The following is a 113,386-nucleotide window of genomic DNA, read 5'->3' as shown; positions in this document are numbered from 1 at the left end:
TGCGTGCCTTGATGCGCACAACACTTTTAAACGTTTGCTGATCTCGCAGCATTAGCGAATCTGAAAACGCCACATAACACCACACCAGATTATGCCCCTGCAAAACCAGCGCAGCATCATCAAGTATGCTCTGCACAAGGCTCACTGCATCCCGCGCACCAGCGCGACCACCCCAACGCGTCATCACCTGCAAATCAATCACATGGTCCTGAATAATCACGCCAGATGCATTAGCTGGGCGCACTTCATGCTGCCCAATCACCAAATAGGGATAGGCTGGTTTTGCTCCGCCCAAATCACCCAAAATACGCGGCTTTGAACCAAATACTTCTTGTATCTGCGAGTGTTCTTTTAGCGCAGCCAACACAGCATCTTGCAATGCCCGCTCTGCACCCGTCAACAAAGATGAGCTCATAACGAAACCCTCCGCCACGGCGCAAGCAAGACCGCCACATCTTGGGATAAGTCCGCACCGTTTTCCCCGCGCGCATAGCTTTCCGCCACCAGCAATTTGACCGCCAATTTCAGATCCGCCGGCACATCGCTATCATTGGGTCCAAAGCCCGCTATCAACGTGATCTCAATGCCCGTTTCAGCAAAAGGCAGTATCGCCCCGCGAAACTTCAAAATGTCCGGCTTTGCCTTTTGCAGAACAAATCGCTCTGTATGATTCACACCATCCACCATCACACTCTCAATGCTGGAAACCGGACCGATAGGCAAAATCAGCTTATGAGTATCGCGGATATTGAGCGGCCAACACGGCACGCTTAGCTTCACAGTCCTCTCAACAAGGCACAGCCCCGTTTCTGCCTCCACGCGCGCCCGCGCCGAAGCAATCAGGGCGGATACAGACGTATCCTCTCCCTCATAATCAATCCGCAAAAAAGCCTTCGCCGCAGATAAAGCCACGGGTTCGCTCGCAGGCGGAAGCTGCGTCGTTATATGCATTGGAATAACCCTATTTTCTGTTAGAATTTAAATGACAGGCATAAGAATGCCGTTCGGCATTGCGCCTCAGGAGGCCCGATTGTTATGATTTCAACGTTAAGCCCGTTCACACTTTTCCTCGCCAAAGCGTTCGGCGCATACATGCTGCTCGCTGGCTTATCTTTTTTCACATTCAAAGACCGCTGGGTAAAATTGCTGGATGATCTGCAAGCCAATACAGCACTCGTTTATGTCACAGGCGTGCTCGTTTTTGCGCTAGGTTGCGGCCTCGTCTACAGCCATAATATCTGGGTAGACCCGCTTGCCATCATCATCTCGATCATCGCATGGGCTGCGTTAGTCGAAGGCGCACTCTTCATCGCTATTCCAGAAATTTTCTTGAAATATTCATTCTCATTGCTACGCCCTGCCACCTACACACCCTTCGCCATTTTCGCGATACTCGCTGGCCTTGCATTGCTGATTTGCGGCTTTACCGGTGTCGCTGGCACTTTGCCGTCAGCTTGATTTGGACAAGAAAAAACCCGCCTGATCGGGCGGGTTAAAACATCAACTTTTGCGCTGCGTGAGACATCTCTCGCGGCGTTATTTTTGCTCGTCAGGATGCTTATCAATCACCAAAGCCAGCACACCAATGGATAGGATCATGCCCATGACAACAAAAGCAAGTGTTTGTGTATCCATTGTTAAATCTCATTACCTTTTAGATTGAAGAAATTCGACATACTTGTTCAACTCAGACCGAAGACTTGGTTTCAAACCACTCCAGATCTCGATATGCTTAAGTAATGCTGCCTGTTCCACCGTTGACAGACTTCGCCAAAGGTCAACAAGATCAAAAAATGACTTTTCTTGGCGCAAAACAGATTTGTCACCTTCACCCGTAACCAACCACTCAACGCTAGTTTGCAATACTGGTGCTAACTTTACTAGCCTATCAGATGATGGAGTAGTTGTTTTCTTAAATAAATCCGGCAAATAAATAGGACCTAAACCGGCTTCTATCGAGGCAGCAGCCTGCGTCTTGCCCAACTCTTTTAATCTTTGCCGAATTCTGTCTCTCATATCCATAAAATCATCCCCCACATTCAATATGAACATGAGAGATGAAATTCTATGTTTAAGTCAACGTTTAAAACGTCATCACTTTGATCGCGTCAAAATTCTGTACGCCGCCGCCCACACGTTTGGTCGTATAGAACAACACATATGGTTTGGCAGAATAAGGGTCACGCAGCACACGCGCGCCCTGACGATCGACAATAAGATAACCTTTGCGGAAATCCCCAAAAGCAATCGCCGCATTGCCTTCGCCAATATCAGGCATGTCCTCGATTTCAGTGACAGGATAACCCATCACACTCGCAGGCTCACCGCCCATTGCTGGCCGCCATGCATATTGCCCATTGCTATCCTTTAGCTTGCGCAAGGCCGATAGCGTGCGCCTATTCATGACAAACCGCCCATTGGCGCGATATTGCGCTTTAGGTGCGTAGATAAGATCAATCAACGCATCGGCCGGCATGGTGCTAGCAAAACCACCCGTACCACCCGACGCCACCGATCCAATCTCACCCCACACATAGGACGCATTATCGCTGATCGTATAATCGAGAAAACCCTTGGGTTTATTGCTCCCATCACCGGTAACAAAGGCAGCACTTTCCTGCGCTGAAAACGCACCCTCCACCTCATCTGCCAGCCATTCATCAATGTCGGCATAGGCATCATCCAGCAGGCTTTGCGTCGCTGCTGGCATGGCGTAAAGCTCCGCTGCTGGAAACTCCAGCAAGTCCAGCGATGGCGCGGTTGTTTCAGCGCGTGCACCCGTCTCGCTCACCCACGCACCTTGCGCGCCAAGCCCCACAGGTTTCTTAAACACCATGGCCGATGTTTGGCGCACAGATGCGATCTGACGCATAGGGCTAGCAGCCGTTAAGCGTGCTTCAATCAAGCGGTCCAGCTCGGCGGGTGCCACATAGCCCCCTTGCGCATCTGTGGCCTGCGTTAAGGCTTTTGTATCAAGGCGCGCAAGGCCTGAATCATCGCCCGAACGTAGGTAACCATCCCATGCAGATTTATGCTCTGTATGAAGGCGAGAATCTTGTCCGCCCACATTTGGACGCGCACCTTCCAGCGCCATACGGTCAAGGCGATTTTGTTGCTTCTCAAGCGCGCTTTCAATACGCCCCAATTTTTCGTCAAAGAGAGGGTCTGCGACGCCGCGTTTTTCAATCTCTGTAAGGCGTGCATCATTTGTCTCCTTCAGCGCCTCAAAGGCTGTCATTATCTGCGCAGAAACCGCGCGCAATTCCTCGTTTGCACCTGCATTCGCAGCTGCACCCATTTTTGTTTCCAATGTCATTAATTACCCTTCACATGGTAGATTTGGGCAAGGCAGGTTTTGGTTATCCCAAAACGCGCCAATACCCACCTATTGGCTTGCAGGAATCACCCGCAAAACCATGAAATACGCATCCGATAAGAAGCGTTTCCATATTCTTATAAATTATACGGCTGATTCAATAGTTTAGCTATCTTCACGCGGCAGAAAACGCTCACCAAAAGCAAGGCCGCCCGCGATAACACCAAACCCAACGATAAGCAGCATCAACGCCCAGAAAATCTTTCCTAGAATAGACAGGAATACCCATGCCGCTACCAAAGCGATAGCACCCATATAGCATTGCTTTTTTGTCAGTGAGATTTTGCTTTTTCCAAACTGAATAACAATGCGGTTTTTCCCTTTAGGAAACACCCGCAAGATACGCCGCCTTAATAGGTATAAAACAATGCCCGCTAGCATCAGAAAAAACATCAGTTTCAGGTCCACACCCATAAACTGAAGCACCAGCAATCCCAGCAAAGCAGCAGGCAAAACTACGCGCCAATTCTCGATCAGAAACGACCCGTAAAATTGCTTTTTCCTGGCTGGCATTCGCACATATCCATTATGGTTAATCCATCCAGCCTAACTCTCACATTTTGACTTATCCATCAACCTTGCAAGACTATTTGCCGTGGCGTGAATACAGCCAGAATATAGTGAGCAGCATAAGCGGTATCACAACCAATAAAACTGATGAGATCATTGCATTCTCTCCCTTTCATCGGCGCGTAAAGTTAACACCTCCGCACCTGTTTTTGTCACAGCAATTGTGTGTTCAAATTGGGCAGATAGCTTTCTGTCATTTGTGACAACTGTCCATCCATCATCCAAGGTCGAGACCAGACGCGTGCCTAAATTGACCATCGGCTCCACCGTAAAAACCATGCCTTCACGCAGTTTCAATCCGGTGCCGCGTCGACCAAAATTCAGCACTTGTGGCTCTTCATGCATTTGCCGGCCAATGCCATGCCCGCAATAATCACGCACGACCGAACAACCGTTTTTCTTAGCATGGTTGGAAATTGCAAAACCAACATCTCCCAGAGTGGCTCCGGGACGCACAGCCTCAATACCCTTCCACATTGCCGCTTGCGCAATCCGCACCAAACGCCGCGCCGCAGACGAAGCATTTCCGATCACATATGTCTTACTTGAATCGGCGATGAAACCATTCTTCTCCAGCGTGATATCCAGATTGATAATGTCGCCATCTTTGATGATTTCATTCTCGCTGGGCACACCGTGACACACCACATGATTGATCGAGCAATTGAGCACATATTTAAACCCATATTGCCCCTTGCTCGCCGGACGCGCCTGCAATTCATCTGTGATAAAACGCTCCACAAGATCATTGATCTGCATGGTCGACATGCCAATCATATCTATCTGATCCAGCATCTTAAAAACCGACGCCAGCAGTTTTCCTGAGATACGCATCAACGCCAATTCGTCAGGTGTTTTCACCATCTCAGGCAAGCTCGATTTCTGGCAATGGTATTTGAACGGCTTCCATCTGCATTTTCACAATATCATTAAACGTCATGGTTGGATTAGCTTCTGCAAGCATCCCCATTTTTATCCAAAATTCCGCCTGCGCATTGATAGAACGACACATCACACTGCTGGCTTTGCGCACGTCCTCGTGCAGCTCTTCATCTATTTTCACAATGCCCATCTGCGTCTCCTAAAACCTATCAATATACGAAACATATATGATATGTATATATTTCGTCAATCACGCTTAAGCTGCAATCGAAACAGATTTTCCAACCACTCCAAATCTCGCCTTGGGTGCCATTGGTGTTGTCACCAAAGACACTTCACGCAAATCAACCTTATTGAGACAACGCCCCACACCCACATTTGGTTTCCAATCTCCGGCAATAAATCCAATCGACAACCCATCCAATAATTTATTGCCCATCAATTTCAGCGCCATTTTGCCCGCCGGCAGAGATGGATCAATCAGGCCGCGCATAAACAATCCCTTGCCGTCCTCACGCGCGCGAATCCAGCGACCCGCAATCTTGCCGCCCTTATGTTGCAGCAGCATGGGTATATTGGTTTTTAGCCCAGAGAGTGACCGCGCAAATGCACCCGCACGCACAATATCTCCGGCAAGATCTGGTTCGCCAAATATGCTGGCATAGCCTTCAATTAATATCTCCTCATTCATGCGCGCTTACCTTTGCTTCAATCCGGTCAAGCTGACGCCGCGCCGCACTCATCTCTGCTTCCAAACGCGCAAGCCGCTCTGCCACAGGGCGTTGCTCAATGAGCTGCCCCTCAACCGATTTAAGCCGCTGCGCCGCTGCCCCAGTCCACATCAAAGCCGCCACCAATTGCAGCCCAATCGTCACGATCACACCAAGGGTGAGTTTACGGTCAAAGCTCATACCTCACCCCGCTTTGTTACAGGCGGTAAACCGGCAAGCTCGCGCTTCTCATCATCGCTGATATAGCTTGCATTCTCCAGTCGCGCCCACAGCGCATCTCGCTCGGATGTCAGGGCAGTAATGCTCTCAAGGTCAGGACGCAGCTCTATGCGCCCCTGCGAGCGCACGGACAGCCAGTTAGACAAGCTTCGTCCAGCCTTCTCCACCAATGGCAACACCGTTAAACGCCAGAAAGCCATATTGGCTTCCTTATAATTGGAATAGGTGTTGTCGCCAGGAATACCCAGCATCATGGGCGGCACACCAAAGGCCAAGGCAATCTCACGCGCTGCATCATGGCGCGCAGCGATAAAGTCCATATCCGCAGGCGTCAGGCTCATGGGCTTCCAATCCAAACCACCCTCAAGCAGCATAGGTCGCCCTGCATTGCTCGCTCCCGTATGCAATTCCTCAAGCTCTTGTTTCAGCCGTGAAAATTGCTCAGGCGTCATACGATCCCCGCCCTTACCATATACCAAAGCACCCGATGGCCGCGCCGAATTATCAATCAACGCCTTGGCCCACGCCGCGCCCGCATTATGCACATCCACCGCCTTGCCAGCTGCTTCCAATGGCGCAAGCCCGTCATGATCATGCAATGGGTGAAACAGCTTAAAGTGCAGCACAGGCGACCAGCCATCCGCCTCGCGCATAAAACGCTTACCCATACGGTCCACTTTGTAATTCCACCCAAGCGGCCAACCATGCGCGCCAATAATCGGCGTCACCCGATCAGGCCGCAGCGTATATATCTGACGCGGCAATTGCGGCTGCGCGCCATCATCCAGCACCACACCATGCAGATAGGCATTGCCATTGGTTTGCAGATGGCCGTAAAACGCTTCCATCAACTCAATACCCGATTGTTCAGGATTTGGATTATCCAGCAGAGCAAGCGCATCCTCGCCGCCCTCACTTGCCTTCCAGCGCACGCCTGCCGCCGCTTCGGCAATCAAGCGCACACAGCGATATCCGATGGCATTATTGACCATGCCTTCACGCGCCAACGAGATTTTATCCCGCGTCCAGCGCGCCGTGCCCAGTTGCGATAAGGCAACAAAAGGCACGCCCGAAGCTTTCGCCTCACGCGTTTTAAATGGAAACATAAGTCTCCCCTCCGATTTTATGATTTTAGCTAGCTAATTAAAGTGTACGATACTAAGAAAATCCAAAGCTGTCATAGTGATCTATAACGGATGGTATAAGGTTTCCATACCAAACATATCCAAGGTTGGTTGCTTCAAGCTTTTTACTTTGCAATCGTCCAGCATAGATACCAATAAATTCAAAGTAGACAGACTTTTCTAAATTTCCTGTTTTTTCATTTCTAAACAGAGGGCCGGTTTCTCTACGAAAGACTGGAGACCCAGACATCCCTTCAGTGACAGCAGCATCTATTAAAAATACAGGTCGTCCATCAACTCCAAAAGAAGTTTCACTCGCAATGGTTCCTCTTTTCCAGACTGGTACTCGCGCACCGTCGGAATTATTCAATGGATACCCGAGAACAAAACAATCATCTCCAACATTTGAAATCAATTTTTCAAAATCATTTTCGTTCAAATGCCCTGAAAATTTATCTGCCCCAACAAATCCTTTTCGATCATTATCACGAGTTACAACAAGCCCGTTTGAGATATGAACTCCCCAAACATCAATTGCAGTACCATTTTCTTTCACAGGCGTTCCAAGAATGGTCTGCATCCCCTCATCAAACTCCAGTATCCATTGGCGACGACGCAAAGCAACTGTTTTGCCTTTGAAATTTAATTCTAAACCGTAGAAACGAAGTTGTGCAGGAATAAAAGCTTTCCTATTTAACTGCTCTGTTATTGCATTCATGCCGGACAGAACATGCCAATTCGTTATCAGAAAAGTTCTGTTTCCATGCCTCCAAAAAAAACCAGTAGCAGTTGATATTACTTCCTCATTGCCGTCGTTAGAAATCAGCTCAATCGGTGTCGTGCAGAAGCTAATACCTTGCAGGTAGCTACCGTTAAAATTACTCGTAGCCCTTTCTACATCAGCGTTTTCTACGTTTCCGTATCTAAGAACGTCGTCAACCATTTGATTCCCCCAACTAAACCCACCTCACTCTAGGCCGCAAATTCACTTTCTCCAACATCAAGACCGTCACCGCCCAAACAAGCGCATCGACGCGGTCGGGAGAGCCGCTGGCGGCGTCTGATCCAAAGATACACATCTGATCTTCCAGTGCGGGGAAACTGCCCCCATGCATCACCTTGCCTTGCGCATAGAGCGCCGCCACTGGCGATGCCCTTGCCGCTTTGCTCAAGCGCGCATGAACAAGACGCACAGGCGAAACACAGCCTGCCATCTCCAACACATCGCGCACCATTTCACCGCCCTGATTAGCTTCCGCCACAATCTCGGCATTGCCATATTCAGCCGCCAAACCCGATGCCCGCGCTGCCCAATCCAATGGCCTTAGCCCCTGCACAGATGCATCCGCGATAATAACTGATTTTCCATCCTGTCTCAGCCCCGCCGCGATAATCCCGCAAGTATCCGCATTCACACCTTTGCTAATAGGTGGATCAATTGCCACCACAATACGTTGAAATTCATGCTTTGCGTTAATGGTACGGTTAGTTTCTATTTGCGAGCGCAGCCATAAAGCCCCTTTTGGATCATCAATCAGCTCGCCGTCAATCTCTTGCCGGCCCAGCCGCGTGCCGCCATAATTTGCTTGCACAGCCTCAAGAAAACTTGGCGCTAAATTGTGTGCATTTTCCAATGTGCTCGCCCGCGTAATCTCAATATTGTCTAATTTCACCAGCTTGCGAATAAGCGGCGTTGGCCTTGGTGTTGTGGTGGCGCAAATGCGTGGATTATCTCCCAAGCGCAATCCAAACATCAGCATGTCCCAACATGTTTGCCCGCGATGCCAAGCGCCTATTTCATCGCCCCACGCCGCATCAAATTGAGGTCCACGCAAACTGTCTGGATCTTCAGCAGAAAATACAAAACCTTCCGCGCCATTTGGCCATTCCAGTCGCCGCCTTGAAGGGGAATAAATCGGCCTTTCCTCAGCTGGCCCAATATTGCGCAGCCCAGAAGGTCCTTCAATCATCACCTCGCGAACATCGCTAAGCGTTGGCCCCACTAAAGCCACACGTTGTTTGCCATGCTCCCAAATTTGAGACCTTATCCATTCAGCACCAGCGCGCGTCTTGCCCGCACCGCGTCCGCCCATATAAAGCCAAATACGCCAATCAGTATCTGGCGGTATTTGCCCTTCATGCGCCCACAATTGCCAATCATGAAAGATGGTTTCAGCATCATCCCTAGTCTTCAGGCAATTGAGTATCGCTTCTCTTTGCGCATTTCGTTTCTCGGATGCCAGTAATCCTCTCAAGGCGGCGTTCGATTTCGGCCCGTAAATCCTCCAAGGATGGCTTGTTTTCTCCTTGGTCTGTTTGCGTGTCATGCATTGTTTTTCCCACTTGTTTTATTGATCTGCCTGCCCCATCCAATTGCTCAATGCCTTCATAGATTTTCAGATATTGAAGGATAGTTTTCAGCCGTTTATTGCAATCGTCTAAATCCCCGCGCATCAGCTCTTTTTCAGCCGCAAAAAGAATGCGCTTAAATTTGACCTTCAATAAGTCTTTTGACGTTTGCGCCCGCGTCCAACCAAATTTTTGATACCATGTCCGCACTGTATAAATGCTCACGCCATAGCGCTCTGCCATATCCTCAACCGACATTCCCGCACGAAAATCATATTCGCGCAGTAGCCAATCGGGATGATCCAATTGCTCCATATCAAGCTCTTATTGTTTGGGGTTTTATCTCAGTGTAGCCAATATAGAGGCGCTTAGTGTTGGGTCGGATATCTTGTTCGCAAAACCATCAAATGCCCTGTTTAAAGGCGATAAAAACAAGCAAGCCATTGGGATAAGCTGCAAACTATCCCCGTTTTTCAGTCAAACACACATAAACGCCATGAATTAAATTTAGTTAGCCAAATATCTTGACCAGATATAAACCTTAACACACTACCAGAATCATATCTTTGACTAAGCGCGGACCGACAAAACCCATGGCAGGCTTTCGAGCAGACAAATTAGCGGCAAAAGACAAGTCTCGCTCCGATCTTCTCAAATGGGTTGGTATTGGTGCGCTTGCTGTCTTCATCACCTTGTTTCTAACGGCCGCTTTATTGTGGAATGCTCTGTTTGCGCAAATGCCAAGCCTACCGTCTAAAGACGAGCTTTGGTCGATGAACCGCGAACCCGCGATTGAATTTGTCGATGAAGAAGGCACTACAATCGCTGTGCGCGGCCCACGTTATGGCAATATCATTGCGCCAGCCGATCTGCCGCCACATGTCATTCAGGCTTTCTTATCTGTTGAAGACCAACGTTTTTATCAGCACACAGGCGTCGACCGTTGGGCAATTTTACGGGCCGCAATCGCCAATTGGCGTGCGGGTGAAACCGTTCAGGGTGGATCAACCCTCACCCAGCAACTCGTCAAAAACCTGTTCCTGACACCCGAGCGCACATTGCGCCGCAAAGCCCAAGAAGCACGCCTTGCTTCCGATCTAGAACAAATGCTGTCTAAAGAAGAAATTCTAGAGCTATATATAAACCGTATCTATCTTGGCTCTCGCAGTTATGGACTAGATGCTGCCGCGCAAACCTATTTTGCAAAATCACCGCAAGATCTCACAGTTGCCGAAGCCGCTTTAATCGCCGGCCTACCACAAGCGCCGTCTCGCTATTCGCCCTATAATAATATGGACCTTGCCATAGAGCGGCGTAACCTTGTGATTAGCCGGATGGTCAATAACACATTCATCACCCCTACAATGGGCGAGCGCGCCAAAAACGAACCCATCACTCTGGTCGAAGAAGCCTTTGACCCACGTATGGGATATTTTCTAGATGCCGCCACAGAAAATGCCCATCAGCTCATGGCCGGAAAAGACGTGCCTGATCTCGTTGTGACATTATCTGTCGATTTAGACCTACAGGCCAAAGCGTCAGATATACTCAATACGAAACTGGATGAAGTTGGTGAGAGCAAAAACATAGACCAAGGCGCAATTGTCATTCTCAGCAAAGATGGCGGTGTGCGCGCAATGGTTGGCGGACGCGATTATGCTGACAGTCAATTTAACCGCGCGACACAAGCCATGCGCCAACCCGGCTCCGCGTTTAAAGCATTCGTTTTTGCTGCTGCCTTAGAAACAGATTTACACCCTTATGATGTACGCCGCGACGAACCTGTATCAATTGATGGTTGGAAACCCAAAAACTATGGAGGCGGCTACAAAGGTCCCGTCACTTTGTCTGAAGCATTTGCTCACTCAATCAACACTGTTGCCGCAAATCTGGCACAGGAAGTCGGCATGGAAAGCGTGGTTAGCCTCGCAAATCGCTTTGGAGTTTCCACGCAATTAGGAACTTATCCATCAGTCGCACTCGGTTCTGAAGAAGTCCCCCTAATGGATATGACCCGCGCTTATGGTGTGTTTGCAACTGGTGGACAAATCTTCAAACCTTGGATCGTTAAACAAGTGCGCAGCTCTCGCGGTGACATCCTGTTTGAACAAAAACCAATCAAGCCAATGAAGATTTTTAATGATGCCCGAAACCGCGAAATGGTCGGCATGATGAGCCGTGTTGTCATTGGCGGAACGGGTAAGGCTGCAAAGCTAGAAGTGCTTCCCCCGCCACCAGCTGATGGCAGTGAGCCTCCGGCACGATCAGGCCCGCCCGAATACCGCGATGTTGCGGGTAAAACCGGCACAAGTCAGGATTGGCGCGATGCCTTATTCATTGGCTTTACCGCAGATTATATTGGCGGTGTCTGGGTGGGTAATGATGATGACACCCCAATGAAAAAAGTCACTGGCGGAGAAGCACCGACTCAAATCTGGCATGATGTTATGATGATCGCCCATGAAAGCCTCCCAGCCTCGCCGCTACCAGGTGCAGAAAAAGCAATTACAATCAGTGCTGTGGAAGAAGAAAAACTCGCCTATTATCGCTCTCTCGCCAGCGCATTTGCATCAATTGAAAACCAATAATGCAATATCACAATCGCAAATGACAAACTAACAGGGTGACGTAACTAAAACTCCCCGCTATACCGCGTTTCATGTCTCAAGCTCCTATTGCCACTCTTCGCAATGTTCAGCTCACGCTGGGCGGTGCACCTCTATTCACTGGTGTTGATCTCTCACTCTATCCAGGCGAGCGCATTGCGCTGGTTGGACGTAATGGTGCGGGTAAATCAACGCTCATGCGCATCTTTGCTGGCAATCTGGAAGCAGACTCAGGCGATGTCTGGAAACAACCGGGCGCTAGCTTTCAATATCTGCACCAAGAACCTGATTTTTCTAAATTCAAAACCGCGCTTGAATACGCCTCTGCCGACATTGATGAAACAGAAATGTATATGGCCGAGATGGAATTGGACATGGCGGGTCTCGCCCATGACGTTGATCCTTCAACACTTTCTGGCGGTCAGGGCAAACGCCTCGCCCTTGCACGTGCCTTTGCATCAGATCCAGATATCTTGCTACTAGATGAGCCAACCAACCATTTGGACGTATCTGCCATTGAAGAATTAGAAGGCCGCATTAGCAGCTTTCGCGGCGCTATCTTACTGGTTAGCCACGACCGTCGTTTCATGGAAAACACCACAACAGCCACAGCATGGCTTCGCCAAGGCGTTGTGCGTAAACTTGATCGTGGTTTTAAAGCCTTTGATGAATGGGCTGAACAAGTTGAAGCTGAAGAAGAAAAAGCGCTAGACCGCCTGCAAACAAAACTAAAAGCCGAACAAAGATGGCTCATGCGCGGTGTAACAGGCCGGCGCAAACGTAATCAGGGTCGCCTCTCCAAAGTCGCCAATATGCGCGCTGAGCAGGCCGAGCGTAAGCACAACCTCAATCAGGCCAACACAACGGCGTCAATCATCTCAAACGACGCTGCCCCCTCTTCAAAGCTCGTATTTGAAGGCATCGACATCCAGAAAGCTTTTGATGCCCCCGGCGGCGGCAAAAAAGTCATCGCCAAGGATTTCAGCATCAAGATTATGCGCGGTGCCCGCCTTGGTCTTGTTGGTGGAAATGGTGTGGGTAAATCCACGCTGTTAAAAATTATGCTAGGCGAAATTCCAGTCGATGAAGGCTCTGGCCGTGTTCGCATCGCCAAGAATTTGCAAATCACATATCTGGACCAAAACCGTAACACGCTCAAAGACACAGATACGCTGTGGGAAGCACTTGCGCCAGATGGCGGCGACCAGATCATGGTGCGCGATTATCCGCGCCACGTCGCCTCCTATGCTAAAGATTTCATGTTTGGACCTGAACAGCTAAGACAACCCGTTTCAGCTCTCTCTGGTGGTGAACGCAACCGTCTAACACTTGCGATAGCCTTGGCAAAAAGTTCCAATCTCATGGTGTTGGATGAGCCAACCAATGATCTTGATATGGAAACGCTTGATCTGCTTGAAGACATGCTGATGGATTATGAAGGCACGCTGATTATCGTATCGCACGACCGTGCTTTCCTTGATGGCGTCGTCACATCCGTTCTCACACCTGAAGGCGATGGTGAATGGCTCGAAACCCCAGGTGGATATTCTGATTATCTGTCACAAAAGCAAAACCGCATTGCATCAAAAAAGAAACAAGCTGCAGCCAAATCAACTGGCAAAAACCAGTCATCACCCTCCAAGTCCAACAAACCTAAAGTCAAACTGACGTTTAAAGATCAGCATCGCTTTGATGAATTGGAAAAACTCATTCCAAAGCGTGAATTGGAAATTAGTGAACTTGAAAAAGACCTAGCAGACCCTGATCTATTCACGAAAAAACCTGATGAATTCAACACCAAAGCCAAACGATTAGATATGGCTCGTGAAGAACTTGAAACTTATGAAATGGACTGGCTAGTACTTGAAGAAAAACGCGATGGCTTGAGCTAATTCTCAATAATCTACCCTTATGCAGAATAACTGTAAAATATTGCTATTCGTATGCAAACCATAAGTTTTATCCCATCATTTATTAACCCATTTTAGATAGTATTTCCTTTGAACAAATGTCCAAAGGGGTTTACGGAATGTCAGTTGATCACTCGAAATTTGCCAAACTTATGGATCTGGCAAAAGAAACATCTAGTGAAAAACGTCGCGACCTTTTGCGAGAAGTAACAGACGTTTTCTTTGACAATGACAAAGATGAACGTAGCGAAGCTGAGTGTGCAATGTTCGATGAAATCATCGGTGCTGTTGCCACAGATATGACGGATCAAGTCCGTTTGGAGCTATCTCGTAAAGTTGCTGTGTCTAAATCCCCTCTTCGCAAAACAGCCCGCCGTCTGGCAACAGATTCTATACGCGTTGCTGAACCCGTTCTTCGTAAATCACAAGCTTTGACAGAAGAAGATCTCGTTCATATCGCCAACACAAGCAGCCAAGAAAAATTGATGGCTGTTTCCAAGCGAGACAATCTTACATCTCCAGTCTCCAAAGCGCTTGTAAACAAAGGTGAAGACAAAGTTGTTGTTTCACTTCTTGAAAACGAGTCAGCTGAAATTGACCGCGAAACATATGAAGTCGTGACCGAACGCGCCATGACAAGTAAAGTTCTGCAAGCACCGCTTGTGAAACGTAAAAACGTACCGTTAGATTTGCTAAATGATGTCTATCACGTTGTTGAGCAAAAACTGCGTGCGCAAATCATGGCGAAGTTTGAATCAGTCTCCGAAGAAGAACTCAACGCAGCGCTAAAAGCATCTAAAAACCGTTTGAATATCGCTTATGGAAAAGCACCAGAAGACATGGAGAAGCAAATCAAATGGGTTGAAACAGAAATCGAAGCGAACCGTTTGACGCCTCCTCACCTTGTGCAGCAATTGCGCAATGGTGAAAAGTCACGTTTCCTTGCCAGCTTTGCTTATTTCACGCATATTTCCAACGAAATAGCCTGTCGCATTATTGAACAAAAAGACGTTGATGCCATGGCTATTCTTTGTCGCGCGGCACACTTCCCCAAAGCACTTTTCTCGACATTGGCGATGCAAATTGTTGGCGGAGAAAATGGTGTTGCAAAAGCCAAAGAATATTCTGACATGTACGAAAATGTGCCTTTGGCAGCCGCTCAACGCGCTGTGCGTTTCTGGAAAGTCAGAAGCACAACGTCTAAAGCAGCCTAAGGCGGTTCGCAAATTGGGCTAAAGCTTATAAAAGCCTTTAGCCATCTCCGCCGCCTTCACTTCCTGCATTTTCACCGGCGCTTGAATCGCCCTTCAACGTGCGCATTTTGCTGACGTTTTCAGACAGTGTTGGCGGGTGAATAACCTCAGGCGGCTCTTGCTGTTGCATGTAAAGTGTACGGCTTGGGAAAGCAAAACTTGTGCCTGCATTCTCCACAATCTCAATCAGTTTCAGTGCAAATTGCTCTTTGTGTTCAAGCCATTCAGTCCAGACAGTTGTGTGTGTAAAACAATAGATTAAAAAGTCGATTGAGGAATCATTGAAAGAATCCACATGCACAAACAATGTCGCTTCTGGCGGTTTTGCAAATGCATCATTGGTATAAAGATACGCTTCAATCTCATCACGAATATAGCGAAGCTGCTCTGTCGTCGTGCGATACTCTACCCCGATCACCCATTTAATCCGGCGATGCGTCATGCGTGAATAATTGACCACAGCATTGTCGGAAAAGCTCGCATTGGGAACATAAACAGGCGCTTTATCAAAACGACGCACCAGCGTTGAACGAAAGTTTATGCGCTCAACTGTTCCTTCCACCACGCCGTCTACAGCGATCCACTCGCCCGGTTCCATCCGTTTTTCGACAAGGATCAAAATACCCGAGATCAGGTTCTTAAATAAGTCTTGTGCACCCAGTGCAACCGCCACACCGAAGATACCAAGACCCGCGAGAATTGGGCCAACTTGAATGCCCCATATTTCCAAAATTGCAGCCGCTCCAACGAACACACAGACAAGCTGCAAAGATTTGGCAATCCAATCCACAATCGCAGGTGATAGCGTGTTGCGTAACCCTGTAAACAGGAAAGAAAACGCACCAACAGCGCGGTTAAGTGTCCAGAAAATTGAAAACGCCACCAATGAACGCAGCACCTTGTCCACAATCAACTGCAAGCTATCATTCAGTTCAATCACTTGAGATGCAGCATAAAAACCTACGATAATCGGCACCATTTTCAACGGTGCCGCAATTGTTGTTACGAGCGCATCATCAAGATTGGTTTTCGTGCCTGCTGCTGCACGCGAAATTCCGCGCACAACTGTTCGGGCAAATATTCCCCGTATAATCAAGGAGAAAAGTATAATTCCCGTGGCAATGATTATGTCGCCATATGTCAGCCCAAACGCACCTTCATGCCAAATGCTGTCTAAGTATACGATACCGTCTTGCACTTGTGTGGGAAGTTCACTGACCAAACGTTCAAACATAAATCAAGCCTCTCTAAACTATTTGGTAGATGTCACTTCTACCAATAAATCTGCGCAAAAGAGCTTAGAATTCGCCGCTTAGGTCAAGGGGAATTCGCGGCATTTTCCTTTAATATCTCTTAAACCTTCGACATGTGGCGGTCAGATGACAACACTAAGGAAATACGTCTGCTAAATTACCAAATTTACGCTGCGCATTTTAAGTGTGATTAGCGTCAATATAGAGATTGAAATTGCCCAACCAAAACTCATCAATGTGCCAACAATTATCATTTCAGATGCTGCATATTCAGCACGCCGATTATCATGATCATCACTTTTAGCACCTGCAAAACGTAATATAGATTTTGCCGCGATTAAAAATCCAACACCTGTTGGCTGACCAACCATAATCAAAAGATAAATGATAAAACGTTCCAACACTCCAATCATTGCAGGTGCGTTGGGCAGACCTGAATACTTATTCTTGCGGCCAACTTCGAGCTTAGATTTCACCTCTTCTTCAAACTGCTTTTCCATGGGCAACATCGCTTTGTTAATCACGATATCCCCCACGCGAACCGACAATATCGCGCCCAATATCAGCACTAATCCCGTGATCCCCATTTGCAGATTTTCAGCCGATGCAAATTGCCAAAAACTGGCTTCAAATGCATTTGGAAAACACCACACAAGGCCTACTAAAACCCCTATGTGGAGGCATTGGTCGAGCGTGAAACTTGTCAAAGTATCAGATAAATATCGCGTCTTAATGAAGTCCATCACAAAATGACTAACGCCAATAATTGCAAGGATACGCCAATCAAAAAGTCCGCTAATGACAATCGTCGCACCTAGAACAATTGCGATATGCAAAGCCATGCCGACAAAGTGTTGCTTGCGCTGAAGTAGCCATTTGGTCTGAAACACAAAATCCGCAAGGATATGCGCCGTAAACAGCATTATAAACAAATCCAGCATGCATCCCCCTCGTGCTTATCCACTTAAATATCCATACAAGTGGACAGATGGGTTATCAACCTAACTTCCAACCAGAATACCCACAGCGCAAAACAAGCGTTTTAGCTTGTTATTCAAAAAACAAGTGAAATTACTTGTTTTAACAAAGGCAAACAAAAGCAGGCGATTTAACCTGCTTTTAAAAATGCAGGTTAATAAGCCTGCCTATTGCAATTCTGGAAAACTGCACCACTGCCAATTTTATGACAATATATTAGAAAAAGCAGTAATGGCCCCTATCACAGCAAAAAATTTAGACGAACGTAAACTATCCGAAATGGCTTGCTGACTAATTGGAGGATTCAATAATTTTGCTACATCGTCATTAGTTTGATCTATATGAAACAACGCAACCAACGCTATTTGTGCCTGTCGAGCTGTCCAATCAGATATAAGAGCTGCAACACACATCGTAAGCGCAAACAGCCCATCATCCTTCACATTTAGATATTCAGAATTTTCAGCAGTCGCAAAATCGATATCAAAAGAACGCGTATTCATTTTATCAAGACAATGCCCGGCCCGTTCAAAAGCTTCTCCCGAAGATTGATCTAGATTTTCAAGGTCAAGTTTTTCAGTTTCACCTACCCCAATCGCAATCCTGCTACGTGCAATATTTTGCTGACGCAGACCAGCATAAATAAAGACAGCAACCTTAAGCGCAGCAGGCGCTGATTTCATAGCAACCTGCCAACCATCCCCCCTATAGAAGAAGGGTTTGCTCAGGCCTATTTCTGGAAACTTCTCACGCAGCTCATCACACGTTTCTACAATGCAATCCTTGACGTTTTGCAATTCTTCCGGCGTCAAACGGGAAGATTTGATAATGTCGCCCGCCAGAACTGCAATCATGGATTAAGCCAATCTTTCCTTAGTCGCTGAGAATTTAATGTCTGGATTTTTGTCCGCAACATAGCTGACATCCCAACTATTCTTACCAAGGAAGACAGGGGCACCGTCAATATCAGTTCCCACATTCATGCGGTTTTTCTCTAAAAAGGCATCCAGAACAGCTGGATCTTCTGCCGTGATCCAGCGCGCCACATTATATAATGCCTGCTCAAAAACCACTTCCAGCTTATTCTCAGCTGAGACGCGCTCTGCCATCACATCAATCTGAAGCGCCCCCACAGCGCCCACAATCATATCGGCACCAATGGCCGGCGTGAATAATTGCGTCACCCCTTCTTCAGCTAGACCTTCAAGCGCTTTGCGCAGGTGTTTTGATTTCATCGGATCAAGACAACGTGCACGTCGCAATATTTCAGGCGCAAAGTTTGGAATACCGCCAAACATGATATTGCCGCTTTCCGACATGCTATCACCCACGCGCAACGCACCATGGTTGGGAACGCCGATTACATCACCAGCAAACGCATCATCGGCAATTTCACGATCCTGCGCCATAAACATAACTGGCGAAGACACATTGAGCTGTTTACCAGTCGTTGTTTTCAGCTTCATACCACGCTTAAACTGACCAGATACCATTTTCAAAAATGCGATCCGGTCGCGATGGTTTGGGTCCATATTGGCTTGCACTTTAAAGATAAAGCCAGACACTTCCTTATTCTCAATATCAATGACGGCTTCATTGCCTTTAACACGCGCTTTTTGCGCACGTGGCGGCGGCGCATATGCCGTTAGAGTATCGAGCAATTCACGCACACCAAAATGACGAAGCGCCGTTCCAAATACAACAGGCGTTAAATGCCCTTCTAGAAATGATTGGTGATCAAACGGCACACACATTTCTTTGGCAAGTTCTGCATTTTCTGAAATCTCTGCAAACTCATCACTATCCATAAACGCTGAGACAGCATCTTCATCCATTGCCGTGCGTTCAGCGCCGCCTATTTCCTGCGCCTCATTGGCTGTGCGTTTTTTAAATTTCAGGAATTCGCCCGTCATCAAATCCGCCATACCGCGAAAACGCTCACCTGAGCCTTGCGGCCAATATAGCGGCGCACAATCAAGGGCCAGCTTGTCTTGAATTTCATCTAGCAATTCAAATGGATCTACAGCTTCACGGTCCATTTTGTTGATAAAAGTCACAATTGGAATATCGCGCAAACGACACACTTCAAACAGCTTTAAAGTTTGTGGCTCGATACCTTTAGCAGCATCCAGCACCATAACAGCCGCATCCGCCGCCGTAAGTGTACGATACGTGTCTTCAGAGAAATCTTCGTGTCCGGGCGTATCGAGCAAGTTAAAGACGAGATTTTCATACTCAAATGTCATCACGGACGAAGCAACAGAGATACCGCGATCTTGCTCAATCTTCATCCAGTCAGATGTTGTACGGCGACGCTCACCACGCGCAGCCACCTGCCCAGCCAAACGAATAGCACCACCTGTCAAAAGCAAATTCTCAGTCAGCGTGGTTTTACCCGCATCAGGGTGAGAAATAATAGCAAATGTACGACGACGAGCGGATTCTTGAAGGGGCGTTAGCGCCATAGGGCATAGTCCTGCGAATTTTCATAAACAAGCAGCACCCAATAAAGCAATCCGCCCCTTTGTGCAAAGGGAGATCACGTTTTTTCAATTAGATATCAATTTGGATAAAAGATACAGCCAGCCTCCCCCTGAATGGGAAGCTGTTGCAACGCAAATGACTTAAGTTGTTTTAAGCCGCCGCCGCCCAAACAGAATTATTCACCAATGAGGGTGATAATGGCTGACGTTTTTGAATTTCAAACAGATTGGCCATGACGGTGATTTGAACTTCGGCAAGTCTGATCTGGACATCTTGAGGTCCAGCTGCATTTGAGGGACGCACAAACAAGGCAGCGTTTGCTTCAGTATATTCTGTGATCAAGGCACCAAGCGCTTTTAAAGCCCCTGGCATGGGTCTGTTTCCTGGTGGGCAATGAAAAAACAAAGCCTGACCTAAAGTAATAGCATGGCTAGAGCGCAACAAATGATGAGGAACTTCTGTCAACTGGCTGGCAAACTCTCGCAATGTCGTGCGCGGATCGCCAATATCAACAACCTGATCATTCATTAAAAAAAGCATTTTAGAAAAAACATCCCTCTACCAATAACGATACATATACATGAGCAATGTAAATATTTTGTTGGAAAACACGGCAAATTTAAGTCTTTTTTCTCAATTCCAAAATCTATCGGAAGGGATCGTTTTCGATGATAGGCAGGATACGTTCTTCGAGAAAATGACGTCCCTCTTTATCTGCAATTTCAACAATCCAAATATCGGCATCATAAGAGATTCGTTTGGTTAGATATGCGTCCGCCTCTGCTTCGGTCATTATTGGATTTTCAGGCCTGATAAACTGAAAAACAATTTCTTCATTCGGACTAAAGGCTCGCCCAATTAGAGAAACATCGCCATTGGGACGACGTGTTTTTATGACAACATCTCCCCGTTTTTCATCCCCAACTCTCTCAACAAGGGAATAGGCACCACCAATACTCGCGCGACGAACGAGAGCATCAACCCAAAGTTTAGTTTCAACTGCAAAAGACATGTAATTTGATCTTTTCTTTTATATATTTGTTGATACTTAAACATGAACTGAGAACCAAATGAATGTATTCGCTTGGTTGGGGATATTGGATTTACAACAATGTTAGCATTTGTACCTACCATAATATGGCAGTCGAGCGTTTCTGATATTCTTCCTTTAACGCCAGATAATTTTATAAATGTTTTGTTTCCCGATATTCAAAATGAACCATCGATAATGCAAACAATTACCTCTCCAAATGAATTAAACATTTTATGGCTCATCGCTGGTTTAGTATGTTTGTCTGGAGCATTTTTCTTTATTTTAGAATTATTCGCCCATTATAAAGACAGCAAACAAAAGCAATTGACAAAAAAAGATACGTTCTCAAACGTTGAAGCCAATCGTATGACCCGCTCAAACACATCTAGAGCAGCTTAATCTTTCCCACTCGAAGCCTTTGGCACAATATATTCTTAAATTGACAACAATAATCTATGCAGGATTCATTGCTGATCAATCTCTTAGGCCTATAGACTGTGAAGATGAAGCGCGCATACACACATCTTGTTAAATCAGCTGCCTTTTTAGGCCTGCTATTATGCACATCGACAAATGCCCTCTCGCAAGAAGTCGGTGAAAATTCAGCTTTTCTTGAACGCGCATCCCTGCGTTCAGCAGATGACAAGTGTAAGCTCCTGTCTACCAAAGAGCGATTGGCGCTGGAAATGGGATATTGGCAAGCCCGCACAGCGCTCTTACGCGGCGGCTATTCTCTCCAAGAAGTGACAGCATTAAATGATGAGGCAACATTTTATGCCAATTCCAAAGAATGCGACGATGAACGCCTAACAAAATCTAACGACCGTCTAAAAGATGCATTTCTAGCTTTTTCACGCACACCATTTTATGAATTTAGAGGCGGGTTGCGCTTATGGACAGCCACGCGCACGCTGACCGACGTATGGGCTGCCTATCAGGAAGACCCAGAAACAAGTGTGAGATTTGGGCTAGCACACCTAAAGCGTGCTCGTGATCCACTCGCGTTCGCCGAACCAGGTGAGAAACGCGCTCCTGCTCAATTATCAGCCTTAAAAAAATTATTGGTAGATCAACAACCTCCTGCAATGGCGAGATTAATCATCCGCGATAAAGAGAAATCCGAAAACGCTTGGCTAGGCGGATTATTTGGTTCAGGCGAAGGATTATCTCCGCCTCCTCTGTCAATTTCAAGAAAATTGCTTGCCTCAGGCCGTGAAATTGTAGACGCGCCGCCCTATGAAGATGGGAAGAAAACACAAGGCGCGCTTTTCACATTTGATGAACGCGCAAAACTTGCCTTGTATGACCTAGACCCTCGAGAAGCGGTCATTCTTGAATTTATTCCCTCTGACCGAGAAAAAAATGCACGTCCGGTAAGAGCAATCTTTGAAGTGGGCGATTTCCGCGCCGCATCCTCATTCAGTTCAATATCTCGCGATACAGAAGCCACCCATTAACAGAATTGCGCCTAATGCTCTGAATCTTTTACTTCAGCTTTTGAAGGTGTCGGTTTCTTTGGAAAATACACGGAAATAATGCTTCCCTCTCCAGCTTGAGAATCAAGCTGGATGTGTCCGCCGTGAAGCTGAGCAAAGCCATTAACAACAGAAAGCCCCAAACCTGTGCCGTGCTTACCAGATGTCGAACTCTCATCGGTCTGGATAAATGGCTTCAGGATTTTTTCAAACTCAGCTGGATCCATACCCGGCCCGGTATCACGGACACTCATCCAGCTTCCCCCATCTTCATCCTCCCTCACGGATATCGCCACAGCACCACCATGAGGCGTAAACTTGATTGCATTGGAGACTAGGTTTTGCGCAATATGACGAACTGCACGCGGGTCAGCATATGCTTCGACATCTCTATCCAAACTCGAAACACTTAATTTAATGTCTGAACGTCTTGCCTGATCTGACATAAATTTCACCATGTCCCACATCAATTCAGTGAGTGAAACTTGAACCGGACTTATTTTATACTGACCAGCGTCGATTTTCGACAGATCAAGAATATCATCAACTGTCATTTGAAGGCTTTTACCGCCCTCATGAATCATCTGTGCATATTCTTTATACTTGTCAGATAACTCTCCAAAAACGCCCTCTTTCATCACTTCTGAAAAACCAAGAATGGCATTTAAAGACGAACGCAATTCATGGCTTGTTTTCGCAAAAAACAATGTGCGCTGTGCCAGTTTTTCTTTTAGCTCAAATGAAGCTTCTTTTTCTTGCGACAATGATAAAGCCGCTTGGTTTGCGCGTTCATCTGCTTTATTTACCCTGTCAGATAGGATCTCTTTTTGTCGACTCAACCGCGCAATATGATCATTTGCTTGCTCACGGATTCGCACCAGCATTCCGTTTGAATTATGTGCCAGACTAATTTTGCGAACCAAAGAAGCCATATAAATCAAAGACACAAGCGCAAATATACCTGGGGCCGGATCCAACAATTCTTTGGGAATCGGCAAAAAATCCATGCGTGCTAATAAAGCAGCAAGACAAAACCCAAGCACAGCAAAAGCACTCGCTTCAATAGCTTGACGTTTTCTTCCAATCGATAAAGCCGTTACCACAGGAATAAAGAAAGCAATAGAAATAGGAGATGTTGCTCCCCCCATAGCTGTTGCGCCTATCATCACCACAACAATCCATACAGCCATCTCCAACTCATGTGAGGCATCCCCTCCTAACCGAGCAGTCAATATTTGCGCAAATGCTGGCAATGCCGCAATCAGAAAAACGCCTGAGCTGATCAGCAAACTTGTGCCGCTAATCCACAAGGCAAACAGAACACCCGTGCACAATAATATCCATGTGGCACGTTGCTCAAGCACGTCAGAAGGCGTTGTCGCGACGTCAACTGTTTTATGTTGCATTAATTTATTCATCGTAACTAGCCTTAAACGATTATGCAGATAGAGTAAATTTATAGTGCTAAAATGTGATGATTTCATTTAGAAGCATTTTGGCAGTTTACCCAACTGTCAAATCAAATTGAAACCGGAGGATCCCCACTCATGCGTCTAACAAATTGGTTACAATCAATTGCCGTCATATCTTTATCAATGGGTGCGGCTCATGCTCAAACAATTACAACTGCAAGCGCCTCCCAACCAGGTACACCTTCGGTTCAGACAACATATGCGAGTGCCCAACAAGTAAATACAGGCTCATCTAACGCCGTTTATTCTGCCGCTGCAACATATGCTACATATCAGGGGGATGTGTCGCAAGTTAGGACGCACGCGCTTTCTTCTCAAAGTGACATTGAACAAAAGCTTTCCGCACTCGGTGGCCATAATGCAAGCAAGTTTACATCAGGTTGGATGTCTTATTCTGCTCTTGTCGCAGCTCAAAATCGGGAATTCGCAAATTCTGTACGCGAAATCGAATCCTATTATGGACGTGAGCGCTTTTTAAACGGCCTGCGTAAATCCCCCGCTTACGCAACCAGCCTAAAAGGTGGTGATAAAGCTCTGCAATCTGCGCTGGCCGCTGCAGAATCAGATGCCATGTATATTTCAAGCGCGGCTTCTTTCATGGAATCACAAGAAGCTATCTTGCAAAATCAATCATGGGTAAAAGAACGCATTCGTGATGGTGCTGAACGCGCCAACCAATTGAAATCAATGACATACTCTGGTCGCCCCGTGTCCTCCTCCGCGCGCGATATGTTTGCTTCTTCTAACATAGGTGAAATTCTTGCGAATGCTGGACAGTCAAACGCTTGGGAGCGCGCGACACGCATAGCCACAAGCGCACCTATTTCAGCACTTTCATCACTGACGCAGCGTCGTTATTCCGTGAACCCTGCCCGCACTCAAACAGCAAACCACATGGCTTCTCTTGCTGCCTTTGAAATTATTGGTGCAGCTAGCACATCAGATACAGGCGTCATCAACGCTATGAATGATCGCCGCGCTAAAGACTGTTTCGAATTTGCTCAACTTCAGCTGAATGGATGCGTTAGAAGCCAGTCCGACCATTATGGCCTGCAAGCCTGTATGCGCAAACACGCTGTTTCAGATATTGGTGAATGTGTGGGTGATGTCGCTCAATAAATTTGTGTAAATTGGGCGAGATCAGTTAAAAAAAATCGATAGAAATACAAAGGCCCGCTTGCATGTTTTGCTCGCGGGCCTTTTATATGCCTCATGACAAATTCAACGCCCCTAGAGCTAGCCGCCAATGAATTGCGCGATGACTTCGAATTCCTAAGCGATTGGGAAGAGCGCTATGCGCATATCATAGACCTTGGAAAATCTCTTGCACCACTTAGTGATGCAGAAATGAATGACAGCAATAAAGTGCTTGGATGCGCAAGTCAGGTTTGGCTTGTCACCGAACCGTCTACAAAAGCTGGATGCTTAAAATTTCGCGGTGCATCTGATGCAATCCTCGTCTCCGGTTTAATCGCTCTCTTATTGCAGATTTATTCCGACAACACGCCACAAGATATTCTAGCATTTGATGCCAATGCCTTTTTCGCATCCATAGGCGTTGACGAGGCTTTGTCGCCTCAACGCTCCAATGGCTTTAAATCCATGTTGGCGCGCATCCGCGAAGACGCACAAGCTGCTTTAAACGCTTAAACTGCACAACGCCCACCTTGAAGCTGATAATCATAAACATCAGCAAGATGCATAAGTGCCGCGCGAATACGTTGCCCTGCGCTTCTTTTTGCAAGTCCGAATTTAAGCTCGATTTGGTTCAGTGTTAATTCGGACATGCAGGCTGCCCGAATAATAGCAAGATCACGCGCCGATAATGATTGCTCAATCTGCTGTATCCGCTTTTTAGCATCAACAATCATTGCACTTCGCATCTCTACATCAACTGATTGCCGCCCCGTGCGAATATCAGCAATCCTACCCCAATCCATAACCTGCCCCAACAAAATTGAAGCTAGCTCCAAATCTTTTTCAAATGCCTGTGCCGTTTGAACCAATCTCACATTCAGCGGCCCTTGATTAATCAGCGCCTGCCTCACCAAACGCTGAAATCCAGATTTAGGAAGATGCGCCAATTGTTCATTTGATCGGATAACATCCCCTATCCGTTTAGCTCCCATCTCAGATGCCAGATAAGCATCTTCATTCCATGTATAAACAAGATCAGCTGCCTTATGCTGAATAAAATGAAGATCTATCAACTCATTCATTTCCTGCTGCGTAATAGAGAATAACCTGCGCGTCCGATTATTCGTGTGAGTACGAATCCCCCATCGGCAATTTGGATCTGACGAATCACAACTGATATATGCGCTAGGGCGTCGCAGACTACGGCGTATCCGTCTCACACGCTCTGCCGACATGTATAAAATTGTTTGCCCACTCATATATCTGTCACAGGCGCTGGGGCTGCACGCGCGGCACTTTCCAATGCTTCAAGCATATCGTCAAAAGCTGGGTCATCACGCTTGTCTTCAATGAGGTGACACGCATAAGCAACCGTTGAACGGTCTCTTAAAAAGGCATTGGCAACACGCGCCAAACTTAATCCAAATGAGACATGCGTTAAATACATTGCAACCTGTCTTGCAAGCGACACGTTTTGCACACCCCGTGTTGGTGCATATAAATCATTTTGACTCACACCAAACACATATCCGGATAATGAACTCGCTAATCGCGCACAAGCTGCGTCTTTTGATTGTTGAATAAACTGCATTCTATCCACTCCATAACTCTGTTTGGAGGCATAATGCACCACCCCACAAGATGTAGGATAATATTCCTATTACAGAATTATTCAAGAACCTTATATTTTCAGCTATTTCCCTGAAAGACAGGGAATTAACTAGAAAATTCATATATATTCATGGGATAAGCACAAAAAAAGCGACCCATTAGGTCGCTTGTGTATGTGAATAATTTCCTATTACCCTGTTGGATAAATCAGGCAGCCTTGTTTACACGACGTCTTAATTCATATTCGGGGGCTTCTACCTCCAGCATAGAATGCTCCAATAGGCGATCATGACATATTAGCTGAGTCACTTTGCCATCTTTATCCATGACAGGTAATCTCAACCAAAAATGAACAATATTTCCCGGAAGTTCTTCTGTCCCTGAAACAGGCTGAGTATTTCTAAAAGCTGATCGAACAGCAGGAATACCACTTTTGGAATTTGCTAATCGCGGAAACTGCACAAGTCTGTGCCCTTTGGCTTCACGCCCCAACATTCGACGAATTTCAGAGCCAGAGAAGCGGAAATACACATCCGCATCTACTTTCTCCATAATCGAGATGTAGGCCAGCTCAGTGATAAACTGAGCCGGTTGCATCGCCTCACGAGAAGCAATCTGATCACTATGGGTATTTGCAACCCATTCATTTAAAAGCGTCTTTTGTCCCGCAAGACTTAAACGCGTATCGCCCGTTATCATAAGTGCCCCATGCCCTGCCGATTCGGAATATTAGATTCTATATTCATCTAATATTTAGAGTTTGGCAAGTGTCCGACACAGTAAAGATGAATCTGTTCAATAAACAATGATTCTATATTTCGTTTCGGAAGCGAATTGATCGTGTTAACTTTTCGTTTACTTGTTACTTATTTTTTTGCTTGCCCAAGCCCCATACGCTTGGCTAAATCAGACCGTTGCTTGGCGTAATTTGGTGCAACCATAGGGTAATCTGGAGATAAGCCCCACTTTTCACGATATTCTTCAGGAGACATATTATAGCGCGTCCGCAAGTGGCGTTTAAGGGATTTGAACTTCTTCCCATCCTCAAGACAGATGACATAGTCTTCGCTCAAGGATTTGCGCACTGAAACGGCTGGTTTCTGGTCAGCTTTTGTTTCTTTAACAATGCGGCCGTTTAATTCACTAACGACATTGTAGGTATTCTCAATCAATCCCGGTAGATCTGAAACAGGGACAGGGTTATTTCCTACATAGGCAGACACAATCTCGGACACGACACCTATAAGTGTACTATCATTTTTTCCGGCGATTATAATTTCATCGCTATCTTTGCTCATATTAAACTCTTTACCTTAGCCCGACAATATAAAACAGCAAATTCTACATGTCGTGGCAGATGTAAAGAGTAACAACTGCTAAATCATTGGCGATAGGTCTTATCTATCTTCGATTTAATCTCAAGGTACTTCAAATGAAGTACCTTCTATATTGCTGAAACAACAGATACAGCGATAACTAAACCAAGAATAAGCGCTGTCCAGACAGCCATAGATCCACTTGGGCCACCTTTGCTCAACATACCTTCTGGGCTGAACGCTTCAGTCAGATAGGTGTGCACGCGTGAGCCAAGTTTTCTCCAGCCATTTGTCATAGCAGGACTTGCACGCTCCCACAGTCGGTCTGCCCAATGCGCAAAACCATATCCTATACGGCGATATGTCCAATCAAAGTCGAGAACAACACCCGGTTTCTCAGCTGGGTATAGTCCAAAACGCTGCATCAGAACAAAAGCAAGCATAGCAAGGATGAGAAGTTGGAATTGAGTCACCACGTGATCCCAAGTCCAAAGCGAATGCTCAAGATAGTAAAGCGCCTCGGTTGCATACGGTAATTGGGAATATAGCCATTTCGTACCGCCAAGCCCTGGAATACCCACAGCGATACAGATAAATGCTGAACATCCCATGGCGACGAGCATATTAAATGGCGCTTCTTTCGGGCGTTTCCCCGAATCATGCCCGAAAAAGGCAAAATACGGAATTTTGATCCCTGAGTGTTCCAACACACCAGCAGACGCAAATAACAGCATACACCAAACAATCACATAGCCTTCATGCCCAATGGCCGACAATGTCATGGATTTCGCTACAAAACCTGAGAATAGCGGGAAGGCCGAGATAGACGCCGCTCCGATCAGACAGAATACAGTCGTCCACGGCATGGTTCGCCACAGGCCGCCAAGCTCGGATGCTTTGGTCGTACCAGTCCTGTGCAGCACAGCCCCCATACTCATGAATAGCAAGCCTTTATACATGATGTGAGCAAAGGCGTGTGCAGCTGCCCCGTTCAATGCATAGCGTCCATATTCAGTATCGAGATTGGCCACACCAATCGCACAGATCATGAAACCAACTTGGTTATTCAATGAATATGCCAGCACTTTGCGTAAATCATTTTCGACCACAGCAAAGAAGACTGGGAAGATTGTCATCACAGCACCGATATAGATCAGTATGTGCTCTCCGGGGAACATGCGTGCAAACATATAGACCGCAAGCTTGGTCGTGAACGCAGATAGCACCACAGCCCCTGTTGGTGTCGCTTTAGGATAGGAATCTTGCAGCCAATTGTGCAAGAAGGGAAAGGCAGCCTTAATTCCAAAGCCAAGGAAAATAAGCCAAGCACCATCTTCTTCAAGCGAAATCGCCCGCAGAGACAGATCGCCATGGTTTCCAAGGAAATATACCGCACCAAATAATAGCAATACACCCGACAGGATCTGAATCGCGATATAGCGCATACCAGCTTTGTAAGCTGCCTTTGTCCCTGTTTGCCAAATCAAGAACACAGATGAGACCGCAGTCAGCTCCCAGAAGAAGAAGACTGTCATCAAATCACCACACAAGGACGCAGCAATCGCGGCACCTGCATAGATAAGCGCACAGGCGTCCTGAAGTGGGTCTTTATTGTGAAGAGAGTAAATCGAATTAATTGCTGCGGCGATCAAAAACGCCAATGCAAATATGAAAGACAGCGAATCCACGCGATATGTAATCGCTGTCAGATCCATAACCCGCATCACACCATGATCAACGCCAAATTCCGAGAAAGTGGACAACATCAAAAGCCCGATGACCGGACCACCTATTGTGATGATCGCGCGCAATACCGGAATACGGATAAAATAGGCCAATATCCCCGCAAGAATAACCGCAAAACCAGGGTTTATATCAACGAGTGACGGCAAAAATTCTGGAGACATTATTCGCCCTCCACTTTAGACTTGGAGGTCGCATCACCCTCGTCAGCATCAAGGCCCTCGAGGTCACCATAATAGTTTTCATCTTTGCGCAGCAGTTTGGCCAAAGGCCACCCACATCCAACAACAAAAGCAAAGGCTGCAAACCCATACAAACCATAAAACATCGGCATTTCAGAGAATGCGACGGGCTTATAAGCATGTTTCATATGTTTGGCAGCTAAGACGAAATCAGCAGCAAAAAGCCCAAGCGAAATAACAACCAATACAATCAAAAATATGATCGGTGTGGATTTAGCTTGTGTCCATCCAAACAAAAGTTTGGCCATTGGAGTGGCATCGTCTGAACTATTATTCTGGTTCATATCATCGCTCATGAACGGCTCCCAAAGACTGGAAGAAGGAAGTCATAAATTGTGTTAATGCCGAAGAACAGCACAATACATAAACACGCAGTTATCGCTGGCGGCAGCACAGCAAGTGTCGGCGTTCCGCCTTCTCGTTTATAAGCTGCAGGAACGCCCGAGCCTTTAGGCGGCATTAACGCAAGTATCGAAATCGGAATCAGATAAATCACATTCAGAATAGAAGACACGATCAATGTCCAAGCCACATAGGCTTTATCTGCATCAAGTGAACCCAGTATCAATTGATATTTTGCCCAAGCCCCCCCCATTGGCGGCACACCAATGATGGACAATGATCCAATGAGGAAACAGGTAAACACAACAGGCATTTTACGGCCCAAGCCACGCATTTCTGAAATATTACCCTTGCCAGTGGCCACATAAATTGCACCCGCACACATAAACAAAGTAATCTTACCAACAGCGTGCATCGCAATTTGCAAGCCGCCGCCCATCATCGCTGCACTAGATGCCAACATCGCCCCGACGGTCACATAAGACAGCTGAGAAACCGTTGAATAAGCCAACCGCGCCTTTAGGTTATCTTTGGTCAACGCAATCAACGACGACACGACAATGGTGAAACACGCCACCACAAGCACAATCTCTTGACCGGGCAAATTGGATAAATAGTCGGCACCGAAGATATAAGTTGCAATTTTTAAGACCGCGAACACCCCCGTCTTCACAACCGCCACAGCATGAAGCAATGCAGAAACCGGCGTTGGCGCAACCATCGCATTTGGTAGCCAGAAGTGAAACGGCATAATCGCCGCCTTCCCGATACCAAATACAAACAATAGCAAAATAACCGAACCAACGAGCTTGGAGGCGTGCCCTTCAAGAATACCGCCCTGCGTGAAATCAGTTGTCGCAATGGATGGATCAAACCCATCCGGCGTCATACCAGTCACCACATAAGTACCGACAATTGCCAGCAGGAAGAAACCAACAGATGTTCCCAGCAATGTTGTCAGATAAATGCGTCCGCCCCGCAATGCATTCGCATCACCTTTGTGCGTCACAAGCGGGTAAGTGGATAATGTCAGGACTTCATAAAAAATGAAGAGCGTGAATAGGTTGGCAGAGAATGCCGCTCCCATAGCCCCAAATAATGCCACACCAAAACACATGTAAAAACGTGTCTGATGCTTTTCATTATTGCCGCGCATATAACCGATAGAGTAAAGCGAGTTCACGCCCCACAAACCGGATGCAATACATCCAAACAGGGCACCAAGAGGTTCAACCTCAAAGGCAAATGAGAAGCCCGCAGCGACACTCACCATGTCCCACGCGACAACTTCACCATTGTTAACGCGCAGCGCGATAGACAGCGCCACAATGAATAAGCCAATCGCACTCAGCATTGTCACAGTTTCGCGCACATCCGGCGCACTACGGAATGCCCAAACAGCGATAGAACATAGTAAAGGAATACCCAGCGCAAACTGGATCAGGAGTTCATTGCTCATTGGACGCCTCCTAGATCAATACCAAGCACGGCATGTGCGCCTGCTTCCGCAAGCCCCAATGGGATGGACGGGTTTACACCAAAGAAAATATTCAATCCTGCAAGCACCCAAAGCGCAAATAGGATGACCAAAGGCGCTTCCTTGATTTCTGGCGCACCTTCATCTGGCTCCATGAAATAAACAGCCTGAAGGATACGGCCCACATAGAAAAAAGCGAGGAAAGACGACGCACCAATCACAAGTGCAGCCCACCACCAATCATTGATCATAACAGCTTCTAGCAAACGCCATTTAGACAAGAAACCAGCTGTTAGGGGCACACCCATGAGTGACAATCCAGCAATTGTGAAAGCTGCAAATGTCAGCGGCGCTTTTTTACCCGCCCCTTTAAAGTGTGAAACCTTCCAGACATTAGCCCCAAGTGCTGCAGCACCCACTGCCATAAACAACGCGCCTTTCAGCAAAGCGTGGTTGGCAAGGTGGAACATACCAGCGGATAGTCCCGCTGCTGTACCAACTGACAGCCCAAGCAACATATACCCCACTTGTGCAACCGAAGAATACGCTAGCACTCGACGCACATCCAATTGGAAAATCGCTTGAAACGAACAAAACAGGATTGCCAAACAAGCCGCAGGCGCAAGCACATAATTCAGCGACGCAACGACAAAATCCCAACTCGGATCAAACACAGTGAAGATGAATCTCGCCAAGGCATAGAAAGCGGCCTTCGTTGCAGTCGCAGACAAGAATACGGTCACAAAGCTAGGCGCGTAGGCATATGCACTTGGCAACCATTGGTGCAATGGGAACATCGCAGCCTTAAGTCCAAGCCCAACAATAATGAAAGCAAATCCAGCCTGCACAACGCGTGAGTCATGCAATCCGTTCAAACGCTCGGCTATGTCTGCCATATTCAGCGTACCAGTCGCGGCATATAAAAAGCCAACACCGATCACAAAGAAACTCGCACCAATTGTCCCCATGATCAGGTAATTGAATGCGGCCGTTAAAGCGCGGCGATCACGTGTCGCTCCAAGCGCAACAAGCACATAAGTTGAAATGGATGAAATCTCTAGGAAAACAAACAGGTTAAACGCGTCCCCTGTGAGAGACATCCCCATAAGACCCGCCAAACAAATCTGATAGGCAGTATAGAAAAGAGGTTGTTTTTCAGCCTTAATTTCACGCGCCACTGCAGGCTGCGCAAACAAAGCTGACATAAGCGCCATGAATGAGATCAGTATGACGATAAGTGTGTTGAGGCCATCAACGCGAAATTCAATTCCAAGCGGAGGTGCCCAGCCCCCCATATGATAGGAAACAACGCCTTCACGCGCGACATCAGCGCCAAGCGCCCACGCCATCCACACAGTAAAAGCTGACGTTAATAGCGCCATGCCCCATGCAAATCGACCATTGGGAGCAAATACTGTCGCTGTTGCCATGAGAAATGGAACAAGCACAAGCAAAACCGGCGCGTGATGAGTCAGCGCCTCTGGTGCGAGGTGGAAGTTAGCAAACATATTCATGCCTTCTCACCTTCGCGTGTTCCATCTTCCAAATCGGCAGAATTCACATCGTCCATTTCAATTGTTCCGTAAGCTTCGCGAATGCGAACAACCAAAGCCAGCCCCACAGACAATGTTGCGACACCGACAACAATAGCAGTCAGCATCAGCACGTGTGGCAGCGGGTTTGAATAAATCACTTCAGCAACAGGATGCGCGACGTCAACACCGTGCGCACCAGCATCAACAGTGTGCGGAGCAACAGCGTCAATTGCGCTGTGTGCAGCATCAGATAATCCATGTCCTGCGTCTGCTGCATGTTCTTTTACAGAGTCAGCAGCCTCAGCCACATCAGACGTCACCACGCCATGGTCATCAGTTACCTGCGCATCTGCAATATGTTCTTCAACACCATGTGTTAGATCAGTCGCAGGATTATCATGTCCTGTCGCATCTGCGCCAGCATGTGTATCAATCGCATGGCCAGCGCCAGTAGCGCCATGGTTGGTTTCATCACCATGTCCTCCGCCATGATCGCCCGTATCTACATAAATAGGAGCCGTCCCACTCGCCACTTTACCCAATGTTACATAAAACACGATCACAGAGGTTTGAAAGATAGACAGCCCAACCAGACGTTTAATCAGGTTTTGGCTCTCAAATAGAATATATAGGCCACCCATCATCAGCAGAATGATGACCCAATAATTATAATGGTCCAGTACGAATTGCATGGTTTACCAGTCCTCGTCCCGAATCTCAGGCACGCGGCCCGCAAATGCATAAAAAGCTGTAATCATGACACAGGCCACAGCAACAACCACACCGACCTCAACACCAATAATACCAGTGATTTGCGGCCAGTTATGGTGGCCGTGCACTTCGCCAGTCGGTGGACCGAAAATGTAGTCATAATCAAGGAAGTCGCCGCCATTGATCATACAGACAACGCCAGTCAATCCGTAAATCGCAACTCCGATTGCAGCCCCCACACGCGCCCACACAGGTGGGAAAGCCTTCATTGCCGCCCGCAGACCAAAAATCATGGCATATAGCATCACAGCAACAGCGAAGATCACACCGGCCTGAAACCCACCTCCAGGTGAGTATTCACCATGGAAATGCACATAGAATGCAAAAATTGCGATGAGAGGGATTAGGAATTTTGAAACAACCCGCAAAATCAAGTGACTATCATCACTAAAATTCTCCCCCTGCTCCTCATCTTTACCGCGCCAGTCAGAAGCAGCCCGCGCACGTTCTCCAAATCCAATGAGCAGGATCACAGCAACACCGGCAGCGAATACAACGACGGTTTCACCAAATGTATCAAATCCACGATAAGAGGCCAAAACAGCTGTCACAATGTTTGGCGTCCCCACATCATGCGGTGTTTCATCAATATAGGCTTTTCCGACATGACTATTAGCTGGTGAATCTGCTGCCCCGAATGACGGCAAATCTGTGGATGCATACAGCAATACAGCACCTGTTGCGATGACCACAACAAGTGGCCCCCAACGCTTAGAAATCGGCTTAGACGGCTTAGCTGTTCGAACAGTCAACAACATTGCGGCAAGGATTAAAGTGGTTGAAACACCCGCCCCAACCGCAGCCTCAGTAAAAGACACATCAACCGCATCCATAGCTTGAAACCAAGCCGCAGACACAAGCGAATACACACCACTCAGCATAACAATGGCAAACAGGCTACGCATACGAATAATCGCGATCGTGATCACGCCGAGCATGCCCATAAGGACGATATTTGCGATGAGGACGGATGGACTAAAATGAGCTTCCATTTTTTTACTCCTTTTCCTCTTGCACTTTTAAAGCCTCTTGGCCTTTGACGGTCACTTTTTGTCCTGTCCATTTGCCAAGGAAAGGCTCAAGCCCTGCTCTAAGCGCGCCATTTGCAGCAGCATTAGATGATGTCGGGCTGGTGAACATGAAGAACACCCAGATGCAGAGCAGTTTGAACGTCACCAAAGACCAACCACCGATCAGCATTAACCCGATCAATACCAAAGATGCACCAAGTGTATCCGTAACCGACGCAGCGTGCATACGTGTGTAGAAATCAGGGAAACGAATAACACCAATAGATCCAGCCGCTGAAAATACAGCACCAGCCAGCGTCAATGCGCTCCCAAGAGTAATGCGGGCAGTTTCGAGATTTTCAGGCGAAAACAGAGTGGAAAAATCAATCATTGTGCGCTTCTCCGATCTGTACGGAACCATCAGGCTTCTTAGCAACAAGAGGCACACCAAATGAGCGATAACGGAAGAATTTCAAAATTGCGATTGTTCCCACAAAATTGATCATTGCATAAAGCAAAGCGATATCGAGGAAATCGGGCCGTTTGGTCACAAAACCAAGCAATCCCAACAACAAAACAGTTTTGGTCCCAAAAGAGTTTACCGCAAGAACGCGGTCATACAATGTCGGTCCCATGATGGCGCGCGCAAGCAAAAGCGCCATCGCCGCAATAACGGCAAGGGTAGCAGCAACGAGCATATTCTATCTCTTTCCGTCTATAGCTTCTGAGGTACGACGATCCATCTCATCAAAAGAGCCAGGCGCAACATCAGCAGCGTAAAGGCCATGAACAATCAATTCATCTCCCTCAAGATCAATTGTCACTGTTCCCGGCGTCAATGTTATCGAGTTGGCGAAAGTCACTTTTGCCAAATCTGATTTACAGCTTGTTTTCACGCGAGCCATCGCTGGCTCAATATCAGGTGTCACGCGAAGCGCAGCTTTTAAGACAACCATATTGGCTTTGATAATTTCGCCGCCAAGCCACACCCAATATCCAAGCGCACGCGGCATCAACATATATGGAGATGCTTCAACGTCGAGAATTTTTAATCGGTGACAAAACCAAATGACAAAAACAATAGAACCAATCCCCATGTGGAGAATTGGAAAATCAAAATGACCCGATAGTCCAAACCAGAAGATTGAAATACCGACAATTAAGCCCACTAAATAAGTCATCAGACCCGTAAAATTTATGGGTAGCTATGAGAATCGCTTTTGGATTCAACAGCCCCGCTATTGAAGTTAGGAATTAGTTATCGAGAAGATAGCATTTTGACCAGTCCTGATCGGTCAAATTATTGTTAGATCTTGAATTAACGACCAAATACTAACCGGCTGGCACGCGAAGCAGGTCCATATTTCTCTGTATCAGCTTCAACTTCATTATTGTTGTCGTCCAACACCTCCGGAGAATAGGCAGAACTCAGCGACCAATTCCAATACCGCAGCACTGTTTGGGCTTTGGCAACGGCCATCATCTCATATATTTCAAGGACATATTCAAAATGCTCGACAGGTGCATCTTTGCGACTAATAGGACGCCCAAGCGCTGCCCAGAATGCTTTGAAATATTGTCTTTTCAGCCCAACAGCTTTGGCCAAAACCGCAATACCTTCACCGCCCTCATCGGAAATAATTTTCTGTCCGGTCATGGGCTTGATGCCACATAGATATGAAATTTCGTCGATGGTTTTTGCTTGATATCCAGACTTGAGCATATGCGCGATCGCATCTTCTAGACTTGAAAATGGACTTTTCTCTATCGCCGCGCGATTTCTCTGACGGCGTTCAATTACCTGCAAACCTTTTCTTACCACAGGATCAGACCAATTATCTTTGGCTGCGTGCGCAAAAATATCTGAACACATATCTATCAAAACAGAGCGTTCAGCAGAAAAGCGTTGAAGTATCAGACGACGGGTTGCCTGATCCGACCACCAAAACAAAACAAGCGCATGCGCAGGCCGTAATTCAGGTCGACGCAGCAATAATGGCCCTAGCCTCTCGATATTGCGACTCAAAGAGACTAAGCGATCTATAGATAATTCAGATACAATCGCTTTGTCATTCATCAATAATCGCGCAATTGCTTCTGTGTCCCGACTCTGAGATATTGCATCACTCAAGCAAGACCCAACATCCTTGCGGGCGGCTATTGCGCGGCGATGATGGGCTGCCCCACTTACGACAATAGAGACAAGATCAGATTGATCAAATGCTGCCGATTCCTCAAGCAATTGGCTTGAAACCGATGCGACATCCTGCCCTAAATAGCGTAAAACACGACGCGGTGCCTGAGACATCCCAACCAGACGTTTCGCACATACAGCACGTTCGTTTTCGTCGGCATCTATCAGCATCTCCAGCAATAAATCACCGGCTATCGCTCGATCTTGAGAACTGGACGCAGAATCAGGAAGCGCGACAACATCGGTCAATCGTCGCAACAACATGCGGCGAGATCGAAAATCTTGCTGTGTTTCAACTTGCTGATTTAGGCCATCGGCCATGACTATGCCTCGCGATTCTTAGCCGCGATATTGGACTTTAATCAGTTAACCAAAAGTCATCACATTGCAAAAAAATGCATATGTTCCACTTTTATTTGATTAGACTCTCTTAATTAAAAGTTCTGCGTCGCTTGCGCCCTGGGTGAATAAACATCAGCAAACCTGATGCAGTTACGAGCGCGATCATGAGATAAAAATGGCTCGCACCGTCTAATTTTTCACTTCCAAGCGCAATTGGAATTTCCTGCCCAAGATAGGGTGATAAATGTGCGCCAACCAGTGCGCCCGAGATAACAAGCGTCAAAAAAGCCCCAAAACGGCGCGTAAATGGCAAAACCAGCATAAGAGCAGCAAATCCCTCAAGCATCCCCATGACATATCGTCCGGTTGGCTCAAACAATGCTAAACCTGTTTTTTCTGCTAATGTAGAATAAACAACATTTGCTTGTTCAGGATCGTCGAATAATTTAGCGTCCAGAGAAAATGCGAGCACAATTATAAGCCCCAGCGCTAAAACCCATCCCAGAAAAGATCTTACACCGCGCATATTCTACACCCTCTATAACGACATTAACGAGCTAATCGCTTTACCACAATAACACAATGAAATTGTGATAACCTTGTGACGATATATTGTACAATCCAACACCTCCAGAACAAACTCTGCCTGGCGTGATCAAGTAAACTTATTGTGTGCAACTCTATATTTGCAGTCTGCAACTTTAAGCCCAGCAAAAGTCAGAACACCAAGACCACACATATTTTTCATCAACCTGAAATATCTACATCCCTGCCCGCATTCATCTACAACGCGTATACGTTTTGACATCCACCTCATTCTCAGGTGAATGTTTTTAATGTTTACCAAGCCTTGAATTGATATTTGAATTGGTCATAGTGCAGCTATTGAACACAGTAATACAACCTTAAGTGTATTATTTGAAAAACGGTAGCAGAATCATGATAATCAAATTCTCAGAGCTTCACCTCAAGGTTGGCGAAGAAATCGGCACGTCTAACTGGTTGGAGATCACTCAAGAAAGAATTGATAAATTCGCTGAGGCGACTGGTGATTATCAATGGATCCATGTCGATGTAGAACGCGCCAACCGTGAAATCGGCGGCACAATTGCACACGGCTATCTTATCATCTCACTTATCCCTGTGTTTTTTAATGAATGTCTACAAATCGAAGGCATGTCCCGAATCGTCAATTTTGGGAGTGATCGCATACGCTTGAAAAATGCTGTAAAAACCGGGTCACGCGTTCGGTTAAAGCAGGTTTGTGAATCAGTCAAAAATAGCGCTGGCGGTAAGATTGTAAAAATCAAAAACACAATAGAAATTGAAGGCGAGAAACGACCTGCCCTAGTGGGCGAAACGCTGCAAATATTGTACGGTGCTGAACTTGAAACGCAAAAATCCGATACTGACGCGGTATAAATTATACAGGAATTGACATGTCAAACGACAATCAGACTGGCAAAACTGACGAACAATTGCGCAAAGAACTCACACCAGAGCAATATAAAATTGCTCGCGAAGACGGCACTGAGCGCGCTTTCACAAGCCCGCTAAATAATGAAAAACGTGATGGTGAATATCTATGTGTCGTATGCGAAACAGCTCTTTGGTCTTCTGCACACAAATATGATTCCGGCTCTGGCTGGCCCAGCTTTTATCAGCCCGCCTTTGAAGAAGCTGTTTCAACAAAACAAGATTTCAAACTTGCCTCACCACGCATAGAAGTGCGCTGCGCAAATTGTGACGCACATATGGGACATGTCTTCAATGATGGCCCAGCACCCACAGGGCTAAGATATTGCATCAATGGTAGTGTTTTGAAATTTATTCCTGAGGAATAGTTGAAGAATGTAATTTACCTCTTTCACTCCCCACATGATTAGTCCATCTTTTCACTTAATCACAATTTAGGGGAATGAAATCATGATACGGACTCTTCTCGCAGCAAGCTCAATGCTCGTCTTGGCCAATTGCGCAACATCAGACCAAACCCAGCATTCCGAGCCAATCGCCTCATCCCCACCAATTCATTCTAATTCTACGAGCACCGATACAATGGTTGATCAATCCAGTTGGCCCACGCCCCCAATTGCACAGCGTATAGATAAAGTCACAGAGCAAGTTGGCCGCACAAGAACTGATCCATATGCTTGGATTCGCGATGATAATTGGCAAGAAGTCATGCAAACACCAAGCGTGTTAAAGCAAGATATTCGCGATTATATCGAAGCAGAAAATGCTTTCACAAAAGAAGTTTTAGAAACACCAACAACCGTGCTTCAAACTGAATTATTTGAAGAAATGAAAGGCCGGATCAAAGAAGATGATTCATCCGTTCCAATGATTGATGGGGAATGGGCCTATTATCACAAATTTCGTGAAGGCGGCGAATACCCCGTTTATGCGCGTAAACCAGCTGCGACAGCCTTTACTGACAGCAGTGATTCAGATGAAGTTATATTGCTGGACGGCGATCTAATGGGAGACGGCTTAGAATATTTTGACTTTGGTCAAGTTTCTCACAGCCCAGACCACTCCAAAATCGCCTACACTGTAGATAACAAAGGATCTGAATTTTACACGCTGCGCGTAAAAGATCTTAACACAGGTGAAGAATTAGATACGGTTATCGAAAACACTTATGGATCATTCACTTGGGGTGCAGATTCAAATTCACTTTATTGGATCGACAGAAACGAAAACAATCGTCCTGAAAAAATATTCTTCAGAAAACTTGGCGAAGCAACTGACGCACTTGTGTTTCACGAAAAAGATTCAGGCTATTTTCTTGGCGTAAGCCGAAGCCAGTCTGACGCGTTCATATTCATTCGCACGGGCGACCACACAACTAGCGAATATCACTATATCAGAGCAGACAGCGACAAGCCGACCCAATACCACACAATCGCGCCCCGCTCAGCAAACATCGAATATGACGTCATTGATTATAACGATCAATTCTTTATCAAAACGAATGCAGATGGCGCTGTTGATTTCAAAATCATGTCCGCGCCATATGATTCCAGCAGCCGCGAGAACTGGACAGAAGTTGTCCCTCATGAACCGGGCACACTCATAAGCAGCATAAGCGCCTTAAAAGATTGGCTCATTGTCGAAGAACGCAAAGATGCCCTCCCTCGCCTATCGATTACATCTCGTGAAACCGGCGACACGCATGAGATCGCATTTGAAGAGGAAGCTTATGACATATCCAGCAGCACAGGATATGAGTATGACACCGACACAATCCGTCTATATTATGCGTCTCCGACCACGCCGGATCAAACACATGACTACAATATAGAGACACGTGAAAAAACCCTACTAAAAACACGCGAAATCCCGTCTGGGCACACACCAAGTGATTACATCGTCAACAGAGTCATGGCACCCGCTCATGACGGTGAGAGCATTCCAGTCACAATTCTTCGACACAAAGACACGCCATTAGATGGTAGTGCACCCCTTTTACTATACGGATATGGCTCCTACGGAATCACAATAGATGCTGATTTCCGCTCCGGCAGATTATCTCTTGTTGATCGTGGATTTGTGTACGCTATCGCTCATATTCGCGGATCCCAAGCCAAAGGCTATCAATGGTATCTAGATGGGAAACGTGAGAAAAAAACGAATACTTTCAAAGACTACATTTCAGCTGGTGAATATCTGATCGACCAGAATTACACATCAAAAGGCAAAATTGTTGGCATGGGCGGCTCTGCAGGTGGCCTATTAATGGGTGCCGTTTCTAACATGGCCCCAGATTTATTCGCTGGTATCATCGCCGCAGTTCCATTCGTAGATGTCATCAACACCATGTCAGATACAGAACTTCCACTAACCCCACCAGAATGGCCAGAATGGGGTAACCCGATTAAGAGCAGCGAAGATTATGATACAATCCTAGCCTATTCTCCTTATGATAATATCACTGACAGCGCCTACCCTACCATGTTGATTACAGGCGGTCTAACAGACCCACGCGTTACCTATTGGGAACCAACAAAATGGGTTGCAGCACTTCGCCATGAAGCCCCAAATGCAGGTCCATATTTCCTCCGCATTAATATGGGTGCCGGACATGGCGGTGCATCTGGCCGGTTTGAAGGGCTTAAAGAAACAGCGATAGAATATGCCTTTGCTTTAGCAAGTGTTGGCAAAGCTGGTGATACACTGGATCTATCCAAATAAGAGACCAGTATTTGGTATGTCCTATTTGATCTAATTGTTTGAAGTTTCTAGGGTTTAACATTCATCAATCCAAGTTTGATCTTCACAAAATTAAGCTGGAGCCATCAAAATGGCTCCAGTTTTTTTGTATCAACAACGCAGTATTGAAACGAAAAGCCACAATACAAATAAAGCCCCTTCAAAACAAAAAAAGCCCCTTCAAAACAAAAAAAGGCCGATAAGCAAATGCTTATCGGCCTTTTTTTATCATCATCTTTTATACAGCCTTAAAAACCGACAGCATTCAAGATTTGTGTCGACTATGCATCATCTTCTTCAGCTGCTTCTTTTGCTGCTGTGTCTTCTGCAACAAGCTTTTTACCTTCAGCATCTTCACCAAGTTTAGCTGCAGCTTCAACAATTCTAGCATCAACTGTTTTACATTCTTCAGCAGGCTCACCACCTAGAACTTCAGTAAGTTTACATGCTTTCTTGACGTTTTTCAGCTCTTCAACAGCAACACGAAGGTCAAACTCAGCAAGTGCGCGCTTTGTTTCATCTTCTGAAGCCATAAAGTCTAACCAACCACGACCACCACGGTCGCCGAGTTTGGCAGCGTTTGAGAAAGCTGTGCGTGCACCGGCACGATCACCTTCTTTGTGTTTGATCTGACCGATCAGAACCCAACCAAAACCAGGTTCCTTCATTCCACCTTTATCTAAGGCCAAACGAAGGTTCTTTTCAGCTTCTTCATTCTTACCCATTTCAAAGTAAGAACGACCAAGACGCTCATAAGATTTACCGCTATTTGTTAGCTTAGCGAGTTTCTGAATGACAGGAATAGCACGATCATATTCACGAGAAACTTGATACAGATTCGCCAAAGTATCCAGCTTTTCAGCTGTCACTTCAATGCGACCCGCATTCATCTCTTTTTCCATAACCTTAGCGGCTTCAAATGGAGAATTAAATGCATTGTAGAAGTTTACAACGCGCATAACTTCACTCTCAGTTTTGAGGAAGCCTGCAAGATACATTGCTTTCACAACTTCAAATGCTTTGTGATCGTTTTCATCTTCGTAATAAAGAGAAGACATCACTTCATAGTATTTTTTCTCAGCAGGGAAGCTTGGAATAACTTTGTTCATCAAGAAGCTGGCAAGTTTCGTTTTTTGTCCAGTTTCATTGTAGAGATAAACAGCAAAATCAATAGCTTGCTTAGAAGGATTTGCATCCTTGTTTAGCATTGCTTCTAGATATTTGATCGCTTTGTTATTGTCGCCCAATTGCTGATACAATGTCGCCATTTGCATAAATTGCTGACCTGTTGGCTTCGCACCAGATGCAATCCATTCTTCAAGCTTTGCAGCGGCATTTTTATTGTCATCAGTCTGCAAGTATAGCTGAGCAATATTGTAAAGAGTCTCAGTTCTGTTTTCACCAGTGAAAGTTGGCAGCGCTTCTTCGAGGTCACGAATAGCAGCTTTGTAATCACCAGACTTAACGTTAATACCAGCAGAAAGACGAATAACAGCTGAACGCTCATAACAGTTAAGCGTCATACCTTTTAGCTTTGTCATCAAGGACTTCGCTGTTTCCAACTGTCCTTCAGTCAAATATGCGTTCTCAGCATCTAGGTAAGCTTGTCCTGCTTTGGCAGTGAACTGAGTTTCTTCACACGGCACAGCTTGAGCAATAGCACTTGGCACCATCACAGCCATCGCCAATGCCACGGCTGCTCCACATGTCAGTTTTTTCAAACGCATCGTTTTCCTCCAAACGATAAGATATGAATATGCATCCACATCTACAAAATTCTACTCGAAGCGCTCCAAAATGACTCACCATCACAAGAACGCACCCGTGGCTAAATTTTCATTGGCCTTAATGTGAAACACGTCACAACAACCAATTATTCCAGTCTTTTGCGCTAACAAAACGACTAATTCGATATTCTAAAAGCTGGAGCGCTCGTCACTTCGGCGACTTCAATCTTCAAAACATCTATAAACTTTGCGGCCAAATCTATCTATGATTCTAGGCGATAATATGCCCTTGCCCACTTGATTTACCAAAATTCAGTCAACACTATCTCTAAAAAGATAGTAATTTATGCGCAGCGACCAATTATACGGCCACTGCGCATATTATTTACTCGGCCATCTTCAGCTCGAAAGGATACACAACACCCTTACGACCAACAGCTTTACCTTTAACAATTTTAGGTGCGAACTCAGTCGCCCCCACAGCCTTAGCTGCAGCACTTTCATACTGGCTTACGTTACAGGTTGCGACAACGTTATAAGGTTGACCTTGAACATCCACATCCAGTGACACTTCACACTCGGCAGATTTCCCGATGCGTTGCATTGCACGCAAAATCGGCCCTGTGTTTGGTGGACGCACTGGCTGAGCATCACGGTCACTCACGGAAACAGCACCAATATTGATACCTGTTACACGCTCAAACTTGATCTCAGTTGGAGCCGCACCTTGAATGTTAGCTTTCGGCAAATCAATGTTTTGCTTCGTTGCTGCCATTTTCGGGGGCGGTGGTGGTTTGTTAGCTTTGTCGAGTTTCTTAGGCGCTTTACGGGTAGAACGGATCTGCTCTACAGTTGCCTTCTCCGCAAAGATATTTCTTAGGCTACGTTGATCTGCTTTAACACATTTACCAGTTGCCGGGCTCATCACTGCTCCCGGTGGGCAAATTTCTTTAATGCGGATCAAGTTTTCCATAAGCATGAATAAAGCGACTGACAATATTGCTGCTACTGGAATACCTACACCGAAACGTACGATTGGATTCGAAAACATCTTATCCTCTCCTAACTCTGGGGTTCTGTTGAGATGTTAATACTCTTAACACCAGCAGTCATCATATTTGACTGCAATTCAAGTAGAACACCGGTTGTACTCTGACCATCAACCAAGATCATAGCTTCGCCGGACGAATTGTCTTCTACCATCTCTTGCATAGTAGCATAAACTTCGCGCATTTTCACGGCTTTTCTATTGATCCAGATTTCATCGTCAGCTGTCAAAGCAACCATGATGGGTGAATTGATCGGAGCAACCTTTTTAAGGTCAATCTTTTCAACTGTTGCACCAGGTGTTTTCACAAATGTAGCTGTCACAATGAAGAAGATAAGAAGAATGAACACAACGTCCAACATTGGCGTCAAGTCAACTTCAGCGTCTTCTTCGGGTGCAATACGACTTTCTCTAGCCATAACAGACTCCTTCCGATCCTACTCTGAACCGACGAACGCAACGTTGGCGATATTGGCAAGTCTTGCCTCATCAACAACCTTAAGCGCGTACAGGTTCTTAGCTTCAGGGTGAACTTGAACAACAACGCTGATATCAGGGAATTCAGCTTTCTTACGTTCAATGTTCGCACGAACGGCTGAGATATCAGTGAAACGTCCATCCACACGAATAAAGTTGCCTTCATCCACATAGATACTGATTGCTTTAGCCTGAGGTGGTGGTGGACCATCGCTTTGAGGCGGTGGCGTCAAATCCATCCCCTGTTCGCTTAGGAATGTCGATGTCACGATAAAGAAGATCAGAAGAATGAACACAACATCCAACATTGGTGTCATATCAACTTCAGCTTCGTCGACGGGCTTTTTACGTCTACGCATCCTCGTGAATCTCCATTTGGTCTTCGACTTTAGCAACCTCACGACGAACCTTACGATCAAGATCCATAGTGAAGAGCAAGCCTGAGATAGAAATCACCATACCAGCCATTGTTGGAATAGTCGCACGCGACACCCCAGCAGACATAGCACGCGCGTCAGACGAACCAGTGATAGCCATCAAATCAAAAACATTGACCATACCTGTCACTGTTCCCAAAAGGCCAAGCATTGGTGCCAAAGCCACAACAGCTTTCAACAAAACAACATTCGCTTGAGCTTCCTGACGGACTTCTGAAACGATTTTGTCTTTAACCCAATGCGCATATTTAGATGTATGGTCCTTACGGCTGTCCCATTTCTCTAGTGCGTTTGCAACAACGTCTTTGTGTGAAAGACGGAAGTAGAAAACACGCTCAAGGATGAGGGCCCACATAACGAAGGCCGCCGCCATAATAATGAAAAGAACCGGTCCACCTCTGTCCAAGAAGCCGTTAAGACTGTCTGGAAAAAATGGCATGTTAACCTCCCTTTTCTAAAAAAGGGGAAGAACCCGGGATTAAACCCGGGCACCGCCCTTTTGCTCTGCGCGTTCTGCAACCATACCAGCAGCTTGCTCTTCGAGCACTTGCTGAACACTTCTTGCCTTAGCAGACACGAATGCGTGGAGAAGAATAAGCGGGATAGCAGCTACAAGACCTTCAACAGTCGTTACAAGCGCTTGCGAGATACCATCAGCCATTGTTTTCGGGTCACCAGTACCAACCAGAGTGATCTGAGTAAATGTACGGATCATACCAACAACAGTACCCAAAAGACCCATCATCGGAGAAACAGCAGCTAGAACTTTGATCAAGTTCACGAAGCTATCAATCTTAGGTGTTTCTTTAAGGATGGCTTCATCCAAACGAAGTTCTAGAGCTTCAACATCATCTTGTTTCGAGTCTTCGAATGCTTGGAAGATACGTGCCAATGGGTTTGAAGAACCAGCTTGTTTTGTTTGAGCTGTTTTCTTAACTGCTGCACCAATCATTGTAAGTGTTACAAGTTTGTAGATACCAATTACAAGACCGATAGCTAGAAGACCTAGAACAACATAACCAGGTAGACCACCTTGTTTAATACGGTCGCCAAGTTTAGGCATGTTAGCCAAAAGACCAAGCAAGTCACCTTGAGATGGATCAACAGGAGCTGCAACCAGCTTGCCTTCACCAGCTGAACGTAATGCTTGAGCACCAGACATCAAAGCACCTGATGGCTGCGCAGCAAACGCAATAAATTTACCAGCATCAAGATCTAGGAATTTAGGAGAAGATTCGTCTGTGAAAGCTGTAAATGGACCTACACGGAAAACAGATACAGGTTCATTGTTGTTTTCGTTAGCAACAACAGCTTGGAAAGACTTAACTTCACCTTGACCAACAACTTCTTGCAACATTGCACGCCATAGAAGGTCGAGCTGTTGACGTGTTGGAAGTGTACGCGCTTGAGCAATGTCAGACAAAGCTTCTGCACGGCCTGTGTATTCTTGAGAGATGATTGAACGACGCAATAGCGGGTCAATCTCACCAGCTGCTGTACGGAATTGACCTAACAATTCAGAGAAGTCACCAGCTTTTTCTTGTAGTTCACTTTGAAGTCCAACAAGAACTTCTTCGTTTGCAGCAAATTGGTTAGCTAGAGCTTGTCCAGCTGCCTCTTCTGCACGAACTTCAGCACGAGCAGCAGCCAACTGAGAAGCTTGTTGGTCACGCGCGCTTTTAAATTCGTTCAAACGACGTGTGTTCTCGGCGTTCAAAGTGCTTGAGTCTTTTTTGATTGCAGCAACAACATCACTCAATGATTGAGCAGACGCAGCACCAGCGGTCGAAGTCATTAGAATGGCTGCAGCAGCCATTGCTTTGATCGAAAATTTAATCGGTTTCATATCAGTAAATCTCACTTTCGGCGTTACTGAGCAGACAATTTGACGACCGGAGCCATCATGATTGCTGGTGTTGCAACTTTGTCAGCGATGCGAATGCCTTTAAGAACTTCACTCTTATAGCTTGAAGGTAGATCTACCCACTGCTGTGTTTCGCGATCCCAACGGCCAAGTTGATTACGATCTTTTGTGATGTAAACCATCGCAACACGACCATAACGGAAGATGTCAACAGTTTTCACTGAACCGTCTGCCAATGTGATGTCATCTGTGTAGGCATCAATTGTACGACCGTATTCCATTTCGCTTTGGAAAGCTTGGATGATCAAACGGTAGCGCTCAGCTGGAGATACATCACCGCGACCCATAACGTCGTCAAGTTTTGCATAACGGTCTGCACGAACGTCCAGTTTACCGTCTTCTGTCATATCCTTAAAAGGAAGGTCAGCTGCATAAAACATTTTCGCTGCTGCGATCATGTCTTCCATCATAGGCACCATTTGCGCCTTGATTTCTTCTACACGACCAAGTTGCTCTTCCAAGCTTTTCAGCTCGTTTTCTTGAGACGCAACAACGCGCTCTTGCTGACGCTTATAAAGTGCAGCGGCATCTTTTTGCTGCAATAGCGTGCGGAATTCGCGAACCATGTCAGAACGTTCATCATCCAACTGATTGATGCGCTCTTGTGTTTGCTCTGCTTTACGCGTCGCTGCTTCACCAACGCTAATCGCGCCAGCTAAATCTGCTTGTGCAAAAGCCGGTGTCGCAACAGACGCCAAAATGGACGCCATGAACGCTGCACGCACCGGTTTGATAAACCGTTTCATGTCTTGCCTCTCAACTCCCCGACACGGCGATGCATTATGCCCTCACCGTTCGAAAACTTAACTCTATTTTAGAGGGGGAAACACTCTGCTCCCCCAATATCCCTGAACGTTAATGCATGCTGTTTTGCAAAACGTCCAATGAAATTCAACAATAGTTCCCGACAATTTCAAATGATGAACTCACCTGAATCACCGCAATCGGAGCATATCTATTTGTATGCTCTTCTAATTCTCCCTCAGCAATTAACCCTAAGGTAAATTGCATACCGAATTTGTCCATATGCGATATTAATCGCCGTAAGGCAACTGAACGCTAACAACAAGTAATCATTCCAATCAATATGTCTTTAACATGCTCAACTGCTTTTTTATCAACTTCACACAAAAAACACACCAAATTTATCATTACCAACCACTAAATCGCTTACTTTTCCGATTTAAATGAAAAAAAACAAATTCAATTTTCTCTAAAATTCTTCCAACAAAAAATTACACTATTTTCACTTTGGGCACCCTAGTAAGGAGTTTCACCCCCTTATTCTCGATTCCCAACAGTCCACAACATGCCTATATTAGGTTTTCTTGACATTCAAATGACTGTTCAACAAAACTATCCATTCACACAGCAAATTGATAAGAAAAGTATCAGCAACCATACAATTAATTGCACACATTACATGCAAAGATGCTTCTCACTATTAGGCAAATGACGCAGGCGCAATCTGACCCTCATACGAAAAACTCAATTTCTACAGCGCGTATATTTGTAGGATATAATTTTGCCATATATAACCACCATTTTACCACATATATTAATACATAAGGTATCCGATGATCTCATTTGATGAAGCCCTCCAGAGGATACATAATTTAGCCCAACCACTGCCTTATGAAGAAGTCTCTTTTGAAACGTCTGCCAACAGGGTATTGGCCGACAATTTAACCTCAAGATCCGATGCACCATCCCAAGATGTGTCAGCTATGGATGGTTATGGTGTGCGTGATTCCGATCTCACCAACCTACCTGTTCGGTTGCCGATATTAGCCCAAAGCTTTGCAGGCTCTCCACCGCCTCCACAATTTACCCAAACAGGCTGCGTTAGAATTTTCACAGGTGCGCCAGTTCCAGCTGGTATTGATCGCGTTATCATACAAGAGAATGTAGAACGAGATGGCGATATCGCCATTATTAAATCACCCGTTTCAGAATCGCGTAATATTCGAAAAAAAGGCTCCGACTTCAAAGCCGGCGACACCTTGCTCAAAGCAGGTACGCACCTCTCATGGCGCGCAATGACAACTGCTGCCGCAGCGGATCGGGAGAGCGTGAAAGTCATTCGCACCCCCAAGGCCGTCATTCTCGCGACTGGCGATGAATTAAAGCCGCCCGGACAAGCACATTTACACCCAGGAGCCATCCCTGAAAGCGTCTCTTTTGGAATCAGTGCTTATATAAAAGCCAATGGCGGCGACGTCATCCGCTCCGAAAGTTTGAATGATTCGCCCCAATTGCTGGAAAAAGCGGCCGCTTCAGCCATACACGATGCTGATATTGTCATCGTAACTGGCGGCGCGTCTGTCGGCGAAAAGGACTATGCCAAAGCCATGTTTGAAAACCACGGCATGGAGCTTATCTTTTCAAAAGTTGCTATCAAACCCGGAAAACCTGTCTGGTGTGCAAAAGTTAAAAACACCATTATCCTTGGTCTACCCGGCAACCCAACATCAGCTTTAGTGACAGCACGATTATTTTTAAAACCACTCCTTTTAGGTTTAGCAGGACGCGATAACAAAGCAGGATCAGCTCCCAGACAGATGGAAACCTCAATGCCTATTCCCCAAAATGGCAATCGAGAAAATTTCATGAGAGGCTATATAAAGGATGAGAAGGTCTGCTTATTCACCAACCAAGACTCCAGTGCGCAATCTGTCCTAGCTAGAGCTGATATCCTGATAAGAAGGCTTCCCAATGCGCCTGAAGTTCAGGTCGGTGAAAAAGTCATCATCTATGACTTTTGATAGCGCCACCTTAAAATCCACCGGTAAAACTGCGATCATTATTCTTGCTGGCGGCGATGGACGACGCATTGGCGGCAGCAAGCATGACAAGCGCTTAAACGGGAAGCCATTATTAGAATACACAATGGAACGTGCAGCCTTTTATGGATCTAATATCGCTATTCAACTTGCATATGAGAATCAGATTGATTCAGTAGGCATTCCGCAAATTATAGATGAGCCGGATATTAATGGCCCATTGGGCGGCGTGATAGCAGCGCTGAAATGGTGCAAAATTCATGGGTATGACAGCATGCTAACACTCCCATGCGACTGCCCTTTCCTACCAGATGATCTTCTAACGCGATTAAACACAGCCGCTAAAGGATCGGACAGTATTGCAATGCCTGTAAGCAATGAGTCATTACATCCAGTGTGCTCGCTCTGGCAGACATCCCATTTAATGCAACTGCAAACCAATGCGGATAAAGGCCAATTAAGTCTGAAACGAAACGCACTCGACTGCGGCATTATTAAAGTTGAATGGGATACTCAAACCTACGACCCATTTTTCAACGTAAACACATTGGATGATTTAAAAGAAGCCGAGGAAATATTGAAGCGGCTTTAGCCAATGCGGACTACAGACCCAAACATCCAACACAAGATAGCCAAACATGCGTGACTTCTTGCACAATGCGAGCACGGAAAGTCGGCATAAACGCCAATAATATATTCTAGGAAAAATTTAAAAACCTTGGCTGGGGCACCAGGATTCGAACCTGGGAATACCGCTACCAAAAAGCGGTGCCTTACCACTTGGCGATGCCCCAACAAAGGAGCGCTGTAAGTAACTAACCTTAAATTGGAATGCAATACTTTTTTTGCTCTGAAATAAGAAAAATACGGTGATATTCGAAAAAACAGCGATTTTCTTAAACTTATCAATCCTCTAATTTCCCTATTCCCACCGCCGGATCACTTGCAGACGGAAGGGTGAATCACGTGAAATTGATGAAACAATCCGCCATATTAATGGAAATCACACATTCTTCCCTTTCAATTTGTAAAACTTACACCTATATTTATCGATAATCGCTATAATTCAGACCTGAAGCCGTGCCATTTGATGGAAAAGCAAAACAGGTGTGTTAGTTACGAATTGGAAACACATGAAAACGCTTCTTCTATCATTCGCGGGTGGATTTCTCGCATTGATTCTATTTTTCATCGCCCTCCCCATATTCATCCTGACTCTTGTGAGCGGAAACGCCTCAGATGTTGCTCCTAAGGGCGCTGTTATCTTAGAAATTGATATGCGCTATGAATACCCTGATCAGAAGCCAACTGATGGTCTAGCCTCCCTCTTTGGGCAAACAAGTTTTGTTGATATCCTCACAAAACTAGATCGCGCTGCCACAGATGATCATGTCAAAGGTGTCGTTCTACGTGCAAGCGAAATGGGATTTGGCTCTTCTCGCGCTGAAGAAATAAGAAGCGCAATTAAAAAGCTCCAAGCCAATGATAAATTTGTCCTTGCACATTCTCAAGGCTTCTTCGTTGGTGGTCCAGCAGCTTATCGCGCTATATCAGCCAGTGATGAAATCTGGCTACAAGCAGGTAGCGACCTCTCTATTCCCGGCTTTTCACTTGAAACTTTGTTCCTGAAGGGCCTCTTCGACAATCTGGGCATATCTGCTGAGATTGAAGCATTTCACGAATTTAAAAACTCTCCCAACGTCTATAAAGAAACAGACTTCACAGAATCACACGCCAAAGCGATGCGCGAACTGGCTGAAGGATTATGGCAGGTTAGCCTCATCGACATTGCCAATGACCGTGCTGATAAAATGGCCGATAATGCCATTTTGCGCGATGTATTGGAAAACAGCCCATATTCTTCAGACCAAGCTCTCGACCTTGGACTCGTCGATAAACTTGGATGGCCAGAAGATCTTGTCCGTCATGCAATGGGCTTAGCCCCCAATGCTGAATTGATCGACATTGCCCAATACACACCGAAAAAAATCGCCGACAAAGCGCCTAAGATCGCGCTCATTGGCGGTGAAGGTGGTATCATGCCAGGATCATCTGGTGGTGACATCTTTAATCCAAATGCAGAGCAGATTATCGCATCAGATACAGTGTCATCACAGATATACGACGCCGGTAAAGATGAAAGCATTAAAGCCATTGTTTTCCGTGTTGATAGTGGCGGAGGCTCCCCGACGGCATCAGACCAGATCTGGAATGCAATTGAATATGTCCAAAACACATATAACAAACCAGTTGTTATCTCTATGGGATCGGTTGCAGCTTCAGGCGGATATTATATCTCCATGGGCGCTGATAAAATCTACGCAAACCGCGCCACAATCACCGGCTCAATCGGTGTGTATGGTGGTAAATTTGCGCTTGCAGAAGGTCTAAGAAAAATTGGTGTAAACCCATCTCGTATTGATGTAGGTGGCCCCTATGCATCCATTTACACGTCTACAGAACGCCTGTCCGAGCAACAACGTGCAACCATGCGGGCAAGTCTGGCACGCACATATGATCGTTTCACACGGCTTGCTGCTGATGGCCGAGGCATGAGCCAAGAGGCTTTGCACGAAATCGCCAAAGGCCGCGTATGGACGGGTGTCGCAGCCAAAGAAAATGGCCTTGTTGATGAACTTGGTGGATTGATTGACGCCATTGAGGGCGCAAAGCAACTCGCCGGAATCGATGCAGACAAGCAGGTTAATCTTGTATCGATGACGCCGGAACAAGACCCTGTTCAAGCAATTGGCAGCATGTTGGGAGCGTCTGCACAAAGCATGCATACTCTCAATCAATTGTCCCAAATTATGGGTGATGAGCGCATCCAAGCCACAATCATGCAAATACAAGCAATGGAAACTCAGCCCAACCAGATGGCCGCACCTGTCATTAAAGAATACTAAAACAGGCTATCTTGGACTATATCTAAAAAAAGGGGGCTGGACTTGAAAACCTGCCCCCTTTTCACAGCTTATGACAAACAAGTGTTTTCACTTACTTTGTTTTATCATAACTCTGACCTTGCTTTATTGCTGGGTTAATAATAACCGCTAGCGATGTAAAAACGTATTTAGCAATGCTTGATACACATTAGTACATTCAAGATATTGATTAAGCTTATGAGGGCAAAATGGCTGATATTCGTAAAGTAACAGAATCTTTTGCAGTCGCGCCACAAATCGACGTAGATGATTTTGCTTCCATCCAAGAAGACGGCTTCAAATTCATCATCAATAATCGCCCTGATGAAGAAACTTTTGGCCAAATGCCTGGCGCAACCGCAAACGCCAAAGCAACTGAATTTGGAATGGGCTATAAAGCTGTCCCAATCTCTGGACCGGGCGACTTCATGAAATCAATGAAAGCATTGAACGACGCCATCGCGGAAAGTGAAGGCCCTGTACTTGCCTATTGTCGTTCTGGCACGCGTTCAATTTCTCTATGGTCATTAGCTCAAGTAAAGATCGGAGCTGAAACACCAGAATCAGCAATAGAGAAAGCTAAAATGGCTGGATATGACTTGTCTCATCTTGAGCCGACTTTGAATCAATTAGCTGGCTCCAAATAAGCGGCAATTAGGCATGACACATAAGTTTCACTTGGCTTGTTCTGATTTCTGCCTCATTTCAAAGTTCAACAGTGTACGGTATTCTTGCGTGACTTTCTTTTTAAAGTAAGAGAGAAACACACAATCTGAGAATACCTAGTTTTAAAATGGTTGATTGCGTATGAAGAAGAAAATTTGGACGTCAGACTTTATTGTTGAAGGCCCTAATTCCATTCTTGTTAAAAAGACGGGGCATCGTATCCGTCTTGATTTTCATTTACTGCATGACATCTTCACATGGTTCACCTTCTTCTTCTTTGCACAGGCATGGCGTATTCAGCGTGCCCTTTCCGGCCATAAACGCCCTAAAATCGCTTTTGCTCCCGATCAACCACGCCCTTGGTATTTGATCTGGCCTGTGCTGCATGTGGCCGGTGCCCGCATTGTCAAAGATAGTGAAGACGCTGACATCATCATGCAGTTTGATGATTCAACTGAAAGCTCCACGCCAACAACTATTGGCCATTCTAAGCATGCAAAAACAGTCAATTTTGAATGTACCGACATTTCTAAATCTCGCGTGGCCGAAGCATTTGAGCGTGCCGCCGGATACGGCCTTGGTGTCGATCCTGAAACCTACACAGGCATGATCGTTGATAAGTCAGAGATTAACGCAGCACATGATGGGCGCATCATAGCCGGCCCTATTCCCCGCGTCGAAGGCCGCGCTTATCAACGACTAGTGGATAATGAGATTCCCGGCGGGCTAGTCGAAGACCTACGTACATGTACAGTCAATGGTGAACCATCTCTTGTATTCATCAAACGTCGCCCTCTATCTAGACGTTTCTTGAATGAAAATACTGAAGTTTTCATCAAAAACCCTCAAGATGTGTTCTCAAAAGATGAACTTGATGTGATCCGCGCCTTTACCAAGGAAATCAAGCTTGACTGGGGCGGTGTAGACGTGTTGCGTGATGCAAAAGATGGTCGTATTTTTATCGTCGATGCTAACAAGACTGACATGGGTCCACCCGTTGCTTTGCCTCTTGGACAAAAGCTGCGCGCGACCAGACGTCTTGCCAAAGCATTTGCCGATCAGTTTGCGCCATAAACTTCATGTCTCTACCTTTATGGTAGGGAATTTAGAATGACAGACATTAAGACAGCGGACAGGGACATATGGCCGGCATTCCATTTGTAAGCGACATTGAATTTGACTATGAAGAAGTGACGCAAGTGTCCCCGCTAATCCAACGGGTCATTGCAAACAATCCCGGTGCATTCACCTATACGGGTACAGGTGTCTATATCATTGGCGGCGATGAATGTGTTGTTCTCGACCCTGGCCCTAACAATGAAACCCACTTTGACGCATTAAAAAAGGCGCTCACAGGCCGCAAAATCAAATACGTGCTCGTCACCCACTCGCACATGGACCACTCCCCTCTAGCACATCCGCTCGCACAATGGGCAGGTTGTGAAGTCCTTGCAGGCGGCCCAGCCATTCCAACAGAATCAGATGTACGCATGGAAGCTGGAGATGATCTCTCTTTCCAACCCCACCAGACAATCGCGGATGGCCAGATATTCACAGGCGATGGCTGGACGATTGAAGCTGTCTCTACACCGGGTCACACAAGCAATCACTTCTGCTTTGCTTTAAAAGAAGAAAACGCATTATTTTCGGGTGACCATATCATGGGATGGTCAACAACTGTGATATCCCCACCCGATGGAAATATGGGTGATTATTTCAACAGCTTAGAAAAAATACATGCACGCGGCTATTCAACGATTTGGCCCACGCATGGACCGCCTATAACAAAAGCTGGCCCGTTTGTGGATGCGTATATTTCTCACCGCCGCAAACGTGAATCAGCGATAATTGATCGCCTGGAAGCAGGCGACACACAAATTCCTCAGATGGTAAAAACAATCTATAAAGACGTTGATAAGCGGCTACACCCTGCGGCGTGCCATTCTGTTCTAGCGCACATGATACACCTTGTTGAAACAGGCCGCGCGACTGCATCTTCGTCTAATTATGGTTTGAAAACAGAATACAGATCCACAACAATTTCTGCCTGATCTCAACCACCCTATCGATGCATACTAAAAAGCCGCTCCAAAACTGGAACGGCTTTTTTCATATGGGATAAGGCAAATGCCTTAAATCGCTATTTCATCATCAAGTTCAAATCATCCACAAAATGCTTCAGACGTGTCGCATTTGCCCCCATGTCAGACAATCCAATTCGACTAACCGAGCGCGCATTCACCCGTGACCCAATTTGCCCCTGTTTCTCAACAGTGATCACAATATCGTCTACGAAACCATACCATGGAGACGTATACGTCGCGTGGATTACACCTGCTTCGCGGTTCACACTCACAACATCCCAATTGTTTTTATTTGCCACTTCCACCACGGCTTCAATCGTGATTTCCGGTTTCACTTCAAACAATTGTGGACGTAGATTGAAATCTTGATAAGCAGCCGCCTGCAAATCTTTTACATATTTCCCCACAGCATTTGGCCATCTCCCAGCAGCAGATTCTGGCACGACAGGGTTATCTAAAACTGGGTTCCAATTATTGGCTTTTCGTTCGTCCAATAGCGCTTGAGGAAACTGAATAGGATTCGTCCAATCCGTTTGAACATCATGAATGGGCGGCAAACCAGCTACATCATCGCCCGTCTGTTTCAAATGTCCCAGCATAAACACCGGCACTAACAGCGCAATCACTACTAAAATAGAACCGCGACGTGGGGGTTTAAGCAATTGAATGATCAGTGAAACTAGACAAATAACAGCAACTGCGATCAATAAAATCGGCCCCATCTGGAACGACATTTTCACAAGCCCCGTTCCGATAGACCAAAGGCCGTATTTCACGCCAAGTGCCGCAATGACAAACCAAAGCGGACACAGAATAGCGCCTCCAATTGCTATTTTCATAGCAATGGATTGTAGCTTACTCATGGGCTCTCTTGGTGGTGGCGGCGGATAAGAACCCAACACCACAGGTTTCTCGTCTTTATTTTCAGATTGATTTGCTTCAGCTTCAAGCTTCTCAACTTCTTCAGGTGTCAATTCCGACATATTGCCCTCCTACATGCCACACTTGGTGCTTTCTATCATTAGAAAGCACCAATAGCGAACATTAAGCGGTCGGTAATTTATAGTCTTTGAAAGTTTCTCGAAGAGCAAGCTTATTGATCTTCCCAGTCGCCCCCAAAGGAATGTCATCAACAAAGGCAACATCGTCCGGTAACCACCATTTGGCTATTTTGCCATCGAAGAAAGCCAGAACCTCATCTTTGGAGACGTCCTGGCCTTCAGCTTTTTTCACAATCAATAATGGACGCTCATCCCATTTAGGGTGATGCACACCAATAGCAGCCGCCAAAGAAACTTTTGGATGAGACACGGCAATGTTTTCAAGCTCTATAGAGGAAATCCATTCTCCACCTGATTTGATCACATCTTTCGATCTGTCGGTAATATGCATCTGACCATATTGGTCGATATTACCCACATCACCTGTGTCAAAGAAATCTCTATCATCAAGTATGCTTCCTTCACCCTTCACATAGGCTGCAGCCACCGCTGGGCCTCTGATCATTAGGTGACCTGTCGCTTTACCATCTCGTGGCAAACTTTTCCCATCTGGACCAACAACATCCAATTCAACCCCGAAAGGCGGACGTCCCTGCTTCAATTTGTGGGTCATTTTCTCTTCATCGCTAAGGTTTTGCAACGGCATAGGAAGTTTGGAAACTGTTCCCAATGGGCTTGTTTCTGTCATTCCCCATGCTGGATAGACTTCTACGTCATAGTCTTCTTCAAATGCCCGCAATAATCCTTCTGGCGTAGCTGCTCCACCAATCGCCACAGAATTAAGGTGAGGCAGTGTCTTACCTTCTTTTCTCATATATTCGAGCAGCATCTGCCATACAGTTGGAACAGCGGCAGAAATCGTCACCTTTTCAGAATCCAGCAATTCATAAATAGCTGCCCCATCCATGCGCGCACCCGGCATAACCAGCTTAGCCCCACTTGCAGGACCAGAGAATGTCAGCCCCCACGCATTCGCATGGAACATGGGCACAACCGGCAATACAATATCACTATCTTTAATGCCGAGCGCGCCTGCCTGCATGGACATTAAAGTCTGCATTATGTTGGAGCGGTGAGAATATAAAACCCCCTTTGGATTGCCCGTCGTACCGGACGTATAACAAAGGCCACAAGCTGTTCTCTCGTCAAAATCCCCCCATTTTACGCTGTCACCACGACATCCTGACAGAAAGCTCTCATAGGATTTCAAATTTGGGATTTTTGTATCAGCTGGAATAACACTATCATCACCATACACCACAAACAATTTCACCCTCGGCAAATGAGGTGCGATTGCTTCAATAATCGGCATAAAAGTTGTGTCAAAGAATATAGCTTTGTCTTCTGCGTGATTAGCAATCCATGCTATTTGCTCAGGGAAAAGACGCGGGTTTAAAGTATGTAAAACCATACCAATCCCCATAGCACCATACCATGTTTCCATGTGTAGATCGCTATTCCATGCGAGCGTGGCGACAATATCGCCAGGCTCCAATCCATTCGCCAGCAATGCCTCTGAACAACGTCGCGAATCTGCGTGGATATCAGCATATGTTTTGCGAACAATAGGGCCAGCGACAGAACGCGTTACGATTTCCTGATACGGATATACCGCGAGCGCATGATTGATGACCTTATCAATAGTCATTGGCCAATCTTGCATTAATCCAAATGGTAGTTGCTGCATTATAAATCCTCTCCCAATAGAGTTTTATTTTTATGTTTTTTGTATTAAACGACATAAATACAACGAAAAAAAGTCGCGACGTAGCGTCAACTCACACAATAAAAGGCAAATAAATGCGTCCCGTTACCCTAACCTTCGCAGCTTGCGCCCTTTTTGTGTCGGCTTGTTCCCCTGAGGCAGAGAATTCCTCGTCGACTAACAAGGCACTAGATACCAATCAGACCGCACCAGATCACAATCCCGTGAGCCTTCAGGCAAAGATGGATTGTGTCAGAGAAAACGGTGCCCTTCCTGCCGCACATCGCGGTGGCCCTCGTCGTGGATATCCAGAAAACGCACTCGAGACGCTTCAATTATCTTATGAGAATGGCACACGTATTTTTGAAATAGATGTCGCCGAATCCAAAGACGGCGTTCTATTCTTAATGCATGACACAAGCCTTGATCGCACGACAGAACGCGAAGGAGTTGGCCGCGAAATAGATTGGGCAACACTAAAAAACGTTCGCCTGAAAGCGAATGGCGAAATAACCAATTTCACTATCCCCTCATTGGCTGACACTTTAAAATGGGCCAAGGAAACAGGCGCTATCATTGAACTTGATAAAAAGCGCTCCAGTAAATTTGAAACAATTATTTCTGAAGTGCGTAAAGCCAATGCGCAAAACAATGTGATTCTCATTACATATACATATGATCAGGCAGCTGAAGTTGCGCGCCTTGCTCCTGATATGATGATGACAGCTTCTGTCTCCGATCCATCCGATATTGAAACATTAGAAGCACGCGGTGTCAGACGTGAAAACCTTATCGCATGGACAGGCACAAACACGCTAAACCCCGGATTATGGTCCGACATAAAAGCAATGGGCGTTGAAGTTGCATTTGGTACATTAGGGCGTCGCGGAGATCGCTTCGATGATACTTTTTGGGCTGATCGCGATGGATCAGAATATGATGAACTTGTTGTCAATGGTGTTACAATGATTGCGACGGACTATTCTGACCGTGTTAGCAAGCATTTGACTGTGGATGACATCGCCATCGAGAAATGTGAATTCTAATATTATGTTGCACTATTCTGGAACCGGTACAAAGCGCTCAAAAACTGCAATTGTTTTTTTGCATGGCGGTGGCTTTAGCGGCTGGATGTGGGAAAACATTATCGGCCACCTGCCAGATTATTTCTGTCTCGCTATCACCCTCCCCGGCCACGGATTAAGCGCCAAAGAAGAATGGGTATCCATCGAAGATACGGCGCGCCAAGTTGGTGAGATTATCGACAATGAGCTTGAAGGCATGGATGTCCACATTGTAGGCTTGTCGTTGGGTGGACATGTGGCGCTGCAATTGCTGTCAGATAGACCCAAAGATATCAGCTCCGCCACGCTAAGCTGCATTATCCACGACCCACTTCCCAACGCCGAAATATACCACCTCTTGCTGCGCGGTATATTGAAATTCCGCAAAATTCCGATGGCTCAAAAATTTGTCGCGCATAAATTTGGCATGGCTGGTGAAAAAACCAGACGCTATCTCCAAGAAGTTCGGAAAGTAGATAAAAAAGCGATCAAGCAATCATCTGCTGAAATTGCGAATCTGAAACTCCCTCCAAACCTGCAAGAGGTATCCAGCCGGATCTTGCTTCTCGCAGGAGAAACTGAGCGCTCCTTTACCTTGGATGCACTGCCAAAATACAAGAGCGAATTTTCCAATTACCGCAGCGCTATCGTGCCCAAATATGGATATGGTTGGTCAGGCAAATGTCCTAGCCTCTTTGCAGACGCCATCCGCGCTCAGATTTCCCAAAACCAATTGCCCGCAGAATTGATTGAACAGAATTGATTGAACAGCTCTAAGGATAGAGACGCCCTGTTGACCATCCACCATTTGAAGAACGTTCAAACACAAGCCTGTCATGCAAGCGGAATGGACGGTCACGCCAAAATTCAATGTGCTCAGGTGCAATCCTATAGCCCGTCCAATGCGGTGGACGTGGTGTTTTGCCAAGCGCGTATTTCGCACCGTATTTCGCGATGTTTTTTTCAAGCTCAAACCGCCCATCCATGCGAGATGACTGATTTGAAGCCCATGCGCCAATCTGGCTGTCTTTGTGACGTGATTGGAAATACGCATCCGCTTCAGCATCACTGACTCGCGTCACATTCCCGCGCACACGTACCTGACGGCGCAGTGACTTCCAATGAAAACAGATAGCGGCTTTCATATTGGCGTCTATCTGCCTACCCTTAGCGCTTGTTGTGTTTGTATAGAAAACAAACCCATTCTCATCAAAATCCTTGAGAAGCACCATACGCACATCCGGCATACCATCTTCATCAACGGTCGCTAGAGACATCGCATTAGGATCGTTGATTTCCTTAGCCTTGGCCTCACTTAGCCATTTAGCAAACATCTCAAATGGCTCATCCTTCGCAAACCAATGCGCATCATCATCCAAAGGCTTTCCCGCAGCTTTCGCTTTCGCGTAAACCTCAGCATATTCTTCGTCCTGATAATCAGGACTATCAGGGATGAGCTTTGTCTTGTCTGTCATTTGTGCCTCTTGAACTATTACGCTTAATTATAATGCTGTTTTTCAAGAATGACAGTGTGGCGTTTTAGGTTATCGGGAATTCAATTCATAGCTCTGCACACTCCACTGTATTTTCAGAGCAGATATCCTTGACACTACCAAATATGTATATACATAGTAATGCAACGTATATTTTATGCTAATACATTATCTAATGCGCTACATAAAATGTCTGCAAAACAAAAACAAGGAGCCGACACATGGCTAACAAAAAAGTTAAAGCGATCAAAGCTGAAATCAAAACACGCAAGAAAACAATTGCGAAGCAAGAAGTGAAACTTAAAAAAGCCAAAAAAGCTCTTAAAAAAGCAGCATAATCTATTTTACCCCTTAGATAGATTATCTTTAAAACCGCCAGAAATGGCGGTTTTTTTGTAGGAAAAGACACAAAATTATTCCAAGCGACACTTTCGCTGCACTCGGAATTAAAAAAATCAACTAAAAGACTACCCAAATCAGTCATTTTGCGCTTGAAAGAACCTCATGTCACATAATACTTTTGGTCATCTTTTTCGCGTCACCACTTGGGGTGAAAGTCACGGTCCTGCCCTTGGGTGTGTGGTTGATGGCTGCCCAGCGGGTATCCCCATTTCAGCCGAAGAAATTCAGCACTGGTTAGACCTTCGCAAACCGGGCACAAGCAAGCTTGTCACCCAGCGTAAAGAAGCTGATGCCGTCAAGATCCTTTCAGGCGTGTTCGAAGATGACCGCACGAATGGTCAGGTCACAACCGGCACACCGATTTCATTGATGATCGAAAACACCGATCAACGCTCCAAAGATTATGGTGACATTCGCGACAAATACCGTCCCGGCCACGCAGACTATGCCTATGATGCCAAATATGGTGTGCGCGATTATCGCGGTGGTGGGCGCTCTTCTGCGCGCGAAACAGCCGCCCGTGTCGCAGCTGCTGGAATTGCCCGCAAAGTGTTAGGCGCTGACATTACAATTCGCGGCGCACTCGTACAAATCGGCAACAAAAAGCTAGACCGCAGCAAATGGGATTGGAACGAAACCACCAAAAACCCACTTTGGTGCCCCGATGCAAACACAGCAGCTGAATGGACAGATTATCTGGAAAGCATTCGCAAAGCCGGTTCATCTGTTGGTGCCGTCATAGAAATCGTCGCCTCTGGTGTTCCTGCTGGTTGGGGCGCACCGATTTATTCAAAACTTGATTCCGATCTTGCCATGGCCATGATGACAATTAACGCAGTTAAAGGCGTTGAAATCGGCGCTGGTTTTGAATCTGCTGCCTTAACAGGTGAGGAAAACGCCGACCAAATGCGCATTGGCGAAAATGGTCCTGAATTCCTATCCAATAATAATGGCGGTGTGTTGGGCGGTATCTCCACAGGACAAGACATTGTTGTGCGTATCGCACTCAAACCAACCTCTTCAATTCTGACTGAACGCAAATCAATAGATAAGCACGGCAATGAAGTCGACATTCGCACCATAGGCCGCCACGACCCGTGTGTCGCCATTCGGGGTGTGCCTGTAGCAGAAGCCATGATGGCGTGTGTTCTGGCAGATCATAAATTACGTCACCGAGGACAAATGGGCGGCGTATAATATGAAAGACCGCGTCTTCTCGACAACCTATAAATCAAGCCTCACATTGCCTTATATTGTCGTACCACTGATACTTGGTGCAATATTAGGGCTAATAGGTATTTATCTTGATAGACTCGTTTTCACGCTTTCATCTGCCATTTTCACATCATTTGCAGTCTGGCATTGGCCTTTCCTAGATTCTAATAAACCAGTTTTAAAGCTCACGGCGCAAGGCGCAGATATTGACGGTATCGGCCGCATTCCTTGGTCAGCTTTCAAACAAGTTGAACTTGTCGAAAAACGAAAAAAAAACCAAACGCCATCTGAAAATTGTGGTCTCAGGATTATTTTGAATTTACCGCTTTCCACTGCCGCTCAGCCACTTAAACATATGGATCGCCCCAATTGGCAGAAACCTCTAACAAAAGAAATAGATAAGCAAACTTTGCATATAGAAGCAGGATGGTTGGTTGATAGCCAAATTGACGTTGCAAATGCATTTGCATGGTTTTTAAAACCAATCCAAAAATAAACTATAAATAGCTATTCCTTCATTTTCCATTCATCTCAATAATGACAAATCATTGACTGCTGGAACTTTGGGGACGACGTGAAAGCACCTTCTTTTATTATGTTACTGCCGTTTAATCTGCTGGATATAATAAAAGAAGGACCAAAGTTTCGTTTTATTATATTGTCCATATATTCGATACTTGACGATACTTGCTCAAAACATCATTTAGTTGAAATGAACATAATAAACCCTGAAAAATAGCAAACGGCTTCTTTAAATTGAATTTTAGATGTTTTATATATTTAAAATTGCAAAATATGTGATCAATAACTCATTGAAAAACAACTTAATTTCGTATGAGAAAAGCATGATGACATTGCATTTCTCTCCATACGTAAGCTAGAATACCGAAATAAATTTGTTAGAATTTTCTAACCCACAAGCTATAAGCCCGTCCCCCCAACCCAGGGCTTATAGGCCCGGAGTGTCGTTACAATGCAAGTTGAAGCGGCACTCCGGTGCCATAAAATCTCAAACTCTAAACAACTTTAAATTAGGGCGTCCAACCCTGCTTAATACGTTTGGCATGGATCAAATATTCTCGATTGCCATCACCGCCCTTAATCGGACTCGTACACGACTTTTCTATCTGCCAATCTAGTTCATCTAACCATCTGTCAAATTGCGTTCGTGCCTTTGCGACAGCGCCCTGATTGGAAACAATTCCGCCCTTGCCAACATTTTCTTTTCCAACCTCAAACTGAGGTTTGAATAAAGTAATCAAATCAGCCTTTTCAGACCCCAATCTCAAAACCGGTTTCAACAATTTCGATAGGCTAATAAAGCTCGCATCACACACAATGATATCTGGTGGTGTATCGATCAAATTCTTATCGAGTTTACGTGCATCCGTGGCTTCATACGAAATCACACGCGGATCTGCTTTCAAGCTTGGGTGCAGCTGATCGCGCCCCACATCTACCGCGTAAACTTTTCTTGCTCCAGTACGCAATGCAACATCAGTAAACCCGCCCGTTGAGGCACCGATATCAAGAACGATTTTATCCGTCATATCGACTTTAAAAACATCAAGCGCATGTGCCAGCTTCATCCCGCCACGAGAGACATAAGGATGCGCTTTTTCTGCTGTAATAACTTGCTCAGCTGAAACCTTTGTCGATGCTTTCTTGCAGACATCGCCATCTATAGTCACTTTTCCTGCTTTAATGGCTGCTTGCCCCTGAGCGCGCGTATCCATAAGGCCGCGCGTCACCAATGCGAGGTCTAGGCGTTGCAGACCATCGGGAGAGGTATCATCTGACATTTCTTATATGCTTTCTAAGTAGCGGTTAAACACGCGCATGTTCAAACACCACGCTAAAATTATTGGCAGGCATATCATGCACATTGACCAAATGCAGGTCTGCCAGTTTAGCCGCTGATATTACCTCGCCTTCCAGATCACGAATACCCCAATGACTGTTTCTATCTCTTAGATTTACATCAAACGCAGTATTAGACTCAGATATTTGCTGACCATTGCGCTTAAATGGTCCGTACAAAAACAGTCTGCCGCCACCATTAAGATATTTCTTTGCTCCAGCAAACATGCCTAGGGAAACTTCCCAAGGTGAAATGTGAAGCATATTGCAAGACAAGATCGCATCAATTTTGCCATCAATGCCCCAATCCTTATTGGCAGCATTAATCACTTTAACTTCTTCATATTGCGCCTCAACGCCTGCATGTTGTGCCCAAGCTCGAATACTGATTTGCGCTTGTTCTTCTAAATCACTCGCAATCCAACGCATATCTGGCGCATCTTTCAAAATATGCGCCGCATGCTGACCAGTGCCTGACGCAATTTCAAGAACACGTGCATTAGCTGGGATTTCTTGCAAGAATACAGATTTAATCACATCACGATTGCGTTCAATGGATGGAGAAAACTGACGTCCATCTTCCGACGGATTTATTTTAAAGGGCTCGGGCTTATTTTCTGATTGCAAGACAAAATCCCTTGGTTATCTACTAGAACACAAATCAGTTCGATATTTGGATACACGCACACTCATGATTATTGTAAACGCAGCAGAACCGCATTTAAATGGTATTCTGGAAATATATAATCATGCAGTCCGTGAATCCTTTGCGGTTTGGACTGAACGCGAAGACACTCTCAATGACCGCCGCGCATGGATAAATAAGCTTCAAGCAAATGGATATGCCTGCATCGTTGCCGTTGATTCTAAAAACGATGTTTTAGGCTATGCTGGTTATGGTGTGTTTCGCGGCAAGCCCGGTTATGACATCACAGTTGAGCATTCCGTTTATGTTGCCGATAGCGCACAAGGTAAAGGCGTGGGTAATGCTTTAATGACAGAATTAATCAATCGCGGCATCGCCGATACGCGTCTTGAAAAAATGGTCGGTGCAATAGATGCGGGCAACCCTATCTCTATCAAGCTGCACGAAAAATTCGGCTTTCAAACACAAGGCATTTTACGCGGTGTCGCCACCAAATGGGGCGAACACCGAGATTTGCAATTCATGGTCAAAGATATCCGCTAAAGACTGAAACTATCTCCAGCCTCTATGACAGCACAACACCGCCTACAATCAGCTTAAGCTTGGCCACATCTCCGCGTCCCAAAGCAGCAATCGCTTGTGTCGCAATGGCTTTGGCAGAAAGCCCCGCATCTTCATACATTAGCTCAGGCTTGTTTTGATCTTGGAACACATCCGGCAACGTCATTGGACGGATACGCAAACCATTATCCAGCGCCCCCACTTTTGCTAAATGCTCAAGCACAAACGACCCAAAACCACCGCGCGCGCCTTCTTCCACTGTGATCAGCACTTCATGCTCTTTAGCTAAGCGCTCAATCAGATCGGTATCCAATGGTTTTGCAAAACGCGCATCTGCAACTGTTGTTGAAAACCCTTGCGCTTCAAGCATATCAGCCGCGTGCAAAGCCTCTTGTAAGCGCGCACCAAGTGCTAGGATAGCGATGGTCGTACCCTCTTTAACGATACGCCCCTTACCAATTTCCAATGGCTCAGCACGTTCCCAAAGGTCGATACCAATACCTTCACCACGCGGGAAACGAAATGCACTTGGACAATCATCAATAGCGTGTGCCGTTGCGACCATGCGCTGCAATTCAGCTTCATCAGATGCCGCCATCAAGACAAAGTCAGGCAATGCCCCAAGATAGCCGATATCAAAAGAACCAGCATGGGTCGCGCCGTCCGCCCCAACAAGGCCAGCACGGTCAATCGCAAATCTTACGGGTAGTTTTTGAATCGCCACATCATGCACAACACTGTCATAGGCGCGTTGCAGGAATGTTGAATAAATCGCACAGAATGGCTTCATTCCATCAGCAGCCATCGCCGCAGCAAACGTCACACCGTGCTGTTCTGCAATGCCGACATCAAACATGCGCTCAGGGAAAGCATCCCCAAATTTATCCATGCCCGTACCAGATGGCATAGCCGCAGTAATTCCAACAATGCGTTCATCATCTTTAGCTAAACGAATCAGCTCTTGCGCAAAAACATTTGTATAGCTTGGCGCATTCGGCTTGGATTTGGCCTGTTCACCCGTGATCACGTTGAATTTAGAAACACCATGATATTTATCAGCGGATTTTTCAGCAGGCTCAAAGCCCTTGCCCTTTTCCGTCACGACATGAACCAGAACCGGTCCGTTTTTCATGTCGCGCACATTTTCCAGCACCGGAATAAGCGTATCTAAATCATGTCCATCAATAGGACCAACATAATAAAAACCAAGCGCATCAAACATCGCCCCGCCAAGCGCGAAGTCTCGTGCATAATGCTCGGCTTTCTTAGCGGGTTTTTCCAAACCAACCGTTTTCGCCATCATCTTTCCGGCTTTGCGGAATTGACGATATCCTTTGGAAGACACTGTCTTAGATAAATAATGACTCAACGCTCCGACCGGTGGCGCAATAGACATGTCATTATCATTTAGAATCACGATCATGCGCTTGTGCATACCGCCCATATGGTTCATGGCCTCATACGCCATACCAGCCGTCATAGAGCCATCGCCAATCACACACACAACATTGCGGTCTTCATCTTTCAGGTCACGCGCTGTGGCAAATCCGGCACCCGCCGAGATAGATGTTCCTGCATGTGCAGCACCAAATGGATCGTATTCACTTTCAGAGCGTTTTGTGAAACCAGATAATCCGCCGCCCTGACGCAGTGTACGAATTTCAGCACGTCGTTCCGTCAGTATCTTGTGCGGATAACATTGATGGCCAACATCCCACACCAGCTTGTCATCGGGTGTATCAAAAACTTTATGGATAGCGACAGTCAACTCCACCACTCCCAGAGCAGAGCCTAAATGCCCACCCGTGGTCGACACGACATCTATCGTCTCCCGACGAAGCTCGTCGGCAACTTCAACCAATTCCTCAATCGACTTTGTCTTGAGATCAGCTGGAGACGAAATAGTGTCTAGTAATGGTGTTTTTTTATTCATTGTATTATTCAGACTATACAAGTTTTCGCTTTTAGTGGCGACGATCTAGCACAAAATCCACGGTTTGTGTCAAAGTAGTGGCGCGACCACCAAATACTGACAAGTGTTGCTTTGCTTGATCTGCTAACATTTCTATACGCGAAATCGCACTTTCTTCTCCCAAAAGTGAGACGAAATTCTGTTTCCCAGCATCTTTGTCTTTAGAAACAGCTTTACCTAGAACAGCCTCATCCCCCTGCACATCCAATAAATCATCTTTAATCTGGTATGCCAGCCCCAAATCAGTCGTAAACCCTGCAAGTGCCTGGTGTTCGTGCTCGTTTGCACCGCCAATAATAGCACCAAATTCTGCGGCGCATGATATCAACGCACCTGTTTTCATACGTTGCATACGTGCAAGAATGTTTAATGCATCCTTATCATCAAAAGATGGAGCCATATCAATCATCTGACCGCCGACCATACCGCGTGCACCAGAGGACAAAGCTAACACCTCAATCAATTTACACCGCACGCCCGCATCACCATGCGTTTCGGTATTGGCCAATATTTCAAAAGCCAAAGCCTGCAAAGCATCTCCCGCTAACACAGCCGTCGCTTCATCGAAAGCCTTGTGTACAGTTGGAAGTCCCCGCCGCAAATCATCATCATCCATGCAGGGTAAATCATCATGAACCAATGAATATGCATGCACACATTCAAGCGCACTCGCAGCCCGCAAGAGAGACTTTTCCGGCGCATCAAACAAACGTCCAACTTCTATGGTTATAAAAGGACGAAGTCGCTTACCACCCGCCAATGCCCCATGACGCATCGCACGCATTAGCTGGGCTTCTGGGCCTATTGCAGACGGTATGAACTTGTCGAGTACAACTGTAACTTTATCAGCGCATTCAGCGAGGCTCTGTTCAAAACTGGCAATTGCATCCAATTGCTCAGTCATGAAATATCGCTTGCTTCGACACCAGTCGCAGACATTCCATCAGATCCAACAATGATCTTTTCAACCTTCGTTTCGGCGGCTTGGAGTTTCTTTTCACAATGAGATTTCAACGCTTCCCCACGCTCATATATGAGAATGGAGTCTTCCAATGCGACGTCACCACTTTCCAATTGCTGAACAATGCGCTCTAACTCTGCCAGAGCGTCTTCGAAGTTCATTTTTGGAATGTCCTTGTTCGACGATGCAGCGGCCATGTTGATCCTCCGGTTTTTATAAGAGTGACGAACCATACGATTCTCAACGCCTTCAAACAAGCGTTGAAACCGTTTAATTAGCTATGTTTTTCATAAATTCGGAAGGACCAATAGCTATCGCCGCCGTCATGGGTGCATTTCCACCCGCGTCTTTTTAACTCAGGTCGCATCATTCGATTAAACCAACCATGCGCAGCAAGCACAGTATCCTCGCCAGATGCAGCCTGATTTATCAGCTTCTCTACGGCGTCTTTTGCGCGTTTACGTGCCTCTACTTGGCTCTCCTGACCACCAGAATGTCCAAAGCACCAAGATACACGCGAAATCACATTCCATCTTTTTGGAAGAAACTTCCAAAAATCCGACCAATCAGGTGGGGGTAAAGGTGCTTCGATAAAAATAGAATCTTGCCGCACTTCTCGCCCCAATGCGATTGCCTGCGCTGTTTCAATCGCTCTTGGTCGAATGCTTGTATTTATGAAAGGTGCATTCTTTGTCGCTTCCAGCAATTGCTTTGAAGGCCCTTGCCCATCATCTTTCAAGGAAGCTTGTTCATAGGAGGCCCACCAATCCAGATATTGACGAGCCGTCAGCCGAGGACCTAATTCACGATCTTTGGCGGGCTTACCATGGCGTGCAATAATAATGCGGCCAAATTTGTTTGATGAATCACCCATAGAGCCAGCAAGTTTGGATGCAGAAATATGATTGTCTGGCTGCTGCGGCACTGATTAAACAACCCTTTATTATTATCTTACACCACCAACCGGAAAGTGCAGACATCCCAAATCCAGATCCTCGGTGTAGCCGCCTCTTTATGGATGAGCAAGCCTGACTTACAATTCACATTCAATTTCATGCAGAAGGACGCTGAATAGCGACTGAAATACCATTTTTTTAATCAGCCTACGAACTTAAAAAAATGATCCCAACCGACAAGTCAAGAATTGCGCAGCGCCCGCATTATCCCGTCTTTACGACTTGTCATTGTCTGTTCGGTTGCCAAAATCACATCCAGACGACGCCGTAATTTCACTGCGATCTCAGATATTGGACCAAGTGACGCCTCTTCTAGATTATTCCAGACTTCCCCGCCTATACCCCGCACTGCACCGCCGAGCGAATTGCCCAACAACACCCCATTACACACCGGCATGTACCGACTAGCATAGTATTTTTTGTAATGCTCAGCTCCAACTCCCAGATCAGCCGTCTGAATGCCTTCATGACAAGCCGCCTCCAGCAAACGCGTTTGCAGCAACATGCCAGGAGAATATGTGTGATATTCAGGATTGTATGCTGAGATCCAACCATGCAGTAAATTATCAGTTCTCAGCCCAAATTCAGCAGCCATAAGTTTGCCATCACACCGTAAAGTCGTCAGCACCCCCGCCAAATGCGGCGTCTGTGATTGAAAACATTTGTGCAACATCTGGCGCGTCCAATCTGGCGATAAAACATCGTGCAGACCAGTTCTTTGAAATTGCTCTCGCTTCCACTCTATCAGCTGATCTAAAGCCTCTTCAGATGGGTCGTGAAAGACAAGCTCCAGCTTACCAACTTCTTTTTCAGCTTGTCGCCACAAACGACGTGATTTCTTAAAATGCTTAGGATATTCCGAGCGCCGCGACTCTAGATAAGCGTCATACCCTACAGACAAATCAGCGATAAAAGCACGCGCTTTGCCTCTAATACTCAATCCAAATTTTAATAATTCTGGATCAAGTTTAGAAATATCAATCGCTAAATCAGCGTCTGCATTCAATGCATCGGCAGAATCAGTCACCACCGGCATTCCCGAAAAACTATACGCAGCCCCTTTAACATATGAGAGCATTTCACCCGCAATATGCTCATATCCAGCCTCAAGGATTGGCCCGTTATAGTCCGAGAATGGTGCTCCAACTGGCCGCGCTAAACGCAGCCCCATCCCAGACATTTGCACAGGCAATATGCCAACTATTACACCCGCCTCATTTCTTGCGACCACAATTTTGATATCTGACCGAACCTGCCCAGCAATACTGACAAAATCAGGTGTGAAGTAGGGACTCACATACCTTGTATTATCATGGCAAATCTTACGCCAAGCAACCACCATTTCTGGTGATATTTCTTCTGGAGACACAACTTCAAACTGCATGAAATGGACCATAAAAAACCAAAAACACAAATCGACCGGCGCGATACGACACTCTTGCGAAAATCACACCAAAGTCACAGCTTCAATGTTTTTTTACAACCCTTTCCATACTCGGGAAGTCGGACATTTCGATTCTGGGGTCTTTTTACATCTAGACAATGTAAACAACACAGTTTCACCGCGTCCCATAAGATGGTCAAAAGGAACATATCCTATCGTCGTTGCTTGCGTGCCCACTCTAAAGCGACGCCCACCCCATCCTGTTGGATCTTGGTTGTATAATTCTATATGACCGAAAGGCGCACGCGAATCTTCGGAATTGTCTCTATTGTCACCCATCATAAACACATGATCTTCAGGCACTTCAAACACAGGCGTATTGTCGTAAGATTGTGCTCCAGCAAATTTATGCGTCAAATAGGATACGCCATTAGGCAATGTTTCACGGTATTCAGTCGTATTTTCTGCCATTGCACGTCCATGCGGCGCATAGCGGAAACGGCGCACAACTTCACGCTCAACCGCCTCACCATTTATATGCAAATGTCCATCAATCATCTGAATGCGATCGCCGGGCAGGCCAATTAGCCGCTTAATCATCACCTTATTGTCATTGGGATGACGAAACACAACCACATCCCCTCTCTTGGGAACTGACGCGAACATTTTTTGATTCGGGTTTGATTTGTCTTCCTTGGTAAACCAAGTGCCTATACCAAAAGCAGGAGAATAACGGTCATATCCATAGGCATATTTCGCAACGGCAACACGGTCACCAATTTGTAGATTCGGCACCATGCTTTCAGAAGGAATAGAACGCAGTTCAAAGGCAAGAGACGTCAACAAAAGCCAGATTGGCAAGAAAATGGCAATTGTCATGCCTGTTTCTTTGGCTTCGTGAATCCACCAAGCTAGACCTGTCAGTTTCTCCGTTTTTTCTTCGTTCACAGGCTCGTTGTCTACGCCAGTTTCAAGAGTCATTTCAATCGTACCGCCGTACCATAAACTAAAATTTCCGCAGCGCCCTGCATGATTGTGGAGGTTGTGATTCGCATTGATACAACCGCATCTGCACCAAGACTTTGAGCATGCGCAGTCATACGATCTAGCGCTTGCTCGCGGGCTTCCGCGATAAGTTTTGTATATTCCGACACTTCACCACCCACCAATAAACGCAAAGCTGCGACCACGTCATGCCCCACATTGCGCGCGCGCACAACATTGCCACGTGCGATACCTACAACTTCGGCAATTTCTCTATTGGGGACTGTTTCCGCCATTGTCACTAGAACTGTCATGCTATCGCTCCACATTCTTAGAATAATAATTGTCTTCGCTGCTCGTAAGGCGGTCTATAATGACTTTCACGATCAAAACGCCCACGCCAATTATAGGCAATCCTACGGTCAGTCCTATCAATGCCATAAAAACCGTTGTCCCGCTTCCATCTGTGCGAATGGATGATAAACCCGATGCGAAGCCAAACAAAAAGACGGCGGCATAAATGAATATGCCCGCTCCAATAAGGCTAATGCCCAAAATCGTCCACCCGCTAGGATATGACTTTGAGCGAGATGTTTGCTGATTTCCAAACGGCGGATGATTGGTAAATTTATCTTGCAAAAATTGTCCCTCAACCATCAGGACAATATCACATCTGCCCTATCTAAATTCCAAAATCCTGCATCTTTTACTAATGCACAATATTCAGAGAGACTAGAGCGACATCAATATCTTAAGGTCAAGTCCCATCATCATTGGGTTTAGCTTGATATCTGTACACGCCATCCACCAATGTCCGGCTCACCCGACCGCGCAAATAAAGATAATTCAAATGCGCGACAGCTTCTCCAGTTGCGGTGAAATAGTCTCCTTTTCCAATCTTGCGAAAGAAAAGTGTTCCAAATACGTCAAGTGTGGTCGCTGGTTCTTTTAATTTATTCCAAAGACGCTCTATCTGCCTTTGATGGCCCTCAATCAGATTTGTCAAACGTTGATGCGCCCCCTTAAAAGGTCGATTATGCGCCGGAAGCACAAGCACATCGGCTGGCACTTCTTTGATCAACTTGGCGCAGCTATCCAACCAATCGGTCAATGGGTCTGCCTCTGGCTCTGTGGGATAAACAGACACATTTGATGAAATGCGCGGCAATAACTGGTCTCCAGAAATCAACACATTCAGCTCTTCACAATAAAGACATACATGCTCAGGACTATGACCATTCCCCACTATTATACGCCAATCGCGTCCGCCGATTGAAAGCACATCCTTATCTTGCAAACGCCGAAAAGCTTCAGGCAATGGCCAAACCATCTGACCAAAAAAACCAAATTTCTTGGTATAATGGTCAAGCATGTCTGCATCCCAACCCGCCTGCGTATAAAACTTTATACCTTCCGGCGGTGCCGCGCGGCCCGTATCAGCAACGAGCATACGGCAGAACACATATTCAGCCTGAGACATCCATAATTCACAGTCAAATTTTCGTGTCACCCAACCCGCCAATCCAATGTGGTCAGGGTGTAAATGCGTTCCTATTACGCGCGTAATAGGTTTCCCCTTTAGGTGATTATCAAACACCTTTTCCCAATGATTACGGGTCTCTTCCATCGACATACCCGTATCAACGAGAGTCCAACCATCTTCTTCTTCAATGAGCCAGAGATTGATCCAGTCCAGCCCTTTAATCGGCAAAGGCATTGCCACCCACAAAATACCCGGCGCAACTTCCGTCACTTCTCCAGGTTCTGGGTGTTCTTCAAACGGATAATCAAGTTTCACACGGCCAGTCTTGCCAAAAAACTCTTCTTTACGTGCTTTGTCTGCAGCGATCGCTTCTTCAGATGTTAAAGCGCCTTCGGCTGATTTAGGCATATTTGGCGTATCCTTGGCTTGGTTTTACTTTTAATTTGAAACCAATCTAGGCATAGCCGCTTCACATTGAAATACTGCCGTTGAGGAAATCAACGTCAACTAAATCATCTCAGCTACACCTAAACCCCTGTCATATCAGACAGAACGCGAGATAACAGGCTTATAAAGCTTTGGCCAAGAATGGGTGAAAATGTTGTGTCATCGCTTCGCAATGGCTTGTTAGAATTAATACCCGTCACCACCACGCCGTCTTGAGTTTTTGATAACCAAGGCCCACCTGAAGATCCTTCCGTGAGTTGATTTTCTGCTTCCATCACCCCCAATGCAGATGATTTTAATCGTCCTGTGGACGCATAAAGATATTGCCCATCAAAAGCATATTTCGCTGTAGGGTTTTGCGGATATCCCAAACTAAATGTCGCTTCTGGCGCATCAGGACTAGCAACTCTCACACCTAATGCACCTGTTTTCTGCACAATGGGTTTATCAAGAACGACAAACGCAAAATCATGAGGACTGGTTGCTTCCCCTTCTTCGGGAGACACCCACCCTGTCAAAACATATCCGCGAATGCCAGCCCATTTTTCTGTTTCCACACCAGCGCGATAGCTCGGCTCAAATATTGTCCATTCAGCCAAACCAGACACTTTCGAAGAAGCTTTTTGCCCCGTTTGACTCTCAATATCTCTATTTTTAGATTGCGCATTAACAGCACGCGAAAAAACACAATGCCCCGCAGTCGCGATCACACGGTCTGATACAACCCATGCTGTGCAATGACGCACCACACCCTCAATACTATAACTCAGGCGTCCAATCGCTGTATAAGGATATTGAGATTGATCAATAATGGCCTCTGTCAGTTCACCCGATTGACGAACCTCATCTAACCGCTTTTGCACATGCGGAGTGGGCACTCCGTGGATTTCTGGTCGCCCATAATAATGTAAACTGGCAGGCGGGGTCGCAATCAACACTTGTCCATTACTGGAAAGCGCGTCCAACTCACTTTTCAGCGCCTCAGGATTATCAACTAAATCATGGGTAGGTTTGGATGGACCATATACTTTATCTGGCATTTGAGCAGGTATTGAGGCTTGTGCCAACAAGTCAGAGCCGGAGCGCTCATATCCTGCAGGCGGCGTCATTTCAAACACGATCGGCTCTAATGCAGAAGCGTCATCCATTCAGGTTTTATCCTCCAAGATATACAAAAACGGCGCAATAAAGCGCTCTTATATACATTATCACGCCCTGACGGGACATAACGCCTCTTCCGGTTTGGCGCACGATGGGCCATAAGCTTTCACAGAATTTAAAAAATTATGCCTTAAGAAAGTGTCTTCTCTATGGTCGACAAGTCAAAATTACCTTCGCGCCACGTCACGATTGGCCCTAAAAAAGCACCTCAACGCTCATACTATTACGCTATGGGTCTCGGGACGAAGGAAATTGAGCAGCCATTCGTGGGTGTCGCGTCTGCATGGAATGAAGCAGCCCCATGTAATATCGCCCTTCAACGACAGGCTCACGCTGTGTCTGAAGGCGTTAAAAAAGCCAATGGAACACCACGCGAATTTTGTACAATCACAGTAACTGACGGTATCGCAATGGGAACAGAAGCCATGCGCTCTTCCCTTGTATCGCGTGATGTAATTGCAGACTCCGTTGAGCTTACAATTCGCGGGCATTTTTACGATGCGCTTGTTGGTATTGCTGGGTGTGATAAATCCCTTCCGGGCATGATGATGGCCATGTTGCGCCTAAACGTTCCATCCGCTTTCCTTTATGGTGGTTCCATCATGCCGGGCCGCTTCGAAGACAAAGACGTCACCGTGCTGGATGTGTTTGAAGCTGTTGGTTCCTATGCCGTTGGCGCAAACAATATGAACGAAGAAAAGCTCAACAAACTTGAGAAAGTCGCATGTCCGGGTGCGGGTGCGTGTGGTGGTCAATTTACAGCCAACACAATGGCATGTGTCTCTGAAGCCATCGGTCTTGCCCTACCTCTCTCATCTGCTCTACCAGCACCTTATATAAGCCGTGATGAATACGCTGTTGCCACAGGTGAAGCTGTAATGGCATTGATCGAGCGCAATCTGCGTCCGCGTGATATCTGTACGCTTGAAGCCTTTGAAAACGCCGCAGCCGTTGTTGCCGCCACAGGTGGATCGACGAATGCAGGGCTTCACCTTCCAGCTATGGCCAATGAAGCAGGTATTGATTTCCCGCTTGAGCGCGTGGCTGAAATCTTCAAGAAAACCCCTTACCTTGCCGACCTAAAACCCGGCGGGCGCTATGTGGCCAAAGACATGGGTGAAGCCGGCGGCATGCCAATGCTCATGCGCACAATGCTTGATGGCGGATACCTGAACGGTGATTGTATCACTGTGACGGGTAAAACACTGGCCGAAAACCTTGAAGACGTAAAATTCGACCCGACACAAAAAGTCATCTACCCCGTCACAAACCCGCTTTCACCGACAGGCGGTGTTGTCGGCTTGAAAGGTTCTATGGCACCAGATGGCGCAATCGTGAAAGTCGCCGGATTGGCCCACCAAACATTTAGCGGCCCAGCGCGTGTCTTCGATTCTGAAGATGATTGTTTTGAAGCCGTGCGCGACAAAACATACAAAGAAGGCGACGTATTGGTTATCCGTTATGAAGGCCCTAAAGGCGGCCCCGGCATGCGTGAAATGCTCGCCACAACAGCTGCGCTCTACGGCCAAGGCATGGGCGATAAAGTGGCTCTCATCACAGATGGACGCTTCTCCGGTGCTACACGTGGTTTCTGTATCGGACACGTCACACCCGAAGCTTATGATGGCGGCCCTATCGGTCTTGTAAAAGATGGCGACATCATCTCAATCGACGCGATCAAAGGCACAATCGACCTTGAAGTTGACGAGGAAGAGCTCGCCAAACGCCGCGCAGACTTTGTACCCAAAGAAAACCTCTACGCCACCGGCGCACTTTACAAATACGTCCAAACAGTTGGCCCAGCCCACCTTGGCGCGTGCACACATCCCGGTGCAAAACACGAAAAACACATGTATGCAGACCTCTAGGTTCTAGCGACACTTCAAATCCGAAAAGCCCTATCAGAGACAAAACGATAGGGCTTTTCAAACGCCATTCCCCAAAGGCTAGATACGCCGCATGAACCAAACAAGCGCCCACCAAGATAGACCCATTACCGGCCTTGCCATCCGCTTGTTTGCGATTGCGACACTCGCCTGCATGTTCGCCCTTGTGAAATATGTCGGCGAACAAGATGTGCATGTCATTGAGGTATTATTCTATCGCTTCCTGTTTGGCACAATCGTCACAGGCGCATGGATTATCAGCCGCAAAGGCGGCCTCACCAATCTTAAAAGCACGCGCTATGGCGCACATCTGGCGCGGGCAATATTGGGCATTATTGCCATGGGCGCAAATTTCCTCGCCGTCATGCTATTGCCCATGGCCGAAGCCGCCACAATCGGTTTTACCGTGCCCATGATCGCCACAATATTCTCCGTGATTTTCCTCTCGGAATTTGTTGGTATACGGCGTTGGATTGCGGTTCTTGTTGGCTTTATCGGCATAGTTGTCGCCATGCAGCCTTGGCACAATGAAATCCCTCTACTTGGCGCAGCCGTGGCCATGACGGGTGCCATTTTTGGTGCAGCCACCACTATCATTATCCGCAAACTCGCCACCACGGAGAGCGCCGCCAGCATTGTCTTCACCTACACGCTTTTGGGGGTCCCCATCACCGGAATCGCCATGATATGGGTGGGGCAGATGCATTCTTTAGAGGTATTTGGGCTGTTAATCGCAATATCTATTCTTGGCACAGTTGGACAACTCGCCCTGTCAGAATCCCTGCGACTAGCTAATATTGCTGTTGTGATGCCGATGGATTATTCAAATCTGATATTTGCCACTGCCCTTGGATATGTGTTCTGGGATCAAATCCCCAGCCCAACCTTATGGCTGGGCACGCCCCTCATCATCGGATCAGGCATCTATATCGCCCTACGCGAGCGCAAACTCTCCATCCAACGCGCCATGCACCCAGAAAACCCATCCCCCGTCCCGAAGGGATAGGGCAGACTACAAGGATACATGTCCTCAACGCTTCAGTCTGTAACGTTCTCCAACCTGCTCAATAATGCGCTCTAAATCACCCTGCGTAATAACAGTGGACAGAACTTCCAGCATTTTCGTTAAAGATACGCTAGCGGCAGGCCGCTTCAACTCTGCATATTTATTAAAATCAATAGAGTCCAACACCGTTTTTTTGAACTCAGCGGCTTTCATCCCTGTGCGCGTCTGAGCACTTTTTAGAGCACCTGATAATGGATGTGGTGGCTTTCGAGATGATTTTACTGCCCGCGCTGGTTTTTCTAATTCTTTTGCGACTAGGTTTAAAAATTCTGTCCTTCCTAAACGTTCATAATCCGCAAGGAACTCTTCCACATGGCTCGCTGTAATATTTGGTTTGGAGCGGCTTTTCTTTATTAGAGCCAAAAGCTCCTGCGATTTAGAATTCATTTTTTGGTCCCCGCATCAGATATCAATAACAACTCATCTGACAGAGCATGCATAGATTCGTTTGCTGCTCCGAAAGAAATGTCTTTTAACTCACTATTTAACGCCGCATTCAGATATTTTTCGACGCCAATCATTCCTTGAGTTAAAGGAATACGGGTCTCCAAAACTTTGTTTTTAACGAAGGAAACTAGGCTTGAAATTTTATCCGCAGACTTTGAAAAGTCGTTTGCAAAATCTCTTTCTGTTACATTATTCAATCTATAAAAATTGAACACTGGATAGGTTTTCCCATCAATATCACAATCAAAGACATTTAGAGCAGCCTGTTGCATTGAATAAAGACCACGCACAGCATTGTAATCAGCTCTAACAGGTGAAATAATGTTATCTGCAAACTTTAAGGCACAATGAGTCAGCAAAGAAGCCGATGGGCCAGAATCAATAAAAATTGCATCATAATATCTAGACAATGCACGCACTGATTTTGAAAAATTATATAAATACACTTCTTGAGCTGTAACTGATGCTTTAGCGAATTTCATCATCCGATAATCAGCCGGTATGATGGAAAGTGACCCATTACTTGCTGAATCAGATATTTTCATAGCCAATGAAGACCAGTTAGTTTCAACATCATGGGCAAATGCCATAAGGAATTTAAAGTCGTACTCACGCCCTACTTTTTTACAGACCCTTTTCGGTTCAAAAAGAGAAAGTGCAGTATGCCCCTCAGCAGATGCGACCGCCAACGCATGCCGCGTCAAAAGCAGGTCACTTAAATTTTCTTGAGGGTCTAAATCTATCAATAAAACCCGCTTGTTGTGCTTAGATGCAAAACAACATGCAGCTGAAGCGCACAAACTTGTTTTTCCTATGCCACCTTTAAAATTCACAAATGAAAAGATGGAAGCCAGCGCATCTTCACTCAAGCGCCATTCCAGAGCTTCTAAAAGCTTATTTAATATGTTCTGGGTAAGTTGAACATGATAACTAATGAACTGGATACTTTGAACTAATTTAGATGCCCATGCAGAGCTTTCATCAATTTCGTCCCGCAATTCAACTGCTGGCACATTCGAAATTGGGATTATGGGAATATTCGAAGCGATTGCTGTTTCAACTTCTTTTTTTACCCACTCACTTTTTAAAGATGCTCTCGTCAGTAATAAAACTAGACAACGTGAAGTTTGCACCTTTCTAATAATAATATCCTCAAACTCATCGCCCGGCTTCAACTTTTGATCATCTTGCCAATTTTCGAATCCATGCTCACTCATAAACTGAGAAACGCGATCAGCTTGCTTCTGATTTTCACTACTATACGATAAAAAAATCAATCTTCGTCCCCAAAATCGGAACTCAAGAAACTCGAGAACACGCATCAACCCGTCGTTAACATTTAAAACACGTGAAGTTGTAATCAGCAATAAGTAACTATACTTGAACGCTTGTCACATAGTGGAAATCTCAAAACTTATCCCCCTGCTTAAAACCTCACCCCATACTTGCTGCATCCAATCTTCAGGGGCGGCTCGCGACCGACGTGTGGAATTGGAGGAATGGGCCTGCCAATACTGGATAACGAAACGGTGCGTTATCTAAGTTGCAGGGCTGAAGGGAGATAGGCTTGTATAGCGTAAATACAGGTCAGGTCTTGGGGGCATTGCCCGCCCCTTCAGTGGCTTTGCGATAAGCCAAAACCATTTTGCGAGGCGCACCTTCGGGCTGCGTTACCAGCTGGCCACCCGCCAGCACACACATTGCGGCCAGACTGTGCGCCTTGCGCCCCGTTTACCAGCCACATTCATGCCTGCATCGGGCAAACCTGCATCGGGGCAATCTCCCAATGCAGATATTTTTGTTGGTTTGCGCGCTTAAGCAGATGTCTATTTGTTGGAAAGCACGACGCGATAATGCACATCGCCAGATTTTAGACGGTCCATCGCTTCATTCACCTGATCCATGCGGAACATCTCAATTTGGGGCTTAATGTCATGGCGTTTGGCAAATTCAAGCATTGTCGCAATCGTTTGCGGACTGCCAACCGATGATGATGAGACCGATTTTTGCTGCTCCATCAAAGCAAACACATTGATATCAAGCGGCTCCAATGTCGCCCCCGCAAAATGCAATCGCCCTTTAGGTGCCAGCGTCGATAGGTATAAATTCCAATTCAAAGCCACATTTACCGTGGAAATGATGACATCAAACCGGCCTTTCGCGCTCTTTATTTCGGCCTTATCACGCGAATTTAACGTGTGGTGCGCGCCCAGTTTTTTAGCTTCCTCAATCTTGCTTTCGCTAGATGTAAAAGCCGTTACTTCACATCCCCACGCGTTCAAAAATTGAAGCGCTAAATGCCCTAGACCGCCAATGCCAATCACAGCCACTTTGCTGGTCGGCGGAATGTCATATTGCACAAGCGGATTAAACACAGTGACACCGCCGCAAAACATCGGCCCCGCCGTTTCAAGATCTATTCCCTCGGGTATCGCCACCACGCTTTGCGCCTGCGCCCGCACCTTATCGGCAAAGCCCCCATAATGCCCCGCAATTGTTGGCTGCACTTTCTCACATAAATTCTGGTCCCCAGCCCCGCACTGCTTGCATTCATTGCAATAGCCCGAATGCCAACCAAGCCCCACATTTTGACCAATGGAAAAAGATTTCACATCCTCACCCACTGCCGCAATCACACCTACAACCTCATGCCCGGGCACAAGCGGATAATCACTAAATCCCCAGTCATTATCAATCATGCTAAGATCACTGTGACAAATACCGCAATAATGCACATCTATCTCAACTTCATCCCGCCCTAGAACACCCGAATCATATTCAAATGGTTTCAACTCACCTTTAGCTTCAAATGCGGCATATGCTTTGATCATAGAGAAAGTCCTTTGGGGTAATAAGGTCCAAACAGTGTTTTATAGGCGTAGACAATAAACAGCCTTCTGAAACAAAGCACACCTGCCCCAAGGAGAGCCAATCTAAGAGCAGAATATTTCCACTTTATTTTGTTGTTTTATCACCTAAAATCAAACTTCATCTCAAGACGTGACACTAAGGCCAACAATATGCGCACTTCTGATAAGAATTTAGATACCTATGATGTCACTCTATTTGAAAGAGAAACACCCAATTTCTGGATGGTCACAGCAAGTTTTGACGCAAGTGACCGGTTATCCATATGCAGTGGCGGTATTGATGATGAGTGGTATATCATTGTTGAAAAGGGCCAATTAGGGGCGCTTAAACGTGTGCTAGATAAAGCTGCAAAACCTCGCGCAAAAACGGGTGATGAAAACGCCGATATACTGAAAAACCTAAAAACTTTATTCGGGGATCAAGGTTCAAATCCGTTTGAACAAATCAAAATATTTCTTGATAATCGCGGCATAAATTGGAAACCAGACCACTGGGCCAGCATGGATTGATATACAACTTTAGGATAAATTGACCTGAAACTTATTCAACTTTAGCCTGAAACAATACGATAATAATTTCATCTGTCTATTTTCTTAGGGGGGAAACTATGTCCGCTGCTGTTCTCGATCCAAATTCAATCTCCATGCTTTCAGACACATCTGAAACACATGTTCGAACACCTCAGAAAAAATCAATTAACCTGCTTATGGCTGGCGCAATAGCCACTGTGATCACGCTAGCGCTGTTCTGTACGATGGAATATCTAATCCGCATAGATGCGATAAACATGCAAAAAGCAAAGGACTTTACATTACGGGCATTTACGGTTGAAACTATCCCACCCCCAGCACCGTCAAGTTATCTTGATATCGAGATAATCAAAACACCCATCCCTCCAGCTGCGCCTGCTATTAGTATTACTGCTTCAGATGCACCTAGTTTGAATATACCAATCATAAATAATTCAGCCCCGGATTTGGTTTCGCAAATTCCGGTTATTGCAACGGGCACCTATAATGGACCATCAACGGCAATCCCCATCCGACAACCTCTACCAACCTATCCCAGAAAAGCCTTGCACCAAGGTTTATCTGGCCTCTGTGATGTAGCCTTCGCCCTAGATCCACAAGGACGCCCTTTCAATGTAGTCGCTGATTGTTCTGATGCCGTTTTCAATGCATCCGCTGAACGCGCAGTTCGCAAGGCATTGTTCTCGCCTACTAAAGATGCTTCCGGCGTACCCGTCACCACTTACAATATGGTCTTTCCACTAGAATACAAATACGCCGAATAAACTCTTTCCTCCGCGTGCGGCGAGACGGTATTTCTTATCAAAAAAGGAAGCCGTCTTGTCTGCTGTATGCATTTACAGCATTTGAGTTTGATTGATTGCCAAACACCAGAAGATTTACCATAAAGTCCTACATTCGATGCGCAGCGTTTAAATTATATATGCTCGATGGGGACGAATATGGACCAGATGATCAATGCCGAAAGCCTTTTGCAAATCCATGAATTAATCGGTCAACACAGAGAGTTGATTTCCAATACGTGGCAATTTTTCGTAAGTGTGCATATCGCGATTTTTGGTTTGCTGTTTATGATAAATCCAGATCGCGTAAACTGGGCGTCACGCCTCGTTTTGTTTATGGCTTACAGCGGGTTTATGTATTTAAACTACAATGCTCAAATCGATAATTACACCTACGCGATGGAATTATTAAATCTTGCCAAAGAGCTAGAATTTGGCTTGCCGGACTCTCAGTCCATCATGACCAATGTTTTTAACAAGCCAGGCTGGGTGCTTGAATATCTAGTCTATATTTTCGGTGTGGCAGCTTGTATTGGCGGCACTCTAATTTTAATCCCGAACCACCCAAAATTGCGCGGTTCAAACACGAACATCCCTTTTGAAGACTAGTCTTTGTGCTCGTCTAACTCCAGTCGCGAGCAATAAAACCAATTGCGTATATTTTTACTGACCTTTCTGGCAATGCTGGCTTTTGCTGCTAATTCTGTGCTGGGCCGCCTCGCCCTCACCCAAACACCAACCCAAGCGGCGTTAATTGATCCCGCCAATTATACGCTAATCCGCCTCATATCTGGTGCGATCGTATTGGGCTTGCTAGCCGGCCTTAAAAACGGGTTCAACAAAACAGCATTTGCCGGCAGCAATATCATTTCAGCTTTCAGCTTATTTTTATACGCAGCCGCATTTTCATTCTCCTATGTCGCAATAGATACTGGCCTTGGTGCTCTTATCCTGTTTGCCTGTGTCCAGCTCACCATGATGGGATGGGCCATAGTCCAAAAATACAAATTCACTTTAGGAGAAATATTCGGAAGTCTAGTCGCTTTCGGCGCACTGATATGGCTTGTTTCACCCGGTGTATCAGCACCCGATCCAATTGCCGCTGTGCTAATGGCTATTTCTGGCATTGCGTGGGGAATATACTCTATTCGAGGTCAAAAATCAGCTTCTGCACTCTCTGCTTCAGCAGGTAATTTTTTGCTGACCATCCCCATGACACTGATATTGATCCGCCCATTTGACTTTAACCCGATGGGGATTGCTCTAGCGGTTACGTCAGGCGCAATTACATCCGGCTTAGGCTATGCGCTTTGGTATAGCGTGCTTCCTAAACTTACGACGAGTAGAGCCGCAATCTCTCAATTATCCGTGCCTGTTCTTGCTGGGATAGGCGGCACATTTCTATTATCTGAAAACTGGACACTGCGTTTTACAATCGCCTCTACACTTATTTTAGGCGGCATTGCACTCGCCATTATAAGCAAACGAAAAATAAACTAAGACCAGAAAAATCCCGCCATATAATCCCTCGCATTGAAGAAAGAGGTAAACTCTGATTTTCTGGAACATAGTAAACAGGAAACGTCAGGAGCCTTGATATGCAAGAGAGCACACAGCGCGTTCTGGACATGATAAAACGTGCCCGCCCAAAATTCACGAATGAAGACCTGCTAGATATCTATGAGGATCTCACCGACCTATCTGCAAACGAATTCGTAGAAGCCATGCAACCGCCTAAAAAACCAATAAAGCTTGGCTCACCCGACGATCCCAATTTTATTGCTTTCATGGAAGCACGCAACAAACTATCCATGGTCAAAACATCTGAATATGTCACCATGCTTTTAAAAGCGCTCGATAAACGCGGTTTGCTTGGCTCATATCAACTAAACGCGAGTCAAACCAGCTCCGTCGCCAAATTTTACGAAGGCCTGACGCGACGTCTCAATCCCGAAACTATCGTGTCTGTCGCTCTGGATATGGCTGCGGGACGCATATAGCGCCCCGCCCCATAATATGCCTTTATGGACAAGGATTTGGCTGGACTTGATGAATTGCATTCACGCAATCTTCCATCACACTTGTCCATTCCAGATCAAATGCATCAATACAGGTTTTCAATTGATCCATTGTTGTCGAGCCAATAATCGTAGACCCCATATATGGCCGCGTATCACAAAAACGAATTGCCAATTGTGTTGGGTCAACATCTAGCTCTTGCGCAAGATCCAAATAAGCATTGGTCGCTTTTTCAGCAATCGGCCCCTCATACCTCTGGAGGCGATCAAATAGCTGCTTGCGAGACCCTTCTGGCAAAGCACCATCACGATATTTCCCGCTTAGAATACCTTGAGCCAATGGGGAATAGGCAAGCAGAGACACATTTTCATGACGACAAACTTCTTCAAGATCACCTTCAAAGCTTCTGTTGAGCAAGCTAAAAGCATTTTGAATAGACGCGACGCGCGGAAGTCCACGCTTTTCAGCTTCTTGGATGAAACGCATCACCCCCCAAGAGCGCTCATTCGACAAACCAATATGACGAATATTGCCCTTTTCAACATGCGTGTTGAGCGCCTCTAATTGTGCTTCAAAGGTTTCATATTCACTATCCCAATCAGCTTCTGATAATTTTGATCCGAAAATCTCAGCTTTGCGGTCAGGCCAATGAATTTGATAAAGGTCGATATAGTCAGTTTGCAATCGCGACAAACTTTGTTCTACCGCAATATCGATTTGCTCTTTCGTCACGCGCAGAAGATCATATTTCTTTTCCCCGCGCATCCAAGTCATTGTTGAACGACCGGCAATTTTGGTGGCAAGAATAACCTTATCGCGTTTACCTGTTTGCTTAAACCAGCTGCCAATTACTTTTTCTGTACTGCCATAAGTCTCTTCTTTGGGCGGAATAGAATAAAGCTCTGCCGTATCGAAGAAATTCACGCCTCGGTCCAACGCGTAATCCATCTGTTGATGGCCTTCAGCCTCAGTATTTTGCTGTCCATAAGTCATCGTTCCAAGACAACAGGCCGACACATCAATATCCGTTCGTCCGAGTTTTCTCATTTGCATGGGCAAAACTTTCTTTCAGATTCACAATAAGCAATTTTCTATGATTTCTAGATCTATGTAGACCTTATCGTTAATTGTACAAGCTTGAGGCGTTTATGTTTAATCCAACATCTCAGATCTTCACAAAAAAGTGATCAAACCGAACATATGCGCTTTGCATTCGATCCTTACATATGCCGTAATGACCTTTTATTCAGCAGAGAGATAAACCATGAAGAAAACAACTATTCTGGGAACGCTAGCAAGTGTTTCCTTGCTTGCACTTGTGGCGTGCCAACCAGAGAACGCAACTGCAGAAGCGGCTCCTCAAGAAACCACACCAGCTGTTGAAGCAGTTGATACAGCAGCTGCCGAAGCTGTCGCTGCGCAATTGGCTGAAACAGCTGCAGGCGTTTACAATGTTGAAAAAACCCACGCTTTCCTTTTCTGGGAATTGAGCCATGGCGGTCTGTCCACATACACAGCAAAATTCACAGACTGGGATGCAAGCATAAACTTTGATCCTGCAAACCCTGCTGCATCAACTGTAACAGCGTCCATCGACCCAACATCTGTAGAAACAGACCACCCGACAAAAGCGGATGAGTGGCACACAGAATTGGCAAATGACTTTTTCAAAGCAGCTGAATTCCCAGCCATCACTTTTAACTCTACATCTGCTAAAGTAACGGGACCAAACACAGGTATCGTGACAGGTGATCTCACATTCTTGGGCGTTACAAAAACAATCGATCTTGATGTCACGTATAATGGTGTTGGCAACAAGCCTTGGCTTGGTGATCTAGATGTTATCGGCTTTGATGCTACTACAACAATCACACGCTCAGATTACGGCCTGACCAAACACGTCGACAATGGAATCGGCGATGAAGTCACAATCAAGATTTCAGCAGAATTTGTTCAAGCTGAAGAAGAAACAGCAGCAGAATAAGCTCAGCGACTTCACAAACTATTCATTTAATTCGCCCCGCTTTACCATTGCCAAAGTGGGGCGTTTTGCGTCTACTGGTTATACCAATTTAGTTGGCTGGAGGCCTCCGATGAAAACGAATACATCGACGTTGACGAATAAGTTTCTATTTGCTCCTGCTCTCGCAGCGCTTCTCACATTGTCAGCATGTATTTCTCCGCCCAAACAAGCTGTCAGTGAGGTTCAATCTGGTAATTATTCACTCGACAAATCACATGCCTCTCTTGTCTTTTCGGTCCAGCACATGGGATTGGCTTGGTACACAATGCGGTTTGAAGACTTTGATGCCAGTATTGATTTCAAACCAGACGCACCAGAAACATCCTCCGTATCAGCCGTCATCAATCCATTATCTATAAGTGCTAATCACCCTGAAAAAGGCAAAGAATGGGACAATGAATTAGCCACGGATGATCGGTTTTTATCTGCCAATACATATCCTGACATTACTTTTTCATCGACAGATATCGCCATCACCGGTCAAAATACAGGTGTCCTGACAGGTGATCTAAATATGTTAGGCACCATAAAACCCATTGAAATGAATGTCATTTTTCACGGATCTAACTCTGTCCCTTGGGCACCTGGCAAAGCGATTATTGGATTTTCAGCAAATGGGTCATTCAATCGTTCTGAATTTGGTATGACGTCTTTATTGCCCAACACGGTAGGTGATGAAGTCAGATTCCAGATTGAAGTAGAATTTAGCGAAGACTAGTTCTAAGATAGCTTTTACTCTGCCATGCAGAAAATATACGCCTATTAATTGGAGAATTTCCATGTCCCTCATGAAACACCGCTATTCAGCAGTTGCAATTGCCCTGCACTGGATTTTGGCCTTTGCCATAATCGGCATGATTGCGCTTGGCTGGTATATGGGGGATTTGCCTAGAACATCTGCCATTAGAGGCGATTTATATCAACTTCACAAATCAATCGGTGTCTCAATTCTTGTCCTGACAGTCGCACGTATCCTTTGGCGAGTGATGAACAAGCCGCCCGAAGAAGTTCCCATGGAACACACACAAGCACTGATAGCCAAAGCTGTTCATATTGGTTTTTATGGCTTGATGATCCTTATGCCATTAACTGGCTGGATGTTGGTTTCTGCCTCGACACACGGGCTACCAACGATTATATATAACACATTCTCTTGGCCACATTTACCTATCCTTCCAAACTTAACGGAAGAAACAAAACACGCCATTGACCCATTTTTGGAAAATGCTCACAGCAAGCTTGCTTGGGTTGCCATTGTCCTCCTTGGGCTTCACGTGGCCGGTGCTTTAAAGCATCAATTCATTGATAAGGATGGTCTTATGGCTCGCATGCTACCCGGAATATTTGGCTCAACGGATGGGGTTGCTCAACCTGCAAAAGGCGTATTGGTTGCTTTTGGCGGCGCTGCTGCTTTCTTTGCAGTCATTGTCGGCCTTGGTATGTTTATCGGCAATGCTGACGCCAAACCCGCACCAAATGAAACACCACAACAACAAGCGCCTGTTGAAATTATTCCAAATTGGGAAATCAACAAGGAAGAGAGCACAATCGGCTTTTCTGGGATTTACAATAAGAAGCCGTTTGAAGGTCAGTTTGAAAGCTGGACTGCAAAAATCAATTATGACCCCGACACAATGCAAGCCGCTCAAATAGAAGTTATTGTCGACACTGCAAGCGCCAAAACCGGCGACACATATAGCGACAAATCTCTTGTCGGCACAGATTTCTTCGACGTTAAAACATACCCGGAAGCCCGTTTTGCAGCCAATGGTGTCTTTGCAACAGATGATGGGCTAGAACTCACAGCTGTTCTAACATTGAAGGGACAAGATTTCCCTATTCGCATGCCTTTCACATTAGACATTGCAGATGGTTCTGCTGTTATGAATTCATCCTTTGCCCTTGATAGAGTATCATTAGGACTTGGAGTCGAAAATGATCCAAACGCGGAATGGATTTCACAAACAATAGACATGAATGTCAAAATAGTCGCATCAAGACTAAACTAAATAACATGTGGCGTGTTTGTTTAAATACGCCGCAAATTCCTCACCCCTGCATTAGTCAGAATAAATGCCCAATATTATCCAATCCCCTAGCCATGATACCATGGAACAGGCCGCGCAGATCATTCGCGATGGCGGTATCGTTGCGATCCCAACCGAGACTGTCTATGGCCTTGCAGCGGACGCAACCAATGGGGAAGCGGTTGCACGCATATACGCTGCCAAGGGCCGCCCGAGTTTCAATCCGCTCATTTCGCATGTCAATGATATGGAAATGGCAGAAGAATTAGCCAATTTTTCACCCGCAGCCCTAGAACTCGTTGAAAAATTCTGGCCCGGTCCACTTACATTAGTTCTACCCAAAACAAAGTATTGCCCTGTCAGTGCTCTAGCAACAGCGGGATTAGACACAATCGCCCTGCGAGCCCCACGCCACATTGTTGCACGTGGTCTGATCGCTGCTGCTCGTTGCCCGCTTGCAGCGCCGTCCGCCAACCCTTCCGAAGCGCTGTCTCCAACCACAGCCCAGCATGTCGCCGATATGCTCTCTGGAAATGTCGACCTGATACTCGATGGTGGCCCATGTAAAACAGGCGTCGAATCGACAGTTGTCTCTGTTGTGGGTGAACGCCCCGCACTGCTACGCCCTGGCGCTCTGCCACGCGCAGAAATCGAAGCTATCACAGGTCCGTTGGATGCTCCTTCTGAGAAAATCGCAAGCCCCGGCATGATGCGCCGCCATTATGCACCGAATGCAAAATTACGCCTTGATGCAATCTCCCCAGAAAAAGGAGAAGCCTATCTTGGTTTTGGTCCAAGCAAACACAAAGTCGCAGCCAATCTCTCTACATCAGGTGATTTGCTAGAAGCTGCCGCAAATCTATTTGCAATGTTGCGCATTCTCGACCTGCAATATGATCGTATAGCGATTGCGCCAATTCCTCATGAAGGTCTTGGCGAAGCCATTAATGATCGCCTCAAACGCGCCGCTGTATAGCCTTTGCCTAGACCGAAGAATGTCTTCAATTGGCCTTTTTATGTATTCAGGTTTAAGCTTAACAAATGGACTTGACGCGAGCGTATAAGCATTGAAAGTGCGCTCAGGTAAAGTTGGGGTTTACCCAAATCAGGAGTGGGCTTATGCGGGCATTTTCTTTTCTATTAGCATTAATTGCCATTGCATGTGGCGGTGCTTGGTATTGGTTATCACAGCAAGATGCCGTCACATCCAACTCAGCCCCCCAGCAATATGAAATGGTAGAAGCAACTGCTCCCGCTGAGGATTATGCAACAGAATCCGCACCTATGGATGACGCCTTCGACGATAGCTCCGCCGCCATGATGGATGCAGACGATCTATTCGATGAAGATGGCAATGTTGATATAGAAGCGCTCAATAATCTTCCCGCCACAGCAGCTGGCGGCAACGCCCAACCTGCTCAAATGAACCAGAATAGATTTTCACCGCAAAGCACGCCCGATGCACCAATTGTTGCCGAGCGGTCTGTTCAAGCGGCAACGCCAAGCGAGTTGGACAATTTCAAATCCCGTCCCATTGCCTATAACCGTCCACCCGAAGTTTTAGCCCTTGGTAAAGCTGTTGATGTATCTCTCATCATTGATGCCACAAGCGCTGCAAATCCAGCAGCTGGTCTAGAAGGCTTTGAAGGCGAAATCGTAGAACGTGATGTGGTGTTATCCGATGAAGTGGCCGCGCAACTAACGGGTGCCGCCTTTGAGATTGAGCTTATGTCCGTCTCTCGCCAGATTCTATCTTCCCGCGCGCAAAACCGTTGGCATTGGCGCATCACCCCCGTTGAAGAAGGCGAGCACATGCTCATCCTTGAAATCTTTGGCTATGCCCAAGGCTCCAACGCAGCAGAACCTCTCGATGCCTATCGTGACCGTATTTCTGTTGAGGTCAAACAACTTGATAAAATCGTCACGCTCGCCAAAGATTATGAGCCTGTGATTGGCGCAATTGGCGGTATTGCCGGCATGTTCTCTGCGCTATTTGCTTTCATTCGCTTTAGCAGCAATCGCAAGAAAAAGAAGAAGGCTTAACCGGCCCTCTTCTATTTGCCTTTTGGCGTAGGTTGAGGACGTTTAAACACCCATTTATCCTTGCTCGACATGTCAGCATCAAAGCTATAGCCCTCAGAGTTAAACCCTTTAAGGCCCTCAGCTTCAGTAATCCGGTTTTCGATAATATAGCGCGCCATCAAACCGCGCGCTTTCTTGGCGAAGAACCCAAGCGTGCGCGCTTTACCATCTTTCACATCCTTAAAGTCACACGTTATGATACGCGCTTTAAGTGACTGTTTATCAACAGATTTAAAGTATTCATTCGAGGCCAAATTCACAACAATTTCATCACCGCCGCTCGCCTTGATATCTTCGTTCAATTGCTTGGATATCCGGTCACCCCAAAATTCATAAAGGTTTTCACCGCGACGCGTTTTCAGCTTTATGCCCATCTCAAGGCGATAAGGTTGCATCCCATCTAGCGGACGCAACACACCATAAAAACCCGACAAAATACGCACGCAGTTTTGAGACCATTCAAGCGCGTCTTTATCCAATGTTTCAGCATCCAACCCGATATACACATCGCCGTTAAACGCAAGCGCAGCCTGCTTTTCAGCCTCCGCATTTCCATCGGGCGCAAAGGCCTGAAACCTATCATAATTGAGATTGGCAAGATCTTCGGAAATGCCCATCAATTCACGTAATTTTGCTCGGCTTAACCCGCGCGTCGTTTTGGATAAAACCGCTGTATCATCCGCCAATAAACGCTTTGTCACCGGCAGCTCTGCCGGCGCAGCATCATAATTTAAAGATTTGGCAGGCGATAAAAGCACAAGCATGAAAACAACCCTTATTCAAAACGACTCATATAAGTCTATTCTAAATAGGTCTTCTTCCCGCTTTCGTCAGCCCTTCCCCCATTTATATCGACCATCACTGAGATGATGTGGTGTTGGAGAGAAGGTCAGTTTAAGCAACCATTCATCTCATGCACTTGGAGTAAATTTAAGTAGTAATCATTTGTTGGTTTCAACTTTATAGTGTACGCTAATTTCTTTGTATCTGACAATCCAGATTTGCCTTCATCATATAATGATCGCTTTGGATAATGCGCCGAAAATTGGCTGTGTATATTAAGTACACCCTCACGCCGTTCGCCGTTGGAGCAACCCGCATCATAACAATAAAACACGGCGACAAGCGGCGTGTTCTCCGGAACAGGATTGAAGATGGGCATGCTAACATTTGGCGTTATTGGAACCTCTAAAAAAGAAGATGAACGGCGCGTCCCTATTCATCCAGATCATCTGATCCGATTGCCCGAAGTCTATCGAAAGAAATTGATTTTTGAAGAAGGCTATGGCGAACGGTTTAATCTCTCAGATTCTCAACTTGCAGCTCAAACGGGTGGCGTAGCCTCTCGTGCTGACATTCTATCTAAATTAGGCAATGTGATCATAGCAAAGCCGATTTTGTCAGATTTTAAAGAGGTACGAGAAGGCGGCATAGTCTGGGGGTATCCCCATTGTGTGCAGCAACGAGATATCACGCAGACAGCCATAGATCGAAAGCTAACCCTTATTGCTTATGAAGATATGTTTGTCTGGAGCCCCAAAGGGCAGATGGGCCGACACACATTTTACAAAAACAATGAGATGGCCGGTTACTGCGCCATATTGGATGCATTGCGGCTGAAGGGCATTGATGGCCATTACGGAAATCAACGCAAGACAATTATTTTTAGTTTTGGAGCAGTCAGTCGTGGCGCTATTTACGCACTAAAGGCGCATGGGTTTCGGGATATTACAATCTGTATTCAGCGTCCCGATCATGAGGTTCGTGAAGAAGTTCTGGATTGCCATTATGTTCGCCTTCGCGAAAGCGGTACGGATGCTCGTATGATGGTGATTGAGCATGATGGAAGCGAACGTCCCTTATCAGAATTAATCAGTGAATCTGATATTATCGTAAATGGCCTGCTTCAAGAACCTGACAATCCAATTATGTTCATTACCGAAGCCGAGAAAGGCAATTTGAAGCCTGGTAGCCTGATTATAGACGTTAGCTGTGATGAAGGTATGGGATTTTACTTTGCTAAACCAACCAGCTTCAAACGCCCTATGATCAAAATTGAAACAACAGATTACTACGCTGTTGACCATACACCTAGTTATCTCTGGGAAAGTGCTTCTAGATCAATCTCCGCGGCTTTGATTGTACACCTACCGACAGTTATTGATGGTCGAGAAAGTTGGCAAGAAAGTGAAACAATTCGACGTGCTGTAAACGTGGATGAAGGCGTCGTTTCAAAACCGGGTATTTTGTCATTCCAAAAACGAGCGCTTGAATATCCCCATAAACAATTGCTTGAGCTTGCAAGCTAAATTTGTCTTCCAATCAGACCTTTGGGTACTCCTACCAACCTCTTTTATAAGGATTTATTCCATGCCTAAGAACAAAAAGTCTAACAAAGAAATTCGAAAGCCGAAAAAAGCAAAGCCTAAGCCAAATGATGGTACTCCATCCAAATTTGGTGGGACTGTTTTAGGGATCGGATCCAAAAAGAACTAAACTTCAGAGAAGATAAGGAGGATAAAACGACCATTCGTATAAATAAAAAACTTGTGACATTTAATCACCCTTTTCTGCTCGACGAAATTGAGCAGGAACTTCCGGCTGGAAATTACACAATTGAAACCGAAGAAGAAAAAATAGAAGGGTCTACATTCCTCGCTTATCGAACCTTAAACACGATACTTGTGTATCGTCCTCAACACTCACGAAAGACACACATCCAATATTGGGAAATCTCAGCTCATAGTCTTTCGTTAGCTTTGGAACGGGACGTTAAACTCACTCAAGAAGAGCACTCCCAAAACTCCATCTATAACCTTGCAAATAAAATTGGATCACAACATGATTAGCACCCGATCAAATATAACAAGGATTGGGATCAATCTTGTTGCCGTATTCTTGCTTATTGCCATGCATGGAAGTGTGTTGGCACAAAACACTACTTCCAATTCCATTCCAGAAAATGCAACTGTCCAATCTTATGGAAAAGGGTGGTCTTGCAATTCCGGCTATATAGAAAAAGTAGGAAGCTGCCATCAAATCCTTGTGCCTAAAAATGCTCATGTCAGCAACACAAGTTATGGTTCTGGTTGGAAATGCAATTATGGATACCAAAATACTAGTGGGGAATGTACGCCGATCAGTATTCCTAAGAATGCATACTTACGGGCTGATGGAGAAAGGTGGAATTGTGATAGAGGATATGACCGTTTAGGAGGCGGTTGCGTCGTCATAACTGTTCCAGCAAATGCATATCTTACGAGCGGATCATATGATGGCGGTTGGGCTTGCGAACGGGGATACTCGAAGAAAGGCAAGAACTGCCAAGCTATTATTGTGCCCGAAGATGGCTATTTGAGTGATCTTTCATATGGTCCAGGATGGAAATGCGATAGAGGTTTTAATGCCTCTCCCACGAAATGCATAAAAATACAATTTCCTGAAAATGCTCATCTAAGAGACGATGGCAATGATTGGGAATGTAATCGTCCTCTACAACGCAGGGGCAAAAAATGTATCTTGATAAGCAAATAGCATGCTTTGCATTCAGCTCCTTTGACAGTGTTGAGATAAAGGATTTTCGTAGAATTGACATCAATTTTAGTTTTGAAAACTGACCAAATATAACAAATATAAAAAGGGTGCTGATTATGATTCACGGTACTGTAAAATACTATAATTCCGAACAAGGCTTTGGCTTAATAACAAGAGCAGACAATGAAAAAGATGTTCGTTTCACTTTTTCGGCACTAAAAAAGTTGGGTATTACGGGCATTAAAGAAAGACAAAAAGTAAAATTTGAAACTGAAACCAATCCAGACACAGGTAAAGTAATTGCTGTTACGCTTGAGTTGGTCTGAAGGAGAATTAATTGTTCTGAAGGGCATTCATCAGATAGGGCTACTCCCTGAAGTGTCGCCTTTGATCCAATATCCATCTGTCCCCCTCTTCAACGCGCCAACTTATCCCCCATCGCAGTCATTCGTTAGTGGGGTGACAGAAGTTCAAAACTATTTCACAACGCCCAGCACATTATATACACATGAGATACACACTATCTCGACATAAAGTATGGACTGATTTGTATGGCTTGGACCAAAACCTATGATGGCGAAGAGCCTCAACGCATCAATAAATGGCTCGGTCAGTCCGGTGTGTGCTCACGTCGTGAGGCTGAAGGTTTGGTCGAACAGGGATTGATATCCATAGATGGCGTCAAGGTCACAGAGCCGGGTCGCAAAATCGAAAAAGGTGAAACCCTCACCCTCGCCGATGCCGCGACAGACAAGCTGGCCAGCGCTATGTCGGTCATTCTCAACAAGCCGATTGATTATGTGTCCGCACACCCAAATGAAGGCGAAGTGCCGGCGGTGCGCCTACTCACCAAGGCCAATTTATCGGGACAATCTGAAACTATCCCTGATCGTGATACCCGCCTTGCCCCTGTTGGCAGGCTCGATAAAGATTCGCGCGGCCTCCTTATCCTCACAGAAGATGGTGTGCTGACAAAAGCCGTCATCGGCCCTGATGCCGACAGTGAAAAAGAATACCTTGTCACTGTGAATGGCACTATCACGCATGAAAAAATCAGACGGCTCTGCCACGGATTGCGTATGGATGGCCGTGCCCTCAAGCCTGCTATCGTCACGCATGAAGGCGGTCAGGTGCTGCGCTTTATTCTGACAGAGGGCCGCAATCGCCAAATCCGCCGCATGGCAGAGCTGGTGCAGCTGCATGTGGTTGATCTTTTCCGTATCCGCATTGGCCATGTCCATATTGGTGAACTGCCAGAGGGCAAATGGCGCACAATGACGACGCACGAACGTGATGGATTAATTGATAAATCCAAAGCAGATAAAAGCCTTAAGCCTGATCCCATCTCAAGCACTTTTGTGCCGCCGGAAAAGCCAGAAAAACCCGTTCGTCGCCAAGGCACAAGCGCCAAAAAGCTTGATCCTTATCGCAATGCGGATGGGTATTCAAAGCGCAATTATAAAGCCAAATCACGCCCTAAATATCCCGGAACAAAATAGCCTAAAACAAGCCGCGTTTTAGCAATTCTGTTGGTCCACTTTTACCTTCAATTTTCATAATGCCTTCTGGTGTTGTTTCCCCTTCTTCAAGGTCAAACGACACATCAAGCAGGAATGCGGGCATAGAATTTTCATGTTTTTTGCCGTTTGGATCAAAAACCTTCCATTCAAAACACCACAAATCTTGGGTTGGTTTTAGGTCAAATTCTTCCGATGCAGCCACCTCTTGATCAATTGATGATGGGTTCATCCAGAATGTCTTGGCCCCCACCGTCCCTGGCTCCACAATAAACGGTTTGATGTATGCTGTTTGTCTGCCATCAGCAGAATATTCCTGAACACGCACCCGTTTTTCGTCTTCGGCAATGATACACTTATCCGCGTTCGATGATTTCACGACTGAGACATCAGAGACAACTAAAGACCGCGTCCCCCTGTTGGATAAAACAAGCGATGCATCAATATAAAATCTATAGCTTGCGCTCTTTGTTTCACTATTGGATGAAAAACCACGGTTCACTTGCCCTTTAACATCAGCAATTGCTGCCGTCAGCGTGTAGCGCGCATCAAAAAAGGTCAGATATGTTGTCATGCTGGATAACACCATCGCCGCCAGCGCCAAAACTGTACTCGAAATATTACGCATCTTCTGTTTTTATCCCCATCTCGTCCGTCGCGTTTTCTCGCAATGACTTTTGTAGCATTTTTGCAAATTTGCGGACCTGATTTTCACCGCTTAAACCTATTTTAGACGTTCTCACCGGCTTTTTATTATCACCAAAAATAATCAAAGATCCTTCTTCATCATCCTCTGGCAATTCATATCCATGAGCATGAAATGTTTGAGCCACACCGCGCCACTCATTAACTGGATCATATCCATTTTCAATCGATCCTCGGTCATTTGGCGGATCAACCACAATGGTTTTTTTCAATGCACCAGATGTCAATAAATGCTCAACTTCCCAGCTTGTACCTTCTCTTGGTGAGGGCAAAAGCACAATCATTTCAGACTTGTCGATCAACAATTTGATTGCGTCCTGCCATACATCATCAGCCACCCGAATACGGCCCGCCCCCATATGTTCGAGCGGTTTGCCAAGCGCCACCAATTTTCCCAATGGACGCAACGCCTTTTCAATTTCTTCTTCAAACTCAACCCTATCAGAAGCAACCATAAGCGTTCCATTGCCCATAGAACTTGCACCAAGCCCGACAAGTTTTGTTTTCTTTGCGCCTATTTTGTCAGTAGACGCAAAAGGGCGAAGATAAAGAATAAACGGCTCCTGCGCTCCGCCGCCTTCTTTACTTAAAGACTTAAATATCTGGTCAGCATCCATGTCTCGCTGTCTTTGTTCAAACCAGCCTTCCAGATCGAAAAAGAGCTGAGCTATCAAAATTGAAACAACCAAAGTAGAGGCAAACAAAAAGAGCGCTGCATTCGGCGAAATTTGTGGACGGCTAGCAGAAAAAACAGCGATAAAAGCACCTAAAATCAGAGAAAACACCAACGCCACCATGGAGAATTTGCGTCCCCATTGTGTGCCTTTGGGTGTGTTCATTTTACTTGCTATCTGTTTGAACATGCGGCTTAAAACCTACACCTTTGACTGATCTTCTCGCCACCTTAGCAAAAGCTTCATGGCCGGAATATGATTAATCTGGCTTTTTATTCCTGCTATGGAAACATTCTCTCGCCCAATTGCATTCTTCAACACTCAAAAAAATCAGATGCAAAGCGATTTATAGCTTGCCACATTCAACAAGCCACCCTAATTTTTAACCATGTTAAAATCATTCTTAGAGCGCCTCAAAGGCGACACGCAAGCAAGTAAACCTGAATTCCTAAACGAGAGCGACGCACGTACTGCTGTTGCCGCACTCCTCGTGCATGCTGCGCATGTTGATCAGGATTATACTGATACAGAGCGTGATCTAATCGCCTCTATTCTCGCCCATATTTACAAGCTACGCGGTGAAGAATCGGTTGCCTTAAGAATTGAAGGTGAAGCCGCTGAAAACGAATGCGTTGATACATTCCGATTTACAAACCTCATCAAAACAAGCCTTCCTGAATCAGACAGAATAATCGTGCTTGAAGGTCTATGGAGCGTCATTCTTTCTGATGAAGAACGCCACCCAAATGAAGATACGCTTGTGCGCAAACTTGTCGAAATGCTTGGATTGGACCCAATCACTTCTGCCCACGCCCGCCAGCGTGTTGAAGCGGCAATGAAAAGCTAAAACTCAACAAACAGAAAGTGCGGATTGCACCACGCCATACGTTTTTGTGTATTGGCTAAACATACGCTTCCGCACTTTATACTCCAGCCCGTAAAACTAGATTTTTCTCCTATAAGACCAATAATGTGCGCGAGATTTGATATCTATCGCGCCTTCTACATCTAGCTCTGGGCAGCACGTTTCTTTTCTTCTATAGCTATGTGAGCTCTTTCCAATTTTTGGATAACTTCGGGTTCTGCGCCTGGTCCAATTTCCACCTGAACCTCGTGCGCCTCTAAAGGTTGCCCCTCCTCAGATATCAACGACATTTTACGCACTAATTTTCCAGTTTTCTTATCTCTTAAAACAACAGCCTCTTCGCCTTCACCATAAAGATGTTCATTGCCCCATTGCAGCATCGCATAAAGCGTAGTGCGCAAGGCTTTGCCCTTGGGTGTGAGCTTGTAAGAAAACCGTGTGCCTCGCTCGCCTATATTCACTTTTTCAAAAATGCCGCGATCGACCAAAAGGTTAAGTCGGCTGCTTAAAAGGTTTTTAGCAATTCCCGTATTGCGTTCAAAATCTTTAAAACGAGATGCTCCATAAAATGCTTCGCGGATAATCAACCACGTCCAATTATCACCAAATATATTAAGCACCCGCGCTATTGGACAGGATTGCGTGTGGTCTTGAGTCATAAGTGTCTCCGGTCAGTTTATTTTCTTATATATTGGTTGCAAATAAAAACCAAATGATATATTGGTTTCATTATTAAACCAAATTATCAGCAGTGATTTTCCCTGAATAAGGCTTGCACTATGTCCAAATCAAAATCCTGTTTAGTCATTGGTGCTGGTGATGATACTGGCGCTGAGATTGGCAAAGCCTTTGCCGCTGAAGGGTTTATATCTTGCCTCGTACGCAGACCAAGACATGCAGACGCATTAGAAAATCTTGCAGCGGATATCCGAGTAAACGGACATCAAGCCCATGCTTTTCCTGCAGATGCACGAGACGAAGATGAGATGATTGCGCTCATCGAAAAAATAGAAACAGAAATAGCGCCGATTGAAATTGCTGTTTTTAACATAGGCGCAAATGTCCAATTCCCAATTACAGAAACAACTTCCCGTGTTTATCGCAAAGTCTGGGAAATGGCTTGCTTTAGCGGCTTCCTTATGGGACGAGAAGTTGCAAAACACATGTTAAAGCGTGGCTCTGGTACGATAATTTTCACCGGAGCAACCGCAAGTATGCGTGGCAAAGAAAACCTCTCTGCCTTCGCAGGGGCCAAGCACGCCCTACGCGCCCTAGCCCAATCTATGGCGCGCGAGCTTGGCCCCAAAAATATTCATGTGGCCCACACCCTCATTGATGGTGCAATTGATTCAAACTTCATTCGCGAAAATTTCGCCAATGTCGATGCAATGCGCGAAGAAGATGCCATCATAAACCCCGCACATATCGCTCAGGCTTACGTCATGCTCCACAATCAACCCCGCACAGCTTGGACACATGAACTAGATCTGCGCCCTTGGAAAGAAAGCTGGTAGGAGACCATCATGACTGTAAATGTTGATTTTATATTCGATATTGGAAGCCCGAATGTGTATTTGGCTCATCAAGTCATCCCCAACATAGAAGAGCGCACCGGCGTCAAATTCAATTACATCCCTGTCTTGTTGGGCGGCATTTTTAAATCCACGAACAACCAGCCCCCCATGATGGCGATGGCCAATGTCAAAGGCAAATTTGACTATGAAATGCTCGAATTCAGACGCTTTTTAAAAAAGCACAAAATATCAAATTTTAAAATGAACTCCGCCTTTCCTATCAATTGCGTGCTGATGCAGCGCTGTGCTGTTGCAGCCAAAGCGCGCGGTGAATTATCTCCCTATTTTGACGCAGCATGTAAAGCATCATGGGTTGACGATAAAGATTTAGGTAAGGCTGAAATTCTTTTAGATGTCATCAACGATGCCGGACTTAATGGCTCAGCCATCATTGAAGCCGCTGCAACTGACGAGGTTAAAGCCACCCTTTTAAATAATACAAATGCAGCCATTGAACGTGGATGTTTTGGCGCACCCACTTTTTATGTCGGCGATGAAATGTTTTTCGGCAAAAATACACTGCGTGATGTTGAAGAAGAGATATTTGCTCAATTAAAATGATTGCAAGTTTCACTTAAAAACTAGCATTCATTTCAACGTGGCCCTAGATTAAGCGTGTATTTTATCCCCGCTAAATCTAGGAATCACCCATATGACCGGCATTCTCCTCCTAGCTTTTGTTTTCCTGTGTGCTGGGGTGATTGCTGTGCCCATAGCTTCACGTTTAGGGCTTGGTTCGGTGCTCGGATATCTGATCGCGGGCATTGCCATCAGTCCACTTCTCAGCATTTTACATGTCGATGTGATGTCCATTCAGCATTTCGCTGAATTTGGCGTTGTCATGATGCTATTTTTGGTTGGATTAGAGCTGGAACCAAAGCTCTTGTGGAAAATGCGAAACCGGCTGATTGGGCTAGGTGGTGGACAGGTTTTTCTCACCTCAATTCTAATCATGGTCGTCGCAATTGTGTTGGGCTTAGATTGGAAAATCTCTTTAGCAATTGGGCTCGTGCTTGCGCTTTCTTCAACCGCGATAGTCTTACAAACACTCAATGAAAAAGGCCTCATGAAAAGCGATGGTGGCCACAGCTCTTTTTCCGTTCTTCTCTTTCAAGATATCGCCATTATCCCAATGCTGGCCCTTATGCCATTGCTTGCCTCTCCTGATATTGCACAAGCTGCTGCTCAGGCAGCAAGCCATGGTGCAGAAGCTGGCGATCATGGAGGCGATCTTAGCCTCGTCAAACATCTAAATGGATGGCAGACAACACTCGTAACTCTGGGTGCGATAGCAGTGGTCATTTTAGGGGGAAACTATCTCACGCGCCCAATCTTCCGGTTTATTTCGGCTGCCAATCTAAGAGAACTTTTTACCGCCGCAGCCTTGGTACTCATTATCGGTATTTCGTTATTGATGAATTTGGTCGGCTTATCGCCTGCTCTGGGTGCATTTTTGGCCGGTGTCGTGCTTGCCAATAGCGAATATCGTCATGAATTAGAATCAGATGTCGAACCCTTTAAAGGTATTTTGCTTGGCATTTTCTTCATAACGGTTGGTGCCCGCATAGATTTTGAACTTCTCTTCGGCAATTTTGCAAACGTCCTCGGCCTAACGCTTGGGCTCATTGTGCTAAAAGCCAGTATCCTGATGGTGCTCGCCTTTATTTTCAACATTCGCGGACAGCACAAATGGCTTTTTGCTTTGGGCTTAGCACAAGCAGGTGAGTTTGGTTTTGTTCTGCTAACTTTTGTCGTCACCAATCATATAATACCAGCAGATATTGCAGATCAGCTCATGCTAGTTGTGGCGCTTTCTATGTTGATCACACCAGCCCTTTTCATAATCTATGATAAAGTCATCGCGCCTCAATATAATAAAAGCCAAGCGCGCGAAGCTGATACCATTAGCACCAAAAGTAAAATCATCATGGCTGGTCGTGGCCGCGTAGGTAGTATCGTTGACCGTCTCCTTCGCAGTGCCGGCTATGATTCAACCGTTATTGATTACAGTTCAAAGCATTTGGACATTATGCGAGCATTTGGCATCAATCACACATATTTTGGAGATGCGACACGTCCAGACCTTCTTCATGCTGCCGGCATAGAAGATGCAAAACTACTCATTGTTCTCATTGATCAAAAATCTCAAATAAACAAGCTCGTAAAATACGCATCAACGCACTACCCAGATCTCCACATTATCGCCCGCGCGATAGACCGTGACCATGTCTATGAATTATGGAGTTTGGGATGTCGCGATATTGTACGTGAAACATATGATAGTTCACTACGGCTTGGTCGCTCAGCGCTTGAGGCATTAGGGCATTCACACGAAACCGCCGAACAAATGAAAGATGCATTCGATGAATGGGATAAAGAAGCTATGCTGGGAACAGCAGATGCTTACGACATCAACATTCCAGCATATGAGAATAAAGAATTCCTCGCTAAAGTGCGTGAAATGATGGACGACCGCGAACCCGAATTGCGCCGTACAATGGAAGAGATAAAAACAAAAGCGAAGCCTACCGATATCGTATCAAAATAATCTAATAAGCCACCTACTCAAGCCTGAGATATTTCTTTTGGCAGGCCCACTTGCTTTCTAAGCTTAGCCCATTTTGATGAGATGGAATCACCAAAAGAATACGCCCAAGGTGTCTCACTTGGATTATCTTTTAACGCTTCAATATGCGTTGCAGCCAATTCCTTCTGTCCAGCACGATACAGAGCGTAGCCAAAATTATTATGTGCAAACTGAGCTGCAAAACTATCGTTTTGAAAGCTGAGATTTTCGGTCATTTCAACATTAAATACTGAATTTGCCTCGATAATCTCACGCTTCACATCATCTCGGGTCAGATAATTTTGATAGTCTGCACGCACACTCGCATCATCATCCATCAATGCATCAAGCCACGTCTCAATATGTGCACGAGCTAGCAAAGCATACCGCGCGGCATGAATATTCTGACGTTGAGCAACATCACGCGCAAACGCAAATAATTGCTCAAGACTTCCTCCCCATTTGGGACAAAGCGCTTGCAGAGCCGCTCCCAAGCCCTCCATTGGAGGATCATCGCATTGTATTAATCTTGCAATAAGTGCATCGCACTCTGCACGATTGTTCAATCCCATTGCGATACGAATTTTAAATCCTTGAGCTAAAGAATTATCGGGTTGAGTAGCCAACGCCCGGTCCAGATGTACCGTCGCTGCTTTCAACTCTTTTAAGAATAATATAGCTGCATCATGCCCGACATGATCAGCCGTAGCGCCGCCGCGATATCGCCATGCCCATTGCGTTCTGACACCGCCAACAAACACATCAGCATCGCTCGTTTGGGGGAATTGCATATGAAACTCCCCCAAGTCTCCATTGACGCCACATGATTGAATGAGCGCAAACCGGCTATTATTGGATTGCTTCGCTAGGAGTTGAGACAAGGCAGACCAATTGCCGTTTCTCATATGCTCCAATGCAACTTCCATATCTGGATGCCAGTTTTTAGGTTTTAATTCTGATTTTTTACTGCCGCCAAACAAGCCAAACATAATGCCCCCTACAGAAATTAAATTCCAACAACCCGGTTTGGGTTCATCCGATTTTCTGGATCTAACGCACGTTTTACAGCTCTTAACATATCTAATTCCACCCCAGAAACACGCTCGGCCAATTCATCTCGTTTCATTGTACCAATGCCATGCTCAGCAGAGATAGAGCCACTCATCTCGCACACAAGATCATGCACAGCCTTGGTCAAGGCCGGTCCATATTCTTTGCTAAACTCAACATCATCAACGCCTTCAGGCGGAGCAACATTATAATGCATATTCCCATCACCCACATGCCCAAATGAGATGATATTTGCATTGGGTGCAATGGCATATACCAGCTTATTTGCCTCCTGAATAAAGCCCGGCAAGGCAGAAACTGGCACAGACACATCATGCTTGACGGCTTTGCCAAAGGCTTTTTCAGCGAGAGGTAAAGTCTCGCGAATTTTCCAGATTTCAAAAGCTTGGGTTTCACTTTCTGCAAGCACACCATCTGTGACTATTTCAGCTTCCAACGCCTTTTCAAGCAGGCCTTCCAGCACATTACGCGCACCTTCTTCTCGCGGAAATGAAATCTCCATCAACACATACCAAGGCGATTTGGCATCTGGGTGCGGATCACGCGTATCAGGCATTTGCTCAAGCACGAAATCAACGCCAATTCGCGGCATTAATTCAAAACTAGACACCGCTCCGCCTGTTTCAGCTTTTGCCAGCGCCAAAAGCTCAACGGCCTTAGCCGGACTTTCTACACATAGCCATGACACCATTTTCACAGCAGGGCGTGGCATCATTTTTAAGGTCGCAGCCGTGATCACACCAAGCGTGCCTTCGGCACCAATGAAAAGTTGCTTTAAATCATAGGCGGTATTGTCTTTGCGCAAACCTGTCAGCCCGTTCCAAATGCGTCCATCCGGCATCACAACTTCCAGCCCAAGCACGAGGTCGCGCATCATCCCATATTTTAGCACAGCAACGCCGCCAGCATTGGTTGATATCAGTCCGCCAATCTGCGCCTCACCTTCAGCAGCCAGCGACAATGGGAAAAGGCGGTTTTCCTTCGCTACAATCTCTTGCAATTCTGCGAGAATAATTCCTGCCTCAACCGTGACAGAATCATTGAGCGGATCAATATCGCGTACAGCCCGCAAACGTTTGGTGCTTAGTAAAACTTCGCCATTGGGCAACCCTCCAAGGACAAGCCCAGTATTGCCGCCTTGGGGCGTTATTGCCACGCCATATTCAGCGCAAAGCGTCATAAATGCAGAGACTTGCTCAACCGTTTCTGGACGCGCCACAAAAGGAGCATTCCCCTTCATACGGCCCCGCCAGTCGGACAGATAATTGTCCATATCTTCGGGCGCATCAATAAAACCTAAAGGGCCAAGAATTTGCTTGGCTTGCTCAATGAATTCGATTTTTAGTGGGTTATCTGTCACATTTAACTCGTTGGAACATCTCTAGAAGGGCAAAAGTCGACATTGTGTTGAACGCTTTTTGTTGTGAAAATGCCTTCGACACCTCCCCAAAAAGTATAGCCCTTCCCCGATCGACTGACTCGGAAGCAACTTTCGTTTTCATAATTACTTGTTTCATATGAAAAACATGCCTTCCCGTCATTTTGTATGGTCAGTTTGCCAACCAATTCTACGCCGCCAAATTGATAGAAAGTAACACCATCAGGCTGAATACACTCACGCCAGCTTTCTTTTGTCTGTGCTGTTTCACCTTCCATCCATATGCCAAAAAGCTCAGCATTTGCTTCAGCCATGGATAAAATATTTGAACTTGTTTCCCTTTCCGATTGCGCTGCCGCATTTAAGACAAAACACCCAGTTAACAATCCAGTGAAGGCAATAATTTTCGGGATCTTATAAAGAGACGTCATAATATTCCAAGCTAGCTTAAATTCCTGGCCAGCTTATCATGGCAATCTGCACGAACAAAGTTGGAGACAGGCAAATACTTGTTTCAAAATGCATATTATCGAGCTAAAGTTTTCTCAACCCGCTTACTTAATATCAGCTAGTATAATGCTGCTGACTTTTGAAACAATGCTAGAGCATCAATGAGATATTCATTTAAAGCCATTCAGCGCTCGCTTGTATTTTCGACACTAGCGGCAGCATCAATCTTCATAACGGCAAATGCACAACAGCTATCAGCAGATCAGAGCTTAACGATCAAACGTGATTTGGCAGGTGTATTGGGCGAAGTTCATTATATCCGAACACTTTGCAATGGCTCTAAAGATCAATATTGGCGCAATTTCATGAGTGACTTCCTCAAACATGAAGCAATTTCCCAACAACGAAAATCACTTTTCACTGCAGCTTTCAACCGTGGCTATAAATTTCAAAGCCAACGCCTTAGCCGTTGCGACTCTAAAGTTGCGATTCTAGAAGTCACTCTCGCTTCTAAGGGCAGAAGAATGGCAGAATCGATTGCCGCCCAATACATGAATTAGAACAATTCTCAAATACTGTATGCTGAACATTTTTGTTTAATTATTTTTAAAAACCAGCCTATCTACCTCTTTACATTACCTAACGGAAATGTTCAATTTTTTACAAACAAAATAAGACCTTAAATAAAGACTACCCATAATTTAATGATTTTATAATTGCAAATTTAATAAAGTTTACAACGTTGTCATAAAAACTAAAGTCAACGTATATAAAAAAAACAGGGGGAGATATTCAAACAATGGTGAACGAGAATCTCTCATTTTCTGAAACCACTCAGTCACGTGGCTCAAATTCACAAAATAGACCCAAATCGTTTTTACAATATCTCTTTTATCGCTCCCATAATATAAATGGAAAACAAGTCGATCATGCATCTATCTCAGATGCATTTTTCATTGTGACGCTTTCTATTTCTACCATAATAGCGGTCATTATTGCCTTTAATTTTGAAAACATTCATGCCTCATCAAAAATTGGATTGTGCATGAGTGCGACTATAAGCTGTATCGCTTCAATTTCCCTGATGAAATGGCCACACTTTTCTTTTCCGGCTATTTTACCAACCATTGCAATTCTTCTGACAATTGTTGAAACAGCTTATCACACGTCTGGCTCAACCTCTTATGCGACGCCATTTCTTCTCTCCATCATGCTAACCATTTTGATGGTAGACACAGACCTAAAACTTATACTCAATCTCGTATTTTTCTTAATAGCCTTTATCTTCACGACTTTGGCTGCACTCGGCCTATGGGGAGTGCCTTCGGCACTGACACCTCAAGAAATGGCATTGCTGCAATTTCTGTTTTTAACGCTCAATATTATCCATGTCAGCGCGATTACATTGACTTTCAAAGCAAGTCAGGCAGTGCAGACAGCCTTATTGGTAAACCAGAAAGAAGCACTCATCGAAGTAAACAAGGAAAGGCGAAATTTTCTAGCAATGGCAAGCCATGAATTGCGCACGCCTATGAATGCTTTGATGGGCTCTCTAGAAATTTTAGATAACTCTTCAGACCCTAAACTGAAGAAAGGTATTCGCGAATTAGTGCGTGATGCAGCCAAAGGATTATCTACCCAATTGGATGATCTTTTAGACCTATCCAACCTTGAAAACGGTCAGTTAAAGCTGTCGCCTGCACCCAACAATATCGTAGAACTCACAAAGCGCACTTTGGAAATATGGCAAACGCAAGCATCTGATAAGCTTATCTATTTAACGCTTAATTATGATGAGGCGTGCAATTGCGAATTGCTCGTAGATTCAGCACGCATCCAGCAAGTTATCAACAATCTTATTTCAAAAACGATTCGCACGACAAATTCTGGAGAAATTACAGTAAATCTGAGCTGCATATCTTCAGCGACTGAAGAACACACATTTGTAAGCATGCTTATATCCGACTCAAACGCATTGCCTACTGATGATTTAGAAGACGAATCAATCACATCAGATAACTCTGCTTCATCGATACAATTCAACACCTCAAAGCGTTTTGGTTTCCATGTAGCAAGACTGATAGCCCAGCGTATGCAGGGTGACATCGAAATATTGAAAAGTTCAACGTCCGGCTCCCATTTTCTCTTCACATTTCAAGCCCCTTTTGTGAAAGATTCACCTCCCAATGACACTTTTCTAAATACCGCTCCCCATAAATTGAGAATATTGTGCGTAGATGATCATCCGGCGAATCTACGCATTTTATACATCCTACTTGCAGAAAATAACTTAGACGTGGATGTCGCAATGAGTGGCGAGGAAGCCATTAAACTCTGCGCATCTCAAAGGCGATATGATGCAATTTTAATGGACATTATGATGCCAGGTATCAATGGTGTTGAAGCTTGTATTGAGATAAAAAAACTAGACACGCCAAACGCAAAAATACCAATCATCGCAGTCACAGCAAATGTCGCGCCTGAAAATATTGCCGTATATTTGGATTCAGGAATGCAATCAGTGGTTTCAAAACCGATTGAATCCCGCAAATTGATTAGTGAATTAAATCAAACATTAAAAATGAACGATCAAAACCAGCAGAGCTAAGCCGTACTAGCAAAGCGAAAAAATTTAGCACAATTCAAACTGCTCCCCCCTGATCCAGCGACCTGTTCTCAATTTCACAAGGGGGGGACTAAATTGAGACAGGTACTGGACCGGCCATGTCTGGTAAGATGGGGATAATCAAACACGGCCAACGGCAGAGACGTCATCCTATGACATCGTCTGTTTATCTCATCTAAGAAGCCTCAGAACCGATTCCAAGATGCTGACATGAATTTAAACATAAACAATTTGTCAGCTCGCAATTTCAGATTTTGAAGCCGTATTTTCAATTTTCTTTTGATAAAGATCAGCGCCGCACCTTTTACAATGTATTGCATCCTTATCATGACCTTTAAAGCGACACGCCGGACATTCGATGTCAGATTTATCGTCATCAGCGACAATTGACTGCAACATCCGTACAAACAAAGTCAAACCAAGCAACATCACAACGATGGATAAAATTTTACCGCCCTGCCCGACAAGTAACACATCTCCATATCCGGTTGTCGTTAGACTCGTGACTGTAAAATAGAGCGCATCCAACTGCGTTTTAACATTAGAGCCCTCTCGCCCAACCTGATTCACATACACCATTGCCGACATTATAAAGAGGAAAACCACGAAATTGGTGACCCGGTCGATCACACGCCTATGTTGATCAATAAATCGAGAGACTTTTTCTAGGCGACGCAAAAACGTAAACGCGCGCACAATTCGAATAATCCGTAGCACCCGCAAGAAAGCAAGATTCTCAAACAAGATCGGTGCTATCAGCGTCAAAACAACCAACACATCCGCCATATTATGGATTTGCCGGAAAAATTTGAGCTTATCTTTGGCGATGTAAAAACGCGCAAAAAAATCAACAGTAATGTAACAGGCGATAAAAATATCAATAGGCATCGCCCATTCATGAACCAATGTCCGCTGCCAAGAATGGAATGGTTCCCATAGGAAAAAAGCGATAGTGAGAAAGTCCAGCACCAATAATGCCCATCGGAATATGAATGGCGTACGCCCCTCACCTTCATAAAGCCAAAATAGCGTCCGGTTTAATTTGCCGCGACTTTTTTTCTTCTGCTCCATCTGACTTCATTCTCTTTCGTTCAATGACTTTTGAATCAATATCTTATGCATTAAAATGCACAAGCACGAAAAGACAGTGGAAAAATATTGTCTATGCCCTTACATGATAAGCATGAGCAAACCTGTCTGTCTGGAAAACCGCGTCGTCCTCTGTGTAGACGGAGTAGATGCGGAAACATTTTTAAATGGCCTTCTAACCAATTCCGTTCTCAATATGGAAATGGGGCAATCGCGGTATGCAGCATTACTGATGCCGCAAGGTAAAATTATATGTGATCTTCTTCTATTAAAGACCGAGACGGGTTTTCTACTTGATGTGCCAGCACAAGCAGACGAAGCACTAATGAAACGCCTTAAAATGTTTCGCCTCAAAGCTCAGGTCGATATTTCATTGAAAGATGACCTTGGAGTCTATGCCTTCATCGACGATGGGCACCCCGACCCGCGCCACCCAGATATGCCTAAACGTCAGATTGGACCTAAAGACCTTTGGGAAAACACATCGCGCAAAGATTATAATATAACGCGCATAAAACTGAATGTGCCTGAACTTGGCAAAGACTTTGGTGACAATGAAGTCTTCCCCGCTGACATCAATATGGATTTGCTAAACGGCATTGATTTTAAAAAGGGATGTTTTGTCGGTCAGGAAGTCGTGTCTCGTATGAAACGGCGCGGCACAGCACGCCGGCGCACACTCGCCTTCCATTTCCCCAATGGGGCACCAGATGCGACAACGCCTTTATATTTAGGTGAAACATTACTTGGTGAAATCAGCTCCAGCACGTCGGATTATGCACTCGCACGCATCCGAATTGATCGCTTAGCAAAAGCCCAAGCAGAAGGGCAAACTGAGTTTATTGCAGCAGACAAAAAAGCTGAATTAATATCTCCAGACTGGCTTGCAGAGCAGATAGAAGCTGTGACATCGTCCTGATAAGAACATCAGGAGCAGCTTATGGCAGAAACCAAACCTGAGACAGCCCTCTATTGCGGCTGGGCCCCTTTGCATGACACGCTTTATCGCGGATATCATGATGAAGAATGGGGTGTTCCTGAATATGATAGTCGTGCGCTCTGGGAAAAATTTCAGCTAGATGGGCACCAAGCGGGTTTATCGTGGATTACTATTCTGCGTAAGCGGGAAACCATGCGCGCAGAATTTGACGGATTTGATCCAGAAAAAATAGCAAAATGGGATCAAGCGCGTATAGACAAAGCGCTTCTAAACCCCGGCATAATCCGCAGCCCTAAAAAAGTGACCGCGACAATCTCTAACGCTCAAATCTATTTAGATATGCGTGACAAGGGCGAAACTTTTTCAGATTATCTTTGGAATTTTGTAGATGGCAAACCCATTGTCAACAAACTTGATAATTGGAAGAATGTCCCCGCAAAAACGCCACTTTCTGAAACTATCGCAAAAGATATGAAAAAGCGCGGTTTTAAATTTTGCGGCCCCGTTATTGTCTATGCCGCGATGCAAGCCGTTGGCATAGTCAATGATCATGAAGTCAGTTGCCCACGGCATAAACAGGTTCAGGAGTTTTACCGATGAAGCCCCTTTTATCCATTCTTGCTTTAACTTTCGTGCTCACAGCATGCTCGAGTTTAGGCAAAGATATGCACACGCAACGTGCGCTAGATGAATGTCGCCAAGAAGTTGGTAATGACACACGCGATTGCGAACGCCGCGTCGAAGAAGAACGATATAAACGTGACGTCAAAGATCGCATTGAAAAAGAAAAGAAGTCCATCAGTTGAACTCAGTTTTCAAACCAACTTCCATTTTAGCCAGCTTTACAGCTTTTGCTTTGCTTTCGGCATGTGCTTCAAATCCGGCGCAAACAGTTGAAGAAAAAAATGATGCCGCCATCGCAAAATGTTTTCAGACTTTTCAGAACTGGCCTGTAGCCCGACTTGATTGCATAAGTAAAATCAGAGGGACTGAAGATCCTGATGCCGTGGTATCAGATACTTTAAAGACCGAAAAAGCCGATTAAAATGGAAAAACGGGGCCGATATAAATATCGCCCCCGTCTCTCATCACCCATACCGCCTAAGACGGGAGTTTTTTTCTAATCATTAGACTCATCGCCGAGTATATCACCCCAAAGGGCATCGGGACTTGCCTTGTAGGCTTCAAACAGAACAGCCAAAACCGCACCTGCTAAAACCATCCATAACACTACAGGTTGCTGCAATGCTTCCACCATCATATTTATCATATTTGTCTCTCTCTTACGGAGCTAGACCAATATGACTCAAGGGGCTTAATAAACTCTGAGTCTTCAACAATAATATGGTAAACAAGCCCCACTTTTCTGGTAACCTTTAGATAAAAATGCATGTGTTTACAGCTTTTTCCTAATTTTCGAGATTTTTATGACGTTTCCTGCTTCACCCGTATCAATTTTAAATTCTTCAACGACGCCGTCAGATGACACCACTTCCCAAAACTCAAAAACGCAAGGTTCACCTGCTAATTTGAAAAAGAAGTCGAAATCACCTCCACGCGCTTGGCAAAGAATGTTGTCAGGAAGACGTCTGGACCTTTTAAACCCTTCTCCGCTAGATATCGAAATAGAAGATATTGCTCATGGGCTTGCTAGGGTTGCGCGCTGGAATGGACAAACCCAAGGTGATCATGCTTTTTCCGTCGCCCAGCACAGCGTCATTGTTGAAGCGATATGTGAAGCCCTAAATCCAGATATGCCAATAGAGGAGAAAATAACTGCTCTTCTACATGATGCACCTGAATATGTGATTGGCGATATGATTTCTCCATTTAAAGCAATTTTGGGTGACAGCTATAAGGATGTGGAGACAAGACTAGAACATGCCATTCACATGCGGTTTGGATTGACTGCTGCTATTCCTAAACGTTTGAAAAAAGCCATTAAAAAAGCAGATCTCATCTGCGCATATTTTGAAGCCATCCACCTTGCCGGATTTGACAAAGCAGAGGCCAAACGCCTTTTTGTTGAGCCGCCGACTGGCTTGATTGCAGACGTCACACCATTGGCTATTCCCCTAGCTCAAAAGCTGTTTCTTGATCGTTTCCACACATTACTGCATGAATTAGATCAGAAAAACGGCAAGTGATTCACACAAAGATAGAGTTATCTAAAACAAGGTTGTCCTAAACCGTGCACAATACCCAGCCCATTATGGTCGGTCTTTCAGCTGTTATCGTCGCAGCAAATTCCAAAGCCCCTTATGCATTGGTAACGCGCCATAGCGAAGGGCGCTCAGGCTTACCATTTGGAGCTTTTGATCCGGCTAACCACCGCACAATGGAGCAAGGTCTGCGTGATTGGGTTCATACCCAAACCGGATTCGAGCCAGGATATGTAGAACAATTATACACATTCGCAGACCATGGCCGCGAACTGCCCAAAGCAGATATGGCGAATGCACCTGATAATGCACGCATCATCTCTGTAGGATATCTAGGGCTAACACCCGAGCGCACAGAAATTGACGGTGCATTTAATGCTGTCTGGCGCGATTGGTATCGCTATTTCCCGTGGGAAGATCATCGTGATCGCATTCCAGATATATTGGAAGCGGAAATCAAACCCGCTCTCATGGATTGGGCGGGAGACTCAATTTCACGCAAAGAACGCGCAAAGCTTGCTTTTGGATTTGATGATGCACCATGGATAGAAGAGCGCGTATTAGAAAGATATGAACTTCTCTATGAAGCTGGTTTAGCAGCGGAATCTATCCGTGATGGCCGCAGCTGCGCATCAAAACCAATTTCAGACCAGTCTATGGTCTCTGATCATAGACGTATCCTCGCCACGGCTATTTCGAGACTACGCGGAAAAATCAAATACCGCCCAGTCATATTCGAACTTATCACTGACAAATTCACCCTTTTGGAACTTCAACAAACCGTCGAATCACTACTTGGACAATCCTTACACAAGCAAAATTTCCGGCGCTCAATTGAAAAATCGGAACTGGTCGAAGGCCTCGGAGAATATGCCACTACAACAGGCGGGCGCCCTGCTGAACTTTTTCGTTGTCGCAAAGAAACCCTACGCAAAACCATCGCATCAGGCATAGCGACACCACATCAAAGGCGGGATACTTAAAAATGGTAAGAAATTTGCTTCCGACAGAAGAAACCAATTGTTTGTATTCTGACACAAGGAACTAGAAATGAAAATTTCTACCTTCATCATTTTATTAAGTTCTTTTTGTTTTTCTTTGCAATGCTCAGCGAAAGTCCATCCATCTGCTTCAGATGAGGAAAAAGCTCAATCCACAGCCGACACCTCATTGATAAGAAATGTGCTCGTAATTGGAGACTCAATTGCTTTAGGTCAGGGCGCAAAAGGCACCTCAACCCAATGTGCACTCACGCCTGATATGCATGCACCAAATAAGTCCTTTGCTGCATTGGTTGCCAATTCATACAATGCAGAACTAATGATCATAGCAAAATCAGGACACGGGCTTGTATCTAACTACAATCAATTCGCGTCACCTACAATGTCGAGTACAATATTTGAGAATGATACCGAAATTCTTCCAACACAGGACAAAGCACCAGAACTTATTCTGATTGAATTGGGCACCAATGACTTCGCCAATTT

Annotated in this window: 123 protein-coding genes and 1 tRNA gene (2 of these 124 cut by a window edge); 53 read left to right on the top strand and 71 right to left on the bottom strand. The window is 45.7% G+C overall.

What is annotated here, in order from left to right; genetic code table 11:
- Window positions 1-415, bottom strand: partial view of a DUF3168 domain-containing protein gene (locus tag HBAL_RS06290; protein WP_015827102.1) — the 5' portion only. It extends 17 nt beyond the left edge of the window; the window shows 415 of its 432 coding nt (coding positions 1-415); it begins with the start codon at window positions 413-415; its stop codon lies off the left edge, out of view.
- Complete coding sequence (locus HBAL_RS06285) at window positions 412-951, bottom strand: head-tail connector protein (protein ID WP_015827101.1); 540 nt, start codon at window positions 949-951, stop codon at window positions 412-414. The genes HBAL_RS06290 and HBAL_RS06285 overlap by 4 nt, the downstream gene beginning before the upstream one ends.
- 84 nt (window positions 952-1,035) lie before the next feature.
- Here HBAL_RS06285 and HBAL_RS06280 point away from each other — a divergent pair, with 84 nt between their 5' ends.
- Window positions 1,036-1,458, top strand: a complete 423-nt coding sequence (locus tag HBAL_RS06280; protein ID WP_015827100.1) for a hypothetical protein — start codon at window positions 1,036-1,038, stop codon at window positions 1,456-1,458.
- A 189-nt stretch (window positions 1,459-1,647) separates the two neighbouring features.
- On the opposite strand, the gene HBAL_RS06275 is transcribed toward HBAL_RS06280, so the two are convergent.
- From HBAL_RS06275 to HBAL_RS06225, 11 genes are all read right to left on the bottom strand, one after another.
- On the bottom strand, window positions 1,648-2,022 hold the full coding sequence (locus HBAL_RS06275) for a helix-turn-helix domain-containing protein (protein WP_015827098.1): 375 nt from the start codon (window positions 2,020-2,022) through the stop codon (window positions 1,648-1,650).
- A gap of 61 nt (window positions 2,023-2,083) precedes the next feature.
- Window positions 2,084-3,316, bottom strand: a complete 1,233-nt coding sequence (locus tag HBAL_RS06270) for a phage major capsid protein (RefSeq protein WP_015827097.1) — start codon at window positions 3,314-3,316, stop codon at window positions 2,084-2,086.
- Window positions 3,317-3,481: 165 nt separating this feature from the next.
- Entirely contained in the window at window positions 3,482-3,889 is a 408-nt protein-coding gene (locus HBAL_RS06265) for a hypothetical protein (RefSeq protein WP_015827096.1), read from the bottom strand.
- Between the two features lie 150 nt (window positions 3,890-4,039).
- Window positions 4,040-4,810, bottom strand: a complete 771-nt coding sequence (gene map / locus HBAL_RS06260) for a type I methionyl aminopeptidase (protein ID WP_015827095.1) — start codon at window positions 4,808-4,810, stop codon at window positions 4,040-4,042.
- A gap of 1 nt (window position 4,811) precedes the next feature.
- Complete coding sequence (locus tag HBAL_RS06255) at window positions 4,812-5,018, bottom strand: ParD-like family protein (RefSeq protein WP_015827094.1); 207 nt, start codon at window positions 5,016-5,018, stop codon at window positions 4,812-4,814.
- Window positions 5,019-5,084: 66 nt separating this feature from the next.
- Entirely contained in the window at window positions 5,085-5,519 is a 435-nt protein-coding gene (locus HBAL_RS06250) for an HK97 family phage prohead protease (protein WP_015827093.1), read from the bottom strand.
- Window positions 5,512-5,739, bottom strand: coding sequence for a hypothetical protein (locus HBAL_RS06245; protein ID WP_015827092.1), 228 nt, complete (start codon window positions 5,737-5,739; stop codon window positions 5,512-5,514). The genes HBAL_RS06250 and HBAL_RS06245 overlap by 8 nt, the downstream gene beginning before the upstream one ends.
- Window positions 5,736-6,884 carry a phage portal protein gene (locus HBAL_RS06240; RefSeq protein WP_015827091.1) on the bottom strand — a complete coding sequence of 383 codons (1,149 nt, stop codon included), beginning with the start codon at window positions 6,882-6,884 and terminating at the stop codon, window positions 5,736-5,738. Before HBAL_RS06240 ends, HBAL_RS06245 begins: the two co-directional genes overlap by 4 nt.
- A 52-nt stretch (window positions 6,885-6,936) precedes the next feature.
- Window positions 6,937-7,845, bottom strand: coding sequence for a S1 family peptidase (locus HBAL_RS06235; RefSeq protein ID WP_015827090.1), 909 nt, complete (start codon window positions 7,843-7,845; stop codon window positions 6,937-6,939).
- A gap of 13 nt (window positions 7,846-7,858) precedes the next feature.
- Window positions 7,859-9,052, bottom strand: a complete 1,194-nt coding sequence (locus HBAL_RS06230; protein ID WP_015827089.1) for a DNA-packaging protein — start codon at window positions 9,050-9,052, stop codon at window positions 7,859-7,861.
- Between the two features lie 34 nt (window positions 9,053-9,086).
- Window positions 9,087-9,566: a hypothetical protein gene (locus HBAL_RS06225; protein ID WP_015827088.1), complete on the bottom strand. Its 480-nt coding sequence runs from the start codon at window positions 9,564-9,566 to the stop codon at window positions 9,087-9,089.
- A 251-nt stretch (window positions 9,567-9,817) separates the two neighbouring features.
- Between HBAL_RS06225 and HBAL_RS06220 the strand changes: the two genes are divergently transcribed.
- The 3 genes from HBAL_RS06220 to HBAL_RS06210 all read left to right on the top strand — a co-directional run bounded on the left by HBAL_RS06220 (window position 9,818) and on the right by HBAL_RS06210 (window position 14,981).
- Window positions 9,818-11,839 (top strand): transglycosylase domain-containing protein, encoded by a 2,022-nt coding sequence (locus HBAL_RS06220; protein WP_233356754.1) that lies wholly within the window; start codon window positions 9,818-9,820, stop codon window positions 11,837-11,839.
- Window positions 11,840-11,910: 71 nt separating this feature from the next.
- A complete protein-coding gene (locus tag HBAL_RS06215; RefSeq protein ID WP_015827086.1) occupies window positions 11,911-13,749 on the top strand; it encodes an ABC-F family ATP-binding cassette domain-containing protein in 1,839 nt (612 codons plus the stop codon).
- Between the two features lie 137 nt (window positions 13,750-13,886).
- A complete protein-coding gene (locus HBAL_RS06210; RefSeq protein WP_015827085.1) occupies window positions 13,887-14,981 on the top strand; it encodes a DUF2336 domain-containing protein in 1,095 nt (364 codons plus the stop codon).
- Between the two features lie 37 nt (window positions 14,982-15,018).
- On the opposite strand, the gene HBAL_RS06205 is transcribed toward HBAL_RS06210, so the two are convergent.
- The 6 genes from HBAL_RS06205 to HBAL_RS06180 all read right to left on the bottom strand — a co-directional run bounded on the left by HBAL_RS06205 (window position 15,019) and on the right by HBAL_RS06180 (window position 20,747).
- The gene (locus HBAL_RS06205; RefSeq protein ID WP_015827084.1) at window positions 15,019-16,254 is read right to left on the bottom strand and encodes a mechanosensitive ion channel family protein; all 1,236 of its coding nucleotides are present in this window, start codon (window positions 16,252-16,254) and stop codon (window positions 15,019-15,021) included.
- Window positions 16,255-16,425: 171 nt separating this feature from the next.
- A complete protein-coding gene (locus HBAL_RS16285) occupies window positions 16,426-17,214 on the bottom strand; it encodes a DUF3307 domain-containing protein (protein ID WP_015827083.1) in 789 nt (262 codons plus the stop codon).
- Window positions 17,215-17,454: 240 nt separating this feature from the next.
- Complete coding sequence (locus HBAL_RS06195) at window positions 17,455-18,105, bottom strand: hypothetical protein (protein ID WP_015827082.1); 651 nt, start codon at window positions 18,103-18,105, stop codon at window positions 17,455-17,457.
- 3 nt (window positions 18,106-18,108) lie between these two features.
- Entirely contained in the window at window positions 18,109-19,716 is a 1,608-nt protein-coding gene (locus HBAL_RS06190; RefSeq protein WP_015827081.1) for a peptide chain release factor 3, read from the bottom strand.
- Window positions 19,717-19,885: 169 nt separating this feature from the next.
- Entirely contained in the window at window positions 19,886-20,275 is a 390-nt protein-coding gene (locus HBAL_RS06185; protein ID WP_015827080.1) for a hypothetical protein, read from the bottom strand.
- Between the two features lie 106 nt (window positions 20,276-20,381).
- Complete coding sequence (locus HBAL_RS06180) at window positions 20,382-20,747, bottom strand: DUF1491 family protein (RefSeq protein WP_015827079.1); 366 nt, start codon at window positions 20,745-20,747, stop codon at window positions 20,382-20,384.
- A 99-nt stretch (window positions 20,748-20,846) separates the two neighbouring features.
- Between HBAL_RS06180 and HBAL_RS06175 the strand changes: the two genes are divergently transcribed.
- Window positions 20,847-21,167 (top strand): hypothetical protein, encoded by a 321-nt coding sequence (locus HBAL_RS06175; protein WP_015827078.1) that lies wholly within the window; start codon window positions 20,847-20,849, stop codon window positions 21,165-21,167.
- Window positions 21,168-21,271: 104 nt separating this feature from the next.
- Window positions 21,272-22,225 carry a hypothetical protein gene (locus HBAL_RS06170; RefSeq protein WP_149037375.1) on the top strand — a complete coding sequence of 318 codons (954 nt, stop codon included), beginning with the start codon at window positions 21,272-21,274 and terminating at the stop codon, window positions 22,223-22,225.
- A gap of 11 nt (window positions 22,226-22,236) precedes the next feature.
- Here HBAL_RS06170 and HBAL_RS06165 read toward each other — a convergent pair whose 3' ends face one another.
- On the bottom strand, window positions 22,237-23,661 hold the full coding sequence (locus HBAL_RS06165) for an ATP-binding protein (RefSeq protein WP_015827076.1): 1,425 nt from the start codon (window positions 23,659-23,661) through the stop codon (window positions 22,237-22,239).
- A 129-nt stretch (window positions 23,662-23,790) separates the two neighbouring features.
- On the opposite strand from HBAL_RS06165, the gene HBAL_RS06160 reads away from it, so the two are divergent.
- Both HBAL_RS06160 and HBAL_RS06155 read left to right on the top strand, forming a co-directional pair.
- Window positions 23,791-24,834: a hypothetical protein gene (locus tag HBAL_RS06160; protein WP_015827075.1), complete on the top strand. Its 1,044-nt coding sequence runs from the start codon at window positions 23,791-23,793 to the stop codon at window positions 24,832-24,834.
- 93 nt (window positions 24,835-24,927) lie between these two features.
- Window positions 24,928-25,365, top strand: a complete 438-nt coding sequence (locus tag HBAL_RS06155) for a SufE family protein (RefSeq protein ID WP_015827074.1) — start codon at window positions 24,928-24,930, stop codon at window positions 25,363-25,365.
- Here the strand turns inward: HBAL_RS06155 and HBAL_RS06150 are convergent.
- From HBAL_RS06150 to HBAL_RS06080, 15 genes are all read right to left on the bottom strand, one after another.
- Window positions 25,362-25,934 carry a DUF6456 domain-containing protein gene (locus tag HBAL_RS06150; RefSeq protein WP_041301445.1) on the bottom strand — a complete coding sequence of 191 codons (573 nt, stop codon included), beginning with the start codon at window positions 25,932-25,934 and terminating at the stop codon, window positions 25,362-25,364. The two genes, HBAL_RS06155 and HBAL_RS06150, sit on opposite strands and share 4 nt — an antisense overlap.
- Window positions 25,935-26,107: 173 nt before the next feature.
- Window positions 26,108-26,443, bottom strand: coding sequence for a helix-turn-helix domain-containing protein (locus tag HBAL_RS06145; protein WP_015827072.1), 336 nt, complete (start codon window positions 26,441-26,443; stop codon window positions 26,108-26,110).
- Window positions 26,444-26,670: 227 nt separating this feature from the next.
- Window positions 26,671-27,162, bottom strand: coding sequence for a PAS domain-containing protein (locus HBAL_RS06140; RefSeq protein WP_015827071.1), 492 nt, complete (start codon window positions 27,160-27,162; stop codon window positions 26,671-26,673).
- A 167-nt stretch (window positions 27,163-27,329) separates the two neighbouring features.
- On the bottom strand, window positions 27,330-27,761 hold the full coding sequence (locus HBAL_RS06135; protein WP_015827070.1) for a MucR family transcriptional regulator: 432 nt from the start codon (window positions 27,759-27,761) through the stop codon (window positions 27,330-27,332).
- 146 nt (window positions 27,762-27,907) lie between these two features.
- The gene (locus HBAL_RS06130; RefSeq protein WP_015827069.1) at window positions 27,908-29,686 is read right to left on the bottom strand and encodes a Na(+)/H(+) antiporter subunit D; all 1,779 of its coding nucleotides are present in this window, start codon (window positions 29,684-29,686) and stop codon (window positions 27,908-27,910) included.
- Window positions 29,686-30,060 carry a hypothetical protein gene (locus HBAL_RS06125; RefSeq protein WP_015827068.1) on the bottom strand — a complete coding sequence of 125 codons (375 nt, stop codon included), beginning with the start codon at window positions 30,058-30,060 and terminating at the stop codon, window positions 29,686-29,688. Before HBAL_RS06125 ends, HBAL_RS06130 begins: the two co-directional genes overlap by 1 nt.
- On the bottom strand, window positions 30,057-31,565 hold the full coding sequence (locus tag HBAL_RS06120) for a proton-conducting transporter transmembrane domain-containing protein (protein ID WP_015827067.1): 1,509 nt from the start codon (window positions 31,563-31,565) through the stop codon (window positions 30,057-30,059). The genes HBAL_RS06125 and HBAL_RS06120 overlap by 4 nt, the downstream gene beginning before the upstream one ends.
- Window positions 31,562-33,097, bottom strand: a complete 1,536-nt coding sequence (locus HBAL_RS06115; protein WP_041301444.1) for a monovalent cation/H+ antiporter subunit D family protein — start codon at window positions 33,095-33,097, stop codon at window positions 31,562-31,564. Before HBAL_RS06115 ends, HBAL_RS06120 begins: the two co-directional genes overlap by 4 nt.
- Window positions 33,094-33,810, bottom strand: coding sequence for a cation:proton antiporter subunit C (locus HBAL_RS06110; RefSeq protein ID WP_015827065.1), 717 nt, complete (start codon window positions 33,808-33,810; stop codon window positions 33,094-33,096). The genes HBAL_RS06115 and HBAL_RS06110 overlap by 4 nt, the downstream gene beginning before the upstream one ends.
- A gap of 3 nt (window positions 33,811-33,813) precedes the next feature.
- Window positions 33,814-34,881 (bottom strand): DUF4040 domain-containing protein, encoded by a 1,068-nt coding sequence (locus HBAL_RS06105; RefSeq protein ID WP_015827064.1) that lies wholly within the window; start codon window positions 34,879-34,881, stop codon window positions 33,814-33,816.
- A 4-nt stretch (window positions 34,882-34,885) separates the two neighbouring features.
- A complete protein-coding gene (mnhG, locus tag HBAL_RS06100; RefSeq protein WP_015827063.1) occupies window positions 34,886-35,290 on the bottom strand; it encodes a monovalent cation/H(+) antiporter subunit G in 405 nt (134 codons plus the stop codon).
- Window positions 35,283-35,597, bottom strand: coding sequence for a monovalent cation/H+ antiporter complex subunit F (locus tag HBAL_RS06095; RefSeq protein WP_015827062.1), 315 nt, complete (start codon window positions 35,595-35,597; stop codon window positions 35,283-35,285). The genes mnhG and HBAL_RS06095 overlap by 8 nt, the downstream gene beginning before the upstream one ends.
- Window positions 35,598-35,600: 3 nt before the next feature.
- Window positions 35,601-36,080 (bottom strand): Na+/H+ antiporter subunit E, encoded by a 480-nt coding sequence (locus HBAL_RS06090; protein WP_015827061.1) that lies wholly within the window; start codon window positions 36,078-36,080, stop codon window positions 35,601-35,603.
- 137 nt (window positions 36,081-36,217) lie between these two features.
- Entirely contained in the window at window positions 36,218-37,414 is a 1,197-nt protein-coding gene (locus HBAL_RS06085; protein WP_015827060.1) for a DUF2336 domain-containing protein, read from the bottom strand.
- A 109-nt stretch (window positions 37,415-37,523) separates the two neighbouring features.
- Window positions 37,524-37,961: a hypothetical protein gene (locus HBAL_RS06080; protein ID WP_015827059.1), complete on the bottom strand. Its 438-nt coding sequence runs from the start codon at window positions 37,959-37,961 to the stop codon at window positions 37,524-37,526.
- Between the two features lie 413 nt (window positions 37,962-38,374).
- On the opposite strand from HBAL_RS06080, the gene HBAL_RS06075 reads away from it, so the two are divergent.
- The 3 genes from HBAL_RS06075 (at window position 38,375) to HBAL_RS06065 (ending at window position 41,632) form a co-directional block, all read left to right on the top strand.
- The gene (locus HBAL_RS06075) at window positions 38,375-38,857 is read left to right on the top strand and encodes a MaoC family dehydratase (RefSeq protein ID WP_015827058.1); all 483 of its coding nucleotides are present in this window, start codon (window positions 38,375-38,377) and stop codon (window positions 38,855-38,857) included.
- A gap of 17 nt (window positions 38,858-38,874) precedes the next feature.
- Complete coding sequence (gene msrB, locus HBAL_RS06070) at window positions 38,875-39,279, top strand: peptide-methionine (R)-S-oxide reductase MsrB (protein ID WP_015827057.1); 405 nt, start codon at window positions 38,875-38,877, stop codon at window positions 39,277-39,279.
- A 214-nt stretch (window positions 39,280-39,493) separates the two neighbouring features.
- Window positions 39,494-41,632, top strand: coding sequence for a S9 family peptidase (locus tag HBAL_RS06065; RefSeq protein WP_015827056.1), 2,139 nt, complete (start codon window positions 39,494-39,496; stop codon window positions 41,630-41,632).
- Window positions 41,633-41,931: 299 nt separating this feature from the next.
- Here the strand turns inward: HBAL_RS06065 and HBAL_RS06060 are convergent, their stop codons facing one another.
- From HBAL_RS06060 to HBAL_RS06030, 7 genes are all read right to left on the bottom strand, one after another.
- Window positions 41,932-43,377, bottom strand: a complete 1,446-nt coding sequence (locus HBAL_RS06060) for a tetratricopeptide repeat protein (RefSeq protein WP_015827055.1) — start codon at window positions 43,375-43,377, stop codon at window positions 41,932-41,934.
- A 385-nt stretch (window positions 43,378-43,762) separates the two neighbouring features.
- Window positions 43,763-44,428 carry a hypothetical protein gene (locus tag HBAL_RS06055; RefSeq protein WP_015827054.1) on the bottom strand — a complete coding sequence of 222 codons (666 nt, stop codon included), beginning with the start codon at window positions 44,426-44,428 and terminating at the stop codon, window positions 43,763-43,765.
- An 11-nt stretch (window positions 44,429-44,439) separates the two neighbouring features.
- On the bottom strand, window positions 44,440-44,844 hold the full coding sequence (locus HBAL_RS06050; protein ID WP_015827053.1) for an ExbD/TolR family protein: 405 nt from the start codon (window positions 44,842-44,844) through the stop codon (window positions 44,440-44,442).
- Window positions 44,845-44,862: 18 nt separating this feature from the next.
- Window positions 44,863-45,261 (bottom strand): ExbD/TolR family protein, encoded by a 399-nt coding sequence (locus tag HBAL_RS06045; RefSeq protein WP_015827052.1) that lies wholly within the window; start codon window positions 45,259-45,261, stop codon window positions 44,863-44,865.
- Complete coding sequence (locus HBAL_RS06040; protein ID WP_015827051.1) at window positions 45,254-45,778, bottom strand: MotA/TolQ/ExbB proton channel family protein; 525 nt, start codon at window positions 45,776-45,778, stop codon at window positions 45,254-45,256. Before HBAL_RS06040 ends, HBAL_RS06045 begins: the two co-directional genes overlap by 8 nt.
- Before the next feature lie 39 nt (window positions 45,779-45,817).
- Entirely contained in the window at window positions 45,818-47,185 is a 1,368-nt protein-coding gene (locus HBAL_RS06035; protein ID WP_015827050.1) for a MotA/TolQ/ExbB proton channel family protein, read from the bottom strand.
- A gap of 23 nt (window positions 47,186-47,208) precedes the next feature.
- Window positions 47,209-48,009: a DUF3450 domain-containing protein gene (locus HBAL_RS06030; protein ID WP_015827049.1), complete on the bottom strand. Its 801-nt coding sequence runs from the start codon at window positions 48,007-48,009 to the stop codon at window positions 47,209-47,211.
- Window positions 48,010-48,840: 831 nt separating this feature from the next.
- Here HBAL_RS06030 and HBAL_RS06025 point away from each other — a divergent pair.
- Together HBAL_RS06025 and mobA are read left to right on the top strand one after the other, a co-directional pair.
- Complete coding sequence (locus tag HBAL_RS06025; RefSeq protein WP_015827047.1) at window positions 48,841-50,028, top strand: molybdopterin molybdotransferase MoeA; 1,188 nt, start codon at window positions 48,841-48,843, stop codon at window positions 50,026-50,028.
- On the top strand, window positions 50,018-50,638 hold the full coding sequence (mobA, locus tag HBAL_RS16280) for a molybdenum cofactor guanylyltransferase (protein ID WP_015827046.1): 621 nt from the start codon (window positions 50,018-50,020) through the stop codon (window positions 50,636-50,638). Before HBAL_RS06025 ends, mobA begins: the two co-directional genes overlap by 11 nt.
- 127 nt (window positions 50,639-50,765) lie before the next feature.
- Here the strand turns inward: mobA and HBAL_RS06015 are convergent.
- Window positions 50,766-50,840, bottom strand: a tRNA-Gln gene (locus HBAL_RS06015).
- A gap of 339 nt (window positions 50,841-51,179) precedes the next feature.
- On the opposite strand from HBAL_RS06015, the gene sppA reads away from it, so the two are divergent.
- The 4 genes from sppA to HBAL_RS05995 all read left to right on the top strand — a co-directional run bounded on the left by sppA (window position 51,180) and on the right by HBAL_RS05995 (window position 55,687).
- Entirely contained in the window at window positions 51,180-52,952 is a 1,773-nt protein-coding gene (gene sppA, locus HBAL_RS06010) for a signal peptide peptidase SppA (RefSeq protein ID WP_015827045.1), read from the top strand.
- A gap of 227 nt (window positions 52,953-53,179) precedes the next feature.
- Window positions 53,180-53,617 (top strand): TIGR01244 family sulfur transferase, encoded by a 438-nt coding sequence (locus HBAL_RS06005; protein ID WP_015827044.1) that lies wholly within the window; start codon window positions 53,180-53,182, stop codon window positions 53,615-53,617.
- Between the two features lie 160 nt (window positions 53,618-53,777).
- Window positions 53,778-54,710, top strand: coding sequence for an uL22 family ribosomal protein (locus HBAL_RS06000; protein ID WP_015827043.1), 933 nt, complete (start codon window positions 53,778-53,780; stop codon window positions 54,708-54,710).
- A gap of 68 nt (window positions 54,711-54,778) precedes the next feature.
- Complete coding sequence (locus HBAL_RS05995; RefSeq protein WP_015827042.1) at window positions 54,779-55,687, top strand: MBL fold metallo-hydrolase; 909 nt, start codon at window positions 54,779-54,781, stop codon at window positions 55,685-55,687.
- Window positions 55,688-55,776: 89 nt separating this feature from the next.
- Here the strand turns inward: HBAL_RS05995 and HBAL_RS05990 are convergent, their stop codons facing one another.
- Window positions 55,777-56,703 (bottom strand): DUF1499 domain-containing protein, encoded by a 927-nt coding sequence (locus HBAL_RS05990; protein WP_015827041.1) that lies wholly within the window; start codon window positions 56,701-56,703, stop codon window positions 55,777-55,779.
- Window positions 56,704-56,764: 61 nt separating this feature from the next.
- On the bottom strand, window positions 56,765-58,408 hold the full coding sequence (locus HBAL_RS05985) for a fatty-acid--CoA ligase (protein WP_015827040.1): 1,644 nt from the start codon (window positions 58,406-58,408) through the stop codon (window positions 56,765-56,767).
- A gap of 113 nt (window positions 58,409-58,521) precedes the next feature.
- Between HBAL_RS05985 and HBAL_RS05980 the strand changes: the two genes are divergently transcribed.
- Window positions 58,522-59,472 (top strand): glycerophosphodiester phosphodiesterase family protein, encoded by a 951-nt coding sequence (locus tag HBAL_RS05980; RefSeq protein ID WP_015827039.1) that lies wholly within the window; start codon window positions 58,522-58,524, stop codon window positions 59,470-59,472.
- Window positions 59,473-59,476: 4 nt separating this feature from the next.
- Window positions 59,477-60,253, top strand: coding sequence for an alpha/beta fold hydrolase (locus HBAL_RS05975; RefSeq protein ID WP_149037373.1), 777 nt, complete (start codon window positions 59,477-59,479; stop codon window positions 60,251-60,253).
- 10 nt (window positions 60,254-60,263) lie between these two features.
- On the opposite strand, the gene pdxH is transcribed toward HBAL_RS05975, so the two are convergent.
- Entirely contained in the window at window positions 60,264-60,965 is a 702-nt protein-coding gene (gene pdxH, locus HBAL_RS05970; RefSeq protein ID WP_015827037.1) for a pyridoxamine 5'-phosphate oxidase, read from the bottom strand.
- Window positions 60,966-61,487: 522 nt separating this feature from the next.
- Here pdxH and aroC point away from each other — a divergent pair.
- Together aroC and HBAL_RS05960 are read left to right on the top strand one after the other, a co-directional pair.
- The gene (aroC, locus tag HBAL_RS05965) at window positions 61,488-62,582 is read left to right on the top strand and encodes a chorismate synthase (protein WP_015827035.1); all 1,095 of its coding nucleotides are present in this window, start codon (window positions 61,488-61,490) and stop codon (window positions 62,580-62,582) included.
- Between the two features lies 1 nt (window position 62,583).
- Window positions 62,584-63,096: a hypothetical protein gene (locus tag HBAL_RS05960; protein WP_015827034.1), complete on the top strand. Its 513-nt coding sequence runs from the start codon at window positions 62,584-62,586 to the stop codon at window positions 63,094-63,096.
- A 535-nt stretch (window positions 63,097-63,631) separates the two neighbouring features.
- Here the strand turns inward: HBAL_RS05960 and HBAL_RS05955 are convergent.
- Window positions 63,632-64,402 (bottom strand): TlyA family RNA methyltransferase, encoded by a 771-nt coding sequence (locus tag HBAL_RS05955; RefSeq protein WP_015827033.1) that lies wholly within the window; start codon window positions 64,400-64,402, stop codon window positions 63,632-63,634.
- Window positions 64,403-64,427: 25 nt separating this feature from the next.
- Window positions 64,428-65,087, bottom strand: a complete 660-nt coding sequence (locus tag HBAL_RS05950; protein WP_015827032.1) for a DUF938 domain-containing protein — start codon at window positions 65,085-65,087, stop codon at window positions 64,428-64,430.
- A 64-nt stretch (window positions 65,088-65,151) separates the two neighbouring features.
- Between HBAL_RS05950 and HBAL_RS05945 the strand changes: the two genes are divergently transcribed.
- Window positions 65,152-65,649 carry a GNAT family N-acetyltransferase gene (locus HBAL_RS05945; RefSeq protein ID WP_015827031.1) on the top strand — a complete coding sequence of 166 codons (498 nt, stop codon included), beginning with the start codon at window positions 65,152-65,154 and terminating at the stop codon, window positions 65,647-65,649.
- A 22-nt stretch (window positions 65,650-65,671) separates the two neighbouring features.
- Here HBAL_RS05945 and dxs read toward each other — a convergent pair whose 3' ends face one another.
- From dxs to HBAL_RS05895, 10 genes are all read right to left on the bottom strand, one after another.
- On the bottom strand, window positions 65,672-67,600 hold the full coding sequence (gene dxs / locus HBAL_RS05940; RefSeq protein WP_015827030.1) for a 1-deoxy-D-xylulose-5-phosphate synthase: 1,929 nt from the start codon (window positions 67,598-67,600) through the stop codon (window positions 65,672-65,674).
- A gap of 31 nt (window positions 67,601-67,631) precedes the next feature.
- Entirely contained in the window at window positions 67,632-68,543 is a 912-nt protein-coding gene (locus tag HBAL_RS05935; RefSeq protein WP_015827029.1) for a polyprenyl synthetase family protein, read from the bottom strand.
- Complete coding sequence (locus HBAL_RS05930; protein WP_015827028.1) at window positions 68,540-68,797, bottom strand: exodeoxyribonuclease VII small subunit; 258 nt, start codon at window positions 68,795-68,797, stop codon at window positions 68,540-68,542. Before HBAL_RS05930 ends, HBAL_RS05935 begins: the two co-directional genes overlap by 4 nt.
- Window positions 68,798-68,874: 77 nt before the next feature.
- Entirely contained in the window at window positions 68,875-69,525 is a 651-nt protein-coding gene (locus tag HBAL_RS05925) for a histidine phosphatase family protein (protein WP_015827027.1), read from the bottom strand.
- 212 nt (window positions 69,526-69,737) lie between these two features.
- Window positions 69,738-70,940, bottom strand: coding sequence for a GNAT family N-acetyltransferase (locus HBAL_RS05920; protein ID WP_015827026.1), 1,203 nt, complete (start codon window positions 70,938-70,940; stop codon window positions 69,738-69,740).
- Between the two features lie 93 nt (window positions 70,941-71,033).
- Window positions 71,034-71,921: a signal peptidase I gene (lepB, locus tag HBAL_RS05915; RefSeq protein WP_015827025.1), complete on the bottom strand. Its 888-nt coding sequence runs from the start codon at window positions 71,919-71,921 to the stop codon at window positions 71,034-71,036.
- Window positions 71,918-72,238 carry a YbjQ family protein gene (locus tag HBAL_RS05910; RefSeq protein ID WP_015827024.1) on the bottom strand — a complete coding sequence of 107 codons (321 nt, stop codon included), beginning with the start codon at window positions 72,236-72,238 and terminating at the stop codon, window positions 71,918-71,920. The genes lepB and HBAL_RS05910 overlap by 4 nt, the downstream gene beginning before the upstream one ends.
- Before the next feature lies 1 nt (window position 72,239).
- Window positions 72,240-72,563, bottom strand: coding sequence for a hypothetical protein (locus HBAL_RS05905; protein ID WP_149037372.1), 324 nt, complete (start codon window positions 72,561-72,563; stop codon window positions 72,240-72,242).
- Between the two features lie 118 nt (window positions 72,564-72,681).
- The gene (locus HBAL_RS05900; protein ID WP_015827022.1) at window positions 72,682-73,815 is read right to left on the bottom strand and encodes an MBL fold metallo-hydrolase; all 1,134 of its coding nucleotides are present in this window, start codon (window positions 73,813-73,815) and stop codon (window positions 72,682-72,684) included.
- 119 nt (window positions 73,816-73,934) lie between these two features.
- Entirely contained in the window at window positions 73,935-75,002 is a 1,068-nt protein-coding gene (locus HBAL_RS05895) for a trypsin-like serine peptidase (RefSeq protein WP_015827021.1), read from the bottom strand.
- Window positions 75,003-75,164: 162 nt separating this feature from the next.
- Here HBAL_RS05895 and ilvD point away from each other — a divergent pair, with 162 nt between their 5' ends.
- Window positions 75,165-76,883, top strand: coding sequence for a dihydroxy-acid dehydratase (ilvD, locus tag HBAL_RS05890; RefSeq protein ID WP_015827020.1), 1,719 nt, complete (start codon window positions 75,165-75,167; stop codon window positions 76,881-76,883).
- Between the two features lie 91 nt (window positions 76,884-76,974).
- Window positions 76,975-77,907 carry a DMT family transporter gene (locus HBAL_RS05885; RefSeq protein WP_015827019.1) on the top strand — a complete coding sequence of 311 codons (933 nt, stop codon included), beginning with the start codon at window positions 76,975-76,977 and terminating at the stop codon, window positions 77,905-77,907.
- A 24-nt stretch (window positions 77,908-77,931) separates the two neighbouring features.
- On the opposite strand, the gene HBAL_RS05880 is transcribed toward HBAL_RS05885, so the two are convergent.
- From HBAL_RS05880 to ahr, 3 genes are all read right to left on the bottom strand, one after another.
- Window positions 77,932-78,354: a hypothetical protein gene (locus HBAL_RS05880; protein ID WP_015827018.1), complete on the bottom strand. Its 423-nt coding sequence runs from the start codon at window positions 78,352-78,354 to the stop codon at window positions 77,932-77,934.
- Window positions 78,351-79,691: an AAA family ATPase gene (locus HBAL_RS05875; RefSeq protein WP_041301437.1), complete on the bottom strand. Its 1,341-nt coding sequence runs from the start codon at window positions 79,689-79,691 to the stop codon at window positions 78,351-78,353. The genes HBAL_RS05880 and HBAL_RS05875 overlap by 4 nt, the downstream gene beginning before the upstream one ends.
- A gap of 549 nt (window positions 79,692-80,240) precedes the next feature.
- The gene (ahr, locus tag HBAL_RS05870) at window positions 80,241-81,245 is read right to left on the bottom strand and encodes an NADPH-dependent aldehyde reductase Ahr (protein WP_015827016.1); all 1,005 of its coding nucleotides are present in this window, start codon (window positions 81,243-81,245) and stop codon (window positions 80,241-80,243) included.
- Window positions 81,246-81,434: 189 nt separating this feature from the next.
- On the opposite strand from ahr, the gene HBAL_RS05865 reads away from it, so the two are divergent.
- The 5 genes from HBAL_RS05865 (at window position 81,435) to HBAL_RS05845 (ending at window position 84,597) form a co-directional block, all read left to right on the top strand.
- Entirely contained in the window at window positions 81,435-81,794 is a 360-nt protein-coding gene (locus tag HBAL_RS05865) for a hypothetical protein (protein WP_015827015.1), read from the top strand.
- 98 nt (window positions 81,795-81,892) lie between these two features.
- Entirely contained in the window at window positions 81,893-82,579 is a 687-nt protein-coding gene (locus HBAL_RS05860; RefSeq protein ID WP_041301434.1) for an energy transducer TonB, read from the top strand.
- Window positions 82,580-82,756: 177 nt separating this feature from the next.
- Window positions 82,757-83,206, top strand: a complete 450-nt coding sequence (locus HBAL_RS05855) for a hypothetical protein (RefSeq protein ID WP_015827013.1) — start codon at window positions 82,757-82,759, stop codon at window positions 83,204-83,206.
- 42 nt (window positions 83,207-83,248) lie between these two features.
- On the top strand, window positions 83,249-84,097 hold the full coding sequence (locus HBAL_RS05850; RefSeq protein WP_233356753.1) for a DMT family transporter: 849 nt from the start codon (window positions 83,249-83,251) through the stop codon (window positions 84,095-84,097).
- Window positions 84,098-84,195: 98 nt separating this feature from the next.
- Window positions 84,196-84,597, top strand: a complete 402-nt coding sequence (locus HBAL_RS05845; protein WP_015827011.1) for a hypothetical protein — start codon at window positions 84,196-84,198, stop codon at window positions 84,595-84,597.
- A 22-nt stretch (window positions 84,598-84,619) separates the two neighbouring features.
- On the opposite strand, the gene HBAL_RS05840 is transcribed toward HBAL_RS05845, so the two are convergent.
- On the bottom strand, window positions 84,620-85,669 hold the full coding sequence (locus HBAL_RS05840) for an aldo/keto reductase (RefSeq protein WP_015827010.1): 1,050 nt from the start codon (window positions 85,667-85,669) through the stop codon (window positions 84,620-84,622).
- A 211-nt stretch (window positions 85,670-85,880) separates the two neighbouring features.
- Between HBAL_RS05840 and HBAL_RS05835 the strand changes: the two genes are divergently transcribed.
- From HBAL_RS05835 to HBAL_RS05815, 5 genes are all read left to right on the top strand, one after another.
- A complete protein-coding gene (locus HBAL_RS05835; RefSeq protein ID WP_015827009.1) occupies window positions 85,881-86,600 on the top strand; it encodes a YceI family protein in 720 nt (239 codons plus the stop codon).
- A gap of 109 nt (window positions 86,601-86,709) precedes the next feature.
- The gene (locus tag HBAL_RS05830) at window positions 86,710-87,357 is read left to right on the top strand and encodes a YceI family protein (protein WP_015827008.1); all 648 of its coding nucleotides are present in this window, start codon (window positions 86,710-86,712) and stop codon (window positions 87,355-87,357) included.
- A gap of 61 nt (window positions 87,358-87,418) precedes the next feature.
- Window positions 87,419-88,648 carry a cytochrome b/b6 domain-containing protein gene (locus HBAL_RS05825; RefSeq protein ID WP_015827007.1) on the top strand — a complete coding sequence of 410 codons (1,230 nt, stop codon included), beginning with the start codon at window positions 87,419-87,421 and terminating at the stop codon, window positions 88,646-88,648.
- 64 nt (window positions 88,649-88,712) lie between these two features.
- Window positions 88,713-89,642 (top strand): L-threonylcarbamoyladenylate synthase, encoded by a 930-nt coding sequence (locus HBAL_RS05820; protein WP_015827006.1) that lies wholly within the window; start codon window positions 88,713-88,715, stop codon window positions 89,640-89,642.
- Between the two features lie 143 nt (window positions 89,643-89,785).
- Window positions 89,786-90,709, top strand: coding sequence for a hypothetical protein (locus HBAL_RS05815; RefSeq protein WP_015827005.1), 924 nt, complete (start codon window positions 89,786-89,788; stop codon window positions 90,707-90,709).
- Between the two features lie 11 nt (window positions 90,710-90,720).
- On the opposite strand, the gene yaaA is transcribed toward HBAL_RS05815, so the two are convergent.
- Window positions 90,721-91,512 (bottom strand): peroxide stress protein YaaA, encoded by a 792-nt coding sequence (gene yaaA / locus HBAL_RS05810; RefSeq protein WP_015827004.1) that lies wholly within the window; start codon window positions 91,510-91,512, stop codon window positions 90,721-90,723.
- 390 nt (window positions 91,513-91,902) lie between these two features.
- Here yaaA and HBAL_RS05800 point away from each other — a divergent pair, with 390 nt between their 5' ends.
- The 6 genes from HBAL_RS05800 to HBAL_RS05780 all read left to right on the top strand — a co-directional run bounded on the left by HBAL_RS05800 (window position 91,903) and on the right by HBAL_RS05780 (window position 95,781).
- The gene (locus HBAL_RS05800; protein WP_015827003.1) at window positions 91,903-93,057 is read left to right on the top strand and encodes a N(5)-(carboxyethyl)ornithine synthase; all 1,155 of its coding nucleotides are present in this window, start codon (window positions 91,903-91,905) and stop codon (window positions 93,055-93,057) included.
- A 61-nt stretch (window positions 93,058-93,118) separates the two neighbouring features.
- Window positions 93,119-93,244: a hypothetical protein gene (locus HBAL_RS16975; RefSeq protein ID WP_015827002.1), complete on the top strand. Its 126-nt coding sequence runs from the start codon at window positions 93,119-93,121 to the stop codon at window positions 93,242-93,244.
- 53 nt (window positions 93,245-93,297) lie between these two features.
- Window positions 93,298-93,597 (top strand): hypothetical protein, encoded by a 300-nt coding sequence (locus HBAL_RS05795; RefSeq protein ID WP_041301429.1) that lies wholly within the window; start codon window positions 93,298-93,300, stop codon window positions 93,595-93,597.
- Window positions 93,590-94,282: a hypothetical protein gene (locus HBAL_RS05790; protein ID WP_015827000.1), complete on the top strand. Its 693-nt coding sequence runs from the start codon at window positions 93,590-93,592 to the stop codon at window positions 94,280-94,282. Before HBAL_RS05795 ends, HBAL_RS05790 begins: the two co-directional genes overlap by 8 nt.
- Window positions 94,283-94,398: 116 nt before the next feature.
- Entirely contained in the window at window positions 94,399-94,608 is a 210-nt protein-coding gene (locus tag HBAL_RS05785; protein ID WP_015826999.1) for a cold-shock protein, read from the top strand.
- Between the two features lie 225 nt (window positions 94,609-94,833).
- A complete protein-coding gene (locus tag HBAL_RS05780) occupies window positions 94,834-95,781 on the top strand; it encodes a pseudouridine synthase (RefSeq protein WP_015826998.1) in 948 nt (315 codons plus the stop codon).
- A 1-nt stretch (window position 95,782) separates the two neighbouring features.
- Here the strand turns inward: HBAL_RS05780 and HBAL_RS05775 are convergent, their stop codons facing one another.
- A complete protein-coding gene (locus HBAL_RS05775; RefSeq protein WP_015826997.1) occupies window positions 95,783-96,427 on the bottom strand; it encodes a hypothetical protein in 645 nt (214 codons plus the stop codon).
- Window positions 96,420-97,367 (bottom strand): hypothetical protein, encoded by a 948-nt coding sequence (locus tag HBAL_RS05770; RefSeq protein ID WP_015826996.1) that lies wholly within the window; start codon window positions 97,365-97,367, stop codon window positions 96,420-96,422. The genes HBAL_RS05775 and HBAL_RS05770 overlap by 8 nt, the downstream gene beginning before the upstream one ends.
- A gap of 199 nt (window positions 97,368-97,566) precedes the next feature.
- On the opposite strand from HBAL_RS05770, the gene HBAL_RS05765 reads away from it, so the two are divergent.
- On the top strand, window positions 97,567-98,025 hold the full coding sequence (locus HBAL_RS05765) for a tellurite resistance TerB family protein (RefSeq protein WP_015826995.1): 459 nt from the start codon (window positions 97,567-97,569) through the stop codon (window positions 98,023-98,025).
- A 161-nt stretch (window positions 98,026-98,186) separates the two neighbouring features.
- Here the strand turns inward: HBAL_RS05765 and HBAL_RS05760 are convergent, their stop codons facing one another.
- The gene (locus tag HBAL_RS05760) at window positions 98,187-98,702 is read right to left on the bottom strand and encodes a winged helix-turn-helix transcriptional regulator (RefSeq protein WP_015826994.1); all 516 of its coding nucleotides are present in this window, start codon (window positions 98,700-98,702) and stop codon (window positions 98,187-98,189) included.
- A 120-nt stretch (window positions 98,703-98,822) separates the two neighbouring features.
- Here HBAL_RS05760 and HBAL_RS05755 point away from each other — a divergent pair, with 120 nt between their 5' ends.
- The 3 genes from HBAL_RS05755 (at window position 98,823) to HBAL_RS05745 (ending at window position 102,165) form a co-directional block, all read left to right on the top strand.
- Window positions 98,823-99,557, top strand: coding sequence for an SDR family oxidoreductase (locus HBAL_RS05755; protein WP_015826993.1), 735 nt, complete (start codon window positions 98,823-98,825; stop codon window positions 99,555-99,557).
- A gap of 9 nt (window positions 99,558-99,566) precedes the next feature.
- Window positions 99,567-100,178: a 2-hydroxychromene-2-carboxylate isomerase gene (locus tag HBAL_RS05750; protein ID WP_015826992.1), complete on the top strand. Its 612-nt coding sequence runs from the start codon at window positions 99,567-99,569 to the stop codon at window positions 100,176-100,178.
- Between the two features lie 91 nt (window positions 100,179-100,269).
- The gene (locus HBAL_RS05745) at window positions 100,270-102,165 is read left to right on the top strand and encodes a monovalent cation:proton antiporter-2 (CPA2) family protein (protein WP_015826991.1); all 1,896 of its coding nucleotides are present in this window, start codon (window positions 100,270-100,272) and stop codon (window positions 102,163-102,165) included.
- 17 nt (window positions 102,166-102,182) lie between these two features.
- Here the strand turns inward: HBAL_RS05745 and HBAL_RS05740 are convergent, their stop codons facing one another.
- From HBAL_RS05740 to HBAL_RS05730, 3 genes are read right to left on the bottom strand one after another with little or no spacing between them, the layout of a single operon-like run.
- Window positions 102,183-103,172, bottom strand: a complete 990-nt coding sequence (locus tag HBAL_RS05740) for a hypothetical protein (RefSeq protein WP_015826990.1) — start codon at window positions 103,170-103,172, stop codon at window positions 102,183-102,185.
- Window positions 103,173-103,189: 17 nt separating this feature from the next.
- The gene (locus HBAL_RS05735; protein ID WP_015826989.1) at window positions 103,190-104,614 is read right to left on the bottom strand and encodes an FAD-binding oxidoreductase; all 1,425 of its coding nucleotides are present in this window, start codon (window positions 104,612-104,614) and stop codon (window positions 103,190-103,192) included.
- A gap of 2 nt (window positions 104,615-104,616) precedes the next feature.
- Window positions 104,617-105,063, bottom strand: coding sequence for a hypothetical protein (locus HBAL_RS05730; RefSeq protein ID WP_015826988.1), 447 nt, complete (start codon window positions 105,061-105,063; stop codon window positions 104,617-104,619).
- Between the two features lie 180 nt (window positions 105,064-105,243).
- Between HBAL_RS05730 and HBAL_RS05725 the strand changes: the two genes are divergently transcribed.
- On the top strand, window positions 105,244-105,642 hold the full coding sequence (locus HBAL_RS05725) for a TIGR02301 family protein (protein WP_015826987.1): 399 nt from the start codon (window positions 105,244-105,246) through the stop codon (window positions 105,640-105,642).
- Window positions 105,643-105,881: 239 nt separating this feature from the next.
- Complete coding sequence (locus HBAL_RS05720; protein WP_015826986.1) at window positions 105,882-107,690, top strand: response regulator; 1,809 nt, start codon at window positions 105,882-105,884, stop codon at window positions 107,688-107,690.
- Between the two features lie 252 nt (window positions 107,691-107,942).
- On the opposite strand, the gene HBAL_RS05715 is transcribed toward HBAL_RS05720, so the two are convergent.
- The gene (locus HBAL_RS05715) at window positions 107,943-108,779 is read right to left on the bottom strand and encodes an ion transporter (protein ID WP_015826985.1); all 837 of its coding nucleotides are present in this window, start codon (window positions 108,777-108,779) and stop codon (window positions 107,943-107,945) included.
- A gap of 112 nt (window positions 108,780-108,891) precedes the next feature.
- On the opposite strand from HBAL_RS05715, the gene ygfZ reads away from it, so the two are divergent.
- Genes ygfZ through HBAL_RS05695 form a run of 4 tightly spaced genes read left to right on the top strand, consistent with a single transcriptional unit; the run spans window position 108,892 to window position 110,782 of the window.
- Entirely contained in the window at window positions 108,892-109,716 is an 825-nt protein-coding gene (ygfZ, locus tag HBAL_RS05710; protein ID WP_015826984.1) for a CAF17-like 4Fe-4S cluster assembly/insertion protein YgfZ, read from the top strand.
- A 21-nt stretch (window positions 109,717-109,737) separates the two neighbouring features.
- Complete coding sequence (locus tag HBAL_RS05705) at window positions 109,738-110,337, top strand: DNA-3-methyladenine glycosylase I (RefSeq protein ID WP_015826983.1); 600 nt, start codon at window positions 109,738-109,740, stop codon at window positions 110,335-110,337.
- Window positions 110,334-110,543 (top strand): hypothetical protein, encoded by a 210-nt coding sequence (locus HBAL_RS05700; RefSeq protein ID WP_015826982.1) that lies wholly within the window; start codon window positions 110,334-110,336, stop codon window positions 110,541-110,543. Before HBAL_RS05705 ends, HBAL_RS05700 begins: the two co-directional genes overlap by 4 nt.
- Entirely contained in the window at window positions 110,540-110,782 is a 243-nt protein-coding gene (locus HBAL_RS05695; protein WP_041301427.1) for a hypothetical protein, read from the top strand. Before HBAL_RS05700 ends, HBAL_RS05695 begins: the two co-directional genes overlap by 4 nt.
- A gap of 75 nt (window positions 110,783-110,857) precedes the next feature.
- On the opposite strand, the gene HBAL_RS16825 is transcribed toward HBAL_RS05695, so the two are convergent.
- Window positions 110,858-111,007: a hypothetical protein gene (locus tag HBAL_RS16825; protein WP_015826981.1), complete on the bottom strand. Its 150-nt coding sequence runs from the start codon at window positions 111,005-111,007 to the stop codon at window positions 110,858-110,860.
- A 157-nt stretch (window positions 111,008-111,164) separates the two neighbouring features.
- Between HBAL_RS16825 and HBAL_RS05690 the strand changes: the two genes are divergently transcribed.
- The 3 genes from HBAL_RS05690 to HBAL_RS05680 all read left to right on the top strand — a co-directional run.
- Window positions 111,165-111,884, top strand: coding sequence for a YfbR-like 5'-deoxynucleotidase (locus HBAL_RS05690; protein ID WP_015826980.1), 720 nt, complete (start codon window positions 111,165-111,167; stop codon window positions 111,882-111,884).
- Window positions 111,885-111,949: 65 nt separating this feature from the next.
- On the top strand, window positions 111,950-112,882 hold the full coding sequence (locus tag HBAL_RS05685) for an NUDIX hydrolase (protein ID WP_015826979.1): 933 nt from the start codon (window positions 111,950-111,952) through the stop codon (window positions 112,880-112,882).
- Window positions 112,883-112,949: 67 nt separating this feature from the next.
- Window positions 112,950-113,386: the 5' portion of an SGNH/GDSL hydrolase family protein gene (locus HBAL_RS05680; RefSeq protein WP_015826978.1), read on the top strand. Its footprint extends 295 nt past the window's final position; the window shows 437 of its 732 coding nt (coding positions 1-437); it begins with the start codon at window positions 112,950-112,952; its stop codon lies off the right edge, out of view.

Origin of the sequence: Hirschia baltica ATCC 49814 (assembly GCF_000023785.1) — a bacterium.
GTDB classification, from domain to species: Bacteria; Pseudomonadota; Alphaproteobacteria; order Caulobacterales; family Hyphomonadaceae; genus Hirschia; species Hirschia baltica.
This window is presented reverse-complemented; position numbering and strand designations above follow the sequence as displayed.

Excerpts from the sequence above, each read along its gene's own strand:
- HBAL_RS05865 (WP_015827015.1), top strand. The coding sequence starts at position 81,435 with ATGCGCACTTCTGATAAGAATTTAGATACCTATGATGTCACTCTATTT.
- HBAL_RS05945 (WP_015827031.1), top strand. The coding sequence starts at position 65,152 with ATGATTATTGTAAACGCAGCAGAACCGCATTTAAATGGTATTCTGGAA.
- HBAL_RS06175 (WP_015827078.1), top strand. The coding sequence starts at position 20,847 with ATGTTAGCATTTGTACCTACCATAATATGGCAGTCGAGCGTTTCTGAT.
- HBAL_RS05750 (WP_015826992.1), top strand. The coding sequence starts at position 99,567 with ATGACTGTAAATGTTGATTTTATATTCGATATTGGAAGCCCGAATGTG.
- msrB (WP_015827057.1), top strand. The coding sequence starts at position 38,875 with ATGTCAAACGACAATCAGACTGGCAAAACTGACGAACAATTGCGCAAA.
- HBAL_RS06145 (WP_015827072.1), bottom strand. The coding sequence starts at position 26,443 with ATGCAGTTTATTCAACAATCAAAAGACGCAGCTTGTGCGCGATTAGCG.
- HBAL_RS06205 (WP_015827084.1), bottom strand. The coding sequence starts at position 16,254 with ATGTTTGAACGTTTGGTCAGTGAACTTCCCACACAAGTGCAAGACGGT.
- HBAL_RS06120 (WP_015827067.1), bottom strand. The coding sequence starts at position 31,565 with ATGAGCAATGAACTCCTGATCCAGTTTGCGCTGGGTATTCCTTTACTA.
- ahr (WP_015827016.1), bottom strand. The coding sequence starts at position 81,245 with ATGATCAAAGCATATGCCGCATTTGAAGCTAAAGGTGAGTTGAAACCA.
- HBAL_RS06045 (WP_015827052.1), bottom strand. The coding sequence starts at position 45,261 with ATGCGTAGACGTAAAAAGCCCGTCGACGAAGCTGAAGTTGATATGACA.
- HBAL_RS06195 (WP_015827082.1), bottom strand. The coding sequence starts at position 18,105 with ATGATTGCAGTTCTGGCGGGCGACATTATCAAATCTTCCCGTTTGACG.
- HBAL_RS06140 (WP_015827071.1), bottom strand. The coding sequence starts at position 27,162 with ATGATAACGGGCGATACGCGTTTAAGTCTTGCGGGACAAAAGACGCTT.
- HBAL_RS05895 (WP_015827021.1), bottom strand. The coding sequence starts at position 75,002 with ATGGATGACGCTTCTGCATTAGAGCCGATCGTGTTTGAAATGACGCCG.
- HBAL_RS06095 (WP_015827062.1), bottom strand. The coding sequence starts at position 35,597 with ATGCTCGTTGCTGCTACCCTTGCCGTTATTGCGGCGATGGCGCTTTTG.
- aroC (WP_015827035.1), top strand. The coding sequence starts at position 61,488 with ATGTCACATAATACTTTTGGTCATCTTTTTCGCGTCACCACTTGGGGT.
- HBAL_RS06240 (WP_015827091.1), bottom strand. The coding sequence starts at position 6,884 with ATGTTTCCATTTAAAACGCGTGAGGCGAAAGCTTCGGGCGTGCCTTTT.
- HBAL_RS06185 (WP_015827080.1), bottom strand. The coding sequence starts at position 20,275 with ATGCTTTTTTTAATGAATGATCAGGTTGTTGATATTGGCGATCCGCGC.
- HBAL_RS05980 (WP_015827039.1), top strand. The coding sequence starts at position 58,522 with ATGCGTCCCGTTACCCTAACCTTCGCAGCTTGCGCCCTTTTTGTGTCG.
- HBAL_RS06270 (WP_015827097.1), bottom strand. The coding sequence starts at position 3,316 with ATGACATTGGAAACAAAAATGGGTGCAGCTGCGAATGCAGGTGCAAAC.
- HBAL_RS05830 (WP_015827008.1), top strand. The coding sequence starts at position 86,710 with ATGAAAACGAATACATCGACGTTGACGAATAAGTTTCTATTTGCTCCT.
- HBAL_RS06210 (WP_015827085.1), top strand. The coding sequence starts at position 13,887 with ATGTCAGTTGATCACTCGAAATTTGCCAAACTTATGGATCTGGCAAAA.
- HBAL_RS05910 (WP_015827024.1), bottom strand. The coding sequence starts at position 72,238 with ATGACAGTTCTAGTGACAATGGCGGAAACAGTCCCCAATAGAGAAATT.
- HBAL_RS05835 (WP_015827009.1), top strand. The coding sequence starts at position 85,881 with ATGAAGAAAACAACTATTCTGGGAACGCTAGCAAGTGTTTCCTTGCTT.
- HBAL_RS05820 (WP_015827006.1), top strand. The coding sequence starts at position 88,713 with ATGCCCAATATTATCCAATCCCCTAGCCATGATACCATGGAACAGGCC.
- pdxH (WP_015827037.1), bottom strand. The coding sequence starts at position 60,965 with ATGACAGACAAGACAAAGCTCATCCCTGATAGTCCTGATTATCAGGAC.
- HBAL_RS05815 (WP_015827005.1), top strand. The coding sequence starts at position 89,786 with ATGCGGGCATTTTCTTTTCTATTAGCATTAATTGCCATTGCATGTGGC.
- HBAL_RS06005 (WP_015827044.1), top strand. The coding sequence starts at position 53,180 with ATGGCTGATATTCGTAAAGTAACAGAATCTTTTGCAGTCGCGCCACAA.
- HBAL_RS05740 (WP_015826990.1), bottom strand. The coding sequence starts at position 103,172 with ATGTTTGGCTTGTTTGGCGGCAGTAAAAAATCAGAATTAAAACCTAAA.
- HBAL_RS06150 (WP_041301445.1), bottom strand. The coding sequence starts at position 25,934 with ATGAATGAGTTGATAGATCTTCATTTTATTCAGCATAAGGCAGCTGAT.
- lepB (WP_015827025.1), bottom strand. The coding sequence starts at position 71,921 with ATGACTCTTGAAACTGGCGTAGACAACGAGCCTGTGAACGAAGAAAAA.
- HBAL_RS05975 (WP_149037373.1), top strand. The coding sequence starts at position 59,477 with ATGTTGCACTATTCTGGAACCGGTACAAAGCGCTCAAAAACTGCAATT.
- HBAL_RS06035 (WP_015827050.1), bottom strand. The coding sequence starts at position 47,185 with ATGAAACCGATTAAATTTTCGATCAAAGCAATGGCTGCTGCAGCCATT.
- HBAL_RS05725 (WP_015826987.1), top strand. The coding sequence starts at position 105,244 with ATGAGATATTCATTTAAAGCCATTCAGCGCTCGCTTGTATTTTCGACA.
- HBAL_RS05700 (WP_015826982.1), top strand. The coding sequence starts at position 110,334 with ATGAAGCCCCTTTTATCCATTCTTGCTTTAACTTTCGTGCTCACAGCA.
- HBAL_RS06085 (WP_015827060.1), bottom strand. The coding sequence starts at position 37,414 with ATGGCCGATGGCCTAAATCAGCAAGTTGAAACACAGCAAGATTTTCGA.
- HBAL_RS06280 (WP_015827100.1), top strand. The coding sequence starts at position 1,036 with ATGATTTCAACGTTAAGCCCGTTCACACTTTTCCTCGCCAAAGCGTTC.
- HBAL_RS05900 (WP_015827022.1), bottom strand. The coding sequence starts at position 73,815 with ATGCCTAAATCAGCCGAAGGCGCTTTAACATCTGAAGAAGCGATCGCT.
- HBAL_RS05705 (WP_015826983.1), top strand. The coding sequence starts at position 109,738 with ATGGCAGAAACCAAACCTGAGACAGCCCTCTATTGCGGCTGGGCCCCT.
- HBAL_RS06255 (WP_015827094.1), bottom strand. The coding sequence starts at position 5,018 with ATGGGCATTGTGAAAATAGATGAAGAGCTGCACGAGGACGTGCGCAAA.
- HBAL_RS06225 (WP_015827088.1), bottom strand. The coding sequence starts at position 9,566 with ATGGAGCAATTGGATCATCCCGATTGGCTACTGCGCGAATATGATTTT.
- HBAL_RS06060 (WP_015827055.1), bottom strand. The coding sequence starts at position 43,377 with ATGCGTTTGAAAAAACTGACATGTGGAGCAGCCGTGGCATTGGCGATG.
- ilvD (WP_015827020.1), top strand. The coding sequence starts at position 75,165 with ATGGTCGACAAGTCAAAATTACCTTCGCGCCACGTCACGATTGGCCCT.
- HBAL_RS06170 (WP_149037375.1), top strand. The coding sequence starts at position 21,272 with ATGAAGCGCGCATACACACATCTTGTTAAATCAGCTGCCTTTTTAGGC.
- map (WP_015827095.1), bottom strand. The coding sequence starts at position 4,810 with ATGGTGAAAACACCTGACGAATTGGCGTTGATGCGTATCTCAGGAAAA.
- HBAL_RS05780 (WP_015826998.1), top strand. The coding sequence starts at position 94,834 with ATGGCTTGGACCAAAACCTATGATGGCGAAGAGCCTCAACGCATCAAT.
- mobA (WP_015827046.1), top strand. The coding sequence starts at position 50,018 with ATGACTTTTGATAGCGCCACCTTAAAATCCACCGGTAAAACTGCGATC.
- HBAL_RS05685 (WP_015826979.1), top strand. The coding sequence starts at position 111,950 with ATGGTCGGTCTTTCAGCTGTTATCGTCGCAGCAAATTCCAAAGCCCCT.
- HBAL_RS06065 (WP_015827056.1), top strand. The coding sequence starts at position 39,494 with ATGGTTGATCAATCCAGTTGGCCCACGCCCCCAATTGCACAGCGTATA.
- HBAL_RS05990 (WP_015827041.1), bottom strand. The coding sequence starts at position 56,703 with ATGTCGGAATTGACACCTGAAGAAGTTGAGAAGCTTGAAGCTGAAGCA.
- HBAL_RS05800 (WP_015827003.1), top strand. The coding sequence starts at position 91,903 with ATGGGCATGCTAACATTTGGCGTTATTGGAACCTCTAAAAAAGAAGAT.
- HBAL_RS05720 (WP_015826986.1), top strand. The coding sequence starts at position 105,882 with ATGGTGAACGAGAATCTCTCATTTTCTGAAACCACTCAGTCACGTGGC.
- HBAL_RS05855 (WP_015827013.1), top strand. The coding sequence starts at position 82,757 with ATGGACCAGATGATCAATGCCGAAAGCCTTTTGCAAATCCATGAATTA.
- HBAL_RS05755 (WP_015826993.1), top strand. The coding sequence starts at position 98,823 with ATGTCCAAATCAAAATCCTGTTTAGTCATTGGTGCTGGTGATGATACT.
- HBAL_RS05765 (WP_015826995.1), top strand. The coding sequence starts at position 97,567 with ATGTTAAAATCATTCTTAGAGCGCCTCAAAGGCGACACGCAAGCAAGT.
- HBAL_RS06160 (WP_015827075.1), top strand. The coding sequence starts at position 23,791 with ATGCGTCTAACAAATTGGTTACAATCAATTGCCGTCATATCTTTATCA.
- HBAL_RS05825 (WP_015827007.1), top strand. The coding sequence starts at position 87,419 with ATGTCCCTCATGAAACACCGCTATTCAGCAGTTGCAATTGCCCTGCAC.
- HBAL_RS05930 (WP_015827028.1), bottom strand. The coding sequence starts at position 68,797 with ATGGCCGCTGCATCGTCGAACAAGGACATTCCAAAAATGAACTTCGAA.
- HBAL_RS05860 (WP_041301434.1), top strand. The coding sequence starts at position 81,893 with ATGTCCGCTGCTGTTCTCGATCCAAATTCAATCTCCATGCTTTCAGAC.
- HBAL_RS06115 (WP_041301444.1), bottom strand. The coding sequence starts at position 33,097 with ATGAATATGTTTGCTAACTTCCACCTCGCACCAGAGGCGCTGACTCAT.
- HBAL_RS05730 (WP_015826988.1), bottom strand. The coding sequence starts at position 105,063 with ATGACGTCTCTTTATAAGATCCCGAAAATTATTGCCTTCACTGGATTG.
- ygfZ (WP_015826984.1), top strand. The coding sequence starts at position 108,892 with ATGAGCAAACCTGTCTGTCTGGAAAACCGCGTCGTCCTCTGTGTAGAC.
- HBAL_RS06110 (WP_015827065.1), bottom strand. The coding sequence starts at position 33,810 with ATGCAATTCGTACTGGACCATTATAATTATTGGGTCATCATTCTGCTG.
- sppA (WP_015827045.1), top strand. The coding sequence starts at position 51,180 with ATGAAAACGCTTCTTCTATCATTCGCGGGTGGATTTCTCGCATTGATT.
- HBAL_RS16285 (WP_015827083.1), bottom strand. The coding sequence starts at position 17,214 with ATGCTGGATTTGTTTATAATGCTGTTTACGGCGCATATCCTTGCGGAT.
- HBAL_RS06000 (WP_015827043.1), top strand. The coding sequence starts at position 53,778 with ATGAAGAAGAAAATTTGGACGTCAGACTTTATTGTTGAAGGCCCTAAT.
- dxs (WP_015827030.1), bottom strand. The coding sequence starts at position 67,600 with ATGAATAAAAAAACACCATTACTAGACACTATTTCGTCTCCAGCTGAT.
- HBAL_RS16975 (WP_015827002.1), top strand. The coding sequence starts at position 93,119 with ATGCCTAAGAACAAAAAGTCTAACAAAGAAATTCGAAAGCCGAAAAAA.
- HBAL_RS06025 (WP_015827047.1), top strand. The coding sequence starts at position 48,841 with ATGATCTCATTTGATGAAGCCCTCCAGAGGATACATAATTTAGCCCAA.
- HBAL_RS06040 (WP_015827051.1), bottom strand. The coding sequence starts at position 45,778 with ATGCCATTTTTTCCAGACAGTCTTAACGGCTTCTTGGACAGAGGTGGA.
- HBAL_RS06250 (WP_015827093.1), bottom strand. The coding sequence starts at position 5,519 with ATGAATGAGGAGATATTAATTGAAGGCTATGCCAGCATATTTGGCGAA.
- HBAL_RS06245 (WP_015827092.1), bottom strand. The coding sequence starts at position 5,739 with ATGAGCTTTGACCGTAAACTCACCCTTGGTGTGATCGTGACGATTGGG.
- HBAL_RS06075 (WP_015827058.1), top strand. The coding sequence starts at position 38,375 with ATGATAATCAAATTCTCAGAGCTTCACCTCAAGGTTGGCGAAGAAATC.
- HBAL_RS06130 (WP_015827069.1), bottom strand. The coding sequence starts at position 29,686 with ATGTCTCCAGAATTTTTGCCGTCACTCGTTGATATAAACCCTGGTTTT.
- HBAL_RS05845 (WP_015827011.1), top strand. The coding sequence starts at position 84,196 with ATGCAAGAGAGCACACAGCGCGTTCTGGACATGATAAAACGTGCCCGC.
- HBAL_RS06155 (WP_015827074.1), top strand. The coding sequence starts at position 24,928 with ATGACAAATTCAACGCCCCTAGAGCTAGCCGCCAATGAATTGCGCGAT.
- mnhG (WP_015827063.1), bottom strand. The coding sequence starts at position 35,290 with ATGATTGATTTTTCCACTCTGTTTTCGCCTGAAAATCTCGAAACTGCC.
- HBAL_RS05985 (WP_015827040.1), bottom strand. The coding sequence starts at position 58,408 with ATGCAGCAACTACCATTTGGATTAATGCAAGATTGGCCAATGACTATT.
- HBAL_RS05760 (WP_015826994.1), bottom strand. The coding sequence starts at position 98,702 with ATGACTCAAGACCACACGCAATCCTGTCCAATAGCGCGGGTGCTTAAT.
- HBAL_RS05690 (WP_015826980.1), top strand. The coding sequence starts at position 111,165 with ATGACGTTTCCTGCTTCACCCGTATCAATTTTAAATTCTTCAACGACG.
- HBAL_RS16825 (WP_015826981.1), bottom strand. The coding sequence starts at position 111,007 with ATGATAAATATGATGGTGGAAGCATTGCAGCAACCTGTAGTGTTATGG.
- yaaA (WP_015827004.1), bottom strand. The coding sequence starts at position 91,512 with ATGCTTGTGCTTTTATCGCCTGCCAAATCTTTAAATTATGATGCTGCG.
- HBAL_RS06285 (WP_015827101.1), bottom strand. The coding sequence starts at position 951 with ATGCATATAACGACGCAGCTTCCGCCTGCGAGCGAACCCGTGGCTTTA.
- HBAL_RS06105 (WP_015827064.1), bottom strand. The coding sequence starts at position 34,881 with ATGGAAGCTCATTTTAGTCCATCCGTCCTCATCGCAAATATCGTCCTT.
- HBAL_RS05955 (WP_015827033.1), bottom strand. The coding sequence starts at position 64,402 with ATGTCAGATGATACCTCTCCCGATGGTCTGCAACGCCTAGACCTCGCA.
- HBAL_RS06050 (WP_015827053.1), bottom strand. The coding sequence starts at position 44,844 with ATGGCTAGAGAAAGTCGTATTGCACCCGAAGAAGACGCTGAAGTTGAC.
- HBAL_RS06235 (WP_015827090.1), bottom strand. The coding sequence starts at position 7,845 with ATGGTTGACGACGTTCTTAGATACGGAAACGTAGAAAACGCTGATGTA.
- HBAL_RS06275 (WP_015827098.1), bottom strand. The coding sequence starts at position 2,022 with ATGGATATGAGAGACAGAATTCGGCAAAGATTAAAAGAGTTGGGCAAG.
- HBAL_RS05960 (WP_015827034.1), top strand. The coding sequence starts at position 62,584 with ATGAAAGACCGCGTCTTCTCGACAACCTATAAATCAAGCCTCACATTG.
- HBAL_RS06055 (WP_015827054.1), bottom strand. The coding sequence starts at position 44,428 with ATGTTTTCGAATCCAATCGTACGTTTCGGTGTAGGTATTCCAGTAGCA.
- HBAL_RS05775 (WP_015826997.1), bottom strand. The coding sequence starts at position 96,427 with ATGCGTAATATTTCGAGTACAGTTTTGGCGCTGGCGGCGATGGTGTTA.
- HBAL_RS06190 (WP_015827081.1), bottom strand. The coding sequence starts at position 19,716 with ATGGCGCTAACGCCCCTTCAAGAATCCGCTCGTCGTCGTACATTTGCT.
- HBAL_RS06265 (WP_015827096.1), bottom strand. The coding sequence starts at position 3,889 with ATGCCAGCCAGGAAAAAGCAATTTTACGGGTCGTTTCTGATCGAGAAT.
- HBAL_RS06215 (WP_015827086.1), top strand. The coding sequence starts at position 11,911 with ATGTCTCAAGCTCCTATTGCCACTCTTCGCAATGTTCAGCTCACGCTG.
- HBAL_RS06125 (WP_015827068.1), bottom strand. The coding sequence starts at position 30,060 with ATGAGCGATGATATGAACCAGAATAATAGTTCAGACGATGCCACTCCA.
- HBAL_RS06030 (WP_015827049.1), bottom strand. The coding sequence starts at position 48,009 with ATGAAACGGTTTATCAAACCGGTGCGTGCAGCGTTCATGGCGTCCATT.
- HBAL_RS05745 (WP_015826991.1), top strand. The coding sequence starts at position 100,270 with ATGACCGGCATTCTCCTCCTAGCTTTTGTTTTCCTGTGTGCTGGGGTG.
- HBAL_RS05785 (WP_015826999.1), top strand. The coding sequence starts at position 94,399 with ATGATTCACGGTACTGTAAAATACTATAATTCCGAACAAGGCTTTGGC.
- HBAL_RS06080 (WP_015827059.1), bottom strand. The coding sequence starts at position 37,961 with ATGCGCGGTGTAAGATCTTTTCTGGGATGGGTTTTAGCGCTGGGGCTT.
- HBAL_RS06090 (WP_015827061.1), bottom strand. The coding sequence starts at position 36,080 with ATGACTTATTTAGTGGGCTTAATTGTCGGTATTTCAATCTTCTGGTTT.
- HBAL_RS05790 (WP_015827000.1), top strand. The coding sequence starts at position 93,590 with ATGATTAGCACCCGATCAAATATAACAAGGATTGGGATCAATCTTGTT.
- HBAL_RS05920 (WP_015827026.1), bottom strand. The coding sequence starts at position 70,940 with ATGCAGTTTGAAGTTGTGTCTCCAGAAGAAATATCACCAGAAATGGTG.
- HBAL_RS06180 (WP_015827079.1), bottom strand. The coding sequence starts at position 20,747 with ATGTCTTTTGCAGTTGAAACTAAACTTTGGGTTGATGCTCTCGTTCGT.
- HBAL_RS05770 (WP_015826996.1), bottom strand. The coding sequence starts at position 97,367 with ATGTTCAAACAGATAGCAAGTAAAATGAACACACCCAAAGGCACACAA.
- HBAL_RS06135 (WP_015827070.1), bottom strand. The coding sequence starts at position 27,761 with ATGAGCAAAGATAGCGATGAAATTATAATCGCCGGAAAAAATGATAGT.
- HBAL_RS05715 (WP_015826985.1), bottom strand. The coding sequence starts at position 108,779 with ATGGAGCAGAAGAAAAAAAGTCGCGGCAAATTAAACCGGACGCTATTT.
- HBAL_RS05885 (WP_015827019.1), top strand. The coding sequence starts at position 76,975 with ATGAACCAAACAAGCGCCCACCAAGATAGACCCATTACCGGCCTTGCC.
- HBAL_RS05880 (WP_015827018.1), bottom strand. The coding sequence starts at position 78,354 with ATGAATTCTAAATCGCAGGAGCTTTTGGCTCTAATAAAGAAAAGCCGC.
- HBAL_RS05995 (WP_015827042.1), top strand. The coding sequence starts at position 54,779 with ATGGCCGGCATTCCATTTGTAAGCGACATTGAATTTGACTATGAAGAA.
- HBAL_RS05935 (WP_015827029.1), bottom strand. The coding sequence starts at position 68,543 with ATGACTGAGCAATTGGATGCAATTGCCAGTTTTGAACAGAGCCTCGCT.
- HBAL_RS06165 (WP_015827076.1), bottom strand. The coding sequence starts at position 23,661 with ATGAATAAATTAATGCAACATAAAACAGTTGACGTCGCGACAACGCCT.
- HBAL_RS05840 (WP_015827010.1), bottom strand. The coding sequence starts at position 85,669 with ATGCAAATGAGAAAACTCGGACGAACGGATATTGATGTGTCGGCCTGT.